Origin of the sequence: Vibrio sp. 11-4(1) (genome assembly GCF_013048625.1) — a bacterium.
Classification (GTDB): Bacteria; Pseudomonadota; Gammaproteobacteria; order Enterobacterales; family Vibrionaceae; genus Vibrio; species Vibrio diabolicus.
This window is the reverse complement of record NZ_VHSY01000001.1, coordinates 403,699-519,041: the sequence shown is the minus strand read 5'-3', so window position 1 is coordinate 519,041 and position 115,343 is coordinate 403,699. Positions and strand designations below refer to the sequence as shown.

Genomic DNA, 115,343 nt, shown 5'->3' with positions numbered 1-115,343 from the left:
CGTTGTCCGCATACCCTTGGCAATAAAGAAAATCTTGTTCATATTTAGCAGGATCAACATTAGTCATGTCGACAACAGGCTTTTGATTATAAGTACAAGCGCTAAGAGTAGAGGCAAGCGTCATAACCAGAATAAAAGGTTTGTACATGAGTATTATCCATTTGTTCTGTGAATTTATGGATTAAATGTACACTGTTTTATTGCTGAGCTCTGTCGCTGGAGTGTATTGAAGTGTCGTCTTCTGTAAAGGAGGAAAGACGTTAACTTAACTGTCTGATTTTGGAAGACGAAGTGTGAAGCAAGCACCACCAAGTGGGCTATGAGAAATCGAAACCTCACCATGTTGAAGTTCCATTATCTGCCTGACGATCGCCAAACCGAGCCCAAATCCACTCGTGTTCTTGTTTCGGGATTCATCCGCGCTATAAAATGCTTCAAAAAGGTGAGGCCAATGCTGCTCTTCTATACCTATACCATCATCATGTACATGGATTAAACAGCTTTGCTGATCACTTTTTATCTCAACCATAATTTGAGTATTTGCGTATCGCATTGCATTGCGTAGCAGATTATCCAAAGCACGTTTTAGCAGTTTTGGATCGGCGAATGCGCGCGCGTTTTCAGAGTTTGTTTCATTGAGTGAGATAGATAATTTGGTCTCTTTTTGCCATCTCTGTTTTAACTCATTAACTAACTTGGCGAGTGCTACGTTTTCTGTTTGCAACGCCGTATCTGGGCGTTCCATTTTGGCGTAATAAAGCAGCTCTTCAACCATGTCTTCCATCTCGTCAATGTCTTCGACGATACTACGTACATGCTTTTTCTGTTGTTCGGTTAATGTAGAGTCCGATAACAAGTCAGCTTGCCACTGTAAACGAAAAATAGGAGTGCGTAATTCATGCGCAACTGCATTGGTCAGCATTTTATTGCTAGTGATCAGGCGAGAAACTTTGTCAGCCATCGTATTAAAGCTTTTGTTCAGTGTCCCAACGGATTTGGCGCTTGAGGTGCTTGCTCGTGCTTTGAAGTTGCCTGAAGCAAACTCGACCGTGACTCTTTCTAACTCACGAATTCGACGACTCAAAAACCAGATCAGCAGTATGCAATACAGAGCAAATCCGGCTAAAAAGAATAACCATACAATGTTGTCATCAAAGTTAATCGCCTGAATAACTGAGCTATCTGGATCATCGATCATTTTGAAAATAGGGGTGTCCGCATCTAGGCGGAACCATATATCCCTTTCTTCGTCGTAAGCAACGTTAACAGAGGTGTCACTTTCAAATGCTTTTCTGATGTCCTCTGGAAGTTCTTCGAGCGTGTGAGGAATCAACAAGCGATGGCTGGACGTGGCAAATTGCTCAAGCTGTTGTTGAGTGTATTCTAGTCCGTGCTCTTCGTAGATAGGATAGATAAGATCGTGGAAAGCTTGACCTTCTTGCTCTTGTAGCAGGTAATCGTAATCTGTGTTGATCTCATAGACTAAGAATTCGTAACCCCACAAACTCACCATAAATAGAATGATAAGACCGACAAAGCTTTCCAGATAAATCCGTCTCATTATTCATTCCATGCATCAGGCATAAATAGGTAGCCTTTGCCGCGAACCGTAATGATTTTTTGTGGAGAGCAAGAAGCATCGCCTAATTTTTTTCTCAATGTCACAATACGGTTGTCAATGGTGCGATCTGTACCGTCGTACTCAATACCACGTAGTGTTTTCGTTAACCACTCACGTGAGAGTGTTTTTTCTGCGTGTGTTGCGAGAACCCATAATAAATCGAACTCACCGTCAGTCAGCGCAATTTCTTCCTGGTTCATGACGCATGATTTACGTAATCGGTTTAAACACAGCACTCCAATTTGTAGACCGTTTTCGGACTCGGTAGAGGCTGCCTCTTTTCTTCTCAATAGCATGCGAATGCGTGCCAGCAGCACGCGAGGTTTGATAGGCTTGGTAACAAAGTCATCGGCGCCAATTTCTAATGCGGCGACGTGATCGAAGTCGTCATCACTCGCTGTCAGCATCAACACTTTGCCTTTGTAGCATTCACGGATTTGACGACATACGCTCAGGCCGTCTTGTCCAGGTAGCATCAAATCTAACAAAACCACGTCTGGCTGTGTGTCAATAATCGCTTCCGGTGCGTCTGTCCCGTTGTCGATACATTTGACCTGGAAACCTTGTTCAACAAAATACTCTCTCAGCATAGCTTGTAATTTGGGATCGTCTTCCACAATGATTAAAGATGGTTTGACTTGTTGTGCGTTCATTTGAGTGATGTATACAATATTTAATATCACTGGAACTTAAACAAATTTACGAATTATTTCAAATAAAGCTTTCTCAGAATAAGGTTATCGGATGAGTTGATTCGATAAATACCCCAAGTAATGATTCAAACTTAATCATTAATCACATTTTGAAAAGTCTAAAAAAGGCGCAACTGTTGCGCCTTAATATGGAATATTAGGGTGAACTTACGTTTTATTCGGTGGTGCACACGACGCTGTTGTCGCTGCCAAAAGCATTGGGAACATAAGCGTCGGCTTGAGGATCGTTTTCCCACTTTGCATCATTGAGCAAGTAGCGGAACTGAACATTCTGCTCTTTAGGTAAGCGCGTTTTAAATTTAAATTGACGGCTTTTCTTCACTAATTTCATCGGTTCTGGCTGCCAGTTGTTAAAATCCCCAGCAATATGGATGGAGTCCCACTGGTCTTTATCTAGCTCGAACGTGACTTCAACTTCATCTTTTGTCTTAAAGAATCTCTTTTTAAGCATTGATCTTTCCTTGTTCGTACAAAAACTGCTCTAACTATTACTCGTGTTTCATAACGATTTCAAGTTTTATCGAATTGTCGCTGGTATCAGGTGAAGAACTATCTAAATGATGAATAGCTTAATCGCTATGAGTTCGTGTGAGAGGGGAGCGGTATTGAGAAGCCTCAAGGATATAGAACCGTTAACGTACCAAGTTTTTAGGCGAGGCGTACCTCAAAGTCCGTATCTTGAAGTCAAACCGTTATCATGTATTATCTTAAATCACCACTTTTGTTGATATAGCTATGTTGAAGTTTAACCGTACATTGTTGACCGCGATAGTTTGTTTAGCCGCTATGCTTTTGAGCAGTGTCGCTCCTATGGCGAAGGCTTCAGCTCCGGTGAAAACAATTGAAGTACGCGATACTATTATTCAACAGGCTGCTCTGCACAAACAACTTGGCGTCAATGACGACTGCGTAGAATTACATCACGATGAGTCAACTATCAATAAGGTGCAACAGTCTCACACGAGTTGTAGCTCTTCCTGCATGGTCAAAATTCCCGCCAACTTATCTCAAAACGACTTACTGCTTCTTCCTTACAGCCTTGCATTGATTGATAGGCCTTTAGTCGAAAAAGTAGTTACAGTGATCACCAAGCTTTATCGTCCTCCGATTGTTTAATTCCTCATCTCAAATTACTTGGGGTTTCCCCCTTTTTACCAAATGAAATGATTTGGCATTTGAATGCCACAAGGAAATAAACAATGAAAAAACTACTTGCCTTATGTAGTGCACTTTTACTGACTTTTACCGCTCACGCAGCGCAATTTGAAGAAGGGAAGCACTACAAAGTTCTGGATGTTAAGAAAGCATCGAAACCTGTTGTGACGGAATTCTTTTCTTTTTATTGCCCACATTGTTACAAGTTTGAGTCGCTTATTGAGCGTTTAAAACCTGCTCTGCCAAAAGAGGCAAAGTTTGAAAAGGTACATGTGGGGTTCATGGGCGGAGATATGGCGATTCCGATGGCCAAGTCCTACGCGACGATGGTGTCGCTCGGGGTTGAAGATACAATGATTCCTGCCATGTTTGCCCAAATTCATCAAAAGCGACAAGCGCCAAAAGATGAAGCTGAGCTGAAACAGCTCTTCGTTGATAATGGCGTAGAAGGTAAGAAGTTTGATGCGGCGTACAACAGTTTCGCCGTAAACTCAATGCAGAAGGGCTTTGATAAGCAATTCTCAGCCAGCACGTTAAGAGGGGTTCCAGGTGTGGTTGTGAATAATAAATACATTGTTTTGGCCAACGAAATTCGTACTTACGACGAGTACAATCAATTAGTTAATTACTTATTGACGCTGTAACTATAAATAGCATTGATGTTTAAAAATGGCGACGGTAGAGTCGCCATTTTTTATGCTTATCACTTTCGCATTATCTAAGAACGCTTGTGCATGCTTGAGTCGGAACACTAGTCATAAATATGGCATGCGGATAAAACAAGCTAGCTGCAGTGATTGCGACATTACATGGCTGAGCAATCGTGGTTTTAATCACATTGGTAAGCACGGCACCTGTATTGTTTACTGTTTGAGCGGCGGCTTGTTGTGCCTGGTAAGACACGCAACCTGTCGTTGCATTGATCATCGCTGTGCTAAACAAAAGTTTGCGAAAAAACATATTCATATCCTTTGTGAATGCTTTGAAATACTTATATGTGGATTGATTCATAAATGAAACAAAACAGTGTTCAAAATATGTGTGCATTCACGAAATGAACATTGTTTTATAAAAAGACGTTTTTTTGTGATCTTAGCACTGGACAGACCAGGCTATGAAACTAAAGCCAATCCGTGCATCACGATTACGCCGAAGGTCAGTTTGCTCCTCATTCCTTGATATCCCTTGGGCTCGGCGTCTTGTTCGACTTTCCTCACGAGTTTTTCTGCATACCAAACAGCAAGATACCCAATTGCTAAGAGTAGGGTAGCGACCGCGTAATGTTTGTGACCCTGCAGTAATGCGCCCCAAGCAAGTAAGACAAAAAGGTTGCTGAGAATTAATATATTTCTGCTAAGGCGGTGGTAGTAATGCTCAATGCCGTTACCCCAAAGGATGCCGGATAAAAAACTTAATATAACGGCGCTGTATGCGATGAAAAATTGCTGGCCACTTAAATTGAACAGTGAGATGTCAGTGAAAATCAGCCCTAAACTAAACACAAATGGAACCAGACCTAAGTAACCGAGTTGTAGCATGGTTGAGCGTGTTGTCATGGTCGTCACCTTACAATTGTTGCTCTATCATATTGGTAAGCGTAGTACTTGTCGGTGATGTGGAGCTTGGAAAAGTGGCAATAACTTTGCCTTCAGAGCTAATTAGAAACTTATAGAAGTTCCATTTTGGTTTGATGCCAGCTTGGTTAGTAATCTCGCTGAATACGGGGTTTGCATCTACGCCTAATACTGAGGAGCGAGCCATCATTGGAAAGGTGACCCCGTAATCGAGATAACAGACTTTCGCTGTGTTTGTTTCGCTTCCTCTGTCCTGTCGGAAGTCATTGCTCGGGAAACCAATGACGGTGAAGTTTTGCTCTTTGTAAGTTTGGTAGAGGGTTTCTAACTGCTCGAACTGAAGAGTGAAGCCGCACTGGCTTGCTGTATTGACGACCAGAAGCGTCTTTCCCTTAAAGCTTTCGCATAGGTCGACTTCTTCTGTTGAATTTAACAACCTTTGCTTACCTTGAAGAATATCAGGGCACTCAGATGCGAGAGCAAGCGAACTCATGGAGATAAAGCCAACGAGAGCGACGAGTTTCAGTAATCCTTTCATGGTGTTGTTCCCTTTGTTTTCAATAAGTATAACTACTCAAGTGCAAAGAGGATCGATCAAAAAAGCCGCACAAATGCGCGGCTTCTTTCAGAGCTGGGATTTAATTATGCCAGTTTTAATTCGAACTGGTTGCGGTACATCACCATGTCTTCAATAGTCAGCACTGGCATGTTGTGCAGGCGACCAAACGCAACGATCTCTGGTGCTTTTGCCATCGTGCCATCTGGGTTGGTCACTTCACATAGTACGCCAGCGGGTTGAAGCCCTGCCATTTGCATCAGGTCAATCGTACCTTCTGTGTGACCACGGCGAGTCATTACACCACCTGGACGTGCGCGCAGAGGGAATACGTGGCCCGGGCGAGCAAGATCTTCAGGTTTCGCATGCGGGTTTGCCGCCGTTTTAATGGTCGTCACTCGGTCTGCTGCTGAAACCCCCGTTGTTACACCAACTTTCGCTTCAATAGAAACCGTAAATGCGGTTTGGTTTGCGCTGTTGTTGTTTACTACCATTGGAGGCAGTTCCAGTTTGTCTGCTTGAGCATCTGTTAAGCACAAACAAACAATGCCGCTACATTCGCGGATCATCAATGCCATTTGCTCGTTAGTGAGGTGCTCGACTGAATAAATGATATCGCCTTCGTTTTCGCGATCTTCATCATCAAGAAGTAGTACGCCACGTCCTTCTTTTAAAGCAATAAGTGCGTTTTCAACGCGAGTAATTGGGTCGCCGAATTCGGCAAGTAGTGATGACTGATTCATGGTTAACTCCTAAATTTCACCAGAATCAGGGCGGTATGAGAGATCGTCGTAAAATACGATCAAAAAGAAGTGCACCAGCATTCAACGCGATCTTACTCGCGATACTGGTGTATTCTTATTCTCTTTCATCCGGACTATAACCGTCGGCTCTGGCATCTCACCAGATCTGCTGACCTCGACGAATCGAGCGCTCGCGGGCTCACTTGAAAAAGTATACCGCCGGTGGGGAATTTCGCCCCGCCCTGAGAACAATTAAAAATGTGCCACTTCATTCAAGTTGTGAAGAAGTGGAGCTAGGATAGTACTGCGAACTGAATAGCTTGGAAAGTCGATTCCATCTGTATGATGGAAAAGTGTGCTACCGACGGAAATAATCTGTGCGAATAAAGTGATCAATCTGCTGGGGCACGAAGGTGTTGTAAATCAGACTCGTATGCGTTTGCTTCACTTCGATATGATCTTGCATACCGTCCAGTCTTGTCTCTTCTACGGTAACCGTACCGTCCGACATGGTGTTGTCATTACGGATCAACAATGGGCGAGCACCAATCGGCATCGTTCCTGCGATACTGCCGAGTTTTTGCGGAAAAGCCCACGCGTCATCATGTTTGTTTAATCCGTGGTGTGGCGAGTTTCCTAAAATGGCACCCAACCCGAGATCTTGAATCCGACCTACTATGGACGCGCCTTTAAGAGGCGAACCGATAGCGACAACATGAGAGATTAAGCTAGTGCTCGGTTTTCTGTTGGCGAGATAGCGCTTAATCATCAAGCCTCCCAGGCTGTGCCCCACGAGCACGTTTGTGGTCAGTGGATTAAGCGAATGATCAATAGAATCAAACAGTGAAGACTCATCGATAGCAACAGTGTTATAGCTGAGTACTTGCGTTTCGTATCCGAGTTTTCGCAGCTTTTGGCTAAGAGGTTGCATGACCAGTCCATGCATATAAAGACCATGTAAGATGATGATTCTCATAATACCTCCTAGATTTATGACGTCGTAGATATCCTACTCTAATTAACAAGGAACTACTTGTGCTTTGTGGTGCATATTTACGTTTTGCTGCAAAGTTTGATCGGTATAGCAAGCGTATCAGCCCAGTAAATCCTGTACTTGTTGTTGCAATTGATGACGATTTAAAGAAGCTGGGCTTAACACTTCACCGATTACAACATCCACTTTTGACCAAAAACGAGTCGGTCGTTTTGTGAGAGCATGTCCGCCTTTGTGGCTGAAAAAAGAACCCCAAAGCCCTTTTAACGCCATAGGAATGACAGGAACAGGGTTACGTTCAAGGATTTTTTCCACACCAGGGCGAAACTCACCCAATTCACCGTTAGACGTTAAACGACCCTCAGGGAAGATACAGACAACTTCACCGTCGTTAAGCGCTTGTTCAATCTGTTCAAATACTCGTCGATAAGTGTCGGCACACTTACGTGGAGAACAGATCGGGATAACACCGGCATGACGGAAAACATATTTAAGAACAGGCAGCTCGCTGATGGATTTGTCCATCACAAAACGAACCGGGCGAGTAGAGGTTCCCATCAAAATCAACGCATCGACATAGCTAACATGGTTAGCCACGATTAACGCAGCACCTTGTTCAGGAATATGTTGGCGCCCCTTTACTGACACACGATACATACAATGGCTGAGTAAATAACTGATAAAGCGTTGTGTAAATTCCGGTACTTGACGATAGACATAGATTGCCACGAAGAAGTTACCTATTGCCATCATGGCAAACAGTTCCACAATAGAAAGTTCTAGTACGCTGAGTGCAACGATCGAAACCAAAGCAGACACCACCATAAACAACGCATTCATGATGTTGTTAGCAGCAATGGCACGTGCACATTCACCTTTGTTTGAACGCGATTGGATGAACGCATAAAGAGGAACAATAAAGACACCGCCGCTTACACCAACAAGGAACAGGTCAATCATGACGCGCAGATGTTTGGATTCAGCAACGAAGTTTTGCACATCATAAAAGTGCACCGGAAGTGATGGATAACTTGGGACTGCCCATAGCAAGTCGACGCCAAAGACGGTCAGACCAAGGATACCGAATGGCAAAATACCAAGCTCAACGTGGTTGAAAGAGAGCTTTTCACACAACCAAGAGCCTGTAGCGATACCAATGGAAAACAATGCCAACAGTAAAGAAACGACAGTGCTGTCTGCAAACAAATGTTCACGCGCAAAGTTAGGGAATTGAGTCAGGTAAGTCGCACCCATGAACCAGAACCAACTGATGGCTAGAATAGACATCCAAATGCCTCTCTGCTTTTTTGCCACTTTTAACGTCTTCTTTAAGCCAGAAATCGGTTCAAATTTCGCTTTGTCAGTCGATTGGCTAGGCATCGTTGGAATATTCACGCTGCTCATGAATCCAAGCAAAGACAAGGTAATCACGACACAAGAAGCAATCAAGGTACCATTAGGAATGGCTAGCAGCAGGCCTGCGCTAAGCGTACCTATAAGAATCGAAAGGAACGTGCCCATTTCAACCCAAGCATTTCCTTTAACAAGCTCATTTGGTTTGAGCGCTTGTGGTAGCAAGGCGTATTTTACGGGACCAAAATAGGCCGATTGAGTGCCTGTCATAAACAGCAGAACCAGCATCAGCATAGCACTTTGGGTCGCAATAGCGGTTGCTGCGCAAGACATGATAGCCAGTTCGATGAGCTTTAGACGTCGGATTAATTTGGCTTTGTCCATGCTGTCAGCGACGGCACCAGCATGCGCAGAGAATAGAAAGAAAGGTAGGATGAATAAGCCTGCCGCCAAATTAACAAATAGATTAACGGATATTGGTAAGTTATCAATTTGGCTGTATGTCACCATCAATAACAGAACGTTTTTGTAGATGTTGTCATTGAGTGCGCCAAGACACTGCGTCACAAAGTAAGGAAAAAAGCGTTTTGAGAAAAACATGCTGGCTCCGATTAAACAAAGTCGAATGAGATGGGAGCACTTTATGCTCAATGAACGATTAAACCAGCTTTCTCTTTCAAGTGACGTTGCATGCCACCAAAAGTAACTAAATACGTTACTTTCATTTCAATTTGTTTATTGAGTTACTAATTTCGAAACTTCTGAGTGGGTTTTCTTTCCCATGGTTCAAACAGAGGGAACGTCCAGCGACGCATCGCAATAATCAGAGAGGTGCCGTGTTTCTCGTCCATATCGAGAGAGCTATCACTTTGGCAAGCCTGATAAAACTCATCGATGACCTTTTGCAGTTTCTGTTGCAGCTTCTTGTTGGTTGGTACGCTCATCAATCCTGTTGCCATGGACAACTGTTCATCTTCACCAGAAAAGTAGCTTTGGAAAAAGGCGTCTTGAACTTGCTGTTGGAAGAACTGCTGAATAGGGCCGCCCATCTGCCACTTAAATGTCGGAGATATACGCAAACGAATTTTGTTATTTGGCTGCAAGTCGATGATGTTCAGACGATCCAACTGAGCAAGCTTTTGCACCAGTTCCAACTCATTGAAGGTGTATTGCTGAACGATTTGTTCAAACTGATAACCATTTACAACACAGATCGCCACGAGTAGCAGGGCTTTATCCTCAACCAACTGCTTTTCTTGCTCTAATGTTAGCGACTCTAGACCTTTATTGTGCGCAGCCGCGAGCTTAAACAGTTCAGCCATTTCTAAACCAATCAATTGGCAAATGCGTTCTAAGCGTTCAAGGCTAATGTGTTGACCTTCAGCGAGTAAACGTTTGACGCTTCCTTCACTTAAATCAAGGTGTTGTGCAACATCGGCATAATGCAGCCCAGCTAACTTTAGTTGGCGTTTAAGCTCTTTAATTAACGTATAGCTTTCTGACATTTATGCTGTCACCTCGTCGTGTAATTGCTCTATATACGCTTGCATAAAGGCTTTGCGTTTTTGCGCTTCGCGTCTCGCTGACTCCGTGTTCATAGTTTCAGCGATTTTGAATAACTTGGTTTGAAAGTGATCCAGAGTGAATTGTTTATCGTCGAGCTCTCGCTGTTGAGCAAAGATGTCTTTGTCATCGTAAAGTTGCGCATCAAACTCAGTGCTCACTTGTATACAGCGAGTAATGCCAATTGCGCCTAAAGCGTCCAGACGGTCGGCATCTTGAACGACTTTTGCCTCCAATGTGTTGGGTCTGATATTAGCGCTAAAGCTGTGTGCTTCTATCGCATGGGCAATGGCATCATGGTATTGCTGCGGATAATCGATACTTTCTAAAAACGCGACCGCTTTTTTGGCTGCAATGATTGAGCTCTGCTTGCGGTTTGGATGATCTTTCGGATAGGTAAAACAATCATGTAAATAGGCGGCGGGAAGCACAATAGATAAGTCGGCGCCTTCTTCTATAGCCAGTTTTTTTGCAGTGTTTACGACCCGTTGAACATGGCTTATGTCATGCGCCGCATCGACTTGCATCTCTTGCTGCATAAATTCCAAAAATTGCGATTCTATCTGGCTTAATAAGGTCATGAGTTATATCTACAACTAAAGTGAAGGCAGAAGTATGCCGAACGCAGAGAGGAATTTCCAAGTTCGATAGTGTAATTGAGATTTAGCCATCAGAACCTTATGCAACTTAGTGAGTCTCGGGTCATCTTAAATAGCATTTTTGTGCGTTCGGTTGGCTATTAAGGTGGTAAGACACAGAACAGCAGTGACGTTTGCCAATAGCAAAAGGGACTGATGATTTCGTCAGACCCTTTTTCGTTTTAGTCGGTATTTTTACGAACCTTAGCGCTTGAACGTCACTTGCTCTGCTTGTTCAAGATGAATATGAGTCGTCGCAGGCTGTGTCTCTGCAATGACTTTACCGTGACGAACCGAGTAGCGAACCGGCACTTGGCGACGTACTGCGTCAAAAACATTTTCTGCAGGAAGAATCAGTAAACTACCTGGCTTACCTGTTTCAATGCCGTGCTTGTCTTGAATGTTCAGTGTACGTGCTGAATTGGTGCTGATCAGATCCAGTGAGTTGTTGATTTGGTCGTAACCCATCACCTGACACACGTGCAGACCCATATGCAGCACTTGCAGCATGTTTGCAGTGCCTAGTGGGTACCAAGGGTCAAATACATCATCGTGTCCAAAGCAGACGTTGATGTTGGCATTCAGCATCTCTTTCACTCGTGTTACGCCGCGACGTTTTGGGTAATCATCAAAACGGCCTTGTAAGTGAATGTTCACCAATGGATTTGCCACGAAGTTGATACCGGACATGCGTAATAAACGGAACAGGCGAGATGCGTATGCACCGTTGTAGGAACCCATCGCTGTGGTGTGACTGGCCGTGACTTTATTCCCCATATCAAACTTGTGCGCTAATGCTGCCAGTGTTTCAACGAAGCGAGATTGTTCGTCATCGATTTCATCACAATGCACGTCGATCAGGCGGTCGTATTTTTGCGCTAACTCGAATACGTAGTGCAGCGATTCAATGCCATATTCGCGTGTGAATTCAAAGTGTGGAATCGCGCCAATCACGTCCGCACCTAATTTGACGGCTTCTTCTAGCAGCTCTTTGCCATTTGGGTAAGAGAGAATTCCTTCCTGCGGGAAGGCGACGATTTGGATATCTACCCATTCTTTCATCTCTTCACGCACTTCTACCATCGCTTTTAGGGCAATTAGGGTAGGGTCTGAAACATCGACGTGGGTACGAACGTGTTGTACGCCGTTTGCTATCTGCCATTTTAAGGTTTGTTTTGCGCGCGCTTTCACGTCTTCAATCGACAGCATTTCTTTGCGCTCAGCCCAACGTTCAATACCCTCAAACAATGTGCCAGAGATGTTCCAACTTGGCTCGCCTGCGGTTTGAGTTGTATCTAGGTGAATGTGCGGCTCGCAGAAAGGCGCAACCGCCATACCGCCTTCAGCATCTATGAGGTCACCGTTGTGATTAAGCTCCACATCGTTGCTTTCAATGCGCTTGAATTGACCATCTTCAATCAAAATTTGCTGCAGACCTTCTTGTCCTTTTAGCGTTACGTTTTTGATCAGTAGTGTTGTCATGATGGTTCCTTACGCTGGCTGTGTAGCCAGTGCTTTTTTGTTGAGAATAGGATTAAGAATCAGGAAGCTAATTGCGCCGCCAAGTACAGCGTTAATCGGTACTACGCCAGGAAGGAAGTGTCCCGCACCAACGCCAATCGCTACAGCGATAATGCCAGCCCAGTTTACGCTTTGGAACTGGGCGGCTTCAAAGTTTGCGTAGCGCTTACGGTTCGTGAAGAAGTCAGCGATGATCACGCCGCCAATCGGTGGAATTGCCAACGATAGGAAGGTTAGCCAGCCAACAAAGTTATTGTAGAGCCAGAGAGCGCAAAGTGTGCCAACAAGCCCGTTCGCCATCGAGATGTATTTACTTGGTAAGCCTGTGATGTTGGAAAATCCAAGACCCGATGCGTAGAGCGCGTTGTCGTTGGTCGTCCAAATGCTTAATCCAAGTACGATGATGGCGGGAATTAATAAGCCTTGCGCAATCATCACTTCAGAGATGTCTGATTGACCAGTCACCGACGCACCTGCCGCGCCAAAGATAAACATTAACGAGTTACCGATGAAAAATGCCACCATTGTGATCATCACAGCGCTGCGCGGCTTTTTGCCAAAGCGCACGAAATCTGCCGTTAATGTACCAGCACTGACAAAAGAGCCGACAACCATCGCGAGAGCTATTGAAAAATCGAGTGGCTCGGTTGGTTGAACCTGTTGTAGTTTGCTAATACCGCCAACGCTATTTACTGCCTCGATGACAGAGTAGCCGCCAAGTAGCGCGATGGCAGGAACGGCGATTGCTGACAGCACCATCAGTGCTGAGATTCCAAAGTAAACGGTCGCGGTCATGAGCAAACCGGAGACAAGGATCAAAGTATTGGTATCGATGCCCGTTGCTTTATGCACCGGAATCGCAAACATCGCGACACCAACTCCAAACCACCCAACTTGAGTACCGCCAAGAAGAGCAGAAGGAAGCCAAGAGCCTTTAGAACCAAAAGAGAAACGAGCAAGAAGGTGAGTAGAGAGACCAGTAGAAGCGCCGATGTAACCGAGGAAAGAAGTGTAAATACCGAGGATTAGGTTACCGATGAGAACAGCGAGGAAAAAATCATTAAAGGAGAGCCCAGTACCGAGAGAACCCCCTGTCCACATACTTGCGGAGAAAAAAGTGAGTCCTAACATCACCATGGTTAGTGATGCCACGCCTTTTCTGGCCGTGTTGGGAACTGGTCCAAGACTGTAGTTATTGTCTCCAGCCATTATTACCTCCGCACATTGAAATATTAAATTATAGCACCTGGTTTTCAGGCAAACGGCGCGTATTATCGTGGTGTAAACTTAATAGTCAATGATAAAATTGCAATTTAAACGTTTGCTTGATTTTTGGTGTCTGTTTTTTCTTTTAATAACAATGGTTTGGTTTTTAAGTTCTAAAATTGAAAAGTTTATTTTTACGTATTTTGTATGATTTATAGACAGGTTTTCTATGTGAAATGAATGTTTTGAATTGCTATTTGTTTTTATGGATTAAATTTATCTATAACTCTGGATTGTTCAGTCGATTTCTATGAAAAGAAAACGATTTCATGATGAGATTTTTGGTTTGGACGTTATTTGTTCTTTTTGGTGTGTGTTTTCTTGGTTTTATTTTATGTAGGTGATTTGTTTTTGTTGAAGCTGGCATTTCTAATGGTTTAGTGGGCGAATATTTGAATTTTATAAACAGTAAACAATCTGTTGTGGGCAAGAAAAGTACAACCGAGCTCGGTCAGAGGATAAGAGAGCAGTAGCCACATAAAAAAGTAGCCAACCGCAAAGAGTGCGATTGGCTTATATACATGTGAACAAAATCAAGTTCACTAACAACGTCAGTTGGCTAGGTGACCCTCGGCTTAAGAAGGGTCGATTTATATAATGCAGTTACTGTGCCAACTATAATATGCCCTAAAATACGTAGTTTCTGTGACATGCGTTGCTTAAAGTTTGAGTTTGTTTGCAATTTGCAACTGCGTTATGCAATTTGACTCTATTATGCTAATGATTGATTAATAAACAGTGGACTTTTTAGAGCATGACTAAACTCGCCGTTCCCAAAAAGGCGAAAAAACCAACCACATCTGTCACCGTCGTTAGAATAACCGAACCTGCTAAGGCTGGATCCAATTTAAACTTATCCAAAATAATGGGTATCAACACACCAAATAAAGCAGCAGTAATAATGTTGACGATAATGGCCAGCGCGATGGTTCCACCTAAAACTGGCGATTGGAACCACAATCCGGCTAACCCGCCGATGATTAGCGCCCAAGCAATGCCGTTCAGTGAGCCAATACCCAGCTCATTTTTTAAGAATTTGAATCGGTTACCTGGGGTAATCTGATTGAGCGCCATCGCACGAACCATTAGAGTCAGGGTTTGGCTGCCTGCAATGCCACCCATCGATGCAACAATTGGCATTAGTACGGCCAAAGCAACCACTTGAGCAATCACGTCTTCAAATAGCCCGATAGTGACAGACGCTAAAATTGCAGTCAGCAAATTGATGCCCAGCCACACGCCGCGTTTTTGCGAGCTTTTTAATACTGGCGCAAACAAGTCATCGCCTTCATCCATACCAGTACCGGCCATTAAGCGCGCTTCGTAGATTTCACGTTGCGTACTTAATGCAAATTGCCAATCGACTTCACCAATCAGAGTTTGGTCTGCATCGGTCACAGGCAGAGCGGGCAGTGTGCTGTGCTCTAATGCTTCTACCGCTTCGGGAAGCATCATCTTACTGTCTAGCACCGTCACCGCTTCAATAACGAGTGTTTTCAAGCGAGTATCAGGATCACTACGTAAAATTTCGTAGTAATTGACTGTCCCTCGATACTGTTTATTACGGTTGATCAGGTAGACTTGTTGAGGCGTGTCGTAGCTATAGCGCTCCATTAACTGCTTAGCCGTTCCAATCGTAATATTAAAGGGCAGGGTGATGATTTTACGCTCAGCCCAGTGGCCGAGTTCTTCATCTTCATATTCGTTTGCTTGATCGTAAAGCTCTAACTCATCTTTTTCGATTAACGCGAGCGCTTCGTTGATGATCGACTCAGGCAACGAATCCGCCCATTCGATCAGCGATAAGTTATCAAGTTTAGCGAGGGTGAGTTTTAGCTCGACTTCAGATAATGCATTGATGATAGAAAAACGTACGTCGGCACGCATTTCCGTTAACACGTCGATATGCAGTTCTAGTGGCAAAGCTCGCCATAAGCGAACACGATCATCGATTGGAAAGGCTTCCAGAATTAGGGCGACTGCGCCAGGTTCGAGACCCGCTTCAATAGATTCATTGAGCGTTGCGACTTGATCCGCTTCTTCGGCTTGGCCAATTTGCTGGATTAGAGTGGAGAGATCTTGAAACTTGCTCACCGAGTACCCCGATAGTTAATTCGTTTTATGGAAGTATGGCATGTTATTGAGATGCACAACTATGCATCTTAACCTTGCTCAAGGTACTTGAAAGTAACAGAAAAACAATAGGCTATTCGCTGTTGATAGTGAGATATGGCTGTACCAATTGGCGAATGTTCACTTTTGCGCCAATTCTCGCTGCGAGCAAATACATGCCACCAATTTTACGATGTAAAAATAGGGCATCGGCAGGTGGGGTATGCCAGTACTCTTGTTCCATGCTCAAAATAGTGCCAGCTTCGCGAAGTTTTTGCGCTAAGCCACTGGCTTTAAAATCATATGGCTCATCAACTAACATGGGTTCACATGCCATTTTTACTAAATCGAGAATCGCTTGGCGCTGATCAGGTAAGATGGTTTGGCTGAAGAAGCCAATTTGCTCAAGCGCGTCATTCAAGCCTTGTTCGTCATTATTCATGACGGACGCAAAGGCTTGGCGATAGCCGGCACTGAATCGTTCGCTGTATTCGCGAGTTGCACCGAAATCTAACAAGCCGATTTGGCGAGTACTTTCAATGTACAAGTAATTGGCGAAGTTAGGGTCGGTTTGCACCATCTTGAATTCGAACAGCTCTCTGAACAGCAATTCGAGCAAACTGTGCATGACAAAATCTCGCGTACTTTGATCATAATGTTCGATGTGTTCAATGGGTACGCCGTCAATAAACTCCATGGAGAGAACGGAGTCTGAGCAACTTTCAGTGTGAATCTTTGGTACGACAAAATGAGGATGCTCCTTCAAAGCATCATGGTAACGAATCGCAAATTGCGCTTCTCGGGTGTAATCGGCTTCATCATGCAGTTGCTTTTTCGCTTCTTCGAGCAATCCTTTGTAGTCGACAGACTCGGGAATCAACCCAACGACCTTGAGCAGTGTACCGACATTATCGACGTCGCTATCAATACTTTTTCGTATGCCCGGATATTGCACTTTGACGGCTAGGTTATCGCCCGCATCGCTGTAGGCTTGGTGCACTTGTCCTATTGATGCACTGGCGATTGGTTTGAAGTTAAATGATAGAAACTCAGCTTTCCAACTCGTTCCTAGCGAACTTTCCATGACTCCGTTCAGTTGCTTTGCAGGCATTGGGTCTGCGTTGGAGCGAAGGCGGGAGAGAATATCTGCGAGTTCAGGTTCTAAAACATCACCAGCATCCATTGAGAGCATTTGACCAAGCTTCATTGCAGCGCCACGTAGGTGAGCAAGTTGGTCTGTCAACCGTGCGATGTTTTGTGGCGTCAGCAAGAGGTCTTTCGCTTTTGGTTTATTGCCTTTGGCGATTTGTTTCGTGCCTTCTGCAATCACATTGCCTGCGACACGGGTAGCAAGTGAAGCGAACTTGCTGAACCTTGAGATACGATGGGTAGGTAGGCTTCTTTCCTTTGCCGACATGAATCTTCTCCGCTGTTTACTAACTAATTGTTATACGGGAAAAGGATGTGTTTGGATACAAATGAAAAAACCGCCAGCGAAACTGGCGGTTTGTGAGTTTAGATGGAGTAGAAGAAGTACAGCTGAGACTTCATTCGAATGATGATCCCGCGAATCACATCCAAGAAGGCCATGAAGCCTATCGGTTTTTCACCGCTGACCCATGCAAGGCCAACAGAGCCAACAGGAATGTCGTAGCCTTCTGGCTCATCAATCTTAAGACGAACAAAGTGGTGTTTGTTCTGTAAGTTCTTTCCAGTGGTGATACGTACGGAATCATCGAAACCCAGCAGATTACCTTGTGACTCACCTGTTGCTTCAACAATGCCTTCGACGGTCGCTGAGAAGATCTTACCTGGGTAAACGGACGAAGAGAATTCCGCTGGCTGACCCGGTTTGATGTTACGAATCGCCTGGTGGTTGACTCGCATCAGCACATACTTCTCGTTAGTGTACATGTTGATACGCGGCATCATCGATACACGCTGACCTTCACGCAGGATAAAGTTGGTGACAAAGCCATCTGTTGGGGCATGAACTTTTGTGCTATTCAAATCCCATTGCGCTTTTGCAATTTGCTCTTCAGCTTGGCGCAGTTCGGCTTGTTTGGTTTCAACTGCAAGTTCCGCTTTATGAATCGCCAGTTTTGCACGGGAAATATCGACTTGTTTCTTCTTAATTTGAGACTCAAGGGTTAACACGTTGTGACGTGCCATATCAACCGCACTCGATTGTTTGTCGATATCGCTTTCCGTGATGGTGTTTTGCACCACTCGGTTTTGCTCAACATAACGATCTAGCATCTTTTTCTGCAATTTGTAGTCAACGTTCGCCGCTTCCAATTGGCTCTTTGATGTTTCTAGATCTTGCACCAATGCTTGATGATTCGCTTCTTCAATCTCGATGTCGCCTTTTGCCGTAGCTAATGCGACTCGTGCAGAATCGGCGGATACGTTCGCCTGATTTAATGCGATTTCGTATTGAGTTGGGTCAAGTTCATAAATAAGCTGACCTTCTTTAACTTGTTGATTTGGCTTAATGTAAATATGGTCAACTTTACCCTTCACATTGGTTGAATCTGGACGCAATTGGATGTGTGGTGACTGCACGACAGAACCACCGGATAAATCCATCGGGGTGAAGTTAATCAAACCTACCCATACGAACATCAGCCAACTCAAACCGCCAAGATAAGCGAACGATTTGGTTGCTTTGTTCCAAGGCATGCCAACCAAACGCAGCAAATAGATGAAGAGTGCCCATACCGCTAAACCTTCTAACATTACGCTTCCTCTTTTGGCTGTGTTTCTGTTTGCGGTTTACTTCTCCATGTATCACGCAGATTGATGATGGCTTTTTCCATATCAACGAATGCAAAGATCACAGCTAGCACCCAAACCCAGTGCCAGACAAACCCAATCCAGGTGAGCGCAGTGATGAGCCCTATCTGATGATGGTCTTTGCTGTGCGCCTTATTAATTGGCAACTCATGGATTTTCCAAAAGCCGTAACACGCGCCCGCGACACTCGCGATTAAAACGACAGCAGCGACAATATGTAACGCTGTATCTGCACCAGTTCCGACAAATGGGACACTCAGTAAACTCATTAAACACTCCTCTATCAAACGGTTGGCGTATTGTGATCTGGATTTGATTTAGGTCTTTATTTGTGACAGATTCAATCAATAGAGGATTAATTTTGATGTGATTAGTAATGAAAACGGTTCGATTTATTCGCGCGATGGGCATTCTAAACATGCATAACCTCGCGTTATCTAAATATAATTTGAGCTCGGATGAACTGGGGATTCCGTCGTCGGTATTTCACAACCCAATGACACTGATCCCGCTAAAAGCCGTCGCAGAATGGTATCGTTGTGTTGAACAAGCCAGTGGTGACCCGGATGTGGTATTGAGTCTCAGCCGAGGTATTGAACTGCAAAAGCTTGGACCTGTGGGACGCTGGCTATTTTCTGGGAATGATTTAGCCAGCGCGATTCGACGAGTTAATTATGGTGCGAGTAACTTACAATCTGGGGCGTTTTTTGCTGGCGAACAGTCGGGCAAAATCATCAAATGGACTTACCACAATCCGTTTATAGAAACGTCAGTAAAGGTGCACGATAGTATCCGCTGTGCGGTATTTATGATTAAAGTGCTACGCGAATTTCTTGGCAAAGACTATCAGCCTTTGCGCGTGAAGGTTTCAGGGTCGAGAAAAAATACTGAGCGATACCGAGAATATTTCGGCTGCGAGGTGGAATGGAGTCAGCCAAAAACAGAAATATGGATCCCGGGAGATGACCGATTAGCTTCTCGACAAGTGAGCCTCCGAGAAGATAGCCGCTTAGCGATGAGTTTTTCCGATTTGGATGATTTGCTTAATATGCCCGACCCAGAAGATGAGTTGAAAGTGATTTATGAAGTGGTGAACTACAGCAGTCATTATGGATTGCCAGCGTTAGAGCGCGTTTCTTCTCTGCTTGATTTATCTGAACAGCAGTTTCAACGTCGCTTGCACAAATTAGGCCTCAACTTCTCGATGGTATCCGGCTATGTATTGAGTAATGTTGCGGCTGGGTTATTGAGTAAGTGCGTGAGTATTGATGACATAGCTATGCGCCTTGGTTACACCAATGTGGCGAGCTTCAATCGTATGTTTAAGAAGCATCGTGGATTAACGCCCAAGCAGTATGCGGGAAGATTAGAAAAGTAATGCTTCACTTGTCTTTATGAAAACAAGCAATAAAAGCCCTCAAGGTAGAGGGCTTTATTATTTTTTTGTGTGGTGTTGTTTAATGTAATGGCTATTTCTTAGGGCGCCAGCTTAGTGCACTTGCAACAGCGCCGATGGCAATCACATCCTTTTTTTGTTCACTAAGTTCTGGGAGCATTTGTACCGCAATGGTACCGTTCGTCTGTACAGCGGCAATTTCTTGTGTGCCTTCCTTAAAGCTATAACCCAATGGAATGTCTACCGCCATCATGGCGTCGGGACTAGTATGTACGGTTTCTACATTAAAGTGGGTGCTGCCGATACGCACTACGCCAGTCTCTTTTTTCTCGAAGCTGATGTCGATGAGAGCGGATTTTGGCTCCATAGCAAATTCTCCCACTTTGACGCCATCTTGGGTGATATCACAGGTGTAAGGATCATTCCCACCAAAATCGACGCCCATGTAGTTAACCGACATACCGCCTCCAGCGCAGCTCAGAAGCCAAGTTTCCCCGTTGTCGATACGAGTAACTTCTGCGCCCATCGTACCTTCTTTGAAAGAGATATGGTTAAACCAACTTGAGTTAGAAGCACTGCGTGAATAGTTGCCTTTGTACTTACCAGCAAAATCAAAATGACCATCTGCACCGAATCCCCAAAAATCTCCGTCGGTTTTGATCAGCATTTCTGGTTGTGCTTTTACGGCATCAGTACGATCCATGACGGCTAGGCCACCACAACCTACAAGGAGTAGGGGAGCGAATAGAGTAAGTTTCTTCATGTTTTTCATCGTTTATAGCTCGGTTACATCTAAGATTTGGTCGGTGAATTGGATCTTTTGAATGTCGTACAACTCATCCGAGCCTGTACTCGGACACTTAACAGAAACGCTCTTTGCTTTGATAACAGTACATTCTGCCAGTTTGTGTGGCACGATATAGGTGTTGATACCACCTTCACCATAAATGCTGTTGTCTTTGCTGTTGCCCTCAAAGGTATTGTTTTGGTCATTACCGATGACATTCATTGCGTCGTCGCCAATGATCTTCAACTCTTGTCAGCCACTGAGATTTGTAGGTGTATGCTTCTATCAAGCCGTCTTTGTTGGGAGCCATACGGAAGGTAGGCACTGTGCCTGGATTTGTATTTTCTGTGTAAAGTTTGACGCCCGCAGAGTCGATGTTCGCGGTGTATTGCAAGTATCCGTGGAATAAGCCGCTGATCCAATCAACGGCTTGTGGATCTTGAGTTTGCATTTCTTCACGTGTTAACGCTTGGTAGCCATCTAAACCTTGTCCGTTTGCTTTTGCTACACCCATGTAAGCTTCAAAAGCGGCAGCAAAGTATTCGTGAGAATATGAAGGGCCCGTTTGTTTAACACTTTCAGGATCGAAGTCGTCCGATTTCCAATCGTCCCAGTCATACTGAGTTGGGCGCCACACCGTCGGTTTGCCCGCTTGAATATCGTTATAGATTTTTAACGCATGAGCTTGAATGTCATTTTGCAGTGCCGCAGTCCCCGTGTTAGGTGCAATACCTTGCGCTTGGACCAAGTGTAAAATTTCTTCAAAAGCGGCGTCTCGTTCGGCTTTTTTACCAAGATTGGCACAGTAATCGGCAAAATTACTCATGTAATGGCAATCGCCTTCAACTGTCAGTTCTCGATACATCAGAGATTGGCTGTTCCTTAGCCAGTTTGGTGTTTCTTTACTATTTACTAATGTTGCCACGATAGATGTGACAAGTGTATCCATATCTTCTTCGTTAAGTACCATCATGCTTACAACAAACTTTTCTAGAGAACTCGTATCAAAAGAGTGTGCTAAGCCCGAGTTTGTCACTGCATCGTTCAGTTTGTCTTGGCGAATCAGTTCGTTGATAAAGATTTTGGTTAGCATCTCATCATTCTGTTCGTCGTTTTCGGTCAGCATTAGTGTGGCATCACGCTCGGCTAATGTCTTAGCGATACGAGACTTGTCAGCGCCGTACTTAGAGTCTGGTTGGTTTGTGAGAAGGTGTTGTATGATTTTGGCTGCACGAAAGATTTTTTCATTATTCGCACCGTCATCAACAGCCACAATGTGAAATGCATCATTGTTATTTGCTTCAGAAAGGGAGATTTTCACATAGTGGGTGAAGCCCGCATCAGCAGCCACTTTTAACTTGGCTGGAAGCTCTGTAGAAACGACAGTTGGGATTGTGACAGTGCTCAATGTTGGCGCTGGTGGTGTTGGAGGTGTCGTTGTTGATGGTTTCGAATTAGATTCACTGCCGCCGCAAGCAGTTAGACTTATAGCGCAAAATATGGCTAAAGGTGTTAATTGGGAATATCTCATTTCATGTTACTCGTAGACTTTATTAGAGCAAGAAACTTAGAAGCAACATAAAGTCCTGTCTATATAAGCAAATCAAGTCATATATATCGATGTTGTTTTTTGGTAAGGACTATCATTCGATATATTTAAAAATATAGTAGATTTTTATTCCGAAATTTATTTTTATGTGAATCTATATTCTGCTAATAAATAAAACATCAGGTTATTGTCTGGTTTTAGGGGCGTAGAATGATTAGGATTATCGTATATGTATAGTTTGTAAGCGTATGTAAGCCTGCTTTTTATTAAAATTATCATTTAAGTGGGTTGCGCAGTATAGGACGAGCGATATACTCCCTCCATCATATTGGTGGAGTAAATGATTCATGGTGGGCAATACAATCTTACTGGTAGAAGACGACTCTGAGATTGCTCGATTAACCAAAATGTACCTCGAAGTCGAAGGCTATACAGTAACTGTTATCGATAACGGTCAAAATGCATTAGAAACGATTAAGGAACTCAAGCCGGACCTAGTGCTGTTAGATTTGATGTTACCAGGAAAAAATGGCGCAGAAATATGCCAAGAGGCACGTAAATTTTATCATGGGATTATCATTGTTTTGACTGCAACCGATGATGAAATGAGCGAGGTGAGTTTATTTAAGTTCGGTGCTGATGATTACCTTACCAAACCGATAAAAGGCAACATCCTTCTCGCCCGTATTGAAGCGGCGTTGCGTCGCTATCGTCGTCAAGTTGATACCGTTGAAGAAGAAAAGCTGAGCCGATATGGCATTAGCCTTTGTCTTCGTCGCTCCCAAGCATTTTATTTGCAAAAAGATATTGGTTTAACGAGCTCTGAGTTTGAAATTTTAGAGCTCCTGATGCTGAATGTCGATAAGCCAGTATCTCGTGAATCATGTTGCCGTCTTGCCAGAGGCATTGAATACTGCATTACTGATCGTTCGATTGATATGCGTATATCCTCACTAAGGAAGAAATTCTCTAAGGCTCATATCCATACCGCTACCATTAAGACCATACGTCACCACGGCTACATGCTGACAGGTAAATGACGCATGTTTTCCCTGTTTACTCGTCTATATATGGGGTTAGTTACTGGCCTTGCGCTGACTGTTGCTTTGTTTCTCTTTATGGGGGAAGAGTACATGCGCAAAACAGAAGTCGGCGTTTTTTTGAGTGATGGTGCTTATTTTGTCGATCAATACATTGAGCAACGAGGCACTCCGGATTCTCTCTACAAGAAGTTAACCGAAAACGGCAAGCAAGATTTCTTTATCTTTGATTTAACATTGGTTGAAAACTGGGACGGATTACCGCCTTGTCGAGATTGTAAGCTGCTGTACCGAATACAAGGGATACCTGTTTATCTTATTGATGGCAGTACCTATGCTGCGGTATTCCCTTTACCTAACACCTCGAAGAGTTTAGTTTTCAAAGAAAAAACGGATTTCTTTAGCCCAGATGTTGATTGGAATGAAGATTCTGAGATTGTATTTATACTGACTCTACTTTTGGTTGTTGTGTGCAGTTTAGGTGTCATGGTTTACATACCTGTACGACGTCTTGACCGCCAAATTCGGCAACTAACGGCTGCACAACAACAATTTGGTTCTGGTGAGTTGAATACGCGAGTCGATCTAAAGCAATTTTCGCAACCTGTGAAAGAGCTCGCCCAAGGCTTCAACTGCATGTCTGAAGAGATTGAGAGACGAGTACGCCAAACCCATATCTTTACTCAAGCTATTCCTCATGAAGTGCGTACTCCGCTGAGTCGTATTCAGCTAGCGACGGATTTAGCTCGACGCACGAGTGGTGAAATGCAGGCTGAGTTACATGACGATATTGAACGATACGTTGATGTAGTGACGGATTTAACGTCCGACATTGTTATGCTGTCTCGCTTGAGTGTGAAAAACCACTCTTGGGTCGATTCTGTTGAAACCATGGAACTGCCACTTTGGTGCAAAAGCCGTATGAATTACCTAGGCTTAGAGTCCGCCATGTTGAGAGCGGAAAATGAACTCGCGAACCAATTGATTCACTTTCAGCCTACTTTGGGTAACCTCGTCCTCGATAATTTACTGCAAAACGCCAAGCGTTACGGTGAATCCTGCGTTGAGGTGACGATTCGAATGGTAGCGGATTGCTAGAGCATCGATATTGAGGACGATGGTCCGGGCGTACCTGAAGCGATGCGAGAAGAAGTATTTATGCCATTTTCGCGTTTAGACAAAAGCCGCAACGCCGACGTGAAAGGCTTTGGTTTAGGGCTTGCCATCGCTACCAGTGCAGCGAGGCAATTAGGTTGGGAACTTTCTGTCGGCGAGAGTCACTTAGGCGGCGCACGTTTTACGGTGCTTATTCCTGCCAACGATTAGAGTAGGCACTGCGGTAGTCTGGTTCAGCGATACCTTCATACAAATCTTCACAAGCTTGCAGTGGACCTACGACAGTTCGGTAGGGTAGGACACCTGCCCAAACAGGAATGTCCATGTCTTCCGCATCGTCGTTGACGCCAAAATTGCTGATTTTCACAGATGCCTCTGTGAGTGGGATACGCAGCAGCATGGTGGCTTTGAGCTCTTTTTCATTACTCAAACGGACTTGTTTTGTTCTCCCTGGAGCGATCTGTTCGATAAAGTGATTCAGCAATCTGTCTTTTTCTTGGTCATCCTCCACCATCTCAAACTGGCCAAAGACCACGGCGCTACGATAATGCGCACTGTGGTGAAACGCACTTCGAGCCAATACCCAACCATCAAACAAAGTAAAGGTTAAGCAGGTTTGCACTCCTTGTTTGAGTGAGCGTAACAGTCGACTGTTGTTGGCACCATGGATATACACGTAATCACCCACACGCCATGCCAGCATAGGGATGACCACAGGGCCTGACTCGTTGGTTATCGCAATATGAGCGATTAGGCTTTCATCTATGATGGCGTGCAGTTTGCTAACATCAGAGACTGCTTTATGTGCGCCTTTCTTAATTTCCGTTCTATTGGTGTTGGATAGCATTTTCTCTCCTTGTTTGCTCACGATTACGAGCGATTGATCCTCATTCTTTGATTGCAATGTAGCGTTTAACTGGTAGCTTAAAGAGAGCCACTTTTAACTAATGGATGGATCCAGTTTGTCTTTGATTGATACCGGTGACCTGCATTTAAAAGACAGTGATGGAACGCGTCAGCAAGCGTTGTTTTTTGCTATTCGCAAGAAAATTGTTCAAGGATTGTGGGTGAAGAATGGGAAATTGCCGTCTACGCGAAAGCTTTCACAAGAGCTTAATCTAAGTAGGAATACCGTGATTTCTGCCTACGAACAATTAGTGGCGGAAGGGTACTTGAACAGCCAAAAAGGTTCTGGCTTTTATGTTGCCGTAGAACTGCCAGAGCAGTACTTGCCTGAACCTAGTTCAGTTCAGAGAGACTCATCACCGAAAGCTCACTTTGATATCAACCGCGCATTTGCACCGGGTGTGCCGGATTTGGACGCATTTCCGATGGCGCAATGGCAAAAGTTACTCACTCGCCACATGTCCCGCACCTGCTTGCTAGGGAATCAAGATATTCAGGGCAGTTGGGCATTGCGCTGTGCTTTAGCTGACTACCTTGCATCAAGCCGTTCAGTAAATTGCTCCCCAGAGCGCATCATTATTACCTCTGGGGCACAGCAAGCGTTGTCAATCGCGACGATGGTAGCTCTAAAACAAGGTGATAAGATTTTGATGGAGCAACCGGGTTACGCGCAAATGCGGAAGTTGATTCAGTTCCAAAACTATCAATTTGAGCCTTTGTTCGTAAGAGAGAAATTAGGCTTTGATGTGGAAGCTGTGACCTCAAGCGATGCCGATGCGCTGTATATCACACCAAGTAATCAATATCCGATGGGTACCACACTCAATACCGAGCAAAGAGGGAAGATCATCAACTGGGCGGTCGAGCAATCAAGTTGGATCATCGAGGACGATTATGACAGCGAATTTCAGTTTGCTCATCGTCCCTACACCAGCTTACAGGGGCTAGCAGCTCAAATGGGTCGAGATGATCGCGTGTTGTATGTGGGTTCCTTCAGTAAAGTGATGTTTAACGGATTGCGGCTTGGCTACCTTGTGGTTCCTGAACGTTTAGTAGAGCAATGTTTGGTGGTTAAAGATGCGTTAAGTGGTGATTCACCGACGCACACTCAAGAAGCGTTGGCAGATTTTATTACCGAGGGTGGGTTGTTGCGCCATATCCGAAAAATGCGCCGACTATATAAAACCAAGCATGAACAGATGCATTTATCCATTCAACAGCATTTTGGCGGTAGGGTTTGTGTCGTTAGCCAAGCGGCGGGGCTTCATATTACGTTGAAATGGCAAAACGGTATGGATGAGCTGCGTTTTACAAAACTGGCAGAGCATGAAGGGATCATCTTGCGACCTTTGAGCTATTATGAACATCCAGGTTTCCAAGCACGTTACTGGCATGGTGCCGTGCTTGGTTACGGTAATATCGCGTTAGAGAACATAGACGCTGGTATCCAACGTTTAGCCCAAATTTTTCGACATGGGAAGCGGTGACTATTCAACTGCGCGTGTTTGTCGTTTATGTCGCCACTGTTTCCAAGGCAGTAAAAGTAGAGTGAAAATGCCAAGTGCATAAAACATTGACCAGCCTAAACATATAAAAACAGCGGTACAAAGCAGTAGAGAAAGTCCCGCAAGCGCTTTACCAAACCCACGAAGCAATTTATAAGCGGCTAACATCGCCAACATGTAAACCAGAACGAATACACTGTTTGCGAGTTTTAGGAAAAACTCCAGATCGAGCTGTGATAGGGTTCCTATCACACAAGATATCAATAATATGCCGCCAACTAATATAGTGGCTGAGAAAGGGACACCGCGACGTGAAATCTTGGCTAGTGGACTAGAAGGACGATGTTCACGAGCTTGAGCCCAGACCATTCGCGCTAGACTCTGTGTATATAAGTTAACGCTCGCGAAACAAGCAGAGAAACCTATCAAGCTGATTATCCATTTGGCTCCATCGCCTAGTAGTAAGGCACTAAGCCAGGGGATGGATGCGTTATCAAATTGAGCGTTACCATACGCGCCAAATTTTAAAATAACGACAGAGCATGCCCAATAGGTAGCCCCCGCTACAAAACAACCGACCACAATGGCAATAGGGAAATCTCTTTGAGGGTTTTTGAACTCTTCCCCCATATGGGCAAAAGCCTCGATGCCAACAAAACACCAGAACATCACGCCAAGCGCTGCGGTAATAGGCCAAATTGACTCTTGTGTGATAGCTGGCATCACGAGATCGGCGCTGTTAACGTCACCTTTCCATAAAAATGTGCCAACGAGCGCAAAGACACTCAAAGCAATAAGAGTTTGTAAATGACCTGATGACTTAGTGCCCATCAAGTTGACGAACACAAGAAGTAATACCGTTAGAATTTGTGCAAACAGATTATTGCTAATAGGCTCTGGCAATATTTGCTGTAGGAAGCCTGCGGCGAGTGCAATCGCGGCCGGAACCCCTACCGGAATGACACTAACAAATAGCCAAGCTACACTACTTTCCAGCTTGGCGTTAAATGCTTTACGCACAAAAAATGCGGTTCCGCCCGCGTTGGGATATCGCTTGCCTAGCTGGGCAAAAGTCAGCGCAATAGGACAAATGGCGATGAATAATAAAATCCAGGCCCATAGTGAAAAATGACCCGCTATGCCTGCTGCAATGGCTGGTATCATAAAAAGCCCCGTTCCCATTAATGTTGTGGATAGTTGGGCGATACCGGATGTGAGTGAAATGTCTTTTTTGAGCTGTTCCATGCTAATTGATTCATCCAATGTTGTAGGACTTATGACGAAAACGCTTGTGGCTTCTAATTATCTCATTTATTGGAGTTTAATGAGCCCGCTAGTGCGCTGAGTGCATAAGAAGCGTATTTGATTTCAATGCGTTATCGCTCTTTTATTTGAATGGATAACGGTGCTCATCTCATGCTTACCAAATAGCATATCCAAAATCTTAATAACAAAATGATTTACTGAACCGTCAATATGACGGTTGTTTTAAATATTTCCAACAAAATGTTGGTTTCTTATGCAGTTAGAATCGGTATAGAATGAGAAAAATAAGGAAAGCTTGGTAAGTATATGGACAAGTTTGATCACAAGATTGTGGATCTTCTCCGACACAACGCTCGGCTGTCGGTGACTGAAATTGCGGATAAAGTGAACCTTTCTCGTTCTGCGGTGACGGCTCGTATTCGTAAGCTAGAACATGACAAAGTGATTCTCGGGTATCACGCTGAAATTGCCTCTTCAGGCGGGGACTCGATTTGTGCTTATTTTGCTCTAAAGTTCGATAAATCTACATCCACGTATTATTGCGAATCATATGCCGACGAACTATACAAAATCGATGGCGTAAAATGGTGCCATGCAATCAGTGGTGAAACGGATATGATGGTTTTTGTCGAAGTACCTACGATGACTCGTTTGAACGAAATCAGAGATCAAATTCAACGTTACCCAGAGCTAAGGCACCTCATGACTCATACCGTTTTAGCTGAGTTCTTTAATACGACTGGCAACCAGTTTGTGAAATAAGCATCATGGGTGCCATTATTTATTAAACCTTCTTGAGCCGGTATGTTAAACAACATCAATTTGAATCTACTTAGGTCCTTGCATGTACTTTTAGAAGAGTGTCATGTCAGCCGAACTGCAGAACGTTTGCACATTACTCAGTCTGCGGTTAGCCGACAGCTTGCACAATTGCGCGATCTGTGTGGTGACCCACTGCTTATTCGTCAAGGTAATCAGCTGATACCAACCCCGCGAGCAATAGCATTAAAATCAAAGCTTGATGCGTTACTGGCTGAGTTTGACCATTTACTCGATGACAAACCTTTTGAGCCGCAACTGTGGCAAGGCGAGCTGGTTATTGCCTCAAGTGATTACGTGGCACAATACGTTTTGCCCGATATTGCATCTCACTTAGGTGAACAAGCACCACAATTGGATTTGGCGTATCGACTGTGGCAACTAGATTTTATCGATAAGCTTCACGAGTTAGGAATCCATCTTGCTTCTTCTATGTATCCCACTCAGCCTGAAGGTGTATCTAGCATCAATATTGGTTCTGATAAGTCAGTTTGTTTGATGAAGGCGTCTCACCCTTTAGCTGGTAAGGCTTCGATTTCTATAGAGGACCTCATCAGTCATTCGCATATTCAAGTGACGGGTGGGGGAGACAAAGACTCAAGTACTGATATGGCACTAAAAGACAGGGGGCTGATGCGTCATGTTACCTTTAAAGTGCCTTTTTTCTCTGCGGCGGTAAATCGTTTGGTCTCAAGTGACCACTTGATGGTAGTTCCGGAGCACATTGCAAATAATTTGGCCAAGCACTGGCCTTTGGTTCATAAAGCGCTTCCTTTTGAGACACCTACCCATGAATACTGGCTGATGTGGCATCCTAAATACGACAATGATCCAGCTCATCAGTGGGTGCGAGAGCAAATCCACGCGGTGATGAAAATATCGGAATACTCCATCCATTAAGTTATGATTTTAAATCATGACTTTTATGCGAAACTTTTATTTCAAATTATAGCTCTTCAATTGATAGATTGAGTTCAAATGGAGAGAGGTTATTTATGACACTAACAGTTTGGTTATCACTTTTTACCGTGTGTTTACTCGGCGCTATGTCACCTGGGCCTAGCCTAGCAATTGTGGCAAAACATGCTTTGGCTGGTGGACGCATCAATGGTTTGGCAACGGCTTGGGCACACGCTTTTGGAATTGGCGTTTATGCCTTTATCACGCTGATTGGCCTCGCTGTTGTTTTGCAGCAAAGCCCGATGTTGTTCAAGACGATCAGCCTTGCAGGCGCGGCATATCTTGCATATTTAGGGTTCAATGCGCTGCGTTCGAAAGGCGGTGTGGCGGCGAAGTTGGAGTCAGGCGAGGAAACAACGGTAAGCCAGTCTGCTCGAGAAGGTTTTTTTATCTCGATTTTAAGTCCTAAAATTGCTTTGTTTTTTATCGCATTATTCAGTCAGTTTGTAGCGCTAGGTAATGATTTGAGCAATCAAATGATCATTGTTGCTACACCATTTGTTGTGGACGGGCTTTGGTATACCTTTATCACCCTAGTGTTATCAAGCTCTAAAGTGGTGGACAGAATTCGTTCTAAAGCAGTGTTAATTGATCGTTTGTCAGGGATTGTTCTCATGCTATTGGCACTTCGAGTGGTCGTAACCGTATAAATTTGCAAAGACAACAAAATATTAAAGGCAGCCCGGATGGCTGCCTTTTTCTGCTCTCAGTAAACCCTCATATAATTTACGTAATCTTGACGCCAAATGCTGCTAAAGTTAATACTATCAATAGTGTTACTTTGGTTCACATTATCATTTGTAGTAAGCGCAGCTTTCCAACGCACTGTTATAATTAGAACGAGAGCCACTTAACGTTAATACTAACAGTGTCGCATATTAAGTCGAGAATGCTTTATTGGGTAAAACGGACTTTCCTCTTACTTATCCTATGAAAGGGGTAGAGACTTCATGACCGTTTAGAAGGTGAGAGAGCAATATGCAAAGAATAGTAAATCTAGCTCTAGTAGTAATTTTGACCAGTGTTTGCAGCGTTGCTTGGATATTCCTTTCAACAAAGAGCATATGGGTATTTTTTGAACTGTTTGTATTCACGATGCTTGGTTTTGGGCTTTTGTACGCGCTACTACAAAAGGTTGATCCTCAGCACTTTGACTTCGTTTTAAATCACATAGAAGAAATAAAGAGAGAAGGCAGAGAAGCTTGCCAAAATGGGACCCCGAAAGAATCTAACCCATACTCTGGTGTTGATGGTGATTTGTGGGAGGCTGGCTACACAGCCTCTCACAACACAAAGATAAAACAATAAGCCGCTAGTTGCTTATTTGACGTTGTGCTTTTCAAAAAAAAGCACCCTGCCATTGTAAAGACAGGGTGAAAGCAAGAAGTTTCTCAGGAGCTGTCGGGGGAGAGAAACTTATATAAATTCTATTTACTTATCGGCGAACCTCTTCGAACTCACCTTCAATAGCATCGGCTTTACCAGTATTGAATTCATACTCTTCATGCATTTCTTTCTGCATTTTCTTCACGCGCTTCTCAATACGTTTGCCTGTAATTAATGCTGCGATGGTCAACGGAATCGCAATGATCAAGCTAAATACTAATGTAAAAAAGCCCGTAATCAGTGCCAGTGCGGTAACAATAATCCGATTCATAATCATGACCTCTCTGTAATTTATGTGTTCAGATTAATGCTGTGAACATGAACAAAACATGAATGATAGTCTTCACTTTGTCCGGAGAGTGTCAAATGAGCGAAATGAAAAAACGCCTGAGGGTGATCAGGCGTATAAACGGGGAAAAATATTAGTAATGCGCTTCGCGCTTATTATTTAGAACAAATATGAGATATTGTCCGTTACGCTATGTGGTTAACGTTGTGGAGCAAAGTTCACCTATCGAGGGAATGTTTGGTAACGAACACCCATCATTTGTTCCATACAGTGCACAACTTGGCAGCTGTAACCGAATTCGTTGTCGTACCAGATGTAAAGTACGCAACGTTTGTCTTGTGCGATAGTCGCTTGACCATCCACGACGCCTGCATGGCGAGAACCAACTAAGTCAGTTGATACAATTTCTGTTGAATCGGTGTAGTCAATCTGTGCCGAAAGCTCAGAGTTCAACGCCATTTCACGCAAGTAATCGTTCAGTGAATCACGGTCTACGTCTTCACCTAAGTTTAGGTTAGCGACTGCCATCGAAACGTTTGGTGTCGGTACGCGAATTGCGTTACCTGTTAGCTTACCAGCTAGCTCTGGCAGTGCTTTTGCTACTGCTTTAGCTGCGCCAGTTGAAGTTAGAACCATGTTCAGAGAAGCACTACGTCCACGGCGGTCACCAGAGTGGAAGTTGTCGATCAAGTTTTGGTCGTTTGTGTATGAGTGCACGGTTTCGATGTGACCAGAAAGGACACCATATTTATCATTCAGCGCTTTAAGAACCGGCGTGATTGCGTTTGTGGTACAGCTCGCTGCAGAGATGATGGTGTCATTTTCTTGAATAACTGATTCATTTACACCGAATACAACGTTTTTGATATCGCCTTTACCTGGTGCCGTTAGCAGCACTTTCTCTGCACCTTGACACGCTAAGTGTTGGCTTAGGCCTTCAGAATCACGCCAAACACCTGTGTTATCAACAACAAGCGCGTTGTTAATACCGTAAGCAGAGTAGTCTACTTCGCTTGGATTGTTTGCGTAGATGATTTGGATGTAGTTACCGTTAACGATCAGAGCTTTACGTTCCTCATCGATCACGATGCTACCGTTGAACTGACCATGGACTGAGTCACGACGCAGTAAGCTAGCACGCTTCTCTAAATCGCCTTTTTTACCGCCACGAACCACAATCGCTCGTAGTCGTAGTGGGTAACCTGGGCCACTTTTCTCGATCAGAAGGCGAGTTAGTAGTCGACCAATGCGACCAAAACCGTAAAGAACTACATCACGCGCTTTCAATGAAGAGTCTGCATCGCGTGCGCCATCAAGTGCAGTGATAAGGAAATCATTTAGAGACGCAGTATCGTCATGCTCATTCCAGTACTTAGTTGCCAATTGGCCAACATCGACACGACACGAAGAAATGCTCATTTCACATAGCGCTTGAATGATAGGCATTGTGTGCTCAAGTGAGAGTGGGCTGCCTGTATAACGTCTTGCAACGCGATGAGTTTTGAGAATGTCTATAGTAGTAGCATTGATAAGCGTTTTACCAAACAGAACCACTTCGATTCCTTTTTGACGATATAGCTTACCAATTAGAGGGGAAATAGATTCAGCAATCGTTTGGCTAGTTTGCCAGTCTTGGAGATATTTCTCTGGACTCATTGTTGTATTAGACCTTTCACGTTTTTGGGGGCTAACCATACTCTCTGCTGTTGCCTCTTCGGCAGCGTGCAAGAGTGTGGTGGGTTATGTAATCGGGTTGTAATAGTTATGTGTGCGGATTCTAAGGTCGGAGCCCTTATTCTGCTAGGAAAATTAAATCCAGTGTAAAACACTAGTTAAGGTCGTGTTAGTGGTGAATTAATGTGACTAAAGCGGTGGTTTTCACGTATTGACATTTAAAAAGTCATCCACTTTTTTCGCGATGATAATGTGTGTTTTCAAATTAGTTTTGTTGTCACTGTGAATTCGTTTGCATTTTTGTGTGATTTGTCTCGATAAGGCAACGAAATAGGTGAACATATGGTTTGGAATTTTATGAAAAGTGATGTGCATCTTAGGTATGAGTGAAACTTCACTGTTTGTACTCAGCTTGAAGATCAAAAAGTATGATTCGAGTCACAATTACCATTTCATCGGCCGATGGCGAAATAAGCAGAAAGACCATGGCTTTGGTAGGTGAATGTTGTTTTAAAGTAACCATGTCTTATATGCCTTTCAATGCTAGAAACTAGTCTAGTATTAAATAATCGGATGAGATCAACCATTGGGCTGATGGATGTTGAGATTATCAATAAAAACACGCTTAGCACTCCTCGCACTATTACCCACGGTGGTGATAGTGGTTTTTGCAGTTCAGCAGTTTTCTGACAATGCGTTGCGCGTAAGCCGTCTCAATCAAACGGTAATCAATATCCAAGGTTTCCAGTTGATATCCCAAGCCTCTCATTTTATTTACTCCATAGAGAAAGCACGCCGCCAGCCTACGCTTCAAGCATCAGCTGCACTTAATATAGAAGAACAAAACGGTGTTATTTCTTCCATGCATCAAAAATTCGTCAGTAACCCCAATACCGCTGAATATGCTGATGAGCTGAAAGAGGCCATGCTAGGGGTATTATCAGGTAGGTTGGACGAGATGGATGACCTGGGCGATTGGGCATTTCAACTGCTTCAAAATATGTCGCGCTCTTTGCTACAAAATCATCAGTGGTATGGTAGTGAGGACGGCATTCGAATGCAGAATTTTATTGCTTACCTTGCTCAGCTGTCTTTTTGGACACAGAAAGAAGCATGGTTGACGCATCGCCTAGTTCAAGATCCTAAGAGTCGGTTGAGTCAGAGCCTGTTTTTTCAGGCTATTGATCGACAGCAGCAAAATTTGGATGCGTTTTTAAATTTAGGAGGGTCATACGATCAAGTTGATAAATTGCTAGGCTTGTTTACGTCGCCGAGATATCAGAGAAATTTGGCATCTCGTGGGCGATTAATGTCAGGGGACATGTCACGTAGTGACTATGAAGCGTATTTGAGAGAACTCGATTTCCGTGTGCAACGCTTGCAAGTACTCATTGATGGGTTCACGAAACAAACAGAGCAGTCGCTCCTAACACAAGTTCATGAACAAAAGACCAATATTGCGATGATTACCTCTGGCGTTGTTTTGGTTATCGTCATGCTTTGCTGGCTTGGCTTTGGCACTTGGTTTCGGGTTAATAGCAAACTAGATGCGATTATTCATACCTTAACGGCGCTGATCAACGATGAAGAGAAACAGACGAAAGTCAAAGTCGATGGCAGTGATGAACTGACGATTTTCGCTCAGCAAGTGAATCGAGTGGTTGAAGAAAAGCAGAGACAAACAGACGAAATACTCCATGCTAAAGAGTCAGCAGTGTCTGCTAATCGCGCTAAATCAGTATTTCTTGCCAACATGTCGCATGAAATACGTACCCCCCTAAACGGTATTATGGGCATGACGGAGATACTCTCTCAAAGTGAGTTATCTTCCCATCAACAAGAAGTCGTTGATGACATTGACTCTTCATCTCAAACATTACTTACCTTGCTTAACGATATTTTGGATCTTTCTAAAATCGAATCTGGTCGACTGGAGTTGTCGTTAGTCGAGGCCGATATCCGAGAGGTGGTGTACCAGTCGATGGTTTTATTTCAATCCAAAGCCACATCTAAACAGCTAGAGTTGGGGATTAACTTAGCTGAAAACATTCCAACTCGAGTGATGGTTGATGATCATCGCATCAAGCAGGTTATCACGAATCTGGTATCGAATGCGGTCAAGTTTACCGAAAGCGGTCATATACGTGTTGATGTCAGTTATGACGAGTTACCGGAGAAAGAGTGCGGAGTGCTGATGTTTAAAATCGAAGATACCGGGATAGGCATTGAACAAGATAAGTTAACGACGATTTTTGAACCCTTTACTCAGGAAGATGAAGGGGTGTCGAGGCAGTTCGGCGGAACGGGACTGGGATTGGCAATTTGTCGTCAACTGGTATCCATGATGGGAGGGCAGCTTATAGCGACATCCACAAAAGGAGTGGGCACATGCTTTGAATTCTCTATTGAGGTTGATGTTATTCCGGTGTTTGGCTGGCGCTCGGACGTGATAAATAAAGGGCTCTTGATCTGCACAAATTACGATTACGCTGATCAACTTTTGAAAGAGTGTCGATTAGCAAAAATTAATCTCTTTGGTGCGAATAATGTTAATGAAGTAAAAGCAATAAACGATGACTTTGATGTCATATTTCTGTGCCATAGTGACGACTCCAATACGGATGAAGCCTTAGATGAATTGTCACTCAAATATGATCTTCGTCGTGTGATTATTTGTCAGCATCATCTATCCACTCCCTACGACAATGCAGAAAGAGTACATGCTGTACTCACATTGCCTTTTCTTGGCAATCGATTTAAGCATGTCATTGACGACTTAGCGAAGGTAGAAAAAACCATTTCAAGTGACGCTGTCACTAATGGTGTTCCAAAGTCTGAATATCGAACGTCGCGCTCTCACAGGAGGATCTTAATCGCGGAGGATAACTTGATGAATCAGAAAATCGCGAGTTTCTTTCTGGATAAAGCAGGGTATGACTATTTGATAACAAGCAATGGACAAGAAGCGTTGGAAGCCATCACAAAGGGAGAAGAATTCGATGCAATTTTAATGGATTGTATGATGCCTGTGATGGATGGACTGACCGCGACGAAAGAAATTCGTCGTTGGGAAAAGAAATCAGGGCGTGAGAAAACGACCATTATTGCGCTCACCGCGAGTGTTTTGGAAGAAGACATTCACAACTGTTTTGCTGCAGGTATGGATGCTTATTTACCTAAGCCTTATAAATCGAATCAGCTATTTGAGCTCTTTAATGAATTAAAACTCGCCTAAATCGATAACATTTCAAGACGATAAAGCCCCAATCAAAGGGGCTTTATTTTAACCATGCATTGTCATGCGTTTGCTTGAGCGCCAGCGAGTTTACGTATGGTTTGTCGATAGGTTAGGTAAGCGGAAATGCCCGCCAGAATGTTGCCGATACAAGCGCCTAAAAGTAGACCTCGGATTCCCCCCATTTGAGCGCCAACCCATAAGCAAGGAAGGAAAAAGACGAACAAGCGTAGCGCTGAAATGGTGAGCGCGGTGTAAGACTTACCTAATGCATTGCAAAGGGAAACCATCAACATACATACACCTAGTGAACCTAAGCTGATGGGAACAATCAGCAAATGCATTTCTAATACTTGCTCTACTTGAACATCGCTGGTCATCAGTAGTGCAAGTGGGTTTGCGACGGCAAACGTAATGGCTGCGATCAAAAGTTGAAAGCCCAGAATGAATTTTACGGCAATACTGACTAGCGATTGGATATCTTGGTAGTTCTTTGCGCCAAGTAAGCGCCCGACCATTGGGGGCATAGACATTGTCAGCGCTAACACCGAAACGATAGCAAAGAATTCGTAGCGTGAACCGAGCGCCCAAGCGGCGACTGCTGCGGTCCCGAAGCTTGCCAACAACTTTGTTGCTAACATGGACGACAACGGAGGCAGCAGTTGGCTGATCATCGCAGGTCCCATGATGTTACCGATAGACGCAACACTTTTAGTTACGTTGAGGTCTTGCCATTGTGCTGTTGCCCAGTGATTCTTCTTTACGCGAGGCGCGACGACTAAAATACCAAACCCAAAAGCAACGATGGTTGCTATTGCGGCCCCGTTAATACCCAAGTCAAACGTGAAAATAAATAGTGGATCGAGCACAAGGTTCACACCGCTGGTCACCATCATCATTGTGCCAGGCAACATGGTGTTGCCGTTAGCTCGGCAAATACTGTAGTAAAAATATAAAACCGCGCCAGTCCATGAACTTAGCAGCCACCAAGGCCAGTAGCTGTCGATAATTGGCATCACAGACTCTGGAGCACTTAATAGAGATAAAATGGGGTAGCGCAAAAGCCAAATTAGACCTCCAAAAACGGCTACACCGATTGAGCCAATCATCAAAACTAAGCCACCGAGCTGTTTGGCATAACGACTTTCATTCGCACCAAGCGCTTTAGAAATGACAGCAGTCGTGGCGATACCTAAACCGACTTGAATGCCGATAATGACCATTTGCAACGGAAGAGTAAAACCTTGAGCGGCCAAAGGTAAAACGCCGAGCTGACCGATAAACGCACTATCTACAAGCTGAAAGCTCATTAAAGATAGAACGCCAAATAGCATTGGCCAAGTCATCGTAAATAATTGTTTTGCAAGTGTTGGTTGTGTACTTGTCGTAGTTGAGGACATAGAAAGCTGAATGCGTTAGGAATAAGAGTTGGATTGATTGTACACGGCGCTTAGTTTAGAGACAAAAATAAACCCCGAGTAAGGTAGCCTTACTCGGGGTTGGAAAATCTAGCTTAAGCGTTTATTTTTTGCCGCTAGTTTGCTTGTCTTCTTCAGTCAGTTCGCGAATACGACGGCTGATGTCACGACGTGCTTTAGAGATTTCTGCACTTTTGATGATGTGGTCATCAACACGATCTTCGTAGTCTGCTTTCATATTTTTGATGATTGCGACGATTTCATCGTGAGTCATTTCTGGTTTGATGTAATCTAGAAGGTTTTCTAGAAGGTCAACACGTTTGCGGTTATCACGAACTTTCTTTTCGTTATCAAGCAGCTCACGTTTTAGTTTGTTTTTACGACGAGCTTGGTTAACGATTTCAAATACGCTACTCATAGTTCTCTTTCCTAATTTTATGAATATCTCCCTCGATTAAAGCACAACATCCAGTGGCATAACAGTCTTTAGATCAATCACAATGCAGAGTTGAACATTTCTCAACCAATTGCGATGTGTCCACATAATCACGCTTCTTTAATCGAGTTTTGGGCAACATCGTAGAATCCATCGATTCATTGTCATAACGTGGCCTTCACTATATTATCAACACCATTGAATGCAAAATGATGAACTTGATATGGACTCTGGGAACACTGCGGAGCAAGTAAGTAGTCAAGATAATGAGCAAGCCACTCGCTCTGTGGCTGAAAAGTTAAAAACAGCGTATATCAACGCTCGCGAGCAACTCGAAATCATCGAAGTTGAGCTGAATCGTTCAAAAATAATGATGGTTGATCAAGATGGCAACTTGACGAAAGTGCCAATTCTCTCGGAGCATTGATACCTGACCCGATTCGCAAAGGGTGCCAGGTCTTGCGCTATGCTTTAGCCTGACACCGACACCTGAATCGTTAACGCTTCTTGCATCTCTTTGCCAATGTATGATGCATGATTTCGAAGCGATTTAGGTACCAAGTCAAATGCAAAAATAATAAGGAAATGCATTATGAAAGTTGAGCTAACGGCAATTGAAGCACGAGTCATTGGTTGCTTGATCGAAAAAGAAGTCACCACCCCAGATCTTTACCCCCTCAGCCTAAACGCTTTAACCAACGCGTGTAATCAAAAAAGCAACCGTGATCCCGTAATGTCGCTCTCTGAGTCAGACGTTCTCGATGCCGTTGATGCTCTAATTGAGCGTAGGCTCGTCAGTGACGAAAGTGCGTTTAACAGCCGTGTTAGCAAGTATCAGCACCGTTTCTGTAATACGGAGTTTGGTGATTTAAAACTGACAGAACAAGAGAAGGGAATCGTGTGCTGTATGCTTTTGCGTGGTGCTCAAACGCCTGGGGAAATTCGCACTCGTACCAATCGTCTCGCGACATTTCATGATGTCAAAGAAGTTGAAACGGTTTTGGAGCACTTAGCAAGCGAAGAAAAAGGACCATTAGTGGTCAAGTTACCACGTGAAGCCGGAAAGCGAGAATCACGCTATATGCATTTGTTCTGTGGCGACGTTGACGTCTCTGAGCTCGCAGCGCCAGTGTCAGCGGCTGGCTCTAATTCTGATCGAGTTAGCCAGCTAGAGCTCGAAGTTGCTCAGCTTAAAGAAGAGCTCGATGAACTTAAAGCTAAGGTCGAGTCACTACTTTCATGATTGAAAATACAGCGCAGCGTTGGAGTGTCTATTTGATACGAAATAACCGCAATGCGCTGTATTGCGGTGTCACAAACAATGTTGAGCGAAGATTCAATCAGCACCAAACGGGCAAAGGAGCGAAAGCTTTAAAAGGAAAAGGTCCCTTGGTATTGGAGTGGTCTTCGGATTTTGATTCAAAGACGCTTGCCATGCGGGCTGAGTATTATATTAAGCAACTAACAAAAGCTAAGAAAGAGCTACTTGTTACGTCAAAAGCAAGTATTGTCGTTGATGAAAATCAGCAGATGATGTTAGAAATGGCTTTATCGAAATAAGCGTTCGCGACATGCCGAATAACAAAGAAACCGTCCACAGAGGCGGTTTCTTTTTAGTTTTGGAGTACCATGTAAGAACAAACTGACGCATAATGGGTTGGTGTTCTGTTTAAACACTCAGAGTATGAAAAGGAGAAATGATGTTTTGTGACCTTGCAATTAGGTACACAATAAACGTTTATTCGTTCCAACTCAGACTAAGAACCAATTTATTATTGAAACAGGCACTCAGAGGAAGGTAGATTACAAGAGTAAAGGATGACTCGGCTAGGTAACGAATAGAGCTGAATTAGGCTCATAAAAAGCTAAAAGAGCAGTAGATGAAAAAAGCGTTAGTATTCTCCCTGATGTCAATGGCCACTGTCGCGCCGATAGCGCAAGCCACTCAAGTTCTCAATGGGTATTGGGCATATCAAGAATTTTTAGACCAGTTTCCAGAACAGAAGCAGTTAACGAATGCGTTGGCTGACGCCGTGCGAGAGACTCCTGTTCCGGTTGAAAGAGACAAAAAACGTCCGTTAAAAATTTCTGTGGTTTATCCAGGCCAACAGATTTCGGATTATTGGATTCGAAATATCGACGCATTTGAACAGCGTTTAGATAAACTCGATATCGACTATCAACTTAATCAAGTATTTACCCGTCCCAACGCAGATATTAAGCAACAAAGTTTGTCTTTAATGGAAGCGCTGAAGAGCAACTCCGATTATCTGATTTTCACTCTCGATACCACTAGGCATCGTAAGTTTGTTGAACACGTCTTAGACTCAAAGAAAACCAAGTTGATCTTACAAAATATCACTACACCGGTAAGAGATTGGGAGGATCACCAACCGTTCCTTTATGTTGGTTTTGATCATGCTGAAGGCAGTCGTGAGCTTGCAGTGGAGTTTGGTAAGCGTTTTCCAAAACAGAGCCATTATAGTGTGCTCTACTTTTCAGAAGGGTATATCAGCGATATCAGAGGCAATACCTTTATCAATCAAGTCAACCGTGATAACAACTTTGAACTACAATCTGCTTACTATACCAAAGCGACAAAGCAGTCTGGGTATGAAGCAGCAAAAGCGAGTTTGGAAAAATATCCTGACGTCGATTTTATTTATGCGTGTTCTACAGATGTGGCGCTAGGGGCTGTTGATGCGCTGAAAGAATTAGGGCGTGAAGATGTCATGATCAACGGCTGGGGTGGCGGCTCTGCAGAATTAGAAGCGCTTTCGAAAGGGGAGTTAGACGTTACTGTTATGCGTATGAACGATGATACTGGCATTGCAATGGCAGAAGCGATTAAGTGGGATCTTGAAGGGAAACCCGTTCCAACCGTTTATTCTGGTGATTTTGAAGTCGTCACGAAATCTGATTCTCCAGAAAGAATTGAAGCATTAAGAAAACGCGCATTTAGATACTCAGACAATTGATGACAACTACATCAAAAACAAGAAAGCGTCGCTCATTGTCGACGCTTATTACGAAAATAATCATTCTCGTACTTGCTCCGATCATTTTAGGCATCTTCGTTCAGAGTTATTACTTTTCGAAGCAAATTATTTGGCAAGAAGTGGATAGAACTAAGCAACAGACGTCAGCGCTGATTCTTAATATTTTTGATAGCCATTTTGCTGCGATTCAGATTCATCACAACAGCAACTCGAAGAGTGATGTTGTTTTAGATTTTTATACAGAACGGGATGAAGAAGCTCTCAATTACTTTTTCATGAGTATTGACCAGAGTGATCCTTCTCATACGCCAGAATTTCGCTTTCTCACCGATCATCAAGGCATTATTTGGGACGATGGGAATGCGCATTTCTATGGCATCAATAACTTGATTCTCAATGGCCTCGCGAGCCAAGTGACTTTTAGCAACAATTGGTATTACCTCCCTTCACATACCCCAATGGGAACTCGCCATCTGTTACTGCGTCGTGTGCCGGTTTTACAACCTAAAACCGGTGAAGTGATGGGGTATTCTTACAATGTTGTTGTTCTAGATAACAACTTCGGGTTGATGGAAAGACTAAAAAACGAAGGGAACGTTGATAATGTTGTTTTGGTGGCCAACGATACGCCACTAGCCAGCTCACTAGTCGGAGATGAAGCGTACAAAATATTTGATGTTCTGAAGCGGCGCGAGTCTCAGCAAAAGCTTGACCAGTTGTTGATCATTAAAACCCCTATCGAAGTCAATGCTGCCACGACGGATTTGTGTTTACTAACCGTGCAAGACAATCAGAGTGTTGTGACGCTGCAAATCCAGCACCTTTTGGCGATGCTGGCTTCGGTTATCGGGATGGTGATGATTGCGTTGATGACCAAAGAGTGGATTGAGAATCGAGTCGTCGAAGAGCTTGGCTCGTTGATGGCATACACTCGTTCGGCTCGTGAAGAAAAAGGGTTCGAAAGGTTTGGCGGGTCGGATATCGAGGAGTTCGATCATATTGGTTCGACACTAGAAAACACCTTTGAAGAGCTGGAAGCGCAAAAGCGTTCATTCCGCGATCTGTTTAACTTTGCGTTATCGCCGATTATGGTGTGGTCAGAGTCTGGCGTACTCATCCAAATCAATCCGGCAGCCCGCAAAGAATTGGTCATGGAAAACGACATTGAAACTATGCACCCAGTGTTTAAAGGCTTCAAAGAAAAGTTGATGCCGCACCTGCGAATGGCAGCTCAAGGAGCCACGTTAACTGGCGTCAATGTACCAATTGGAGACAAGGTATATCGCTGGAACTTATCGCCGATTCGAGTTGACGGTGATATCAGCGGTATCATTGTTCAAGGTCAGGATATTACGACGCTTATTGAAGCGGAAAAACAAAGTAACTTGGCACGTAAAGAGGCAGAAAAATCCGCCCAAGCACGTGCCGATTTTCTGGCTAAAATGAGCCATGAAATCCGAACGCCAATCAATGGCATTCTAGGAGTTGCTCAATTATTAAAAGACTCGGTCGAAACGGAAGAACAGAATAACCAAATCGACGTACTTCGACATAGTGGTGAGCACTTACTTGCTGTTTTGAATGATATTTTGGATTTTTCGAAGATTGAGCAGGGTAAGTTTAATATTCAAAAGCACCCGTTTTCTTTCACTGACACGATTCGAACGTTAGAAAACATTTATCGTCCAATTTGCGAAAATAAAGGCGTTAACCTCGTCATTGAAAACAAGATTGATCCCAATGTTGAAATCTTTACTGACCAAGTTCGTCTGAACCAAATTTTATTCAACTTAGTCAGTAACTCAGTTAAGTTTACCCCCTCGGGCAGCGTACGCTTGCATGCGGAACTAGAGCAGTTCTACGGCGCCGAAAATAGTGTGTTGGTAGTGGAAATTACGGATACGGGCATCGGCATAGAGCCCGATAAGCTCGACCAAATGTTCGAACCTTTCGTTCAAGAGGAAGCAACGACCACTCGAGAATACGGTGGCAGTGGTTTGGGACTGACCATTGTGAAAAGCCTCGTCGATATGCTGGAAGGTGACGTTCAAGTACGTAGTCAAAAAGGTTTAGGCACGACCTTTGTTATTACAATGCCAGTGAAAGATCGTGAGCGAGTGCTCACCCCTCTTGATTCAAGCTTGAGAGTTAAACCTGGTGAGTTATTCGCAGAGAGTCTAAAAGTACTGTTGGTAGAAGATAACCATACTAATGCCTTCATTCTCAAAGCATTTTGTAACAAGTACAAAATGCAGGTTGATTGGGCAAAAGATGGATTGGAAGCGATGGAGTTCTTAAAAGATCATACTTACGATTTGATTTTGATGGACAACCAACTGCCGCATCTTGGAGGAATTGAAACAACCAAAGAGATCCGACAGAAGCTGAAGTTAGGCACGCCAATTTATGCTTGTACTGCCGATACGGCGAAAGAAACCAGTGATGCGTTTATGGAGGCGGGCGCGAATTACGTATTGCTCAAACCGATTAAAGAAAATGCGCTGCATGAAGCCTTTGTTGACTTCAAGCAGCGATTCTTAATTGAACGAACGTGATGAACTCATTCGCTATGAGCCTTAATTGATAATTCAATCGCTCACTAAACCGAAAAGCACAACGCCATAACTTAGGGTTGTGCTTTTTTTGTATCTCAATGCTTCACTTGTTGATAAGCCAGGAGTGCTGATATCACCGTTAGTGTCGTATATAACTACTATTCACCCAAGTACTACGTTGCGTTACTCAAACTTGTTCCCCAATGGCATATTCTATGTGATTTAAATCACAAAAACTTATTTACTTAGCGTGCTAACTATTTTATATTACTTAGCAAGCTAAGTAATTGAGTAGATCTTATGATTCAAGACATCAACAGTTTGCGCGACCTTTCTCTGGCTGAAAAGTTATCTCGTGTTGCCCGTTTGTGGAAAATGGTTGCAGATCGCGAGTTGGAGCCTTTAAACCTGACGTACCCGCGTTGGACTGCGTTATGGAAACTTTATCGAATGGGCGACAACGTTAGTCAGAAGCATTTGGCTGAAGCGCTTGAGATTGAGTTGGCATCGCTGATGCGCACATTAAAGCTATTAGAAGAGCAATCTCTGATCACTCGCCATTGCAGTGAGCATGACAAGCGAGCACGCATTGTTAGCCTTACAGAAGAAGGTAAAACCCTACTCAAGCAAATGGAGACTCGAATTCTTCAAGTACGGAGCAAGCTACTGACAGAAATCAATGACCAAGAGCTTCAAAAGCTTTCATTGATCCTAGATCAGATTGCTCACAATGCACTTGATTCACTTAGCGAATAAGTCAGAAACCCGAATTAAAAGAGAAGTAAACGCCTATGACTCCAGATCAAAAATTCGCACGTTGGATCAAGTATTCTTGCGTCGCGTTTGTCCTTGTCTTTGCCTATTTTCTAGTCGCAGATCTCGCCATGCCACTGACGCCCCAGGCAATGGCAACGCGAGTGGTAACTAAAGTAGCTCCCCGTGTGAGTGGACAGATTACGCATCTTTATGTTGCCAACAATCAAGAAATAAGCCAAGGCGATCTACTATTCCAGATTGATCCACAGCCTTATCAGCTCGCCGTAGAAAAGGCTCAACTTAACCTTGAGCGTGTGATTCAAAATAATGAACAGCTTGATGCCTCTATTGCAGCGGCAAAAGCGGACGTTGAAGCGAGCAAAATTGTCGCCGAGCAAAAAGTTCGCGAAGCCAAACGTCTTGATACATTGTTTCATCGCAATGGCACCTCGCAACAACAGCGTGACGACGCACAAAGTAGTGCAACGGCAGCCAGAGCAAACTTACTGGCCGCGCGCGCTCGTTTAAAAGAGTTGGAAGTAAACCGAGGCGATTTAGGTGCGACGAATGTAAATATCCGCGTGGCACAAAACCAGCTAAAACAAGCGGAACTTAATCTGTCTTACACTCAAGTAGTGGCCGAACATGATGGCGTTGTCGCTAACTTGCAGCTGGAAACGGGTGCCTATGCGGCAGCTGGTACGCCTCTTGTGGCTTTAGTCTCGGATGACGTGGATATTATTGCCGACTTTCGTGAAAAGAGTCTGCGACACTTCAATCAGAACAGTCGGGCGTTAGTGGCCTTTGATAGCTTGCCAGGTGATGTATTTGAAGCTCGTATTACGAGTGTGGATGCAGGGGTAAGCTCAGGCCAGTTTGATGCAGATGGCCGCTTAGCGACACCGACTGACTCAAACCGCTGGGTGAGAGACGCGCAGCGTTTACGTTTACATTTAGCTATCGATGAACCTCAACAGCGCGCATTTCCGGCCGGGGCACGTGCGACTGTGCAACTGTTGCCAGAAAACTCATTATCTGGCTGGTTAGCGAGATGTCAGATCCGATTTTTGAGTCTTCTTCATTACATTTATTAACGGGGAGGCGATATGAAGTTATGGGATCATCCCATGTCGGAAAACGACTTCCGTCAGTGTTTGCGCATTGCAACTGGCGCGACCATTGGCTTCACCTTATGTAAGGTCTTTGGCTGGAATTATGGCGTATTTTTTACCGTAACACCGATGTTGTTACTTGGAATGGTACCAGTCATGAGCCTGCATGCCGCACGACAGCTGATTTTTTCAGCGGTCGTATGCGGATTAGAGGTCGGTATTCTTGGTGGGCTATTTGGTGGACATCCTGGCATGATGACGATCATCGCCTTCGGGTTGTTTTTGTATAAGTTCGCCTGTATGTCAAAAGGGAGCTTATTCCTGTTTGGGGCAAATAGCGTGCTGAGCTTGAGCATCATGCTGCATTTTGCGAGTTATCCAACAACCGACTTAAATGATCTGATATTCAGCAACCTACAAGCGAATGTTATTTCAGTGATCGTGGCCTACGTCGTGACATTTTTGATCCCTGATGCAGAGCCTCGTCAGCCACCGGCAAAACCATCTCAGCCTAAACAGAGTCACCGCATGCGTCATGAAGCCCTTATGGGGGCGAGTATCGCTACAATGTCTTTCCTTGTATTCCAGCTATTTGACCTCAGTGATTCTATGTCCGCTCAGGCGACAACCTTGCTTTTATTGTTTCCTATGCATTGGAACGGTGCTTTAGGGTATGCGCGCAAAAGAGCGATGGGGACCTTGATGGGGGTAACCTTTGGTATTGCTGGGCAGCTCGTACTATACGATTGGTCGGATACCTTGCTGTTTATCGTCCCATTGCTGTGGATTGGCGCGATGATGTTCAGCTATATGCACGTAAAAGAGTCTAGTGGTTCAGGAGCCGGATTTGGCGGATTAACCACATTAGGTATTTTATTTGGCCAATACCTTACTCCGGATGGCGATTTAATGTTCAGCGCTCTGTATCGCGTGAGTAGTATTTTGTTTGCTATTGTTGTCACTCTGCTCGTGACCTATGCGGTGCACAGAGTGCTCAACAGCTTTGAGGCGACGCGCTTTAGCCAACAGTAAGTTCAGACGTTACTGGTTAGAAAGGACTGCTCCAGTAACTCTGTTTTTAGCTCGTGACTCATCGTTATTGGGCTTTCAAACTTAATTCCTATTACCCAGCCTTTCACCAACTTCTTAATGTTGGCAATGACACACCGATTTTCTTCTCCGATATAGTGACTTAGAGAAGAGTCGATAGTGACACTTTCACCAACGTTGAATTCAGGCTCTATAAAGGTTGAGATACCAATACCTGCCAGTGAGAAGTCGATAAGGCTACCGTCGTAAACATTCCCCGCGTGAACAATCTTACAGTCCATTTGCAGCTTATATCGTTCGTGTTCCCGGACTGGTTTGGTTGCAAATGTTCCTGGAATTCGAATAAATAAAAGGGGCGAAGGACGAACCGCAGTTGTTAGAACACTGGATTTAAATGCAATGACATGGCCTAACTCCGTATCTGATACACCACGCACGATGACATCGGCGTTTGGGAGTTTTCTCATCACTTGCTCTTCAAGCAAACGCATCGGTATATCAAGAATCAAATACGCGTTCTCTTTCATCCCAAGATAGGTGGTGGAATACGTATACTGGTCCTTAGGCCCAAACTCGAAATTAGTCGAAAGTTTCATTCCCGGTTTGAGGAATCTATGCAGTTCATCTTTAGTATGAGTGGCAGGCATTACATTGGCGTTTTAATTATTGGTTAAATCGAGGCTATCAAAACGCCATTTTGTTATTCAAGATAGTAGGACAAAAGTTTTTGTAAAATTATCGCTATCTGTGAAGTGGTGGGCGATAAGTTTGGCTCATTCCATCTTTCATAAAGATTTGGCTTGCCACAATACTGCCGCAGGTTACCAGCATCAGCGCTAACCAAGTCAGTGAATCTGGTTGTTCACCAAAAATTGGAACGGCAAGAAGTGTCGCGACGACTGGAGTTAATGACCCAAAAGCAGCACTGGCTTCGGCGCCAATAATTCGGATTGCATAGATAAAGGTAAAAGAGGCGATTAAGCCTGCGCCGACACCTTGCAACATCGCGTGGCCAAATAACTCTTCCCACGGCCACTGACTGATCGGCGTTATCGCTAGGTAACTATCTACCCATCCGAAGCCAACCGCAATGATGAGCAGTGCCAAAGACGCGATTGCAACGAATCCAGCACAGACATGCGCATTAAGGTTAGCAACACGAGCACTGATGGTGAAAACAGCCCACATAATGCTACCGGTTAGAAACAAGATGTGGCCTTGTAATTGAGACCAGTTGTACTCTGCACCGCTATTAGAAAGAAGGAATACAAAAATCCCTAACAACACCGTAGAAAGCCCGATTAAGCGGTGAGCACTCAGCGACTGTTGATAGCACAACACCGCGATAGCAGAAACAAATAATGGCAAAGTGCCAGGTACTAATGCACTGCCGTGCGCCACGGGAGCGAAGTGCATAGCTGTGCCGACGACCAGCAGGTAGGGCAGGCCACTCCCTACCACAACACCAGTTAGGTAGCGTTTAGGCACGACGCGAAGCGCCTGCTTATGCTTAATCACAAATGGTAATAAAACTAAACTTGGGATTAGAAAGCGAACTAACGCGATATCGGCTGGCTGCAAATTAGAAATTGCGCCCCCTTTTAAAGAAATAAAGAAACCAGACCAAAGCAGTAAGGTCGTTAATATAGCTGCGTATCCCAAGATCATTGTCGGCATGTCCATTTGTAAATGATGTGTTAATTGTTGAATAAAACTCGTGCCAAAGGGAGGCAAAATTTGACGTAATTAAGCTTGATGTTGGTGATAAAGCACGTATAAATGTCAATTGTTAGTGATTATTGGCATGGAAGGAAAAATGGACAAAATTGACAGGCAACTGATCAACTTGATGCAGAAGGATGCAACCCTGACTACGGCAGAGCTCGCTGACAAAGTAGGATTATCGGCATCACCTTGTGCAAGACGCATTAAGCGTTTAGAGCAGGAGGGCGTAATTAGCGGTTATCGAGCCATTGTGTCCAGAGACACGGTGGGTATTGCGATGACCGTATTTGTTGAAGTCAGTTTGAACAACCACCAAGCTTCTTCGATTGATGAATTTGAACATGCTGTTGTTGAAATGGACGAAGTGATCTCGTGCCATGTTGTATCAGGGGCTTATGATTATTTGTTAGAAGTGGTCAGCAAAGATCTCGCTGGTTATGAAACATTCACTAGAAAGCTACAACGATTAGAAAACGTAAAAGATATCCATACGCACTTGGCGATTAGACAAGTGAAAGGAAATGGAAGCTTGCCGATTTATGCATAAGAAAGATGAAATTTCTCGATAGACTTAAGATTGCTCACTATCACCGAAAGCGATACCGACAGTTCGGTACAGACAGAGCGCGAACGCTGGGATGGAGAGATAAGTACAGCCAAATCAGTCGATTTGAAGCCTTGTGCCGTGGGTTAACGTTAGACGGTTCAAGTCTTTTAGATATTGGGTGCGGCTACGGAGACTTATTAGCGTTTATTGAGTTCAACAATCTGCGCCCCCAAAGTTATATTGGCATTGATCAGCAAAAACAGTTTATCTCTGAGGCCAGAAAGCGGGACTTTCGTACTCAAAGTGAGTTCGTATGCGGTGACTTTTCAACGTTGGTATTGCCCCGTAGTGATTATGTCTTTGCTTCTGGATCATTGAATTATCAATCCGCGAATCCAAATCATACCATTGAGATGATCGAGAAAATGTACCGGGCCGCAGAGAAAGGGTGCGTGTTTAACTTATTGGATGAAGAAAAGCTGCCGAGCATGAGAATGCTCGCATCGCATAATAAAGTTGGGGTGTTACGCTATTGCCGATGGCTATGTCCAGACGCACAATTGATCGAGGGTTATTCCGATCACGACTTTACGATCGCGATGATCAAAAAAGCGGAATCAGTTTCCTAACTCCGCCTTATAAATTCTTAAGCCTTATTGGTGCTTGTATTGTGAGATTTCACAGTTACCTGTGTATCTATCAACCTTGAATGAGAACGCAGCTGAATGGTATTCCCTCCCATCACTCCAAATTGTTTCTCCGAAGATTTTACAAAGGTCCAAATCGCTGATTGAACCAAACTCTTTTACGTGCCTAACTACTGACAAAAACTTGGCTTTGGTAGCATTAGGACAGTCCCTGTTACTTAATCGATTGATAACCATGGTTGTAGCATCATCTCCAGCCAAATGTGACTTTTTATTAAATTTTATTAATGGGTAAATTAACCAAAAATTGGCCATAAGTAAAGCATTATTGTGACGTATGTCTCTATAAGTTGCCTCTCTTGGTCATGGTTTAGTCAAGTTTGTAAAAGGGAACAGTCCCATTTTTTACATATAATGTTGGGATCACTAAAAGAGGGAATTAAAGCACGAATAACGTCCAATATTGGAGTGAAAACCCGACATCGTCTTTTCAAAACGAGCTCGATTTTTACCTCGAAACATCTTGAGCGTATTGAAGCGATCTCGCTTCTTTATCATAGAGTTGCGCTAGTGCTTGGTACTGTGAAGAAAGGCGTTTGTAATCCTCGGTAAGTTGCAAAGCGTTGGTGTTATACCACTCCGCAGTGATTTGATTGGCAGTTTCGTTTGACTCACGGCACTTTTGGGCAAGTTTCTTCCATCCATTTGCTGACCATTGAGATTGTGTGCTCAATTTAATCAACTCATTAGCTTTAGTCGTGAGTTCTTCTTTATATTGAATGGAGGCTTTTAATTGAGTTTTGAACGCATTTTGGTTCGAGCGAGCGCGCCAAAGTAACACGAGTTCATGTAGGGAAAAGGTTTGGGACAATAACTGGCGCTGCTTATGTTCGGCTAAAAGTGCATTGAATACCTCAACATGCTTATTGTAATTGGACTCTAAACGATTGAATTGGGTAAGATTGTCATTCCACGACGACGGGTTACATTGAATATTGGCGTGCCCCACAATGGGGAACAGAAGAAGCAACAGTATCCAATTGAGTTTGTTGATCATTATTGCTCGCGTTAGTTGACCGACCCTTTTGAGTATATACCCAAATTTCCGCGACATGCGTGTTGCCGGTGAGATAAGAACAAAGAATGAAAAGGAAAAGTACATGAAGAAAATTCTCATCGCATTGATTGTCATACTGTTGCTCGGTGGGGCGGGTGCTGGATACTATTTCTTCTTTATGCAGAAAGATGAACCTGAGGCGCCAAAAGCTGCGCAAGTGGAGCAAGCGCCAGTGGAAGAAGAAATATCCAAACCGATTCTGGATTTAGAAACCTCCCCTCCTGAAGTGACCGAATACTATGTCATTGAGCGTCGAATCAATGTTTACAATAAGCCAAATGCTAATGCTTTGGTTGTCGATACGCTCTATAAGGGAGAAAAAGTATCGGTGTTAGAAAAAGTGGATGGTTGGTATCGAATCTCTGGTTACCTTGTTTATGAAGAGGGCGGTGAAGAAAAAGCTGAGTGGTTGAATGCCGAAGGATTATCTGATGCAGAGCCAGTTATTAAAGAACAAGAGCGTTTAGAAATACTGGATGGATATTTGCAGAAGTCGGATGATTTAAAAGTCCACTTGGACATCTTCCGCAAGAAAACCCAGCAATTGTTAGACGATGAAACCTGTGATCCGAGTGATTTTGAAGAGCTCGGTGGCTGGGTTCGTTCGGTTACTTATGACAAGCGCAATGTGTACTTCATTTATTGTGGTGGTTTGGAGCAAGAGAACAAAATCTATTTAGATGTCGATAAAGGCGATATCTTTTACCGCTAACAGAGCGCCTTTAGTTTAAAGCCTCTAGAGATTTATAACTTTTTAGTTGTGAACCATAATTAATAGGAATACTATCATCGAGTCGAGTGAAAAAACTCGACTCGTTTTGTTTTTAGTGAGTTCTTATGTCTCAGATTTGCTTGAAAAAATTGCTTTTTATGCTGCTTGCGATGGTATTACTACCAGCGCATGTTTTTGCTGCGCAAATCGATCAGAAAGCTCATTTACCTTACTTTTCTAAGCTGCAACCATTTGTTGCGAGTATTGCTTTTGCAAATACCTCAATCGATTTTTCTGAAGTCTCAGAAGAAACGACGCAGTCTCCGATTTCTGAAAGTCACGCAAGACTTGATTCGCTAGCCCTATTTAATACTCAACGTTGGGTTTCTCACTTACGTGAAGGCCTCGATGATGAGCATGTTGACGTTGTTGGTGACCTAAACACGCCTTTCTATGCTGACGCAGGTTATGCCTACAGCCTGATGGATATCAATTGGCGTCAAAACCAGTACACTTTTTATCATTTCACAAGCGATCATCGCATTTCTGGTTGGAAAGAGACCAACGCAATGTACGTCGCACTCAATAGTCAATTTTCTGCCTAAACACCATCTATTTGCACCATTGTGCACTCTTAACACGACGATTGTATTCAACAGGGCGTAACCGTCCTGAGCATTTCATACCCTGAATTTTTTTCTGGGGGCATCTGTCGTGTGTTAAGCCTTGTTATTAAAAGCTTCACTTCGTAGTGAAGGGATGATGTTTACATGAAAAAAACAGCAAAGCAGCAAAAGAACAGAAAGCTGATGAATCACTATTCAGCTTGGAAATATGTCGTATTAATCACGACGGTCATTATCTTAACGTTAAGCGCGATTCCGACTTGGTTCGGTGAGCAACCATCGATCCAGCTAACGTTTTCAAACCAAAACAGCAGTGAAATGTCGGTGGTTCAGTTGAATCAACTACTGAAAACCAATCACATCTCAGCAGACAAAATCATCGAAAAAGATGGCAAAACAACCATTGTATTCGATGATGAAAATGCGCAAAGCAAAGCTCGTGCGTTACTAAACAATGAGCTAAATAAAGAAGACAGCATTACCTTCTCATATGTGTCTGTTGCTCCAGAGTGGCTGAATGAGATGGGCTTTAGCCCAATCAAACTCGGTCTTGACCTTCGCGGTGGGGTACAGTTCCTCTTGAATGTCGACGTAAATAAAGCATTTGAGGAGCAACGTAATGCTTTGATCGATGAGATCAAAGCAAGCCTGCGAGATCAGCGCGTGCGTGGTGTACAAATTCGTGCAGAAAGTGGTAACCGCATTGCGGTAAACAGTGAGAGTGATACCGCCCTGGCTGAAGTAAATAAATTCTTGCGTCAAAACTATCCTGGTTGGCTGGTGAAAAGCTCGTCTCGCGGTTTTGTTCTTGAGCCAAGTGAGCAGAATATTCAAGAGTTCCAATCAACGACATTGCAACAAAACTTGAAGATTATGCGTGGTCGTATTGAAGAGCTAGGTATTACGGAAGCATTAGTTCAGCGTCAGGGTAAAGACAGCATTCGTATCGAGCTCCCAGGTGTACAAGACCCAGCACAAGCGAAAAACGTTATTGGTGCCACTGCGAGTTTGGCATTCTACGAAGTGAAAGATGCAGGCCAAGCGCGAAGCGGCCAAGATCTTGTGCTGAAAGATAACGATGGCCGAACGGTTATTCTGGAGAAACGACCAGTCCTAACGGGTGAGCACATTGTTAACGCTCGTGCAGGCGTAGACAATATGGGTATGTCAGAAGTTAACATCTCGCTTGACCACGCGGGCGGTAAAAAGATGAGTGATTTCTCTGCAACGCATATTGGCAAGCCAATGGCGACGGTTTACCGCGAATACAAGACAAACGATCGTGGCGTAACAGAGCGCAGCGAGCGCGTTATCAGCGTTGCGACTATTCAATCTCAACTTGGTAGCCAATTCCGTATTACCGGCGCTGGCAGCATGGACGAAGCACAGCAGTTAGCACTATTACTTCGTGCGGGTTCGCTAACAGCCCCGGTTACTATCGTAGAGGAGCGTACTATTGGTGCTTCTTTGGGGGCTGAAAACATTGAAAATGGCTTTGCGGCACTTGCTTTGGGTATGGGTTTAACACTGACCTTTATGGCCCTTTGGTACCGCCGCTTAGGTTGGGTGGCGAACGTGGCGCTTTGTGCCAACATGCTTTGTTTGCTTGGCTTAATTGCCTTGTTACCAGGTGCGGTGCTAACGCTTCCAGGTATTGCAGGGTTGGTGTTAACCGTTGGTATGGCAGTGGACACCAACGTTATTATCTTCGAACGTATTAAGGACAAAATGCGTGAAGGCCGCAGTTTCGCTCAAGCGATTGATCTGGGCTTTGATAGCGCGTTCTCGACCATCCTTGATGCCAACATTACTACCATGATCACCGCCGTGATTTTATACGCCATCGGTAACGGTCCAATCCAAGGCTTTGCTTTAACACTCGGATTAGGTTTGTTAACCAGTATGTTTACAGGCGTATTTGCCTCTCGAGCAATGATCAATTTAATTTGGGGCCGAGATGCCCGTCGTGATGTGAGGGTTTAATCATGGTCGAAATGCTAAAACAAAATATTCGTAAAATTCGCCACTTCACTACGCTAGTTTCTATCGTTTTGACGGTGATCGCGCTTGGTGCTCTGGGCTTTAAAGGGTTGAATCTTGGCTTGGATTTCACTGGTGGTATGGTGACAGAAGTGAAAGTCGATAAGTCGTTAACCAACCACGATCTGCTTGATGCACTGCAACCAAAACTTGGTGAATCAACCTCTGTCACCCGCACAGGTGAAGATGGTCGTTGGCTTATTCGCTACTCCGCCCCAGAAGAAGGACAAACTCTGCCGAGTGTGGAAGAGGTATTAAAGCCAGTTTCACATCAAGTTGATGTCGTCAGCAACAGTATTGTTGGTGCTCAAGTTGGTCAGGATTTGTTTGATCAAGGCGGTTTAGCACTATTGATTTGTGTGCTGAGCATCCTTGGTTACTTGTGTTTCCGTTTTGAATGGCGCTTAGCGAGTGGCTCTGTATTTGCTCTGGCTCATGACGTAATTGTCGTCCTCGGCTTCTTTGCCGTTACCCAAATGGAATTCAACTTAACGGTTTTTGCTGCCGTATTGGCAATTTTAGGCTACTCGTTGAATGATTCGATCATCATTTCAGATCGAATTCGTGAGCTACTGATCGCGAAACAAAGTTGGAAAATGGAAGACATCAATGACCAGGCTGTCATCGCGACGTTCTCTAGAACGATGGTGACTTCAGGCACAACACTGATTACTGTTGGTGCACTATGGATTATGGGGGGAGCACCGCTAGCGGGTTTCTCAACAGCGATGTTTATTGGTGTGCTATCAGGTACATGGTCTTCCATTTCCATTGGTACCGTATTACCTGAGCTGTTCAAACTAGAACCGAAGCATTACTTGCCTGTTGAGATTGATACCGCGCCGTAATGCGAGGTGTTGAAGGTAAAAAGTGCTTGCGCCACTCAGTTTGAGTGGCGTTTTACTTTGTGCTATTTCACACGCATCAGGCGGTGTTTGACGTGACCTAAATCGAACTCAATGATTTGAGAGCGCTTCATCGATTCAACCAGGCGCAGCATGGATGTGTGATAACCTTTCTTTTTCATCCATTGCAATGGCTCAGAAAAGCTGTCTTCGTTTACAACGTAAGATTCGCCTTTGTGTTCTCCAGCATAAACGTTTACGACCCAAACTCGGGCCTGAAAATCTAATACTTCACTTATGTTTCGCGTAATTTTTCTTAGGATATTTTTCATCATTTCCAGCGTTGCTTTAGCTCAGTAATAGCCAAACACCAACCCCCATCATTAAAGTGCCCGCGATACGGTTCATCAGACGCACATTCTTTGATTGACCCAACACGCGTTTCAGTCCTTTGCCACCCGTGGCATACAGAGACATACAAATGAACTCAAAAAGAAGGATGATGGAGACAAGCACGATCAGCTGTGGAGCAAGAGCCGCATTTTGATCGATAAAAGGCGGCAGTAGAGAAATCATAAATGCCCAGCCTTTTGGGTTTGCGATAGCGGTAACGAAGCCTTGCATGATGAGCGCGACATTGCCACTTTTGGGTTTTTCTAAATTATCGACATTTATTGCTAACTTACCTCGAGATCGCCACATTTCTACACCAAGATAGAGTAAGTAGCCGCCACCAATAAACTTTAGTGCGATAAACATCCAAGGATAGTTGAGCATGATCGCTGCGATCCCTAGTACTGCCGAGACTGAAACCAGCGCGACACCGACGAGTTCACCAATCATCATCCATAATGTGCGGCGATAACTGATACTCATTCCTAGCGTTAAGGCGAGCGTCATGCACATTCCTGGTGTAATTGAGACAAAAAAGAAGGTAGGGATGAACATACTGAGCAATGCAAGATTCATGTTTGTTGATAACTAAGTGATTTGATAGAAGCCACAAAGATAGTGCAAATTGATAAAGGATACTATCCCCAAATATCCCCAAATAACCTCAAGGTGCTAGGTTCAGCGAGAATGACTTGGCTCACAGGCACGGCAACGATTTGAAGATCTAGTGGTTCTAAATCAAAAATCGTTAACAAAGGCTGTGGGATAAGGAAACTCGCCCTGCGGAGCATGTCACTGACACGATTTCTGCATCTTGACGTCATTTGGGTATAACATCAATTTACTGGGTTAAAGAATCTAGATGATTGCTTTAGGAGATGGCACTATCGAATATTGCACCGTACCGGTACTTCAATAGATAAAAAGTGATTCGATACGTTAAATGCTAGTTAATTGATGTTATTTGGATATTTAAAATAAAACTGAAATTATTTTTTAATTGCTGCGTCATAATAGTGCGAACTGCACCAAAATGAGACGTTTTCTTCTATTTTTTACATTCTAAATATACCAGTTTTCATAAGTAAAACTATAAATATAAAATTAAGGTTATACTGTCAGTAATATCATTTAAGTTAGTAATTAAATGATATTACTGACAATTGCTTATATTGATATTTGAATTATTATTCTAATCGTATTTATAGATAACAACTCTGAGCATGAGAGTAGTATCTGAAATCATGAGATGATGTAACGTCCACTGTTCGGTATGTAACTTATTGATAAATAATGATTAAATTTATGTTCTGATAAGCTTGTGTTTAACTTTATTTTATTTAAAACAATGACTTATAAATAGTTAACCATTTTATAACATTTCATGTTTAATGAGATCTAAATCAATCTTATGCAAATGGATTAGTTTTTTATTTGAAATGTAATATTTCTGGTTTAACTTAAAATAAAAGGCATCACAGGATTGATAGCCAAAAGAATAAATAAACACGTCAGTTGGTGATTTATTTCATCAGTGTATTTAGTTTGCTTTTTTAAATGCCGTTAAGAATGGAGTCTTCGATGAAGAAAGTCGCTTTGATCACCGGATCAAAAGGCGGAATTGGTTCTGCTATTTCCTCTCAATTAGTGAATGATGGTTACCGTGTAATCGCTACGTATTTCACAGGCAACTATGAATGTGCGTTGGAGTGGTTCAACAGTAAAGGGTTTACCAAAGATCAGGTTCGCCTTTTTGAGTTGGACGTAACAAACACTGCAGAGTGTGCAGCAAAGTTAGCGCAATTACTTGAGGAAGAAGGGACCATTGATGTCGTTATCAACAACGCAGGTATCACACGTGATGGCGTGTTTAAAAAGATGACTGCGCAAGCTTGGAATGACGTCATTAATACCAACCTCAATAGTCTATTCAACGTTACGCAACCTCTGTTCGCTGCTATGTGCGAAAAAGGCGGTGGTCGTGTTATTAACATCTCTTCAGTCAATGGCCTAAAAGGGCAGTTTGGTCAAGCAAACTACTCGGCGGCGAAAGCTGGGATGATAGGTTTCTCTAAAGCGTTGGCGTATGAAGGTGCTCGTTCGGGTGTGACAGTAAATGTTATTGCGCCAGGTTACACTGGTACACCAATGGTTGAGCAAATGAAGCCAGAAGTATTGGAATCCATCACGAATCAAATCCCAATGAAACGCCTTGCTACACCAGAAGAAATTGCAGCATCAGTCAGCTTCTTGGTCAGCGATGCAGGAGCCTATATCACCGGTGAGACTTTGTCGGTGAACGGCGGCCTATACATGCACTAAGGAGATAAGATGATGGAAAAAGTGTTTATCGTAGCAGCGAAGCGCACTCCAATTGGCGCCTTTGGTGGCAGTCTGAAAAATACCTCTGCTGGCAATTTGGCAGCAGTAGCGATTAAGGGCGCATTGGAAGCGGCGAAGTTGAATGCCGACAAGATTGACGAAGTCATTGTTGGCAACGTTGTCGGCGCAGGTCAAGGCATGGGAGTCGGTCGTCAGGCGGCATTGTTCGCTGGGATTCCGGACGCGGTTCCTGCGTATGGCGTAAACATGGTTTGTGGCAGTGGCATGAAAACGGTCATGGATGCAGTTTCACATATCCGTAGTGGCGATACAGAGATTGTTGTTGCAGCAGGTGTTGAGGTCATGTCTCAGATACCGTTTGCCGCGCCAAGTAGTATTCGTGATGGCAACAAAATGGGCAACCTAGAGCTGAAAGACCTGCTCGTAGCGGACGGTTTAACCGACGTTTACAACCAATATCACATGGGTGTGACGGCAGAAAACGTTGCAAAAGAAATCGGCCTAACCCGTCAACAGCAAGACGAGTATGCGCTGTCTAGCCAACAGAAAGCGGTGGCGGCAATCGAAGCGGGTAAATTCAAAGACGAAATTGTGCCCGTAGAAGTAAAGCAACGCCGTGAAACGGTGCTATTCGATACCGACGAATACCCAAAGGCTAATGCGACTATGGAAGCGTTAAGCAAGCTGCGCCCTGCTTTTGACCGTGAAGGCACTGTGACTGCGGGGAATGCATCAGGTATTAACGATGGTGCGAGTGCAATTATCGTCGCGTCTGAGAGCGCAGTTAAAGCGCATGGACTCACGCCTATTGCTGAGATCGTAAGCTATGCGCAATCGGGGCTTGATCCGAAAATCATGGGTCTAGGTCCAGTGGAGTCAGTCAATAAAGCATTAGCAAAAGCAGAATTAACGGTAAACGACATTGACGTTTACGAGTTAAACGAAGCATTTGCCGCGCAAGCACTTGGCGTGATTCATCAGTTGGCGGAAACCAACCAAGTTCCCGTTAACGCGATTCAAGATAAAGCGAACTTTAATGGTGGTGCTATCGCGCTAGGTCACCCACTTGGTGCATCGGGCAACCGAATCTTAGTGACGCTTGTTCACGAGCTTCATAAGCAAAATGGTCAATATGGTGTCGCATCACTTTGTGTGGGTGGCGGCATGGGGACGGCTGTGGTTATAAAAGCAGTTAAGTAATTATTTAAACGGACATTTTTAATTCTTTCTCTAGGAGATAAACCATGTACACAGATTTCTTCAAAACCTTTAGCGATCAAACTGAAAAAAATCTAGAACCTTACTTGAAGTTCAACAAGCTAGTGACAAAAAACGTAGAAGTGTTGACTGAGCTTCAACTGAACGCAATTCGTACTTACAGCGAAGTGGGTCTGAACCAAATGAAAGCGGCATCAGAAATCAAAGACGTAACGTCATTGACTGCTTTCAACAGCCAGCAACTAAGCGTTCTTACTAAGCTTTCTCAACAAATGATGGACGACAGCAACAAGCTTCAAGCTATTGCAAAAGAGTTCAAAGAAGACGTTGAGAAAATGACTTCGGAAAATCTAAAGACTGTTACTCCAGCGTAATTTGTCCGATTCTCGCCGCCTTAGGGTCTCTAGACCCTAATTTGGGCGGCGTTGTTTTTTCCGAATATAGGAGTAAGACTATGTTTCAGCACTTCTTTTCGGACTATCTTGTACAGCTTCAACAAACCAATCAACAGTGGTGGCATGATTTCGAAGTGAACAAGGCAGTCGTGAACTCTCCTTTAAATAAGGCCATGCAAGAAGTGAACTTGGAAGACACTGCCAAACTCTTCGAACAAGCTGTAAATCAACCTGCTGCGATCTTAAAACTGCAAGCAGAATGGTGGGAACAGCAGCTACAAATTTGGCAGAATGTCGCGTTGGCGGGTAACCAAAAACAGGTCATTGAAGCAGAAAAAGGGGACAAGCGTTTTTCTAATGAAGCGTGGCAAAATGAGGTGATGTATAGCTTCATTAAGCAATCCTACCTGTTATTCAGCAAGACTTATTTAGATACAATTGAGTCACTCGAAGGTTTGGATGAAAAATCTAAAGAGCGAATACTTTTCTTTTCCCGTCAAGCCATCAATGCACTTTCCCCTTCGAATTTCATCGCGACGAATCCAGAACTCTTGAAACTGACACTTGAGCAAAACGGTCAAAACCTTCTGGCTGGCTTAGAGCAGTTAAAAGAAGACGTTGAGTCCAGCGCGGACATTTTGAAAATTCGTATGACGAATAACAATGCATTCCGCGTGGGTGATGACGTTGCGACCACTCCGGGCGATGTGGTTTTTCAAAACGAATTGTTTGAGTTGATTCAATATCGACCTCTAACAGAGAAAGTGAATGCGACGCCACTGCTCATCGTTCCGCCTTTCATTAATAAATACTACATCCTTGACTTAACAGCGAAGAACTCAATGGTTCGATGGTTGCTAGAGCAGGGACATAGCGTATTTATGATGTCTTGGCGTAACCCAGGCAAGGCACAAGCGCATGTAGAGTTTGGTGACTATGTGACAGAAGGCGTCGTCAAAGCCGTCGCCGCAATTGAAGATATAACGGGCCAAGAGCAAATCAACGCGGCTGGTTACTGTATTGGTGGTACGGTTCTGGCGAGCACGGTTGCGTACTATGCGGCAAAACGTATGAAGAAGCGTATTAAATCAGCGACTTTCTTCACCACATTGCTCGACTTTTCTCAGCCAGGCGAAGTTGGCGCGTACATCAATGACACCATTGTTAGTGCAATTGAGGCGCAAAACAACGCAAAAGGGTATATGGACGGTCGTTCATTAAGCGTCACATTCAGCTTACTGCGCGAAAATAGCTTGTACTGGAACTACTATGTCGACAACTACTTAAAGGGCAACAGCCCAGTCGATTTTGACTTGTTGTACTGGAACAGTGACAGCACCAACGTGAGTGCTGCCTCCCATAACTTCTTGCTTCGTGAGCTCTATTTAGAGAATAAGCTAGTGCAAGACAAAGGCGTCAAAATTGGTGGGGTATGGATTGATCTAAATAAGATCAAAATTCCTAGCTATTTTGTATCAACGAAAGAAGACCATATAGCGTTATGGCAGGGAACTTATCGTGGTGCCCTAAACACTGGTGGCAACAAAACGTTTGTTCTCGGTGAGTCGGGTCATATTGCGGGTATCGTGAACCCTCCAGCGAAAAATAAGTATGGCTATTGGTTGAACGATACTTTGGATGATTCGGCTGACGAGTGGTTGAATAATGCCGAGCACAAAGAGGGCTCGTGGTGGACACATTGGAATGAATGGCTACTTCAATTCAGTCCTAAAGAGCAAGTCGAACCATTCCCTATTGGCTCGGAAGATCACCCAGCAATCGATGAAGCTCCAGGGCAATACGTCAAGCAGGTTCTGCCAGTAAAAGAATCTTAAACAACTCCCTATAGCAGTAAATTTTAGCGACCTTTATGGTCGCTTTTTTTGGTCGTTACTGGCTACCTTATTATACCGATTGAATATATGTATCGATTGAGGAAACTCTGGGGTCGAAAGTGACGGTGAATAAAAAAGCGCCGAGTAGATACTCAGCGCTTAGTGTCAACAAATAGGCAAGTTGACGGGTAGAGGTGCGTTACGTTACACCTCTTTATCCTTACCAAATGACAGCAGCCAGAGAGAGATTGCTGCTACTGCCACAAAGCCGGAAAGAATAATCACAGGCATGGCGCTATAGCCAAGGATATGCCAAATTACAGATTCTAAAGTACTCATGGGAAGTCTCCTTAGTGCCAGCCTTCAACGCCGCTCATGTCCGGTAGTTTGTGCGCGATGCCTTTGTGACAATCTACGCAGGTTTTCTCTCCAGAAGCTAGCGCAGTAGAGTGCTGCTCCGCTGCTCGTGAGCCTTGTTGAGAGTAATCCATGTAATCAAACTCGTGACAGTTACGACACTCAAGAGAGTCATTCTTTTTCATTCGCGCCCACTCTCGCTCAGCAAGGTGTCCTCGACGCTCTTGGAACTTCTCTGGTGTATCGATAGTACGCAGAACATAGTGAGCGAATAGCTCTTTGGATGCTTGTACTTTACGAACGATCTTATCTGTCCATTCATGAGGAACGTGACAGTCTGAGCAGATGGCACGAACACCAGAACGGTTAGAATAGTGAATTGTTTCTTGAATTTCAGCAACGATTGGTGCGTGACAGCCAGAACAGAACTCTTCTGTGTTGGTTGCCTCCATACCTGTGTTGAATGCGCCCCAAAATAAAAGACCGCCAGCAAAACCTAAGAACAAAACCACACCAGCGGCAGCTTTACTTGGGTTCTTCAGTCTTTTCCAAAACGCTTTAAGTATTTTCATAAATAACCTCTTCGTACTCGCGTTTCAATTACTGAAGCGAATCAACTGCCTCGAACTTGTTTTCAACTAGTGGCTTAGCATTAGTTTGTGGCACGTGGCATTGCAAACAGAAGTAACGACGAGGAGACATATCCGCCAATACAGCATCTTCTCGGTTTACATAGTGCGTTACGCTAATTTTAGTCGCGCCTGACTCTTTTGCATTTTTCCAGCTGTGGCACGCAAGACACTTGTTAGCATTTAACGATACTTCGTAGTGACGGATGCTGTGTGGGATCAACGGTGGTTGATAAACAAAGCTATCTTCAACAATCTGGTCTTTAGGGAAGTCTTTGAACTCATCTGCAGGGCGTGTGTCTTCCAATTGAGACATTCCACGTAGAGACTCTAGACCGCCAATACCACCTGGATTATCTAACTCAGCTTGCGCAATGCCTGTCACTAAAGCACCTACAGATAAAAGTGCGACAAGTAATTTTTTCATCATTTCATCTCCGCCTTTATGGCTTAAATTCTTTATTAGGCCGCCATAGTGACGGCCGTAGCATTCGGTATCTGAAGGTTAAGCAATCTTAGTGATTTTGACTGGACACTTCTTAAAGTCTGTCTGTTTAGACAGTGGGTCAGTCGCATCTAGGATGAGCTTATTAATCAAAATACGTGCATCAAAGAACGGTACGAATACCAAACCTTTTGGCGGACGGTTACGACCGCGAGTTTCAACACGAACGCGTACTTCGCCGCGTTTGTTTGCCATGAGTACTTCTTCACCACGACGAACGTTACGCGCTTTTGCGTCTTCAGGGTGCATGTAACACACTGCGTCTGGTACTGCTTTGTATAGCTCAGGTACACGACGAGTCATGGTGCCTGTGTGCCAATGTTCAAGAACACGACCAGTACATAGCCACATATCAAACTCATCGTTTGGCACCTCTGGTGGCGCTTCATATGGTGCAGAGATAATCTTCGCTTTGCCGTCAGAATTGCCGTAGAAGTCCCAACCAGAACCTTCTTTTGCGTATGGATCAGAACCTTCTTTAAAGCGCCATTGTGTTTCCTTACCATCAACAACTGGCCAACGTAGACCACGCACTTCATGGTAACGGTCGTATGGTGCTAAATCATGCCCGTGACCACGGCCAAACGTTGCGTATTCCTCAAACAGACCTTTTTGAACATAGAAACCGAAGTGGTGGGCATCGTCATTCAATTCGCGAGCTTCTTCGATAGGGAACTTGTCGACATTACCATTGCGGTATAGTACGTCGTACATGGTTTTACCACGGTACTGAGGCGCTTTCGCTAGCAGCTCTTCAGGCCACACTTCTTCCATTTTGAAGCGTTTCGAGAACTCCATTAGCTGCCACAGGTCAGATTTTGCCTGACCGACCGTGCCCACTTGTTGGTACCAAGCTTGAGTACGACGCTCTGCGTTACCGTAAGCACCTTCTTTTTCAATCCACATTGCGGTAGGAAGAATAAGGTCTGCTGCTTGTGCTGTTGCTGTCGGGTATGGGTCAGACACGACGATGAAGTTTTCTGGGTTGCGGTAACCTGGAAGACGTTCTGTGTTGATGTTTGGACCTGCTTGCATGTTGTTGTTACATTGAACCCAGTAACAGTTCAGAACGCCGTCATTCAGCATACGGTCTTGCAATACGGCGTGGAAGCCAGGTTTTGGTGGAATCGTCCCTTCTGGCAGTTTCCAGATGTCTTCCGCAATCTTACGGTGTTTAGGGTTAGCAACCACCATGTCTGCAGGTAGACGGTGAGCGAAAGTACCAACCTCACGAGCCGTACCACACGCAGATGGTTGACCCGTTAGTGAGAATGGGCTGTTACCCGGAGTCGAGATCTTACCGGTTAGTAGGTGGATGTTGTAAACCAAGTTATTCATCCACACGCCACGAGTATGTTGGTTCATACCCATTGTCCAAAGTGACATTACTTTTGTATTTGGATTGGCGTATTGCTTCGCAAGCTCGATAAGCTTCTCTTTTTCAACACCAGAGATTTCAGAGGCTTTCTCAGCGGTGTAAGGTGCAACAGACTTTTTGTACTCTTCGAAAGAGATAGACGTTAGCTTGCCTGAGTTAGGATTCTTCGCTGCTTTTTGTAGCGGATCATCGTCACGTAGGCCGTAACCGATGTCGGTATCTGCTTGAGTGAAGTTGGTGTGCTTGTTTACGAAGTCCCAGTTTACCGCATCGTTTTCGATGATGTAGTTCGCGATAAAGTTAGCAATCGCTAGGTCAGACTGTGGATTAAAAATGTAGCCGTGATCTGCCAACTCAAATGAACGGTGGTAGTAAGTAGAAAGCACGTTCACTTTAACGTGAGGGTGACTCAGGCGACGGTCAGTAATACGAGTCCATAGAACAGGGTGCATCTCTGCCATGTTCGAGCCCCATAGAACGAATGCGTCTGCGTTCTCAAAGTCATCGTAACACCCCATCGGCTCATCAATACCGAATGCGCGCATAAAGCCAACTACAGCAGAAGCCATACAGTGACGCGCGTTTGGATCAATGTTGTTTGAACGGAAGCCCGCTTTCATTAGCTTTGACGCAGCGTAGCCTTCCATTACGGTCCATTGGCCTGAGCCAAACATACCTACGCTTGTTGGACCTTTTTTCTCGAGGGAAGCTTTCCATTTCTCAGCCATGATGTCGAAAGCGTCATCCCAAGAGATAGGTGTAAATTCACCGTCTTTGTGGAATTTGCCATCTTTCATTCTCAGCATCGGCTGAGTCAGACGGTCTTGACCGTACATGATCTTAGAAAGGAAGTAGCCTTTAATACAGTTTAGGCCTTTGTTTACTGGTGCTTCTGGGTCACCCTGTGTTGCTACCACTTTGCCATTTTGCGTACCAACAAGAACAGAACAGCCTGTACCACAGAAACGACAAGGTGCTTTGTCCCATGTGATTTTGGTTTGATCAGAGCTTGCAATCAGGTTGGCTGCAGATGCTGGTAGTGTCACACCTGCGACAGCAGCAGCTGATGCAGCCGCGTTTGCTTTCACAAACGCACGTCTTGTCATTTTCATACTTCACCCTCGATTTGGGAATGTTGTGTTCCAGTGTCTTCTTCATCCGTTTCTTCAAGCCCAGTTTCGATTTGGTGATAAACCAATACCGTGCTCAAGACATTCGGTAAATTGTTGATGGCATCGATAGTGTCTGTGATAAAACCTTGGTTTTCGGTTTCAAGCACGACGATAATCTTGCCTTCTGGACTGTCACCATAGATTTCCGCATTTTCATGTGCTTCGATCTGTTGTTTGATTTCGTCCAGATGTTCTGGCAGTACGTGTACTACCAAACTTGAAATATGCACTTCATTTAGTGACATATAGCTCTCTCATTTATTGCCTTTGGCCGACGACATACGGCTTAGGCTGTTATATTGCTCACATTGATGGATGAAGTCGGGCACACTGAAACACAGGCGCCGCAGCCGTTACACTCATCAAGGTCTAAATTGGGTTGTGCTACTTTCCCCAGCTCTAATTTGAACTGAATTGCCATTGGGTCGCACATATCCCCACAGCTTCGGCATTCGACATTTTGTTTTGCTAAGCAGCTATCGTTGATGCTTGCTTTCGCTTGCCAAGGTTGCTCTGTTTTTGGCAAGAAAAGGGGCTCAGGACAGGCGTCTGCACACTGATAACAAAATGTGCATTCATCAATAGAAAAATCGACCGAAGGGAATCCGCCATCACTTTTAGTTATAATCTTTGTTTCGCAGGCCTCAATGCATTTACCGCAGCGAGTGCAATCGTCCGTAAACTGTTCTGGCTTGGTTAACCAAGGCAAACGTACGGCGTTGTCGGGGTGCGCTTTTCTTGCAAAGAGTCTTCTTCTGGAAAGGTCTACCACTTAGTCACCTCGAAACTTGGAACCCAAACTAAGCATAGTCCACAATTTTCATTAATAAACTGTCATTTAAACTAACGAAATTGTAGTTTTTGACATATTTGTATAAATACCTCTTAGGAGGTAAATAGGATGCAATATTGTTTTGGATCAATAAATTCCGTCGCAGGTGATCACATATTGATAAAGTTGAAAGGTAATGGGTTCATTGCACGTACAAATAGGGTTGTTAATGGGCGAGGAACTCAGATTGTTTAAAAATGTGAAAAAGTCAGTGACGCGCACGATTGCGTCCGCGATGCTTCTTATTTTGCTGCTTTCAGTTGCTACGACTGGTTTTGCAATTTTTACGTTAGCGTCAAGCTTGAATGATGCAGAAGCCGTCAATGTTGCTGGCTCAATGCGAATGCAAAGTTATCGTTTGGCACATGATATTCAGATTAAATCTGTTGATTACTCTTCACATATTGACGCATTTGAACATTCGATATATTCACCTTCCATGAAAGCACTCCAGCACTGGTCAGTGCCAGAAGACATTACTCATGATTACTACCGTCTTATTATGAGATGGCATGAGCTCAAGTCGGTGCTGAGAGGAGACAACCCGGCGGAGTACCAACTCCTAGTGGCTGGTTTTGTAAAGCAGATCGATGAGTTTGTATTTAAGCTGCAAAGCTTTTCGGAGCAAAAGCTGATTAACTTAGCTTGGATTGGCGGGTTAGGGTTAGGCGGTATCCTTTGTGTCAGTATGTTTGTTGTCCATTTTGTGCGCCTCGAAGTTGTACGGCCTTTGCGTGCTTTAGTTTTTGCTAGCGAGCAAATTAAGAATCGCTCATTTAATATATCGCTTGATGTATCCAGCGATAATGAAATGGGGATCCTGACTCGAACCTTTAATCGGATGGCGACGGACCTTGGTAAGTTATACCGAGGGCTAGAACAAGCGGTTGATGAAAAAACGCGTAAATTACAGCATGCGAATCAGTCTTTAGAAGTATTGTATGACTCGTCGAAAGAGTTAACGGCTTCGCGTATTAATCAGGATAACTTCCAAGCCATATTACAACATATTGCAAGTCTTGAAGGCATTAAAGCGGTCAAACTTGAAATAGAGCAATTGGGAGAACCGAGTTGGATATTAATGGAGGGGGAAGAGTGCTGCCACGACTGTGATGAAGATTGCCACAGTAAGGCTCTAACGTTGGACGGTGAACACTTAGGCTATTTGTATTGGAAGGCAGGGTTACCTTGTCCGAATGAGGCACTGATTGACAACTTTGTGCAGATTTTATCGCGTGCCGTGTATTACAATCGAGCCCAACGCCAAGCAGAACAAATCCTACTGATGGAAGAGCGAGCCACCATTGCTCGGGAACTGCATGATTCATTAGCTCAAGCACTCTCTTATTTAAAAATTCAGGTCGCTTTATTAAAGAGAAGCGTAAAGAATTTGCCTGATGAAAAAGCGATAGCTCAGGCGAATCAAGTCATTGCCGAGTTGGATACGGGCTTATCTGCTGCTTATACCCAACTACGCGAGTTACTGACGACGTTTCGTCTTACGATTAAAGAAGGCAGTTTTGGCCAAGCATTGCAAGATATGGTCGAAACGCTCAACGAACAAACCGTCGCTGACATTACGTTAAAAAATAGACTTTCTTCAACTGAACTGGATGCACACCAGCAGGTTCATTTACTACAGTTGATAAGAGAAGCGGCAATTAATGCCATCAAGCATGCGCAAGCAGATAATATTCACATTCAATGTCTTGATAATGATGGAAAAGTCACAGTAACCGTTACCGATGATGGAATAGGCTTTGAACATCAAGACGAAAAATTAAATCATTACGGTATGAGTATCATGCAAGAGCGAGCCGCTAGGCTGCATGCCGATCTTCATATTGAAGCATCGATCAACAAAGGCTGTACCGTAAAACTAGAATTCCAACATAGTAAGGAAGTAAACAGTGACAGTGTGTAAAGTAATGCTGGTGGATGATCATCCACTCATGCGACGAGGTATTCATCAACTTTTAAGCTTTGAGCCTGAGTTTGAAGTCGTTGCAGAAGCAAGTAATGGCGCAGATGCGGTAGCGAAAGCGCATGAGCTGGAACTGGATCTTGTACTTCTTGATCTCAATATGAAAGGCATGTCAGGCCTCGATACCTTACAAGCGCTACGTGCTGATGGTTGTGAAGCTCGAATTGTTATCTTAACCGTATCGGATAGTCCTGCTGACATAGAAGCAATAGTTCGAAGTGGCGCAGATGGCTATTTATTGAAAGATACTGAGCCTGATGAGCTGGTTGAGTTGCTAAAACAAGCGCATCAAGGTGACAAAGCTTACAGCCAAGAAGTTTCTAAGTATTTGAGTGAGCGTTCAGGACAAGAGGACGTTTTTGATACGCTGACGGATCGCGAAACGCAGATCTTAAGAGAGGTGGCAAGAGGTTTCCGCAACAAGCAGATTGCCGATCGTCTTTTTATTTCTGAATCAACGGTTAAAGTGCATATGAAGAGTTTACTTAAAAAGCTTCAAGTTCCTTCTCGTACTGCGGCAACCGTTCTTTATCTTGAGCGCTTTGGCGACATCAAATAATACAGTTGAAGAACAATCCCAAACCACCAATGGAATCAATCGTTTAGCGTGATTTTAATAATAAAAAAACCGCCTTAAAGGCGGTTTTTTTATTTGTCTGGGCGAATAGAGTACAAGTCACTGTTGTGCTTACCGCACTCTAAATAGTACTGATAAGCCACTTTTTTGCTTTCAGCAATGACTCTCATGCAGTGCATTTTCCCCTGTTCAAAATATCGAATCTCATATTCTACACTGGTATCAAGTTGCTCAGCGGCTGCCATACTTCGCCTCCATAAACCATCCAAAAAACATCCATGCAAATTATATGCCGTTATAGGGAGCGTCGTTCGGTGTGTTTTTTAGCCGATAATTGCGCTCTAACTCACTTTTTTGCGGATAGTTGTGATCAAAAAGTTAATTTCAAACTCTATATATTATTAAGGTGGCAATCAATATTTGTCACACTGGTGTAAGTTTGCCGCAATATTAAGTGATACAAGTTGAGTATAGAACTTAATCAATAGAAAAGGGAATACGAATAAGTGACTAAATTACAGGGTGTATCTAATAAGGTGCTTGGTTATGGCCTTCTATTTTGTTTCGTATTTCTTCTTGCCGGATGTACGAAGAAGTTTCTATACAGCAATATCGATTGGTTCGTTATCGATTACATAGAGGATTATGTTTCTCTGCAAGGTGAACAAGAAGTCTTGGTCGAAGAACGCTTATTATTGTTAGCAGAATGGCATAAGAAAGAAGAGTTACCGTTATATATCGATCATTTAAAAGAGCTTGAGAGATTAAAAGCGAGCGATATAACCCTAAATTATTTGCGGGAAAATCGAGATAGAATGCGAGCGCATTACGATAGAGTGGTAAGCAAAGCGGCACCAGACCTTTTTGCTTTGAGTTTACAGTTAACGAAAGATCAAGAACGGGAATTTCTGAGTAATGTACAAGAGCATTATCAAGAGCGAAACGCAAAATATGCGGATAAAACGGAAGATGAAATACGTGAAATTATTCTAGATAACACAGAAGAATGGATGGAAGAGTGGTTGGGAAGCCTATCAGAAAGTCAGCGCCAATTAGCTCAAACGTTTTCTCAACAAGTCACTCTTAACAGTCCTTTATGGAGAGGTTATCGAGCTACGATATATCAAGAGCTCGAATATCTGTTCGACAACAAGTCCAATGCTGTCACTTATCAGGATATATTTATGCGCCTGTTGTTCGAGCCAGAGAGCTATTACAGTGAGCAGCTTTCTAAAAATATTGATTCTAACTTTGTGCTGGTCGATCAACTGACATTAGATATTTCTCAATCTATGACCGATAAACAATGGCTTCATTTTCGCGGTAAGGTAAAAGAGTGGCGAGTACTAGCTGAGGAATTATTAGATTAGATTCATGCTTCAATTGACGAGGGGATGTGCCGTAGCCTTTCTTATGAAAAAATGATTCAAAGCAAATTCTTATTGAGCTAAGAGCGTAACATAGCTTGAGGTTTGATGAGGTAAGGTCAGCTTGCTGATGGTTGATAAAGCCTCATCGTATAAAAACAATGAGAATAAATATGAAACATTTAGTTGAAAGATTTCTTCGCTACGTCACGTTCGATACCCAATCAAATCCACATGTTACGCTTTGCCCAAGCTCGCCTGGTCAGCTTGTTTTTGCTGAGTTGCTTAAGAAAGAGATGATTGAACTTGGCTTAAGTGATGTGACATTAGATAAAAATGGCTACTTGATGGCTAGACTGCCAGCTAACGTTGATTATGAGGTGCCGCCTATAGGCTTTATTGCCCATATGGATACCGCGCCTGACGCCTCAGGAAAAAACGTAAAACCGCAATTTATTGAAGATTACCAAGGCGGCGATATTGCGCTAGGGTTGGGGGATGAAGTGCTATCTCCGGTGCAATATCCAGATTTACATCATCTACATGGCCACAATCTTATCACTACCGATGGCACTACATTACTTGGCGCGGATAACAAAGCTGGTATTGCTGAGATTCTCTCTGCAGTCGCGCTGTTACTAGAAAATCCAGACATTCCACACGGCGACATTTGTATCGGCTTTACACCAGATGAAGAGATTGGCCGGGGCGCAGATTTATTTGATGTTGAAAAGTTTGGCGCGAAATGGGCATACACTATTGATGGTGGCCCGCAAGGTGAACTGGAATACGAAAACTTTAATGCGGCAAACGCCGATGTGATTTTTCATGGTGTTAGCGTTCATCCAGGTACCGCAAAAGGCAAAATGGTCAATGCGATGAACTTGGCTGCGAAATTTCAAGTTCAAATGCCCCAAGATCAAACTCCGGAAACAACCGAAGGCTACGAAGGGTTCTTCCATTTAAAATCGGCAGAAATGGGCGTGGCGCGAAGCGAGCTTGGTTACATTATCCGAGACTTTGATCGTCAGGGGCTTGAAGAGCGTAAAGCCTTTATGCAGAAACTCGTTGATGATATGAACGCGGGCTTACGCCATGGTTCTGTAGAACTGAAAATAACAGACAGCTATTACAATATGAGAGAAATGGTTGAGCCTTACCCGCATATCATTGAGCTAGCAAAGCAAGCGATGGAAGCGTGTGATGTGGAGCCAATTATAAAACCTATTCGTGGTGGTACAGATGGCGCTCGTTTATCTTTTATGGGGTTGCCGTGCCCGAATATCTTCACTGGTGGTTTTAACTTCCATGGGATTCATGAGTTTATTTCGGTTGAAATGATGGAGAAGTCAGTGCTTGTCATCGTCAAAATTGCTGAACTCACCGCTAAAAAACACGGTTAACAGACCAGGTCGAGCGGTTCTTGTCGATTGAATGGGGAAAAATAGCCCAGAGTCATCTGGGCTATTTTTAAATTCAAAAACGAAACATTAACGTACGTCTTTGTCTTCAATTTCAATGTCTTCTAGTGGTAGCCAGTCGACTTTCACACCCGCTTGATCGAACATGTCTTGGCTGACTTGGATTTTATCTCCCCAGCGAGATAAAAAGTCTTCAGACTGCTCAGGGCAGTGCACGTGTGAGATCCCTGTTTGAATGATCTTTGCCGCGCAGTTAGGACATGGAAAATGAGTCACCCAAATATCACATCCGTCTAAATCACGTTTTGAGAACAAAATTGCGTTCTCTTCCGCGTGTAGTGTTTTAAGGTATTTCAACTCGCGTTCATCGGTATCGACACTGTCAGAAACACCGTGCGGGTAGCCATTAAATCCAACAGATACAATGCGATTCTGTTTAGTGATAACTGCACCGACTTGTGTTGATGGGTCCTTACTCCATGACGCCACTAGTTCTGCCATCTGGTAAAAGCGTTTTGCCCATTTAGAAATCATAGTCATCCTCTCTGTCGAAGGCGTTGAATTAATTGAATGATAACCCATTTATATTAAAAAAATAGTCAAAATCGGGGTCTTGAGTATGAAGGCGTCATTTTTTGTCTTTTTAACCATAAAACGTTCTTATCTTGAGCACCGAATCTCACTTTCCGTCTTTATACGATATCTCACTTAGTGTTTCCTGGCGCCTCTAAATGCACGATGCCTGAGAGTGTATATCAAATAGTTATGATTGAGCTGCTTGTGTATTGTTCGTTAAATATCACTGTTAACTAAATTACTTTATTTTCTTTTTGTTTCTCATGTTTACATTTAGAAACATTTTGGGGGCTTTTGAGTGAAGTTTTCAGTGGCAGCAAGGAGTAAGGTTGATGGGAATTCAACAATATCCTGTTCTATAAAGACGGTAAATACATGCAAAAGAAACCACTTGTCGCACTAATGGCGGCTACAGCAATCCTCGCTGGATGCGGGGAAGCTAATAATGCCCAAAGGGAAGGCCAGGCGCCTCTCGTAGTGACTCAGGATGTCACGGTTATCGACTACCAACCGAGCAAGTCTTATATCGGTCGCATTGAAGCAGTAGAAGATACCAATATTACCGCGCAGATTTCTGGCTATTTAAAAGCTCGTCACTTTGAAGAGGGGCAAATGGTAGAAAAAGGGCAGCTTCTTTATTCTATCGAGCCATCTTCTTTTGAAGCACAAGTCGCGAGCGCTAAAGCGGCACTTGCACAAGCAAAAGCCGCGCTAAAAAAAGCGGAACTAGACCACACCCGAGGTAAAAACTTGTTGCCTCGCGGTAGTATCTCCCAATCTGAGTTTGACGCCTTAACTGCGGCACTTCTTGGTGCGAAAGCCGAGCTAGAAGCAGCAAACGCTCAGCTTAAGCTTGCTGAAGTTAACCTTTCTTATACTCAAATCCGAGCTCCGTTCAGCGGTCGTATTAGCGATACCAAAGTGAGTACCGGTGATCTTGTTTCCCCTTCATCTGGCGTGCTGACGACATTGGTGAGCTTAGACCCAGTGCATACTTCATTTAGTGTGAGTGAGCGCGAGCGGTTAGCCATGGGTATGGATCAAGTCAAAGGCGACGGCTCAGCAGAATCAAACAGAGTTGAAGTTCAGCTTGAGCTGGAAAATGGTCAGTTTTTTGAGCATCTCGGTAAGCTCGATTTCTTAGGTAATCGTATTGATACCAAAACTGGTACGATTGCAATGCGTGCGCTAGTGCCAAACCCAGAGCAGAAGTTACTTCCGGGTCAGCACATCAAAGTGAACTTGAGAGATAAGAACACGAAAGACGTTATTGTTATCCCACGACGTGCCGTACAGACTGACTTAGAAGGTGACTTTGTGATGGTGATGGCTGAGGGAAGTGTGGCAGAGCGTCGTAACGTCGAGCTTGGACCTCAGGTTGAACAAGGCATTATCATTCGAGAAGGCCTCGATCAGGAAGATACGGTTATTACACAGGGCCTACAGCGTGTGCGTAATGGTGTAGAAGTGCGCATTCAAACACCTGCTGAAGATAAGCAGTAGGGGGCACTATGTTAAGTCGTTTCTTTATTCAGAGACCCAAATTCGCGCTGGTTATTTCGATCATATTAACGCTAGCAGGCGCGATCTCACTGGCGATTTTGCCAGTGGCGGAGTACCCACAGATAAGTCCGCCATCAGTCAGCGTTTCGGCATACTACACCGGTGCGAGTGCGGAAGTTGTCGAGCAGGCCATTGCGGACCCCATAGAGACGTCGGTCAATGGCGTTGAGGACATGATCTACATGTCTTCAAAGAGCGCGAACGATGGCTCATACAGCCTAAATGTCACGTTCGATGTCGGGACCGATCCAGACATGGCGCAAGTAAACGTGCAAAACCGTGTGTCACAGATCGAGTCAAAACTGCCTCAAGAAGTGCGCATGGTTGGTGTGACGGTGAAAAAACGCTCACCTGACTTGCTGATGGTCCTTAACTTCTATTCGCCTGATGGCAAATACGACGATCAGTTCTTGATTAACTACATTAACTTGAATGTAAAAGATCAGCTCGCTCGTGCGAAAGGCATTAGTGAAGTTAACGTGATTGGTGGTGGCGAATACGCAATGCGTGTTTGGTTAGATCCGGAAAAAATGGCCAACCTTAAGCTAACCACGTCAGACGTATACGCCGCTTTGGCTGAACAGAACGTTCAAGTTGCGGCAGGGCGTGTTGGTGCAGCACCATACAACAATCCGCAAGAAGTTCAGTTTAACCTTGTGACCAAAGGTCGCTTGGAAAGCGTGAGCGAGTTTGAGAACGTTGTCCTTCGAGCTAATCCAAATGGTTCCACGGTTTATCTGAAAGATGTCGCTCGTGTCGAACTAGGTAAAAAGTTCTACGATGGTAACGGTAAATTCCGTGGTCAGGACGCGTCAATTGTTGCATTGTCTCTTCAATCGGATGCGAACGCGTTAGAAAGTGGTCAGGCCGTCATGGAGCTGCTTGAGGACTTGAGTAAAAACTTCCCTGAGGGCATGGCGTATGAGACCAGCTACGATACAACCGTGTTCGTATCTGAATCGATCAAAGGGGTAGTGAAAACGCTGATTGAAGCGATTCTATTGGTGATTGCTGTAACTTACTTGTTCTTGGGTAGTGCGCGCGCAACGTTGATTCCTGTTGTTGCGATCCCCGTTTCTCTGATTGGTACGTTTGCCATCATGCAGGCGACGGGCTTCACCATCAATACGGTCACTTTGTTTGGTTTGATCCTCGCGATTGGTATCGTGGTGGACGATGCGATTCTGGTTATCGAAAACGTCGATACCACCATGGCGAAAGACCCAACCATTTCACCGCGTAAAGCGACATTGCTAGCGATGAAAGAAGTAACGGGCCCAATCATCACGTCGACCTTGGTTTTACTTGCGGTATTCATACCAGTCGCGATGCTGCCGGGTATCACTGGTATCATGTATCGCCAGTTCGCTTTGACCATCTGTATTTCGGTTGTGATCTCATCCATTAACGCATTGACGCTGTCTCCAGCACTTTGTTCTTTGGTATTGAAGCAGGGTGGGGGCAACACGGCTAACTGGTTCCAGGCTTTCAACCGAGGCTTAGAGCGTATCACAACGCGTTATGGTCAGGTCGCTGGTTTCTTGGTGAAGAAATCTTTGCTGCTCGTGACGTTCTTTATAGTCGCTATCGCGGCGGTCACTTTCTTTGCGAAAACCACCTCAACAGCGTTTGTTCCTCAAGAAGATAAAGGCATTTTGCTGGTTAACGTTCAGCTACCAGATTCAGCTTCTTTATCTCGTACTGAAGAAGTCACCAATGATTTAATGAACATGATTGGTGAAGAGCCTGGTGTGGATGGCGTGACGGTTGCGAACGGTTACTCGTTTATGACAGGCGCAGCAGCATCAAACGGTGCATCTGTGTTTATCAAACTGCATGACTGGGATACTCGTAACTCGTTGCAAGGGGAACACTCTGCCAATGCCATCGCGGCGCGTATTAATGGCCGAGCGGCGACAGAGTTGCCTCAAGCGGTTGTGTTTGCGATGGGACCTCCGGCGGTTCCTGGTATGGGCGCTGCGTCTGGTTTTGAGTTTGTGCTTGAAGATACGCTAGGGCGAAGCCGTACCGATTTGTCGATGGTCATGGGAGAAATGATCCAAGCGGCCAACCAAGCCCCTGAAATTGCCTACACGTTTAGTACGTTCCGCGCGAATGTCCCGCACTACTACGTTGATATCGACCGTGAGAAAGCACAGCAGTTGGGTATTTCACTGTCGTCTATTTTCCAAACCTTGCAAGGCAACTTAGGTTCGCTTTATGTGAATGACTTCACCATGTTTGGTAAGAACTTCCGCGTAACCATGCAAGCTGATAGCCAGCACCGTAGCAGCATGGAAGATCTAGAGCGTTTCCATGTTCGTTCTTCGAACGGTGATATGGTTCCGCTAAGTACGCTAGTGAGCTACGAGCAAGTGTTTGAGCCTGATGTGGCATGGCGTTACAACATGTACCGCAGTGCTATCATTCAAGGCCAACCAGCTCCGGGCTACTCTAGTGGTGATGCGATTGCCGCAATGGAACGCGTTGCAGCAGAGGTTCTTCCGCAGGGCTACACGTACGAATGGACAGGTATGGCTTATCAGGAAGTACTTGCGGGTAACCAAGCCATTTATGCTTTTGCACTGGCTTTGATCTTCATTTACTTGTTCATGGTGGCACAATATGAGAGCTGGAGTATTCCATTAGCCATCATTTTGGTGGTGCCAGTAGCAACGTTAGGCTCCTTCTTGGCGTTGAATCTGACTGGGACACCGCTTAACTTGTATGCGCAAATTGGCCTTGTCTTGCTCATAGCCTTGGCGGCGAAAAACGCAATTTTGATTGTGGAGTTCGCCAAGCAAGAACGTGAAGAAAAAGATGCTGATATCGATAGTGCAGCGGTTAAAGGAGGCACGTTACGTTTCCGCGCAGTGAATATGACATCTTGGTCGTTTATCCTGGGTATCTTCCCGCTGATCTTCGCCGCAGGTGCAGGGCACGTGAGCCAAAACTCGCTCGGCGTGTCGCTGATTGGTGGTCTATTGTGTGTGCTTCTAGCAGGTACATTCTTGATCCCAGGCTTCTACGCTCTGGTGCAAAGACAGCGTGAGAAAGTTCATGGCGGCAACACCAAGCTGGTTCCTCTTGATGATGAGTAATCACACCCGCTGTGCACAGTAGAGCACGAAGTTAAAGTCGAAAAAAAGCCCGAAGCAATGATTGCCTCGGGCTTTTTATTTGTAGGGAAGGTTATTTTAGCGCGGTTTTAAATTGTGCAACGGCTTCGTCCATATCATGAGCTTGAGCGGAGACAGAGTTCACTTCGTGCAAGCATTCCTGAGCGGATTGCATGTTGTTTTCAGATATCGCGTTAAGCTCGGTGATTGAGCCACTAACTTGGTTCATCACGATACCTTGCTCTTCAATCGCAGAAGCAATGCGCTCCGAATTGCCTTGAATTGCATGCATGTCAGTGATGATCTGCTGCAGGCTAGAATCCAGTTTTTCAGAGGCATTAAGCGTTTGTTGTCCTTGATCGTTACATTGATCAATATCAGCAACAACTGTAGACATTTGAGTTTGAATATCTGCAACGACCCGCGTGATTTCCTCGGTAGATTGATGAGTTCGGCTAGCTAGGGCACGTACTTCATCGGCAACAACGGCGAAGCCACGACCTTGTTCGCCCGCTCGCGCGGCTTCAATTGCTGCATTGAGAGCCAGTAAGTTAGTTTGTTCCGCAATTTCTTGGATGATGTTCACCGCACCACCAATTTTATCTACATGTTGGTTCAACGAGCCAATCGACTGCTGACTGTTCGATAAAATACTGGTCAATTGACCAATGTTGGCTACAGTAGTTTCAACAACACTGCGGCCTTGTTCGGCATTATTCGCGGCTTGATGCACACCCTCTACCGCAACCGACGTGCTTTCCGATATTTCACCTATCGTTGCCACCATTTGCTGAACCGCAGTAGCCATCGATGCAGTGTGGTCCGTTTGAGTATGGAACTGCTCCATAACCCCTTCTAGCTCACGATGCATATTATCGGTACTGGCTGTTAACTGCGCCGATTTTTCTTGGGTGCCACTAATTAACTGCTCAAGCTTATCCAACAGATCATTGAGGTGGTGGCTGATATCAAATAGCTCATCTTTGCCTTTCAAGTCAGAGCGCAGTCCCATGTTGTTTGTTTCGCTAATGCTTCGAATGGTGCCAAGCAAGCTGTTTACTCGTGTATTGATTGAGCGAGAGATCTGCCAAATCAATGCGAAAATAACACCTAAGATCAGGGCAGTAATGACTTGCTTGATGGTCGACATTTGTTCATCACGCTTTGCAGCAGCAGAGCTAAGGGCTGTCGAAAAGGTTTCAAATTGCTCTTCTACGGCATGAGATAATGCGCGAGTTTCACCAAGTAGGCCTTGGTCGTAAGCGACTCCTACAACTTGTTTTTGTGCCGCTACTAGCTTACCTGTTTTGATGAGCTCCGGAGCATATAGCCCAACAAGCAAATCACTATTGAATTGACCTGATTTGATTGCAGAGTCAAAACGAACCAAAGCCAGCAATTGCTGGTGGTCGGAGCGTTGCTTGGCTTCTAACAGTGCTTGCTCGTAACCAAAAAGAAGGCCACTCTTTGCATCAAGTCCGTAGCGTTGGTAAGCACTGACCAGATTCTGAAAGCCCTTTTGGTATGCCAGAAGGTCTTGTTTGAATCGTTGACTGGAAGGTAATTCATTGCTCGTGAGTATGCTCGCAAGCTCTTTTTCGGTATTTAGAAACTTATCAACATTCGCATCAAATTTGTTTAAGTATTTGTCATTACTACGCAGTAAGAAATCTTTCTCGTTTCTGCGTAAGTTGAGTAAACGTATTTCTAGATCGCCAACGAGTTTGATGGCGTGGTTAAGTTCATTGCTCTTATTGGCGAAATGGGATGACGTACCCAAAAGGGCCACGATGCCTAAAATGGCGATAACTCCGAGGAAGTAGAGTTTTTGCCTAATAGTCATATTGTTGTTTCCTGAATAAGTAACTAAAAAGAGAAATCCAATGAGATTTCCCAAGGGCTAGCAAACGTTGTTCAACTAACATGTCGAGAAAACGACATGCATTAATACAGCACTTTCTTACGTTGCTGCTTTTTCGCTCCATGCTTGTTCTTGGTATCAAGTCTTCGGCGTTGAGAAGCACGGGTTGGTTTCGTTTTAATACGCTTCTTCTCCTGTAAGGCGGCAGCTTTAATTAAAGCTTGAAGCCGATTCAGGGCGTCTTCCTTATTTTGTTCTTGCGTGCGAAATTGTTGCGCTTTGATGATGATCACGCCATCTTTAGTTATACGACTGTCAGAAAGAGCAAGTAATCGTTCTTTGTAGAAGTCAGGTAAGCTGGAATGTCGGATATCAAAGCGTAAATGTATAGCGGACGCTACCTTGTTAACGTTCTGGCCACCATTTCCTTGAGCTCTAATTGGGGATAATTGAATTTCCCACTCTTGAATTGTGACGGAGTTCGAAATTTTGAGCATGATAAGTAAATGCCGGTAAGGACGATTGAAAGAGCTGATAAATTAACATCACAGATGTACAAATAGAAGAAAAGACATGAGCACGATTGATTTTAGGCCCTATGAGGGATTCATATTTGATATGGATGGTACTTTAATAGATACCATGCCAGCCCATTTGGCTGCTTGGCAAGCAACCGCAGATCGCTTTGATTTTCCGTTTTGTCAGGAGTGGTTTCACAGTTTAGGAGGCATGCCAAGCTTTAAAATTGTTGAGGAGCTAAACCGTGTGCATGAGCTTTCATTAGATCCTAAAACCGTCGCTACATTTAAAATGGAAACGTTCGCTGCTATGGAGCTGCACGGGGACGTTATTCCGTGCACTAATATCGTGTTAGAAGAATATTTAGGCCACAAGAAAATAGCGGTCGGAACTGGCAGTCAACGAGAAAGTGCAATGCGCTTACTGAGCCACTCCGGTTTATTGGACAAGTTGGATGTTGTGGTAACAGCAAGTGATGTAGAGAATCATAAGCCTTTTCCGGATACCTTTTTGGTGGCGGCCGAGCATCTCGGGTTGGAAGCGTCACAATGTCTTGTATTCGAGGATACCGAGCTAGGTAAACGAGCGGCGCATGCAGCGGGTATGGATTGCGTTATGGTGCAAGATAACGAGTTAATCTTTTTTCCAAAACCATAGTAAAAAGAGCGATAAAGCGAGATCAAAATGGGGTGCAAACGCACCCCATTAACTTTTACAACATCATAGATAAAGTATCATAAATGTTTATTCAGGTTGAACTAGCTCTTGGTATTCAAACGAAGGAACCACAACCTCTACGCGACGGTTTTTCTCACGACCTTCACGAGTGCTGTTGTCAGCAACTGGGTTTTCTTCACCCATGCCTTTCACAGTTAAACGATCTGAGTCAATGCCTGCAGCAGTTAGGTAATCCGCAACAGATTGAGCACGACGCTCAGACAGTTTTTGGTTGTAAGTCGCAGGACCAGAGCTATCCGTGTAGCCAGTGATTTCTACTTGAGCTTGAGGGTATTCGTTCAAGAATGATACGAAGTTGTCTAGACGCTCCGAAACAGACTCTGTTAGCTTAGCACTGTCGAATTCAAACGTACCTGTACCGTACTCTTCTTTGTGCACTTTGCTCATCATCACTGGTTCTGGATCTGGCTCAACCACTTCTTCTGTTACAACTGCCGCAACCACCGGCGCAGCCGCAAATTTGTAGTTAAAGCCGATACCGAAGAAGTTAGCGTCCATGTCGTCCCATACGTCATCAGAAAGATCTTGATAGCGTTGATATTCTGCGCGTACGCTCCAGTTTCTGTCGATAGTGTATTCAGCACCTAGCGAGCCAGTTGGAACGAAATCTTTTTCGTCATCAGACATCATGTAAGCACCACCGATCTTAGCGAATAAATTCCAAGATTCGTTCAAGTGCCAGTTGAATTTAGGTGCGAGAGTTAAAGCCGTTAAATTGCCGTCGATCGTATTGACTGTATTAGCCCCTGACTTAAAGTTAGCTTTGTAATCGCCTAAGAAGTCGACACCATACTCTAGCCCGATGATATCGGTGAAGTCATAACCGATATGTAGTCCAGCACCAAAAGCTTCATCATCACAAGGGCTATTTAGATAGCAAGCATCGTCAAGTGTAGTCATGCCTACTTTGCCCCCGATATACATTTCAGCTTGAGCAGAGTTTAAAAGCGCGCTACTACCAGCTACCACTGCTGCTACTGCAATTGCTACTTTGTTCATAATGTTTCCTTGTATTGATTGCATATTAACTTCTACTTCGTTTTATCAAAAAATTAGAAAAAACCAGCGTTTATAAGAAATTAGTTTAATATTCTAATCATTTCATATCAAGCAACAATATCTTTGAACTTGATCAACATTTACTAACCAATAACACCTCACAAACTTCTGATATTTCTTACATTGTAGTAAAGATTTTTAGGGTCATAAGAAAATTGATGATTATTTTGAACTTTTTTCGTAAACTTTATTTTACATTGTGCGCGGTGGTTAACAGGTGGTTTTTATTTGCATTTATTTTCAAAAACTGATTGCAAGTCTACGCCTAAGCCGATAAGTTACTTAAACGCTAGACAGAAAATGACCAGAGCCCTTGATGCTGCTCGCTTTGTGAACAATGTTGCAATGAGTTCAGTTGGCAAAAAATTGGGTCGGAAATAAAAACCAGGAAGTAGAAGTAATGTTTCAAACTGATGATGTAAGAATAAATAGAGTAAAAGAGTTATTGCCACCTGTAGCAGTATTAGAGAAGTTCCCAGCGACTGAAACCGCTTCTTCGACCACTTTCGATTGCCGTAATGCCATTCACAATATTCTTGAAGGAAAAGATGACCGATTGCTTGTAATTGTTGGCCCGTGTTCCATTCACGATCCTGCTGCTGCGGTTGAATATGGTAAAAAGCTAAAAGTATTACGTGATGAACTTGGTGAACAACTAGAAGTTGTGATGCGAGTTTATTTTGAGAAACCGCGTACAACGGTAGGATGGAAAGGTCTGATCAACGACCCTTACCTAAATGATACCTACAAGCTGAATGATGGTCTGCGTATTGGACGTAAGCTTCTTCTTGATCTTACCGATATGGGCTTGCCGACCGCGAGTGAGTTCTTAGATATGATCACGCCCCAGTACGTGGCGGATCTGATCAGTTGGGGTGCTATCGGTGCTCGTACGACAGAATCTCAGGTTCACCGTGAGCTTGCTTCTGGTCTTTCTTGTCCTGTTGGGTTTAAAAATGGTACAGACGGGAACATTAAGATCGCGAGCGATGCGATTCGTTCTGCAAGTGCTTCTCACCACTTCTTATCAGTAACAAAATACGGACATTCTGCGATCGTAGAAACCGCTGGCAATCCTGATTGCCATATCATTCTCCGTGGCGGTAAAGAGCCAAACTACAGTGCAGCGCATGTGGCTAAAATTAAAGATGAGTTAGATGGCGCAGGGCTACCGAAAAAAGTGATGATTGATTTTAGCCACGCTAACAGCTCGAAGCAGTTCAAACGTCAAATGTTGGTGTCTGATGACGTATCAGAGCAAATAGCTGGTGGCGAAGAAGCAATTTTTGGTGTGATGATTGAGTCTCATTTAGTTGAAGGTCGCCAAGACTTAGTGGATGGTAAAGCGGCCACTTATGGTCAGTCGATTACCGATGCATGTATCGGTTGGGAAGATACGGAAACCGTACTTCGTCAGCTTTCAGATGCAGTAAAAGCGCGCCGTAACAAATAAGCTCAACAGAAAGAACTTTTTTAAAGAGCCAGAGGCATTGTGCTTCTGGCTCTTTTTTATTGAGAATTACTCGCATCTCTTTCTATTGTTTCTGCTTTCCTATATGTTATCTGTATGCGCTGTAACCAAAAGGAATTTGGAATTGAATCGTAATGTATGGCTATTATCCCTTTGCCAAGCCCTATTAATGACAGGGAATATTTTACTCATATCTGTTATTGCCCTTATTGGCAAAACACTTGCGCCGTCATCAAGTTTTATTACGTTGCCCGTTGCGCTGCAATTTTTAGGACTGATGGCTGCGACGATCCCAGCATCACTAATTATGGGCAAGTTGGGACGTCGACTTGGGTTTAGTCTCGGTAATGTTATTGGCATTTTGGGTGCCAGCCTAGCGACGTATGCGTTAAGTCAACAGAACTTCTATCTGTTCTGTGTTTCTACCTTTTTGCTTGGTGTTGGTATTGGCTTCGGTACGCTATACAGATTTGCTGCTATTGAAGTGTGTGAAGAGTCGGCAAGACACAGGGCGATTTCGATATCTATGGCGGGAGGGGTACTAGCGGCGATACTTGGCCCTAATTTGGCGGTGTATTCACAGCAATGGTCAGATGATGGTTTGTACATTAGTGCTTTTGCCGTGCTTATTGGACTTTATATAACTGCGTTGATCGTGCTGCAAACGATTCGTTTTCCACCAGCACACACGCAAGTTCTACATACTAAAGCGGATAAAGTGGGGCATATTATCCGTCGACCTAATTTCATGCTAGCGGTTATCGCCGCAATGGTTGCGTATGCGGTGATGAACATTTTAATGACAGCAACGCCTCTGGCGATGATTGGTTGTGGCTTTGATTTTGACAAAGCGGCAGGAGTGATCGAATGGCATGTGCTGGGCATGTTTGCACCAGCGTTTGTCACGGGACGGTTGATAGAGCGGTTTGGCGCGAAGAATATGATTTTAGCCGGTGGATTGCTATTTGTTGCTTGTATTGGAATTAACATACACGGAGTGTCCATTTGGCACTTTAGTCTTGCTTTAGTTCTGTTAGGCGTTGGTTGGAACTTTATGTTTATCGCGGCAACTGGGTTATTTAGTCAAAGCTATGAAGCGAAAAACAGGAGCAAGGCTCAGGCATTTAATGAATTCTTCGTGTTCAGTTGTGTCACTATCACTGCATTACTATCTGGCTGGCTCGAATCCACCGTAGGTTGGCAAAACCTTAATTTGTACGTTCTTCCTTTTGTGCTACTCGTCATCGTGATGTTTGCTTTGAAAACGAACAAAGAAACGGAATCCCAAACTGCTTGATTAGATCTTCTATACATGGCCCGGCATAACGTGTCGGGTTTTGTTTATTAGCTCAACTCCACAACTTCTTCTTTATATTTTTATTGATAATGTGAATTCCCACACTAAAAATGTCGATTTGATAAGACTTTTTATCTAACTTTTTGTAATAAAAATAAAAATCCTGTATATATCTTGCCGAAAATCAATAAAAACTACAGAAGTTTCGTCTATGTCAGCCAATATTTCTCATAAAGCTCAAGAAACTCTCGTGAGGGAGTCTGAGGAACTCGTCTCAACAACGAACCTACAAGGTGTTATTACGTATTGTAACGAAGCCTTTTGCCGTGTTGCTGAGTACACTCACGAAGAACTCGTCGGTCAGAACCACAATATCGTTCGCCACAATGACATGCCTAAAGCCGCTTTCGGCGATATGTGGACACGTCTTAAGCAAGGCAAAGCCTGGCGCGGCATGGTTAAGAATGCCACTAAGTCGGGCGGTTACTATTGGGTTGATGCCTATGTCACCCCTATTTATGAAAATAACCACGTTGTTGGTTATCAATCTGTGCGCGTGAAGCCAAAGCGAGAGTGGGTTGATATAGCCACGAAAGCCTACAAGAGTATGCGCGCCGCCGAGAAGTCAGGTCGTACTTGGTCGTTGAAACTCAATGAAACCATTCGCTATGCGATTCTACTTGGCGCATTGACCGCACCTGCAGCCGCATATGCATTGTCTATTGAAGGTCCATTGGCTTGGCTTGCAAGTGCACTACCTGCGAGTGTTCTAGCGTTGTTATTCCGCCAAGAATTAATTGATACGCCTCAACAACTGAAAAAGTTACAAAAGCAATACGACAGCGTGAGTCGCTTGATCTATTCCGGTAATACGGCATTTTCGATTGCCGATTTCCATATCAAAATGCTGTCCGCAAGAATTCGAACCGTGTTAGGAAGAATGACAGACTCCGCATTGCCTTTGCAGCATTGTGCTGAAGAGTTGAGCCAAACCACAGCAGAAGTTTCGGCTGCATTAAATCAGCAAAACACCGATATTCATCGCGTACGTGATGCGACTCAAGAGGTCGAGTCTTCGGCGAATTCAGTCTCTTCTAGCACCAATGATGCCCATATGCTAATTGATGATACATTGAAGTCATGCTTGATGGCGAAGGAGACCATCGATCAAACGCACACCAATCTAGCGCAATTAAGCCTTCAAGCTGAAAAAGCGACGGAAACGACGTATCAACTGAGTGATCAGGCGCAGAAAGTGAATCATTTGATGGAAGAGATTGGTGGGATCGCAGAACAAACCAACTTACTGGCACTTAACGCGGCAATTGAAGCGGCGAGGGCGGGTGAGCAAGGTCGTGGTTTTGCTGTTGTTGCCGATGAGGTGCGCGCTCTCTCTGGTCGCACATCCAATGCAACTGAACAAATCCAAGCGTCTATCTCTGCTATGTTGGCGACGATACAAAGTTGGCAAAAAGACATTCTGGCAAACAAAGAGCAAACGGATACATGTTCTCAGGTTGCCGAACAAAGCGCGCTTCGTTTGTCTGAGGTTGAACAGATGATGCAAAGCATGAGTGGGTTGATGGTCGATGTGGCGGAAGCGGCGAATAACCAGCTGAAGCTATCCAGCGATGTAAATCAGCATATTCACTCTATTGCTTCTACGGCAGAGCAAAACTTGGCAGCAACGCACTCCGTAGAGCAAAACAGCCGTCAGTTGAAAGAGCAAGTACAAGATTTCTATCAGCTCGCGCTTCGATTTGAAGACAAATAGCCGTAACGAAAGTCGTTGTGTTCACTTTCTGGCTGTGTTTACACAAATAGGGGCCAGATAAAAGAAAGCCCCGCCATTGCTGGCGGGGCTTTTCAGTTTTCACATTCGCAATAGAGAAAACTGATTATCTTTTTACTGCAATTACGCTAGTAGTTCTTTTGCTGTATTTACTACGTTTTCAGTAGTGAAACCGAACATTTTGAACAGTTCACCAGCAGGTGCAGATTCACCGAATGAAGTCATACCGATGATGCGACCGTCGAAGCCTACGTACTTGTACCAGAAGTCAGCAATACCTGCTTCGATAGCGATACGAGCTGTTACGTCTGATGGTAGAACGGCTTCACGGTAAGCGGCGTCTTGTTTGTCGAATGCATCTGTTGATGGCATTGAAACAACGCGTACTTTCTTACCTTCAGCAGTTAGCTGTGCTGCTGCTTCTACTGCTAGCTCAACTTCTGAACCTGTTGCGATAAGGATTAGCTCTGGCTTGCCTTCGCAATCTTTCAGGATGTAACCACCTTTCGCGATGTCCGCAACTTGCTCAGCATCACGCTCTTGTTGCGCTAGGTTTTGACGAGAGAAGATAAGCGCAGTTGGTGCATCTTTACGTTCAATCGCTAGTTTCCAAGCCACTGCTGATTCAACTTGGTCACATGGACGCCATGTGCTCATGTTTGGCGTTAGACGTAGCGATGCCATTTGCTCAACCGGTTGGTGAGTTGGGCCATCTTCGCCAAGACCGATAGAATCGTGCGTGTATACTTGGATGTTCTGAATCTTCATCAGAGCCGCCATACGCATAGCGTTACGAGCGTATTCCATGAACATTAGGAATGTCGCGCCGTAAGGAACGAAACCACCGTGTAGCGCAATACCGTTCATGATCGCCGTCATACCGAATTCACGTACACCGTAGTGGATGTAGTTACCAGAGAAGTCACTTGCTTCTAGAGACTTAGAACCAGACCACATGGTTAGGTTAGAAGGCGCTAGATCAGCAGAACCGCCCATGAACTCAGGTAGTAGAGCACCAAATGCTTCTAGAGCATTTTGAGACGCTTTACGTGACGCAATGTTTGCTGGGTTTGCTTGAAGATCAGCAATGATTTGGCTTGCTTTCTCTTCCCACTGTGCAGGAAGCTCACCGTTTACGCGGCGTTTAAATTCAGCTGCCAGCTCAGGGTACGCTGCTTCATAAGCTGCAAATTTCTCGTTCCACGCTGCTTCCTTAGCTGCGCCTGTTTCTTTCGCTGACCATTCTGCGTAGACTTCTTGCGGAATTTCAAAAGGACCGTGCTCCCAACCTAGTTCTTTGCGTGTTGCTGCGATTTCTTCTGCACCTAGTGGTGCACCGTGACAATCGTGTGAACCAGACTTGTTTGGTGAACCAAAACCGATGATTGTCTTAGTACAGATAAGTGTAGGGCGAGGATCCGCTTTCGCCGCTTCGATTGCTGCGTTGATCGCTTCAGAATCGTGACCGTCTACTGCTGGGATTACGTGCCAGCCGTAAGCTTCAAAACGCTTAGGCGTGTCGTCAGAGAACCAACCTTCAACGTGACCATCGATAGAGATGCCGTTGTCATCCCAGAATGCGATCAGTTTGCCTAGACCTAGTGTACCAGCTAGAGAACATGCCTCGTGCGAGATACCTTCCATCAGACAGCCGTCGCCCATGAACACGTAAGTGAAGTGGTCAACGATGTCGTGGCCTTCTTTGTTGAACTGTGCTGCTAGCGCTTTCTCAGCTAGAGCCATACCAACCGCGTTAGTGATGCCTTGACCTAGAGGACCCGTTGTTGTCTCGATACCAGGCGCGTAGCCGTACTCTGGGTGACCAGGAGTCTTAGAGTGAAGCTGACGGAAGTTTTTCAGATCATCGATAGATAGCTCGTAACCGCTCAAGTGCAGTAGAGAGTAAATTAGCATTGAGCCGTGGCCGTTAGACAGTACGAAACGGTCGCGGTCTGCCCACTCAGGGTTTGATGGGTTGTGGTTTAGGTGAGAGCGCCAAAGAACTTCAGCGATATCAGCCATGCCCATAGGTGCACCTGGGTGACCAGAGTTAGCTTGTTGAACACCATCCATGCTTAGTGCACGGATTGCATTTGCTAGGTATTTACGATCCATAGTGATTACTTCTCGATAAGGGTTTAAATAGAGGGAACTCGTCGAAACAAGTTCAAATAGAAAATCTTGAATAAGCGCTGATGGTAAAAGCGAGTAGACGGGCTACTCGCTTTTGGTAAGCAATTAAAGCTTAGCTTCGATCATCGCTTCTAGTTTACCTTGGTCAACGGCGAAGTTGCGGATGCCTTCAGCCAGTTTCTCAACCGCCATTGGGTCTTGATTGTGTTCCCATAGGAACTCAGAGTGAGTCATTGGTGCAGGACGCTCAGCTGCGCCTTTAGAATCAACTAGCTTCTCAACCACTTCACCTTCTGCAGCTTCTAATTCTGCAAGTAGAGCAGGAGCGATAGTTAGACGGTCACAGCCAGCCAGTTCTAGGATCTCACCGATGTTACGGAAGCTTGCGCCCATTACGACAGTTTTGTAGCCGTACTCTTTGTAGTAGTTGTAGATCTTAGTTACAGACAGTACGCCTGGATCTTCTGAAGCTTCGAAGTCACGGCCTTCTTTCGCTTTGTACCAGTCCATAATACGGCCAACGAATGGAGAGATTAGGAATACGCCAGCTTCTGCACAAGCACGCGCTTGAGCGAATGAGAATAGAAGCGTTAGGTTACAGTTGATGCCTTCTTTCTCTAGGATTTCTGCTGCGCGGATACCTTCCCAAGTAGACGCTAGTTTGATAAGGATGCGGTCGTTAGTGATGCCTGCATCGTTGTACATTTTTACTAGTTGACGTGCTTTCGCTACGCTGCCTTCCATATCGTAAGATAAGCGCGCGTCAACTTCTGTAGAGATACGACCTGGAATAGTTTTTAGGATTTCTTTACCGATGTTTACTGCAAGCATGTCACAAGTGTCTTGAACTTGTTGAGCTTTATCGTTGCTCTGTGCTTTAGCATATTCGATTGAAGCATCGATTAGAGGTGCGTACTCTGCGATTTGAGCGGCTTTCAGGATAAGAGAAGGGTTAGTTGTTGCGTCTTCTGGTTGATACTTTTTGATTGCATCAATTTCGCCAGTGTCTGCTACTACAGTCGTTAGTTTACGAAGTTGCTCTAACTTGTTGCTCATAATCGATCATCCTATTTAAATGGGCTTAAGCGTGATTTTTGTTATCACAGCTTGTGCATTTGCAAGCGAGTTAGCTAATCGTCTCATCGCATTTAATGAGACATCTGCTCAGCCAACTACGGAAAATTTCGTTACCGAACAAATGCAATGAACATTTGATCGATAGCTGAGTAAATGATGTGTCCATATTTATCCTATCTATGCTGAAAGTCAATCGCTGAAATCGACTTATAGTGAACTTCATCAACGTTTTTTTACTGTGTGTTTAGTGGTTAACCCAAATAAACGTTTGCCCTTATTGTTCAAAAGTTGAGCGTTGTACGTGAGGGTAAAAAATTGTAGTGAGAAAATGTTATTGCGATGAGCAAATGTAGCGTTTAAATTGATAAAGAACATATGCTAAGTCAATGAGCATATGCTCACTTATTGCATACAATATCGATCCTCTTAAAGGGCGAGAGAAACCATGAGCAGTTCTAATCAAGATATTTCCATTGAAAACACGGATTTGTTGACAGAGATTTCCGTCGCGTATTATCAAGACGGTGCGACTCAGGAAGAGATATCGAGAAAATTTGCCATATCACGCGCAAAGGTCGGGCGAATGCTCAAGCAGGCGCGTGATGAAGGCATCGTTGAAATCACCGTTAAATACCACCCGGTGTTTAGCGCCAAGATTGAGCAACGTTTGATCGAGCGATTCGGCGTTAAGCGTGCGCTTGTCGCTCTTGATCAGCCAAATGAAGAGGCACAGCGACTACAGGTGTCGGGATTGGTGTCCAATTATCTCACCAGCACGCTTAAAAACGGCATGGTGGTGACCGTTGGACAAGGGCGTAACGTGTCGTCCGTCGCTCACCATATTGGTGTTATTACGCCGCGTGACTGTAAATTTGTATGTGGTATCGGCGGTATTCACCCACGTGGTGGTATGTATAACGCCGACCACATTTGTCGTCAGTTAGCGAAAAAGTACGGTGGAACGTCCGAAACTCTCTATGCGCCGGCTTATGCAGAGAACAGAGAGCAGAAGTTGGCCTTCATGCAAAATGCAACCGTGAAACAAACACTCGATTTGGCACGTAAAGCTGATGTCGCTTTGGTCGGTATTGGTGACATGAGCGAAAACAGTTACATGGTGGACTTAGGTTGGTTTACGCCTGATGAAGTGGTTCAGTCGAGACTTCAACAAGGCGTGGTCGGGGACTTTGCAGGTTATGATTTCTTTGATATTCACGGTAATGTTGCCAACACCGTAATGAGTGACCGAGTGATTGGTCTTGGTATTGAAGAGTTTCGCCCAATATCGGAAGTCATCGCGATTGCAGCGGAGAACAGCAAGCCGCTCGCCTTACTTGGAGCATTAAGAACCGGAGCGATAGACGTGATCGCCACGAGCGTCAGCAACGCATTAACGGTACTCAACTTAGATGAGCAAATGCACGGCAACGCGGCATCTGAGAGTTAGCACAAATAATATGCAACTTATGTAATCAGGCTGCGAGGAGTTATAAATGACTCGCAGCCTGATTTCGTTTTCAAGTTAAAAATATTCTCTAGGAGTAGCTTTAAATTTGTACATCTACTCTGGAGAACACAATGAAAAAGACACTTCTTGCTGCACTGATTATGGGGCTAACTGGTGCGGCGCACGCCGAGCAAAAAGTCGTAGCGGGTTACTTTGCGGATTGGCAGTATGCAAATGCAGAAAACCCATACACGGTGAACGATATTCCCGCCGATAAGCTGACGCATGTGATTTACGCGTTTCTTAGTATGTGCGGTCCTCATGCCGGTGCTTCTGAAACGGTACAAAAACTGGTTGCCGAACAATGTGAAGGAAAAGATCCGTATACGGCGATCATTGTCGATACCGAAGCAGCATTAGAAAAGGACTTTGGCGATGTCTCCGTTAACGTGCCATACAAAGGCCACTTCGCTCAACTTACTGAAATGAAGAAACAACATCCTGATCTCAAAATTCTCCCTTCTTTTGGTGGTTGGACAATGTCCGAACCGTTCCATGCTATGGCAAAAAACAAACAAGCGATGGATCAATTCTCAAAAACAGCCGTTGAGTTGGTTGCCCAATATGATTTCTTTGATGGTATTGATCTGGATTGGGAATACCCAGGCGGTGGCGGTTTAACAACGTCGCCTTGGAACCCAGATACCAAGCTTTCTGATGAGCAAAAAGCATCTGAGCGTGAGGCCTTTACCTATTTAGTGAAAACCATGCGTGCAGAGTTAGATGAACTCACAAATCAAACCAAACGTGAATACGAGCTCTCTACTGCTGTAGGCGTTGGTCCAAAAGCAGCAGGTATCGATTGGAAAGCCGCGGAGCCGTACCTAACTAACATGTTTGCAATGACGTATGACTTCCTTGGTGGTTGGGGGCAGCAAACCGGGCATACTACCAACTTGCATGCGACTGAGCGAAGCTGGTGGGGCATGGGCGCAGACGTGTTCATCAACCAGATGATCGAGCTCGGTATTCCAAGTGAGAAACTGGTGATTGGCGCTGCGTTTTATGGGCGTGGCTGGCAAGGCACCAAAGACTTCTCGGGTGGCTTACCAACGCAAGATCTTGTATCCGAGCAAGGAGCGCAGTTTGGTACGGGTGAGAACGGCTATTTCATGTTTTGGGATTTGGTGAAGAACTATGGAGCGGAGCAGGGCTACGAGTACAAGTATGATGAGCAATCTCAAGCGCCTTACTTGTGGCATCCTGTAAAGAAAGTCTTTATCTCTTACGAAGATCAACGCTCGATCAAAGCCAAAGCAAATTGGGCTAAACAGGCGAACTTAGGTGGCATTTTTACCTGGGAATTATCAGGCGACCCGAAAGGCGAGTTGGTGGAGGTGATGTACCAAGAAATGAATAAATAAAACCTTCTAAGCAAAGCGATCGTAGTTATTCAACTACGGTTTCTTTGCTTTGGTTCTGCTTCGTAAAAGCGATCAAGTCTTCAAGCGATAAAGGTTTAGAGTAGAAGTAGCCCTGAATCAAATCACAACCGCAAGCTTTTAACTCATTCAGTTGTTGCAGCGTCTCTACTCCTTCAGCCAGTACTTTCATTTCAAAGTTTTTGCCGATAGAAATGATATTCTTAACCATATTCAGCGCTTTTTTGTCATGCTCAATGTGATCGACAAAGCTCTTGTCAATCTTCACCTCGTCAATAGGTAGCGTACGCAACATGCTTAATGAAGAGTAGCCAGTCCCGAAATCATCGAGCGAGATTTTAAAGCCAAGAGCATGCAAGCGCTCGCAAATTGGTGCGAACTTTTCAAGATCTTCAATAAACAGGTTTTCGGTGATCTCTAGGGTAATCTTTGAACATTCGATGCCGCGTTTCTCAATAGCATTCATAAGATTAGTAATGAATTTGGCGTGAACAAACTGTTTGACCGAGATGTTAATAGACATCTGGATAGATGTATCAATATTACCAGTCAGTTTAGCCATATCTGTCAGGCTATTTTCAATGATTTGTTCACCAATACGAACCATCAACCCAGTGCTTTCTGCGACGGGAATAAATTCACTTGGTGGGACTAAGCCGAGCTCATCATCACTCCAACGAATAAGCGCTTCGACACCATAGATATCGCCTTCTAGGTTTAACTGAGGTTGATAAACCATATGAAGCGCTTGCTTATCTATCGCGAGCCTCAGGCGTTGCTCAATTTTCATTTTACGCAGATGTGTAGCTTGCATCTGCTGATTGAACAGGCTGTATACGTTGCGTTGTTTTTTCGCTTGATACATCGCAATATCGGCTGACAGGAGCAGTTCATCTAATGTTTCACCATGGTGTGGATAGCAGGCAATACCAATACTGCAACTGAGCAGGAACTGACTGTCATTGACTTCGTAGGGTTCTGATAGCGCCTTTATTAAGTCGCTCGCTAGTCTTTTAACGCTTACTTCATCAATTCGATTCGTTAGAAAAATAAACTCGTCACTGGCTTCACGGATGATTAATCGGCCATCGTTAACAAAGGTGTTTAAGCGGATAGATATTTGTTTTAGAACTTCGTCGCCAAAGTCATGACCGTGTGTGTCGTTGACTGATTTGAAATTATCAATATCGATAAACATCAAAGAAAAAGGATTCCCTTTCCCAGAAAGCCAGTGTCGAATGTTTGCGCGTAGGTACTCTCGGTTTGGTAATCCAGTGAGATGATCGTGGTTCGCTTGATAGAGCAAACGCAGTTTTGTTTTATGTTCATTGTTCGCAATGGAGCGGAATAAAGCGTAAAAAGCACCTTGGACGATAAGAAAAACAATCGAGTACAGTGCAAACTGTTCGTAAAATCCGCGCTTAATAAAATTCAAATCTGTCGAGGAAGAGGCCCAAAGATGATAATCAGGAAGGTATCTCAATGTGATTAACTCACTCAGGCGAGAATTGTCGACAACAATATTTAGCGCTCGTGTGAGCTCTTTTAGTTGCGCTATATCCCAGCCTGAATCTTTTGTGATTTGAGCCATAACGGCTTTTATATCTAAATCATTGGCAGGTTTTAGGTAATCTTCTAGGGTTGTATCTTCTGACGAGCTAAAAGTAAGGTAGCCATCACTGCGGATCAATGTGACCCTGTTGTGTTCATTGGCATGGATGTCGTTACGAAAAACCGAAGATGAATTCATATTAAAGCCAGCCGTCATCACTGCTTGTACAACACCATCTTTATTTGGAATTGCTTTTCGGATCGGAATCACAAGTGAATCTTGAGCTGGCATAAAATACGTTCGACCTATAATCATTCGGTCGGAGTTGAGCGCTGCCAAAAAGGTATCACGAGTCAATGGATCTTGTTTTAGATTATGTAGCTTTGCCAAGATCAAGTTGGAGCTTACGGCGATGTAGTCTCCATCGGGGTTGGTTAGGCCGAATCCAATAATCGCCGGATGGATACTGAGCAGTTTGTCCAGCATCGGGCGAGTTTGAACTGCTGCTGTACGAGTAAAGTCATTTCTCTCGACCAACTGATGACCAATGACTTCAAGTAACGATTCTTGTCCTTTCAGAAGTGATTCGACAGAAGAGGCAAACAGCTCCAATTGTAGGAGCTGCTTATCTTTGTACTTATTCAGGGTTGACTCATAATGGTAGCGGCCAAACAACACGAACAGCACGGCGCTTATCGTAAGTAGCGCCATGTATAGTGTCCAAATGTTCTTCTTTAACCTGACCATGCCGCTTCGATAGCTCCTAGATTAGCGAGTAATGGGTAATGAGTGGTCTGCGCCCCATTCTGTCCATGACCCGTCATAGACCGATAAATCACGCCAACCTAACTGGTATGCTGCTAGCAGCAAAATACAGGCCGTTACACCTGAGCCACAACTGAAAATGATTGATTTATCATTATATAACGTTAGTGCACTAAATGCTTGTTTCAATTCCGAGTCTGCCTTTATAAAGCCATTACTCAATAATGTTTGAAAAGGGAGGCAAACAGAATTAGGAATATGACCAGAACGCAGTCCTTCTCTTGGCTCTGGTACCTCGCCTAAAAAACGTGCACGTGAGCGAGCGTCAACAATGTTTGCACTGCAATTGTTTGAGTACTCTAATATTGCATTTGCGTCCAAAAAAGCATGTTTATTTAATTTCCCGGTAAAGTTTCCAAGCTGCTTAGCTTCTGACAAGGCATCCGTGACAGGCAATCCAGCCTCAATCCAAGCCGGGAGGCCACCATTAAGCACTTTGACATTATCGTGTCCCATTGCCTTAAACATCCACCATGCGCGCGGAGAGGCGAGTGTTCCAGAGTTGTCATAAACAATAATAAGGTCTTCGTTGTTCAGGCCAAGTTTCTGAGCGCTGTGATTAAACCCTTCTTCTGTTGGCATCATATGAGGGAGATTGGTATCTGGCAGACAAAAGTCATTGTCGTAGTCGAAACGCAATGAGCCTGGAATCCACTTATTGGTGATCTTTTTCCCTTCGGAAGGAATTTGAAAACGAATACTCGCGTCTAGAAGTTTTACATTTGGTTGGTCTAATAAAGCATGAAGTTCTTTGGCATCGATCAATGCTTGCATGGTTAAATCCTTCTGATTTGGGAAGTTCGCACAGTATCTTTACTCACAGCGAATGAATGAAAGGGATGAGTCAAAACTTGAGCGGGATGCTTGGTGGAACAACGCAATAGAGCCCACTGGACAAGATGCGGACACTGGAACCGTCACTCGTTGTTGCTCTATCTCAGGTGAATTAATAGTGAGGTACCGACGTTGACCATCAAGGGACTGAGTTAAAGTGTTGCTAATGACGGTGGCTAAAACCGTGTTCTCATCCGTCTGCTTAATGAGCAACAAGAGCACAAGTAGGGCAATGAAACCGCTGAAGACCAACATATAGGTTTTGGGATTATCCAATTTGCGCTCCATTGCTATTGTTTCAAGTAATCATTTTGTTTTACAACAAAAAAATCGCATGTTCAAAGAACGATGCGATTTTGTCTTAAAACCTGTGGCTTGCGCCAGTCCCGAGTATCAATGCTCACCAATAGAGCATCTTACATGCGCCATGTCGTATTTCCGGTTGAGACGACTTTTTGCAGAGGTTCTGAGCCATCGTAGAACCAAATTTCGACTAACAGGTTATCTTGGCTATCCGAGGTGGAGAAGTCTAAGTTAGCTTTCCCACTCGTCAGCGCAGCAGAAGCAACATTGCTCGAATATTTCGCTTGGTAGGTTCCAGACGCATCTTCACGGTACTCCTTATAAATGCTCAGATGTGCGCGCTGTAAAGAGTAACCACTAATATCTACCGCAAGTGAGCTTTCTAACCTTGGGTCATAATCGAACCCATCTGGTACGTCTAAATTTTGCATGCTTGGCTCTTCAACAATAACGGTAGTTTGAGCTGGAGGTGGAGTAGCGTTTTCGTTGCTTTTGTCGCCGCCACCGCCACCGCCGCCACCGCCACCACCGCAGGCTGTTAACGCTAATCCCATGATGATTGTGATTAAGTTTTTCATGATGCTTCTCCTATGGACCTATGGAATGTAACGTTTGTTTGCTTTAGGTTGGGTATGCCAGTTTGCTCCTTCTCGCCCACCAGACTCGGCGTAGGTGGCAAACTCTGGGTAAGCGTCAACTAAGTCAACTTTCTCTAGCGGCCAATTCCACTCTTCGACGATAAGCAATGCCCAAGGGAGATTGTTCGCTGTTTTGAAGTACACGCCTCGAGCCGGGTCACTTGCGTCTACGCCCACGCCATATAGGTTTGCGTCATCAAACTGCTCAGTTGGTGCTTGGTCTGGCAAATGTACTTCCCATTTTCTACCTGGTTGAAAGGTGATGCCATCGCCGTGATATGTATTGGGTGTGGCAAAGATAAATGGGTCATAAGGCATGGCCTGTAGCGCTGAGCGGTCGGCTCCTTCCTTAAAGTAGATGGTCAGTGTGAAAGACAACGCGACGTTATCATTGCAACCCGTTTGGGTTCGAAAATACGCACATTGACTTTGCGCATACTGACTGAGGTCGTCACTGATAATGAAGATGGCTTCTTCTGATATCGCTTCTAGACCGTTGGTCGGTTGTTCTTTGCCATTAAACGTTAGCTTTGTTAAGCCGTTTTCAATACTCGCTTTCGAAACGCCAGGTAGACGAATAGCAAAGCCATTTTTATAGCCAGCCCCATAGGCGGACAGATCTCCGCTAATTTGGATATTTTCCACCGTGCCGTCCATACGTGTTTCAGTCATACGGAACTTAATTACAACGTCATTCATGTCGTAGTCAGCGGTGTAAGGCCAGTTGTCTTCATACGCGACCGTTGCATAGGAATCTGCACTTGGGAAGTGCTGTACGGATACGCCGTTTTCAGTGATTGTGATTGGGTAATCTTCTACTTCACCTGATGTTGATCCGCCATCGAAGTTCAGACCAGTTTGTTGGCTAAAGCGGAATCGGCTCCAGCTAGGGCCTGCGGTTGCCAGTTCAGAGACGACAAATGGAAGCGTATTGCTACCTGCAGAGAGTAACTCATCGGTGAATACTTGCTCACCTTCGTCAGCAAAGTCACCATCTCGGTTCCAGTCAAACCAAGCTGACAAGTAGCCGGATGTTGATGCAGTTACGCTCACTAGTGAACTTAACCCTGGGTCGAGTGCGGCAACAAAGCCGACGCCATCTTCATCTGCTGTACCAACTTTGTTATCTCCAGACGGAGCCACTTGTCCATCGGCATCACCATCTGGCGCAATTGTGCCAAGCCAAGTTACACCATCAACAGCGTGGCGTGGTCCGTTAGAAGAGAGCAAGGTAGCGTAAGTGTCAGGTGCGTCACCAAAGTCAATTGGCTCGTCTTCGTCAATAACAGGAGCGTTCGCGCATCGGGCACCGTCATTTTGGCTGGAACTTGGACCGTTAGACACAAACTCTACAGCAGGAACAATGCCCGCAGCGATATTGGCGGCATTATTTTCTGATAAGTCGACGCGATAAATTTTGCCGTCCTGGTTACGCGATACGTAGTAGTTTCCGTTTACATCAAAGTAGCCTGCACCAAAGGTACCCGTTTCCCCTGTATTGCCGATCGCGGTTGCTTGGCCTGTTTTTGTATCGAATTTATACAATACGCCAGACCCATTATCGATACCATAGAGCGCACCGTCGCCAGGGTGGAACGCAAAATCGGTTAAACTCACACTTGCATTTGATGTGATTTTATTCAGGGTTAAGGTAGCATTTGGGTCCGTATCTAACGGCGACAGATCAATGGAAAACAGCCCTTTACCTTTGCGATACAAGTAGTATACGTGGTTGTACACGTCACCGACAAAAAACGTATGGCTAGGAAGCCCTTGTACGTTGAGAGTTTCTGCTTGAAAGTCCTGGCCTAAACGTACGATTTTCAAGTTGGTTGTATCGTAACCATAGATGTATCGATCAGTGAAGTTGAAACCGACGCCGTTAATACCAGATGCTAAGCCCACATCGTCGGTCAGTAACTTGGTTGATCCGGTAACCAGATTAACGCCGTAAACTTGCACTGGGGTCGATTGGAATAAATATGCTTTGCTCGGACAAGTGTCGAATGGCGCTGCGCTTACGTATGCGCTTGCAAACAGAGATCCAAGTAATAGTGATGTCCTTTTCATGATTCGCCCTCTCATTGGTTTGTATGATATGCAATGAAAGGAATGTGCCAGTTTTTAACTTACTGTTTATAATGAATTTTATATCGGTAAGTTATTTGGTTCGAAATATGAATCTCAGAATAAGAAAAAGCTCAACGTTACGTTGAGCTTTTTGAGAATCTTCATTGATAAGCTGACAGCATTACTTAGCCACAAACAGGGCAGGTCGGCATTTTCATCAAATTCATTTCCCGCCAGGACATGCTAAACGCATCGAGAATGAGGATCTTCCCTTTTTTGGGTTGGCCGTAATTTGCAATCACCTTGATGGTTTCCATCGCTTGTACAGCGCCTACAATACCCACAACAGGCGCCATGACGCCAGCTTCAACGCAACTTAATGCACTGCTGCCAAATAGCGAGCTCAAACACTGATAGCACGGTTGAGTTGGGTCGTCGTACGTAAACACACTCACTTGGCCTTCCATACGAATGGCTGCACCAGAAATAAGCGGTGTTTTTGTTGCAAAGCAGAGTCGGTTGAGTTGATTGCGAGTGTCGACGTTATCTGAAGCATCGACCACCACAGTGTGTTGTTCAATCAAAGCTTGAAGCTGAGTGTCGTCAAGGCGTTTAGCGACGGTGTTTACTTCGATATGAGGATTAAGTTCCCGCAATGCATCCGCCGCGGAGTCAACCTTTTTACTGCCAATATCGGCGTCGTGGTGCAATACTTGGCGTTGTAAATTGGAGAGCTCAACAATATCGTCATCGATAAAAGTAATATTGCCAACACCAGCCGTGGCAAGGTATTGGCTAGAAGCGCAACCTAAACCGCCAGCACCCAAAATAAGCACTGAGCTTTGTTTGAGCGCTTCTTGCCCTTCGAAATCGAACTGGCGAAGAATGATCTGGCGGTTATAGCGCAGCATCTCCTGATCGGAAAGAATATCCACGGTATGTTCCTAGTATAACGTTGAGTTAAACAGTTGGATTTGAACCGTTTCGCCAACTTCCACACGGCCACGTTCACGTTCCAACACAACAAAGCAGTTTGCCAAACTCATTGAGCGAAAGGCTCCTGAACTTTGGTTGCCAGTGGTTTCAACGACAAATTTACCGTTTTCTAGAGTATAGATACCGCGTTGGTAGTCTGTACGTCCCGGCGCTTTCTTAAATGCGGTTTTAGTCGTAGCAGGGATAGACTCAGGCGCTTTCCATTCAGTGTGGCCAGCCAATTTAGCCAACATTGGTTGAACAAGTACGTACATGGTTAGCACTGCAGATACAGGGTTACCTGGTAGCCCACAGAACCAAGCAGTACTTAACTTGCCAAATGCGAAAGGTTTACCCGGCTTGATTGCCAGTTTCCAGAAACCGATTTCGCCAAGTTCTTCAAGAATGTCTTTAGTGTAATCTGCTTCACCAACGCTGACGCCGCCAGACGTTACAACTACATCCGCGAGAGTTTGTGCTTTTTCGAATGTTGCTTTTAGTGTTTCTGGGCAGTCAGGGATAATGCCAAGATCAATCGCTTCACAGCCAAAGTTTTCGATTAGCGGCTTAATACCGTAACGATTACTGTCGTAGATTTGACCCGCCTTGAGTGGCTCACCTAATGGTTTAAGTTCATCACCTGTGGAGAAAAATGCCACCTTTGGCTTACGCACGACGGTGACATGGCTGACACCAAGAGAGGCAATCATTGGAATATCGCGCGGTGTCAGGCGCGCGCCTTTTGCCAATACAATATCGCCTTGCTTGATGTCGTCACCCGTAGGGCGGATGTTATTTTGCGGCTTCACATCCGTTTGGTTGAACTGAATACCAGCGTCGGTCACTTCCGTATTTTCTTGCATGATAACGGCATCACAGCCTTCCGGAATTTTCGCGCCAGTCATGATTCGAACACAAGTGCCTGCCGGCCATTCACCCTCAAAAGGCTGACCAGCGAAGGATTTACCTGCCAGAGGCAACACTGTAGACACTTCTAGGTCTTGAATACGAATGGCATAACCGTCCATCGCTGAATTGTCGAAAGGGGGCACGTGAATTGGCGATAAAATGTCTTCAGCCAGCACAAAACCCAGAGCGTCAGCAAGAGGAAGAGAAAGTGTCGTTTGGATAGGTTTGATTCGCGATAGCATCTTATCCATCGCTTCTTCAATTGGCATCAAGCCAGGTGCGTCGCAGCAGCCCATTGAGATAATCCTATGTTCTTTTGTTTTGTGGCAACTCTACCATAAAAGGGGACCGAGTAAGAATGTCCACCTATAAAATATGGGTGTAATTATTCAAAAATCCGAGTATCCTTGTCACCCATCCGAAAGGGGTAAAGTTCCTACGGAGCATGAGAAAATAGCTCAGTGTATTCTTGTTATGTGCCTTGGCGTTATAAACATCGGACTGAGCGACTTTAACGCTACGGGATGAAAACACGGCAATTGTATTTCACACCGAGAGTGGTAGTTACAAAAGAGGAAGTGGAATGTCAGGTCTTAGCGAGTCAGCAAAGTTAGTGAAAGAAGCGCTAGAGCAACGCGGGTTAGAAACACCAATGCGCCCTAATGCCGTTAGCCGTGAAGAGAAGAAGGAAAAGATTGAATACCACATGCGTGAGATTCTTGGTCTGCTTCAGCTCGACCTTACGGATGATAGCTTAGAAGAAACGCCACACCGCATTGCAAAAATGTACGTGGACGAGATTTTCTCTGGTTTGGATTACTCCAACTTCCCCAAGATCACCGTTATCGAAAACAAGATGAACGTGAGCGAAATGGTTCGCGTGAAAGACATTACTGTGACCAGTACGTGCGAACACCACCTTGTGACAATCGACGGTAAAGCCGCTGTTGCTTATATTCCTCGCGGTAAGATCATTGGCTTGTCTAAGATCAACCGTATTGTTCGTTTCTTTGCGCAACGCCCTCAAGTTCAAGAGCGTATGACCCAGCAAATCCTTGTTGCTTTGCAAACATTGCTTGAGTCTGACGATGTAGCGGTGACTATCGACGCGACGCATTACTGTGTGAAGTCACGCGGCGTGATGGATGCCACCAGTGAAACCACGACTACAGCGTTAGGTGGTATTTTTAAGAGCAACCCAGCGACCCGTGCTGAATTTCTGCATGGCCTGCGTTAATCAAATCGACAAATAAAATTGAGAGAGGATGGCGAGTTGCCATCCTTTTTTATATCTTTTATATCCAAATCATCGTCAAGTGAGTCGCAATAAATAGTAATTATGCAATTGTGTATTGACAGTCACATTCGTTGCTCTTAATATATGCGCCCAATGAACGGCTACAACTTGTAATCGTTTGTTTTAAAAAGAGATATTTCTCTAAGTTCAGCTGATCTCGGTCAGTTGTCTTTCTATTTTCTAATAATAGAAAGACAACAAATTTGGGACTCGGCATGACTACACAAAGCACTATCAGCACCTCCTCTATTTCAGCTCCAGTTACAGAAAGCCGTTGGCAAAAGAAAGCCATGCTCAGTGTTGCTTTTTTGATGGCGACAACCTCTGTGGGTCCCGGCTTTTTGACTCAAACCGCAGTCTTCACAAATATCTACAAAGTCGACATGGCATTTCCAGTTATGGCTTCCATTTTTATCACGTTTGGTATCGTGATGAACTTGTGGCGTATTGTCGGCGTTTCTGGCATGCGAATCCAAGACATTGCGAACAAAGTGGCACCCGGCATGGGTTATGGTGTTGGTATTCTCCTTGCGCTTGGTGCAGTGGCGTTTAACTTTGGCAACGTGAGTGGCGCAGCGTTAGGCATCAATGTGCTAACGGGCGTGGACACAACATGGGGCGCACTGTTTACCGGTGTCGTTGGCTGTTTGTTGTTTGTGGTTCATAACGCCTCCAAACGAATGGACCAAATGGCCCGCTACCTTGGCTTGTTCATGATTGTTCTGATCGCATACGTGGCTATGACGAGCTTACCTCCGATGGGAGAGACACTAAGTGCAGCGGTGATGCCTATGGATGTTGGTAGTTTGCTTCTGCCTACGTTGACTATCGTTGGCGGCGCAGTTGGCGGTTACTACACGGGTGCACAACGCTTAGTAGACATCGGCTTGAAAGGCAAAGAGAACGTGCCTTCCATCACCTCAACAGCGTGGGCGGGTATCTCTATTGCGGTGGTTATTCGCGTCCTACTGTTTTTAGCGGTGTTTGGCGTTATCGCGACAGGCGCAACGCTAGATACGGCTAACCCTGCGGCGGATGCTTTCCGTCAAGGCGCTGGCCAGCTTGGTTACTTCATCTTTGGCTTAGTACTGTTTGTTGCTTCCATCACGTCTGTGGTGGGCAACTCTTACATGGCTATATCATTAATTAAGACGCTTTTCCCAGTTGTGGCGCGAAACGAGAAAGCGTGGTGTGTTGGTTTCATTATCCTAACCTCGCTAGGCACGGTGACCATGGACATGCCAATTCTTCTTTTGATGCTAGCAGGCCTAGTGAACAGCATTATTCTTCCGATCGTTTTGAGCACTGTATTGGTTGCGACAAAACGCAAAGATATCGTCGGTGACTACCAACACCCAATGTACTTAACGCTAACTGGAGCAGCGATTGTTATCGTAATGGCGGCATCGAGTTTGACTAACATTGGGAACTTCATGGCGAAGTTTGCGGGTTGATGTCTTATTGATAGAGATAAACAGCGGCCTCAGATGAGGCCGTTTTTTATGCTTATTTAGAGGGCGACTTAACGATTTCTGGCCAATACATTTTGATGTAACCTGCCGATACCCAAACCACCAACACAGTCGCAATGCTGAGCTCTAAAAAGCCAAAATCGTGTAGCCAGTGCCAATGTGGGTGCGATTCGGCAAAAAAGGAGGTTAAGCGGTGCATCGCAATGGCACTGATCACGGAAGGAAAGGTTACCGCCGCGATAGAAGGTTGAAACTTCAATCGAAGTAAGCGGAAGTAACACAGGTAGATCAATAACGTCATTGTGATAGCAATCCCTGCTAACGCGCCCGTCAGTATCGGATCGGGAAGGGGAAAGTTCACCAAGTATGCCGCCAATGACAAGTTTACCGGTGCGGCCATAATTGCGAGGGTCGGCCTGGCTCGTCTCGGTAGAGATCCGAAAAACACCAAACGATAGAGCACCAGCGGTAACATAAAGAAATAAATGCCAATGCACATCATCGCTAAGGTTTCAGAGAATAGGTTGTGACCCAATTGGGAGCCTGCTAATGAGCTGCTGATCAGTCCCACTGGATAGAGAAACCAACTAGGTACGATATTCGACATTTTGAAGTTCATTAGCTGAAAGCTAAAAAACAGTACCATCATAGTAAAATGCAGCAAAAGTGCCATAAACCAGAGTGGATAAGCAATGATTGGCGCTACAGAAGCAAGATAATCTGCAAGGATCAGTAACGCCATACTCATGGGTGCCATTAAGCTACCGCTCAATGGGTGACGAATGTCGACCATAAATAATCGTGGATTCGTTGCATATTTTATCAGCACAGGGGCGAGTAAAAGCGCGCCGAGTGACGCTAAAAATGGGCGTATTGGTTCACCAATTTCAGGGACATAGAGTGCCCAAGCTTGTCCTAAACCTATCATACCTAGCGCTAACGCGGCTTGAGACGGCGGAACGCTATAAAACTGCACAAGTCTTCTCCAGTTCAAATCTACTCCATTTGATTTTTGCCTGAATGAAACGAAACGTGATGATTTGGATGAAATGCTCTATTTGAGTATCGAATACTAGCAAGTTTAGAGAGTGCTTACTCATTAAAGGTGGTGAGGAAATATCAGAGAATGGTATTTTTGTGAGTTTGGTATCGAATATTTGGGAAAGGATGTAAAAATGTAGAGTTTATCGCTCCAAACCTTTCGATAGTCTGGAGCGAAATAATAACAAAGCGAGAATTATGTCGATTGGTTTTCAGGAAGATCCTGCTGACGTAACTTATCGTTTTTGATTGTACGATGTAGCAACTGGCTGTAAATCGGTTGTCCGCCAAACAACTGAGCAATAATCACGGCACCTAAACAAGTAATGATAAGTGGTAGAATTAAGTAGTAGTTATTGGTCATTTCAATCACCAACAAAATGCCCGTGATCGGTGCGCGTACCGTTGCAGCAAACAGGGCCCCCATGCCCGCAATAGCAAATACGCCAGGTTCGATATCAAGCGTAGGAAGCAACACATCAGCACTCGCTCCGAATGCATAGCCAAACAAGGTTCCCAGAGCAAGCATCGGTGCAAAGATACCACCCGGCGCACCAGAGCCAAAGCATAGCAACGTCGTGATGACGCGACCAAAGAAAAGCAGAACTAAAACGGATACCGAGTAGTTGCCATTGGTAATATCAGGAATAAGGCCGATGCCACCGCCAGTTAGCTGCGGCACGTATAAGAGAAGCAGACCAAAAATGCCACCAAGTAGTGAACCCACAATTAAATAGCGTTTACGATCGTTTTTGTGAATTGCGACAAAACTGTCTTGTGCCACGGTAATCAATTTATTGAAGATCACTCCGAATACGCCAAACAATGCGCCAAGCAATAAAAACAACCAAAGTGACTGAAGCTCTGGAGAGTGATATTGCGGCATTGTGATGACAGCGTCTTGCCCGTTGATGGCGCGAAACACAATGTTGGCCATAATAGCAGAGATGATCACCGCGCGAATTGAGATCAGAGAATAGCGAAACTGAGGTCGCATTTCCTCCACAACGAACATAATGCCAGCGAGTGGAGCATTAAAGGCGGCAGCCAAACCACCAGCGGCACCTGAAGCGAGTAGGGAATGACGAGTATCGTCATCTTTCACACGGAAAATATCGGTCACCATTCGACCGACAGCACCGCCCATTTGCACCGTTGGGCCTTCACGACCGAGCACCATTCCGGAGCCAAGTGCGCCCATGCCGCCGAAGAATTTTACTGGCAGGACTCGCCACCAACGCACAGGGCGAATGTTGTCCATCGCGCCTTCAATTTCAGGGATGCCTGATCCCGCAGCCTCTGGAGCAAAGCGGTGAACAAGAAAGTAACCAACAAAAGCAAGTAGAGCACTGATCAGTACAGCAGCAAGCCAAAGAGGAAGTACGCTACCGATTTCGCTTCTCAGCCATTCGGTACGGGTTTCAGAAACAAAATGAACCGCAAGTTCGAAGTAAGTGCCGACAAAACCAGCTAGTGTGCCAACGATTGCGGCCATAATCAGGACAGAAAATGGTGTGGACCCTCGAGAGACAAACTGGTTAATCGCATCTTTCGGTACGTGCGCTAACACAGATTTCACAATTCTCTCTCGTTTGGTCATTAACAAGTTCTCCTGTTGCTGGTGGAAGGGACGCGAGAAAGTATACGCTTCGCAGAGTCTAGACCTAATCAATAAAGATGCAATTTAGCTTTTCACTATTGAGTGTTCGAAGTGTCGCGATATCATTCATTCACCAAGACTGTGCTATTGCTCTCATAATTTGGGATAAAAAACTTGTTTTTTGAGCAAAATGAACCATGCTTTAGGTGTAAAGCAACATGACTGCTTCAGAAGGAGGGATGTGAGGTTTTACACACAATTTGGATGGATTCAAACCCTACGGTAAGTCCTCGTTTTATGTTCGGGATGCATCAATAGACATCTCCGATTCGCACACTCACGATTGAGTAACGAGGTAGAGGCGCACGCAAATGTGCGCCTTCTTAATTTCTGCTCTACAACTTTCCGCACTACTTGCCACTATTTTTATCTTGAACAATTTCTACTAGTCGGTAATGTCTGGGGTCGATGTTAATCAACCAGAGTAATTCATGCGCTTTTATCCTCGAGTCCTGTTTTCTTTATGTTGTTTTTCGGTAACGTTTCCAGCATTTTCAACCCAGAGTTGGTGGCAGGACACGTTGTCTGCAATGCCGTACTACAATTTAAAAGAGCGTATAGAAACAAAGGGAAGCTGGTATCGCTGTGACGTGCAGCAGCAAGATGCTTCAACGTATTTCAGCACATTTTGTTTGGACGATTTTTCGTACTATCAGCAGCATCTGTATGGTGAAGTTGTTTTGGGAAAGGACAGTGCTCTGTTCTCTTTTTTGACCGAATATCAATGGCAAAGTCTCAATGACTTAATCCTCAATTTAAGAAAAGACGGGTTGGTTTTACGTAGTATAACTATCGGACAAGAGCACTATGACGTCGTTGAAGCGCTGGAAAAGAAATCTTCTGAGCTTGTCGATAAAGAAGTTATCTTGTTGATAAACCGCTATCCGCAAGAAACGATTCGAAGCTTACTTTGGGTAAAGCCGGACGAGTTTGCGACGCCATCACCGTCTTTAAATGTGGAATTGCACAGCGATGGCGAAATTATCGATGTTAAAGTGACTCGTTTTTAGATTCTTTATGGAGAGATAGGAAGGTCGCCATCGCAGACTCGTCCAAAAATCCATCCGATTTTTTGTGCGCACGCAGGTATTGATAGCCAGCGATGAGCTTACGGTGCTGTTCTTCTGCCTCATCTGGCAACGGCTGATTCATAACGTGTTGAAATGCAAGTTTGTACGCATCCATATCTACGACTTCAGCGCGGCGATATAAATAACCACATCCGGTCGCTAACCATTCAAGAGAGCAGTTGGCTCGCATCGCAATTTGATTTGCTTTCGTTAGGCTCGGTTCACTGCCTTTTAAATATTTGCGTATTAAAGCTTCAGACACATCAACGCGTCGTGCAAATCCGCTGATGCTTTCTTCTCCGATCAAGGTGGCTAGGCGTTGGGCAAAAGACATATTTCGTACTCCAGTTCGAATTGCCAAAGTTTACCCGTTGAGCCGATGTGAAAACAAGACTACGATGAATGCAGATCAATTGAAGGAGAAAAACCATGGTTGCAAAAGTTGTGACTGCACCAAAAGGCCCTGAGTTCTCAGAGCTGGTCCAAGGATATTGGCGTGCAGTTGATTGGGGTATGACTGCTCAAGAGCGTTTGTCATTCCTCAAGCAACATATTGAGTTAGGCATTACCACGGTCGATCACGCAGACATATACGGTAATTACGAGTGTGAGAAGTTGTTTGGTGAAGCACTTGCTCTCGATAAGAGCGTGCGAGAGCAGATTCAGATCGTCACAAAGTGTGATATCAATCTGTGCGGAGATAAAACACCAGAGCGTAAGATTAATCACTATGATACGAGTTCCGCTCACATCTACCAATCGGTGAATAACTCGCTTGAGCGTTTGAATGTGGACGAAATCGATGTGCTTTTAATCCATCGCCCTGACGTGTTAATGGATGCCGATGAAGTGGCTGAAGCATTCTCAGAGCTACACAAAGTGGGTAAAGTGAAGCACTTTGGTGTATCTAACTTTACTCCACGTCAGTTTGAATTGTTGCAATCCCGTTTAGGTAAGCCTCTTGTGACTAACCAAGTGGAAATCAACCCGCTTAATTTTGAAGTTGCACATGATGGAACGCTTGATCAAATGCAAATGCTGCGTACGCGCCCAATGGCTTGGTCTTGCCTCGGTGGAGGCTCTATCTTCAGTGGTGACAGTGAGCAAGCCGTTCGTGTTCGCAACGAATTAGAAGCGATTCGCGAAGAAGTGGGGGCGACTAGCATTGACCAAGTGATTTACGCTTGGGTACGCTGTTTGCCATCTAACCCAATTCCAATCATTGGCTCTGGTAAGATTGAGCGTGTGCAAACGGCAGTAAATGCGCTGAATATCGAATTGACTCGTGAGCAATGGTATCGCGTATGGGTGGCTTCTAAAGGTCACGGTGTGCCATAGAAGTGACACTTTATTGATGAATACATTATTCAAGGCACCCTATGAAAGGGTGCTTTTTTATTGCTACGTGATACCGATTTCCCCAGTACTCATACTGAGCGGATAGAGTGGGAGTAAAAACGAATTTTTAATTTAAAATGCAACTTTGTGCTTATTTTTAATGGAGGCGTTTTATCCATGTTTGTTTCATGTCACTAAACAGCGAATGGGATGTTTGCTTTTTCGCCATTTTGTTCACTCATCGATTCATATTGCGTATGCTTATTGAATAAAAAAAGAAATAAAAACTCGTCAGTTTTCTCGTATTACATGCTGTAACAATCTGTTAGACTCCGGCGCAGATTGTGGAATATAAAAAGGTGATTGAATGTCTTTTCCCGTACTCATCTGTGATGATTCAGCGTTAGCACGCAAACAGATGGCGAGATCACTACCAGCCACATTGAATGCCGATATTACGTTTGCTATCCACGGAAAAAATGCGCTAGAAGAACTCGAAAAGAACGAGTTTAAATTGATGTTTCTTGATTTGACCATGCCAGAAATGGATGGCTTTGAAACACTAGAAAACATGCAGCGGTTAGGGAATAAAACTCCCGTGGTTGTGGTGTCGGGGGATATCCAACCTAAAGCGAAAGAGCGTGTGTTCGCACTTGGCGCAAAAGCGTTTATTCAAAAACCGATCGCCAAAGATGAACTCAAGAAGGCACTTAAAGAGTTGGTCGAGCCAGAGCCTCGTCCTCAAATTATCACGCCTGTTTCTATTGAGTTACCGATTTTACGTCGTCGCGATATTTATATGGAAGTGGCGAACGTCTCTATTGGTCGAGCCGCAGATGCATTGGCGCGTCACTTTGATGTGTTTGTGCAGTTACCGCTTCCGAACGTTAATATCTTCGAAGTGAGTGAACTACACATGGCTCTCCGTGACTTAGCGTCGCATGACAACGTATCGGGCGTTTGTCAGGGCTTTTGTGGCGAAGGTATTGCGGGTGAAGCGCTGGTGATTTTGAGCGATTCGAGCGTATCGGATCTCAAGAAATTGATGAAAGTGCCGGCTGACAGCGACGAACTGGAAGAGCTTGAGCTGCTCATGGATATTTCCAATATCTTGGTGGGGTCATTCTTAAATGGCTTGGGCGAACAATCTGAAGTGCGATTCTTCCAAAGCCCTCCAGTGCTTCTTGGTCAGCATATATCAATTGATTCGATCATTGAGTCTACGACGGGCGCATTCAGCCGCACCATGACATTCGAGGTGAGCTACAACATTGAGGGAACGTCAATCCGTTGTGATTTATTGTTTATGTTCGTCGATGAATCTTTGCCGCTGCTCGATAACAAACTGTCATATCTAATGGAGGAGTTCTAATGTTGAATATGCCAGCAGAGTTTGAACAATTCCATTGGATGGTCGACATGGTACAAAACGTCGACATGGGGCTCGTCGTCATTGACCGAGATTATAATGTGCAAGTGTGGAATGGGTTTATGACTCATCATAGCGGTTTGCAATCTCATGACGCAATTGGTCGTTCTATCTTTGATATCTTCCCTGAAATCCCGCAGGAATGGTTTAAGTTAAAAACAAAGCCCGTGTATGATTTAGGTTGCCGTAGCTTTATTACGTGGCGCCAGCGTCCTTACTTGTTTCGCTGCCGTAACGTACGCCCTGTCACACAGCAAGCGGAGTTTATGTACCAGAACGTTACGTTGAACCCCATGCGTACACCGACTGGGAAAATCAATTCGTTGTTTTTATCTATACAAGACGCGACGGCTGAAGCATTGATGTCTCAGAGTCAGTAGCGATAAAAAACTTTCTCAAAAGCCAAGGTTCGCCTTGGCTTTTTTGTATACTTATAATTGTGTTTACTAATGCGCAGAACGTGAAGATGGACTTTAATCTCGCCCTAAAACTCTACACCGCAGAACAAGTAAAAAACGGTGAAACGCTGGCAGCGCAAATGGCTGGTGTTTCTATGTATAGCCTAATGCAACGCGCAGGTATGGCTGTGTATGAGCGTTTTTTACACTTGTATCCCAAATCAAAAAATATCTTGGTCATTTGTGGCAAAGGGAATAATGGTGGTGACGGATACGTATTTGCCTCGCTTGCTAAACAAGCGCAACTCAATGTACAGGTTTTCCAACTTGGTGATGTGACTGCGCTCAAAGGTGATGCTTTACGCGCATATCAAGATTGGCAGTCCATCGATGGTGTTAACAATGATTGGGATGAGTGGAATACCGCATTGCTAGAAGCCGATGTGATCATTGATGCCATGTTAGGCACTGGTTTAAGTGGTGAGGTTCGTTCGGAGTACCGTCGCTACATTGAGCAAATCAATCAAATTCACACCCCAGTGATTGCAGTCGATATTCCTTCCGGGTTGTGTGCAAATACAGGTGCTATTTTAGGCGATGCCATTCATGCTAAGCATACTGTAACCTTCATTGGTGTTAAGCAAGGCTTGTGCACCGGACAAGCGAGAGATCGAGTTGGTGAACTCCACTTTTGTGGATTGGGTGTAAATGTTGAGTTTGATTCTATCGAAGTAGAAAGTGCACTAGGTATTGATCATCAGGTTGTGTCAAGGTTAATGCCCAAGCCAAACCCGACAGCACACAAAGGTGACAATGGCAAACTACTTTGCGTCGGTGGTAACCAAGGTATGTCAGGAGCGATTCGTTTATGTTCCTCCGCTGCGGTTAGAGCCGGAGCGGGTTTAACTGCCGCAATTACTCACCCGAGTAGCCTTATTCCACTACAGATTGGCTGCCCAGAAGTAATGAGCCAAAGCATCACCGCTGACTTACTCAGGGATACTGAGAACGACTTAACCAAACGCATTCGCTGGGCTGAAGTATTGGTGTTTGGTCCAGGTTTTGGTGATGATGAGTGGGCTTATCAAGCCTATCAATATCTGGCTCAAGAACAGAAACCTAAAGTTGTTGATGCTGATGGGCTCAATATTCTAGCGATGCTAAGCCAACGATGTGATGGCACTTTGGTGTGCGACAACCAGCGAGTGATCACGCCGCATCCTGGAGAGGCAGCTCGACTATTAAATGTGACCACTCAACAAATAGAAAGTGACCGATATTCTGCTGCAAGACAACTGCAAGAGCGTTATGGCGGTGTGGTGGTTTTAAAAGGCGCGGGAACGCTTATTTACGATGGAACGAGAATGTACGTCTGCCTAGCGGGCAACGCAGGAATGGCGACGGGCGGAATGGGAGATGTGCTATCAGGTGTTATTGGTGCATTGCTAGCTAAAGGGTTACCCATTTCCATCGCGGCACGTTTAGGTGTGGTACTCCACAGTCATGCTGCGGATATAAACGTGAGTCAGCATGGTCAAATTGGTCTTTTGGCAAGTGATGTTATAGGCACACTTCGTACCGCTATCACCCAAGAGCTCTATCGAACTTAATTATATTTCATGCATTGTTGAGAAAATTGGTCGATTTTTTTGAGTACTTTTTACGAATTAGCAGGGCATCTTAGTATTAGGTGATTGAGTTTTAGGCAGATTTGAGAGGTTGTGCGTTTTCATTTTAAAGGTATGACGCAAAGGTTTGCGCAATAGGTTAACTTGAACGTTTTCTTAAGTTGTTGATAATTATAAATAATGAGAAAAAATAACGACTTGAGGAGTGTTTTTGATATGCGATTATCAAGATGGTATCACAAAAAAAATTCAAATATCAGACTTGTAGGAAATAAATCACAGCCTATAATGCTGAAAACCGGAGCGTCTGCCAACGCTCCGGTTTTTTTGTGTCCGAAGAACAGTGAACTCGTCTGCCAACGAAATCACTACGCACTCTGAGATGACACATATACATATGAATCAAGGAATTACACAATGCGTATCGAACAAGAACTTAAGTTAGGTTTTAAAGATGTACTGTTTCGCCCGAAACGTTCTACCCTTAAGAGCCGTTCTCAAGTAAATTTAACCCGCGATTTTACATTCAAGCATAGTGGTCGTCAATGGTCTGGTGTGCCTGTAATCGCAGCAAACATGGATTCGGTTGGTAGCTTTGCAATGGCTAAAGCGCTAGCTGAGCATGGTGTAATGACTGCAGTTCACAAACATTACACGGTAGAAGATTGGGCTGAGTTTGCTAAATCAGCTGATAAAGCAACCCTGAATAACGTAATGGTGTCTACGGGAACATCTGACGCAGACTTCCAAAAAACCAAAGATATTATGGCGCTTTCAGATGAATTTATTTTCATCTGTATCGACATTGCAAATGGTTACTCAGAGCATTTAGTCGAGTATGTTGAACGCGTGCGAGCAGAGTTCCCAGACAAGGTGATTTCTGCGGGTAACGTGGTTACTGGTGATATGTGTGAAGAGTTGATCCTCGCTGGTGCAGACATCGTGAAAGTAGGCATTGGTCCTGGCTCAGTTTGTACAACTCGTGTAAAAACGGGTGTTGGTTACCCGCAGCTTTCTGCAATCATCGAGTGTGGCGATGCAGCGCACGGCCTTGGTGGCATGATCATCGGTGACGGTGGTTGCTCATGCGCAGGTGATGTATCCAAAGCATTCGGCGGCGGTGCGGACTTTGTTATGCTAGGCGGCATGTTAGCGGGCCACGAAGAGTCAGGCGGCGAAGTGATCGAGAAAGACGGCGAGAAGTTCATGAAGTTCTATGGAATGTCGTCGAAGAGCGCGATGGAGAAGCACTCAGGTGGTGTTGCTGGCTACCGCGCAGCCGAAGGCAAAACCGTGTTATTGCCATACCGTGGCAGCGTTCACGGCACTATTCAAGACATCCTTGGTGGCGTTCGCTCAACTTGTACATACGTGGGTGCAGCAAAGCTTAAAGAGCTAACCAAGCGTACTACATTCATCCGCGTTCAAGAACAAGAGAACAACGTGTTCGGTAAAGAGTAAATCGACTGAATGTAACAAGTGTAAAAGCAACCATACGTTATATCTATAGTAGATAAAACTATACTATATGCAGCTATGAGCCAGAGTGAGATTGATTTCTTACTCTGGCTTTTTTGCTTCTCATTTGTTTGCGTTTCAAAATTAACTCTAAGCGATTTTAATAGTTGGTCGAGATTCGACTTGTTCAAACGGTAATGATGTTGTAACTGGCATGAGCTGTAAAACACTTGAAATCTGACAGTCTCTATTTAATCCAATATAGTCTTTGACATTAGCGACTCGCCAAGTCATGTCTCCGTAAGTACGCAGATAGAACGCGGGTGATTGATGACTGTTATGTCTAATAACGCTCCATTGGGTGATATCACTAAAAAAGACTTCAGGGTTATCGGATGTCTCAAACTCATTCGCCATGATGCCCAAAGGTATATCAACGCGATTAAGTAGCTTTTGTCCGAGTGAGAAGGCTTCGTCGAAGTTAGTTGGTTGTTCGCTTAACTGCTTAATTGCATAGGTTTGTACAAATCGAGACGGCGGTGTTGGGTCGGCGGGTAGACCCATCAAGCCAGCGCCATTGATTGATTGAAGTGGGCCAGGCACTTGGACATGACGTTGCATGGTTGCCTCATTGTTCGGTTCTGGGTTGTAGTTGCGCAAATTGGAAAAATAAGAGAGGTGATTGACATGCCAATGGTAATTTGGGCAGTTAGTCATTACTCCAACGTAGGAGTGGTCCACAACCACTTTATAATCATCAAAGTCGTATTCGGTACATTGATAGCGTGCTTGCTGATTTTCCTCTTTGCTGAACATATCGCTTTCTTTGAATGCTCGATAGATATGCATATTACCGTTAAGAAACTCAATGACTGCACTGTCATTATTTGCATCGTGAATCACGAAATGCTGGTCCAAAGCCATGTTGTCACTCTCTGTTTCACCAGTTGAAATAGTCGAGTTAAACACGTAAACGGGGTGGGTGGTGAAGTAGGTCACCATCTCGTCCACAGTATTAAACGTAGACAAGATAAAAGTACCAAACAGACCGCTTCCTAATGCAAAGGCATCATTGGGGATGTGAGAGGTCGATACATTTTGATTGAGTATGGGCAAGTATAGCGATCCGACGGAAAGGCCGGATTCATTAATGCCATCAGCTGTTAAAAGAGGGTTATTATATCGGGTAATGCCGTTGCAGTGGATGAAGCTTAATTTTCCCTTCCAACTTGCTTTAAACTCACATTCTTTACTGTGACGTTGTGGCGGCTGACCATTAAAAACACGGTCGGCTTTTTCGTCGGAAGTAAAGGTCGTAATTTGGTAAGTTTGTTGGGCTCTAAACCAAATCTCGGTCTGAAGGTTAACTGCAAACTCCATGGTTCTAGCGGATAAGGTTTGGTTGTTGCAACCATAATTGATATTCACATCTGTACACATAGCCATGCTTTCCGTTGTTTATCTTGAATGATGCATATCCAAGAAACTCTCTGAATCAAATGCTTGGAGAGTACGTGGATATAGAAGAATTGCGCTTTAATAATGGTTTTAGCCATGGAGATAAGCGCATGCTATTAATTTAAGCGTTCAATCAAAAAACGTCAGTAGCAGTTTAGTATCAGTTGATAGAGTTAAAATAAAAAGTGATGTATTAAGTAAAAATCTTTGATCTTAGAACTCAATAATATATTTATTTTTTCAATCTTGGTTACTCTAGATTTAAAGTTGATTTTAAAAGTGATTTGTATTGATTCGATTATCTTGCAGTGGTGATATAAAGTGAGAACATAAAGTTAACAATTTCAGATTGTGATTGAAAATGGGGAGGGTTTTCAATCCAAATACCGAGAAATGAAACTGCCCGAGAAGTTGTGCAACTGTCTCGGGCGAAGTGATGAATCGGGTAAGCGGCTATAAAGTTTTCTCACAAGAACCGCTAAGTGGTGGAGATATTTTTAAATTATCATTAAAGATTTCCACAGCGACGGGGCCTTTATTTTCGTCTTTTGCATAGAATGCACAGGACTTGTTCCCAGTATAGGTTTCACCTGCCTTTTTGAAACTGTAGTACCAGGAGTCATGGGTAGCGGCACCGGATTCAAAACTAGCAGATTCAGATTGTTCGCCAGTATTCAAGTCGAAACGGACCTCCATTTCCGGAGAGTCTTTAAATCTCACATATCCGGTGATTTTATCGCTGGAGTTATTTTTAACGTAAAATGAACCCTTAGTTGTCATAATTTTTCCTCTTTTTTAATTTCTATACGTAATAGAACGGCCAAATGACGGTCTGTTAATATATGCTTCTTAAGATGCATATTGATGTTAAATGATGGTCTTATTAGTTCTAAGATGATTAAACTTATCCTTAGCGTATTTCTCTTTTATACCGATTAAGTCGCGGTAGCTTCGATCAAAATAAACGCTTGTGGGAATTGCCGGATCTTTAAAGCTGATGAAGGCACCATAGGTTCCCGGTATATCAGCTTCTCTGGCTTTATCAATCCAGTCCATGGCTCTGTTTACATCAACAAGTACTGGGTTATTTTGTAGTTCTAGTTTTTGCTTTATCTCTTCATTCCACCAAGTTTGGTATTGGACTGTATATTGACACTGGCGGTAGGGGAAAGATATGTCTTCAAGGTCGTCTGAGTGATGATAAAAGCCACCAGTGATCGCACCTAAGGTTACGTAACTAAATAGCCCTTGATCGCGGTTTTCTGGCTTTATCAAAGGTGAAGTTAAGCTTTGCAAGAGTGCAGTATAGCCTTCTGCTTTAAGACCTCGCTCTGACACCAATCGCGAAGTGATTTTGTGAGGTGCTGGGG

Annotated in this window: 104 protein-coding genes, 2 pseudogenes and 1 riboswitch (2 of these 107 only partly in view); of the genes and pseudogenes, 48 read left to right on the top strand and 58 right to left on the bottom strand. The window is 44.4% G+C overall.

Annotation, left to right across the window (positions count from 1 at the left end; translation table 11 throughout):
• From FKN16_RS02095 to FKN16_RS02080, 4 genes are all read right to left on the bottom strand, one after another.
• Positions 1–148, bottom strand: partial view of a glycine zipper family protein gene (locus FKN16_RS02095; RefSeq protein WP_170901890.1) — the 5' end (the start) only. 245 nt of this gene lie to the left of the window's left edge; 148 of the gene's 393 nt are visible here — the first part of the coding sequence; the start codon lies at positions 146–148; the stop codon falls past the left edge of the window.
• Positions 149–265: 117 nt separating this feature from the next.
• Positions 266–1,561, bottom strand: coding sequence for an ATP-binding protein (locus tag FKN16_RS02090; protein WP_048624808.1), 1,296 nt, complete (start codon positions 1,559–1,561; stop codon positions 266–268).
• Positions 1,561–2,274 carry a response regulator gene (locus tag FKN16_RS02085; RefSeq protein WP_170901889.1) on the bottom strand — a complete coding sequence of 238 codons (714 nt, stop codon included), beginning with the start codon at positions 2,272–2,274 and terminating at the stop codon, positions 1,561–1,563. Before FKN16_RS02085 ends, FKN16_RS02090 begins: the two co-directional genes overlap by 1 nt.
• A 214-nt stretch (positions 2,275–2,488) precedes the next feature.
• On the bottom strand, positions 2,489–2,785 hold the full coding sequence (locus FKN16_RS02080; protein WP_005396349.1) for an isoamylase early set domain-containing protein: 297 nt from the start codon (positions 2,783–2,785) through the stop codon (positions 2,489–2,491).
• Between the two features lie 284 nt (positions 2,786–3,069).
• Here FKN16_RS02080 and FKN16_RS02075 point away from each other — a divergent pair, with 284 nt between their 5' ends.
• Positions 3,070–3,450, top strand: coding sequence for a hypothetical protein (locus FKN16_RS02075; RefSeq protein ID WP_170901888.1), 381 nt, complete (start codon positions 3,070–3,072; stop codon positions 3,448–3,450).
• An 83-nt stretch (positions 3,451–3,533) separates the two neighbouring features.
• Positions 3,534–4,133: a thiol:disulfide interchange protein DsbA/DsbL gene (locus FKN16_RS02070; protein ID WP_005373667.1), complete on the top strand. Its 600-nt coding sequence runs from the start codon at positions 3,534–3,536 to the stop codon at positions 4,131–4,133.
• A 70-nt stretch (positions 4,134–4,203) separates the two neighbouring features.
• Here FKN16_RS02070 and FKN16_RS02065 read toward each other — a convergent pair whose 3' ends face one another.
• The 14 genes from FKN16_RS02065 to FKN16_RS02000 all read right to left on the bottom strand — a co-directional run bounded on the left by FKN16_RS02065 (position 4,204) and on the right by FKN16_RS02000 (position 18,874).
• Positions 4,204–4,449 carry a hypothetical protein gene (locus FKN16_RS02065; protein ID WP_005373664.1) on the bottom strand — a complete coding sequence of 82 codons (246 nt, stop codon included), beginning with the start codon at positions 4,447–4,449 and terminating at the stop codon, positions 4,204–4,206.
• 152 nt (positions 4,450–4,601) lie between these two features.
• The gene (locus FKN16_RS02060) at positions 4,602–5,045 is read right to left on the bottom strand and encodes a DUF3429 domain-containing protein (protein WP_005396352.1); all 444 of its coding nucleotides are present in this window, start codon (positions 5,043–5,045) and stop codon (positions 4,602–4,604) included.
• 10 nt (positions 5,046–5,055) lie between these two features.
• Positions 5,056–5,601, bottom strand: a complete 546-nt coding sequence (locus tag FKN16_RS02055) for a glutathione peroxidase (protein WP_170901887.1) — start codon at positions 5,599–5,601, stop codon at positions 5,056–5,058.
• A 104-nt stretch (positions 5,602–5,705) separates the two neighbouring features.
• Positions 5,706–6,362, bottom strand: coding sequence for a 3,4-dihydroxy-2-butanone-4-phosphate synthase (gene ribB / locus FKN16_RS02050; RefSeq protein ID WP_006741191.1), 657 nt, complete (start codon positions 6,360–6,362; stop codon positions 5,706–5,708).
• A 113-nt stretch (positions 6,363–6,475) separates the two neighbouring features.
• A riboswitch (FMN riboswitch) is annotated at positions 6,476–6,616 on the bottom strand.
• A gap of 104 nt (positions 6,617–6,720) precedes the next feature.
• On the bottom strand, positions 6,721–7,338 hold the full coding sequence (locus FKN16_RS02045) for an acetyltransferase/hydrolase (RefSeq protein ID WP_005396355.1): 618 nt from the start codon (positions 7,336–7,338) through the stop codon (positions 6,721–6,723).
• Between the two features lie 117 nt (positions 7,339–7,455).
• On the bottom strand, positions 7,456–9,309 hold the full coding sequence (locus FKN16_RS02040) for an MFS transporter (protein ID WP_170901886.1): 1,854 nt from the start codon (positions 9,307–9,309) through the stop codon (positions 7,456–7,458).
• A gap of 146 nt (positions 9,310–9,455) precedes the next feature.
• Entirely contained in the window at positions 9,456–10,214 is a 759-nt protein-coding gene (locus FKN16_RS02035) for a helix-turn-helix transcriptional regulator (RefSeq protein WP_170901885.1), read from the bottom strand.
• Positions 10,215–10,853, bottom strand: coding sequence for an HD domain-containing protein (locus tag FKN16_RS02030; RefSeq protein WP_085343223.1), 639 nt, complete (start codon positions 10,851–10,853; stop codon positions 10,215–10,217).
• A 261-nt stretch (positions 10,854–11,114) separates the two neighbouring features.
• Positions 11,115–12,392 (bottom strand): cytosine deaminase, encoded by a 1,278-nt coding sequence (locus FKN16_RS02025; protein ID WP_170901884.1) that lies wholly within the window; start codon positions 12,390–12,392, stop codon positions 11,115–11,117.
• Positions 12,393–12,401: 9 nt separating this feature from the next.
• Positions 12,402–13,640: a cytosine permease gene (codB, locus tag FKN16_RS02020; protein ID WP_170901883.1), complete on the bottom strand. Its 1,239-nt coding sequence runs from the start codon at positions 13,638–13,640 to the stop codon at positions 12,402–12,404.
• Positions 13,641–14,444: 804 nt separating this feature from the next.
• On the bottom strand, positions 14,445–15,791 hold the full coding sequence (locus FKN16_RS02015; RefSeq protein WP_005396363.1) for a magnesium transporter: 1,347 nt from the start codon (positions 15,789–15,791) through the stop codon (positions 14,445–14,447).
• Between the two features lie 112 nt (positions 15,792–15,903).
• Positions 15,904–17,226 (bottom strand): AarF/ABC1/UbiB kinase family protein, encoded by a 1,323-nt coding sequence (locus tag FKN16_RS02010; RefSeq protein WP_170901882.1) that lies wholly within the window; start codon positions 17,224–17,226, stop codon positions 15,904–15,906.
• A gap of 98 nt (positions 17,227–17,324) precedes the next feature.
• Positions 17,325–18,548: a biotin/lipoyl-binding protein gene (locus FKN16_RS02005; RefSeq protein ID WP_145472752.1), complete on the bottom strand. Its 1,224-nt coding sequence runs from the start codon at positions 18,546–18,548 to the stop codon at positions 17,325–17,327.
• Entirely contained in the window at positions 18,548–18,874 is a 327-nt protein-coding gene (locus tag FKN16_RS02000; protein ID WP_053807931.1) for an MFS transporter, read from the bottom strand. The genes FKN16_RS02005 and FKN16_RS02000 overlap by 1 nt, the downstream gene beginning before the upstream one ends.
• A 107-nt stretch (positions 18,875–18,981) precedes the next feature.
• On the opposite strand from FKN16_RS02000, the gene FKN16_RS01995 reads away from it, so the two are divergent.
• Complete coding sequence (locus FKN16_RS01995; RefSeq protein WP_170901881.1) at positions 18,982–19,983, top strand: AraC family transcriptional regulator ligand-binding domain-containing protein; 1,002 nt, start codon at positions 18,982–18,984, stop codon at positions 19,981–19,983.
• 91 nt (positions 19,984–20,074) lie between these two features.
• Here the strand turns inward: FKN16_RS01995 and FKN16_RS01990 are convergent, their stop codons facing one another.
• Entirely contained in the window at positions 20,075–20,764 is a 690-nt protein-coding gene (locus FKN16_RS01990; protein ID WP_170901880.1) for a hypothetical protein, read from the bottom strand.
• 12 nt (positions 20,765–20,776) lie between these two features.
• Positions 20,777–22,319 (bottom strand): annotated as a pseudogene (locus tag FKN16_RS01985) (hypothetical protein).
• A 365-nt stretch (positions 22,320–22,684) separates the two neighbouring features.
• Between FKN16_RS01985 and FKN16_RS01980 the strand changes: the two are divergent.
• Together FKN16_RS01980 and FKN16_RS01975 are read left to right on the top strand one after the other, a co-directional pair.
• Complete coding sequence (locus FKN16_RS01980; RefSeq protein ID WP_046875870.1) at positions 22,685–23,377, top strand: response regulator transcription factor; 693 nt, start codon at positions 22,685–22,687, stop codon at positions 23,375–23,377.
• 3 nt (positions 23,378–23,380) lie between these two features.
• A pseudogene (locus FKN16_RS01975) lies at positions 23,381–24,703 on the top strand (ATP-binding protein).
• Here FKN16_RS01975 and FKN16_RS01970 read toward each other — a convergent pair.
• Positions 24,684–25,340, bottom strand: a complete 657-nt coding sequence (locus FKN16_RS01970; RefSeq protein ID WP_170901879.1) for a pyridoxamine 5'-phosphate oxidase family protein — start codon at positions 25,338–25,340, stop codon at positions 24,684–24,686. The pseudogene FKN16_RS01975 and the gene FKN16_RS01970 overlap by 20 nt on opposite strands.
• A gap of 100 nt (positions 25,341–25,440) precedes the next feature.
• On the opposite strand from FKN16_RS01970, the gene FKN16_RS01965 reads away from it, so the two are divergent.
• The gene (locus FKN16_RS01965) at positions 25,441–26,886 is read left to right on the top strand and encodes a PLP-dependent aminotransferase family protein (protein WP_170901878.1); all 1,446 of its coding nucleotides are present in this window, start codon (positions 25,441–25,443) and stop codon (positions 26,884–26,886) included.
• Here FKN16_RS01965 and yjeH read toward each other — a convergent pair whose 3' ends face one another.
• Positions 26,887–28,149: an L-methionine/branched-chain amino acid transporter gene (gene yjeH / locus FKN16_RS01960; RefSeq protein ID WP_170901877.1), complete on the bottom strand. Its 1,263-nt coding sequence runs from the start codon at positions 28,147–28,149 to the stop codon at positions 26,887–26,889. It lies immediately after the preceding gene.
• Between the two features lie 327 nt (positions 28,150–28,476).
• Between yjeH and FKN16_RS01955 the strand changes: the two genes are divergently transcribed.
• From FKN16_RS01955 to FKN16_RS01945, 3 genes are all read left to right on the top strand, one after another.
• Positions 28,477–28,932 (top strand): Lrp/AsnC family transcriptional regulator, encoded by a 456-nt coding sequence (locus tag FKN16_RS01955; RefSeq protein ID WP_005396378.1) that lies wholly within the window; start codon positions 28,477–28,479, stop codon positions 28,930–28,932.
• 42 nt (positions 28,933–28,974) lie between these two features.
• The gene (locus tag FKN16_RS01950) at positions 28,975–29,889 is read left to right on the top strand and encodes a LysR family transcriptional regulator (protein WP_104972357.1); all 915 of its coding nucleotides are present in this window, start codon (positions 28,975–28,977) and stop codon (positions 29,887–29,889) included.
• 95 nt (positions 29,890–29,984) lie between these two features.
• Positions 29,985–30,599, top strand: a complete 615-nt coding sequence (locus FKN16_RS01945; protein ID WP_048624827.1) for a LysE family translocator — start codon at positions 29,985–29,987, stop codon at positions 30,597–30,599.
• 785 nt (positions 30,600–31,384) lie between these two features.
• Here the strand turns inward: FKN16_RS01945 and FKN16_RS01940 are convergent.
• Together FKN16_RS01940 and FKN16_RS01935 are read right to left on the bottom strand one after the other, a co-directional pair.
• Entirely contained in the window at positions 31,385–31,606 is a 222-nt protein-coding gene (locus FKN16_RS01940) for a hypothetical protein (protein ID WP_005397748.1), read from the bottom strand.
• Between the two features lie 240 nt (positions 31,607–31,846).
• Positions 31,847–33,280, bottom strand: a complete 1,434-nt coding sequence (locus tag FKN16_RS01935; RefSeq protein ID WP_074190481.1) for a glyceraldehyde-3-phosphate dehydrogenase — start codon at positions 33,278–33,280, stop codon at positions 31,847–31,849.
• A gap of 616 nt (positions 33,281–33,896) precedes the next feature.
• On the opposite strand from FKN16_RS01935, the gene FKN16_RS01930 reads away from it, so the two are divergent.
• Positions 33,897–36,533 (top strand): ATP-binding protein, encoded by a 2,637-nt coding sequence (locus tag FKN16_RS01930; RefSeq protein ID WP_170901876.1) that lies wholly within the window; start codon positions 33,897–33,899, stop codon positions 36,531–36,533.
• Positions 36,534–36,595: 62 nt separating this feature from the next.
• Here the strand turns inward: FKN16_RS01930 and FKN16_RS01925 are convergent, their stop codons facing one another.
• Positions 36,596–37,933, bottom strand: a complete 1,338-nt coding sequence (locus tag FKN16_RS01925; RefSeq protein ID WP_170901875.1) for an MATE family efflux transporter — start codon at positions 37,931–37,933, stop codon at positions 36,596–36,598.
• Positions 37,934–38,054: 121 nt separating this feature from the next.
• A complete protein-coding gene (locus tag FKN16_RS01920) occupies positions 38,055–38,369 on the bottom strand; it encodes a DUF496 family protein (protein ID WP_005373603.1) in 315 nt (104 codons plus the stop codon).
• Positions 38,370–38,610: 241 nt separating this feature from the next.
• Between FKN16_RS01920 and FKN16_RS01915 the strand changes: the two genes are divergently transcribed.
• The 8 genes from FKN16_RS01915 to FKN16_RS01880 all read left to right on the top strand — a co-directional run bounded on the left by FKN16_RS01915 (position 38,611) and on the right by FKN16_RS01880 (position 46,841).
• Positions 38,611–38,814 carry a hypothetical protein gene (locus FKN16_RS01915; protein WP_031780656.1) on the top strand — a complete coding sequence of 68 codons (204 nt, stop codon included), beginning with the start codon at positions 38,611–38,613 and terminating at the stop codon, positions 38,812–38,814.
• 165 nt (positions 38,815–38,979) lie between these two features.
• Complete coding sequence (locus tag FKN16_RS01910) at positions 38,980–39,630, top strand: YceH family protein (RefSeq protein ID WP_104973498.1); 651 nt, start codon at positions 38,980–38,982, stop codon at positions 39,628–39,630.
• A complete protein-coding gene (locus FKN16_RS01905; RefSeq protein ID WP_012842363.1) occupies positions 39,627–39,947 on the top strand; it encodes a GIY-YIG nuclease family protein in 321 nt (106 codons plus the stop codon). Before FKN16_RS01910 ends, FKN16_RS01905 begins: the two co-directional genes overlap by 4 nt.
• Positions 39,948–40,267: 320 nt before the next feature.
• Positions 40,268–41,365: an autoinducer 2-binding periplasmic protein LuxP gene (locus FKN16_RS01900; protein WP_005397733.1), complete on the top strand. Its 1,098-nt coding sequence runs from the start codon at positions 40,268–40,270 to the stop codon at positions 41,363–41,365.
• The gene (gene luxQ / locus FKN16_RS01895; RefSeq protein ID WP_048624830.1) at positions 41,365–43,941 is read left to right on the top strand and encodes a quorum-sensing autoinducer 2 sensor kinase/phosphatase LuxQ; all 2,577 of its coding nucleotides are present in this window, start codon (positions 41,365–41,367) and stop codon (positions 43,939–43,941) included. The genes FKN16_RS01900 and luxQ overlap by 1 nt, the downstream gene beginning before the upstream one ends.
• Positions 43,942–44,241: 300 nt before the next feature.
• A complete protein-coding gene (locus FKN16_RS01890) occupies positions 44,242–44,697 on the top strand; it encodes a MarR family transcriptional regulator (RefSeq protein WP_005397727.1) in 456 nt (151 codons plus the stop codon).
• Positions 44,698–44,732: 35 nt separating this feature from the next.
• A complete protein-coding gene (locus FKN16_RS01885) occupies positions 44,733–45,791 on the top strand; it encodes an HlyD family secretion protein (RefSeq protein WP_104972361.1) in 1,059 nt (352 codons plus the stop codon).
• 12 nt (positions 45,792–45,803) lie between these two features.
• On the top strand, positions 45,804–46,841 hold the full coding sequence (locus FKN16_RS01880; RefSeq protein WP_046875880.1) for a DUF2955 domain-containing protein: 1,038 nt from the start codon (positions 45,804–45,806) through the stop codon (positions 46,839–46,841).
• 2 nt (positions 46,842–46,843) lie between these two features.
• Here the strand turns inward: FKN16_RS01880 and FKN16_RS01875 are convergent, their stop codons facing one another.
• The gene (locus FKN16_RS01875) at positions 46,844–47,506 is read right to left on the bottom strand and encodes a flagellar brake protein (protein ID WP_170901874.1); all 663 of its coding nucleotides are present in this window, start codon (positions 47,504–47,506) and stop codon (positions 46,844–46,846) included.
• A 94-nt stretch (positions 47,507–47,600) separates the two neighbouring features.
• Positions 47,601–48,527 (bottom strand): DMT family transporter, encoded by a 927-nt coding sequence (locus FKN16_RS01870; RefSeq protein ID WP_006741159.1) that lies wholly within the window; start codon positions 48,525–48,527, stop codon positions 47,601–47,603.
• 148 nt (positions 48,528–48,675) lie between these two features.
• On the opposite strand from FKN16_RS01870, the gene FKN16_RS01865 reads away from it, so the two are divergent.
• Entirely contained in the window at positions 48,676–49,131 is a 456-nt protein-coding gene (locus tag FKN16_RS01865; protein ID WP_031780652.1) for an Lrp/AsnC family transcriptional regulator, read from the top strand.
• Positions 49,132–49,136: 5 nt separating this feature from the next.
• Positions 49,137–49,760: a class I SAM-dependent methyltransferase gene (locus tag FKN16_RS01860; RefSeq protein WP_005397716.1), complete on the top strand. Its 624-nt coding sequence runs from the start codon at positions 49,137–49,139 to the stop codon at positions 49,758–49,760.
• A 24-nt stretch (positions 49,761–49,784) separates the two neighbouring features.
• Here the strand turns inward: FKN16_RS01860 and FKN16_RS24815 are convergent, their stop codons facing one another.
• A complete protein-coding gene (locus FKN16_RS24815) occupies positions 49,785–50,015 on the bottom strand; it encodes a hypothetical protein (RefSeq protein ID WP_031780651.1) in 231 nt (76 codons plus the stop codon).
• Positions 50,016–50,286: 271 nt separating this feature from the next.
• Complete coding sequence (locus FKN16_RS01855; protein ID WP_104973894.1) at positions 50,287–50,835, bottom strand: ATPase; 549 nt, start codon at positions 50,833–50,835, stop codon at positions 50,287–50,289.
• A 103-nt stretch (positions 50,836–50,938) separates the two neighbouring features.
• On the opposite strand from FKN16_RS01855, the gene FKN16_RS01850 reads away from it, so the two are divergent.
• The 4 genes from FKN16_RS01850 (at position 50,939) to secF (ending at position 55,121) form a co-directional block, all read left to right on the top strand.
• Positions 50,939–51,607, top strand: a complete 669-nt coding sequence (locus FKN16_RS01850) for an SH3 domain-containing protein (protein WP_048624833.1) — start codon at positions 50,939–50,941, stop codon at positions 51,605–51,607.
• A 125-nt stretch (positions 51,608–51,732) separates the two neighbouring features.
• Positions 51,733–52,212: a hypothetical protein gene (locus FKN16_RS01845; RefSeq protein ID WP_170901873.1), complete on the top strand. Its 480-nt coding sequence runs from the start codon at positions 51,733–51,735 to the stop codon at positions 52,210–52,212.
• A gap of 165 nt (positions 52,213–52,377) precedes the next feature.
• Entirely contained in the window at positions 52,378–54,216 is a 1,839-nt protein-coding gene (gene secD, locus FKN16_RS01840) for a protein translocase subunit SecD (RefSeq protein WP_170901872.1), read from the top strand.
• A 2-nt stretch (positions 54,217–54,218) separates the two neighbouring features.
• The gene (gene secF, locus FKN16_RS01835; protein WP_005397711.1) at positions 54,219–55,121 is read left to right on the top strand and encodes a protein translocase subunit SecF; all 903 of its coding nucleotides are present in this window, start codon (positions 54,219–54,221) and stop codon (positions 55,119–55,121) included.
• A gap of 62 nt (positions 55,122–55,183) precedes the next feature.
• On the opposite strand, the gene FKN16_RS01830 is transcribed toward secF, so the two are convergent.
• Together FKN16_RS01830 and FKN16_RS01825 are read right to left on the bottom strand one after the other, a co-directional pair.
• Positions 55,184–55,450 carry a hypothetical protein gene (locus tag FKN16_RS01830; protein WP_012842361.1) on the bottom strand — a complete coding sequence of 89 codons (267 nt, stop codon included), beginning with the start codon at positions 55,448–55,450 and terminating at the stop codon, positions 55,184–55,186.
• Between the two features lie 16 nt (positions 55,451–55,466).
• Complete coding sequence (locus FKN16_RS01825) at positions 55,467–56,087, bottom strand: LysE family translocator (RefSeq protein WP_170901871.1); 621 nt, start codon at positions 56,085–56,087, stop codon at positions 55,467–55,469.
• Positions 56,088–57,092: 1,005 nt separating this feature from the next.
• Here FKN16_RS01825 and FKN16_RS01820 point away from each other — a divergent pair.
• The 4 genes from FKN16_RS01820 to phaC all read left to right on the top strand — a co-directional run bounded on the left by FKN16_RS01820 (position 57,093) and on the right by phaC (position 61,302).
• Positions 57,093–57,833: an SDR family oxidoreductase gene (locus tag FKN16_RS01820; RefSeq protein ID WP_005398281.1), complete on the top strand. Its 741-nt coding sequence runs from the start codon at positions 57,093–57,095 to the stop codon at positions 57,831–57,833.
• 12 nt (positions 57,834–57,845) lie between these two features.
• Entirely contained in the window at positions 57,846–59,054 is a 1,209-nt protein-coding gene (locus tag FKN16_RS01815; RefSeq protein ID WP_074190703.1) for an acetyl-CoA C-acetyltransferase, read from the top strand.
• A gap of 44 nt (positions 59,055–59,098) precedes the next feature.
• The gene (locus tag FKN16_RS01810; protein ID WP_005398278.1) at positions 59,099–59,446 is read left to right on the top strand and encodes a phasin family protein; all 348 of its coding nucleotides are present in this window, start codon (positions 59,099–59,101) and stop codon (positions 59,444–59,446) included.
• Between the two features lie 80 nt (positions 59,447–59,526).
• Positions 59,527–61,302, top strand: coding sequence for a class I poly(R)-hydroxyalkanoic acid synthase (gene phaC / locus FKN16_RS01805; RefSeq protein WP_170901870.1), 1,776 nt, complete (start codon positions 59,527–59,529; stop codon positions 61,300–61,302).
• Between the two features lie 204 nt (positions 61,303–61,506).
• On the opposite strand, the gene FKN16_RS01800 is transcribed toward phaC, so the two are convergent.
• The 6 genes from FKN16_RS01800 to napF form a co-directional block, all read right to left on the bottom strand.
• The gene (locus tag FKN16_RS01800) at positions 61,507–61,641 is read right to left on the bottom strand and encodes a TIGR02808 family protein (protein ID WP_005373546.1); all 135 of its coding nucleotides are present in this window, start codon (positions 61,639–61,641) and stop codon (positions 61,507–61,509) included.
• Between the two features lie 11 nt (positions 61,642–61,652).
• The gene (locus tag FKN16_RS01795) at positions 61,653–62,231 is read right to left on the bottom strand and encodes a NapC/NirT family cytochrome c (protein ID WP_005398274.1); all 579 of its coding nucleotides are present in this window, start codon (positions 62,229–62,231) and stop codon (positions 61,653–61,655) included.
• A gap of 28 nt (positions 62,232–62,259) precedes the next feature.
• Positions 62,260–62,715, bottom strand: a complete 456-nt coding sequence (locus tag FKN16_RS01790) for a nitrate reductase cytochrome c-type subunit (RefSeq protein ID WP_031780699.1) — start codon at positions 62,713–62,715, stop codon at positions 62,260–62,262.
• A 78-nt stretch (positions 62,716–62,793) separates the two neighbouring features.
• The gene (napA, locus tag FKN16_RS01785; protein WP_170901869.1) at positions 62,794–65,283 is read right to left on the bottom strand and encodes a periplasmic nitrate reductase subunit alpha; all 2,490 of its coding nucleotides are present in this window, start codon (positions 65,281–65,283) and stop codon (positions 62,794–62,796) included.
• Positions 65,280–65,588, bottom strand: coding sequence for a chaperone NapD (locus tag FKN16_RS01780; protein WP_005398456.1), 309 nt, complete (start codon positions 65,586–65,588; stop codon positions 65,280–65,282). The genes napA and FKN16_RS01780 overlap by 4 nt, the downstream gene beginning before the upstream one ends.
• 41 nt (positions 65,589–65,629) lie before the next feature.
• Entirely contained in the window at positions 65,630–66,115 is a 486-nt protein-coding gene (napF, locus tag FKN16_RS01775; protein WP_005398455.1) for a ferredoxin-type protein NapF, read from the bottom strand.
• 247 nt (positions 66,116–66,362) lie between these two features.
• Here napF and narQ point away from each other — a divergent pair, with 247 nt between their 5' ends.
• A complete protein-coding gene (gene narQ / locus FKN16_RS01770) occupies positions 66,363–68,099 on the top strand; it encodes a nitrate/nitrite two-component system sensor histidine kinase NarQ (protein ID WP_048625157.1) in 1,737 nt (578 codons plus the stop codon).
• On the top strand, positions 68,086–68,718 hold the full coding sequence (locus FKN16_RS01765) for a response regulator (RefSeq protein WP_005398453.1): 633 nt from the start codon (positions 68,086–68,088) through the stop codon (positions 68,716–68,718). The genes narQ and FKN16_RS01765 overlap by 14 nt, the downstream gene beginning before the upstream one ends.
• Positions 68,719–68,807: 89 nt before the next feature.
• Here the strand turns inward: FKN16_RS01765 and FKN16_RS01760 are convergent, their stop codons facing one another.
• Positions 68,808–68,981: a hypothetical protein gene (locus tag FKN16_RS01760; RefSeq protein ID WP_005373524.1), complete on the bottom strand. Its 174-nt coding sequence runs from the start codon at positions 68,979–68,981 to the stop codon at positions 68,808–68,810.
• A gap of 261 nt (positions 68,982–69,242) precedes the next feature.
• Between FKN16_RS01760 and FKN16_RS01755 the strand changes: the two genes are divergently transcribed.
• Together FKN16_RS01755 and pepT are read left to right on the top strand one after the other, a co-directional pair.
• Positions 69,243–70,106: a DUF6279 family lipoprotein gene (locus FKN16_RS01755; RefSeq protein ID WP_170901868.1), complete on the top strand. Its 864-nt coding sequence runs from the start codon at positions 69,243–69,245 to the stop codon at positions 70,104–70,106.
• Positions 70,107–70,276: 170 nt separating this feature from the next.
• Entirely contained in the window at positions 70,277–71,506 is a 1,230-nt protein-coding gene (gene pepT / locus FKN16_RS01750) for a peptidase T (RefSeq protein ID WP_047008127.1), read from the top strand.
• A gap of 87 nt (positions 71,507–71,593) precedes the next feature.
• Here the strand turns inward: pepT and FKN16_RS01745 are convergent, their stop codons facing one another.
• The gene (locus FKN16_RS01745; protein ID WP_005373515.1) at positions 71,594–72,058 is read right to left on the bottom strand and encodes a cytidine/deoxycytidylate deaminase family protein; all 465 of its coding nucleotides are present in this window, start codon (positions 72,056–72,058) and stop codon (positions 71,594–71,596) included.
• Between the two features lie 417 nt (positions 72,059–72,475).
• Between FKN16_RS01745 and vmeY the strand changes: the two genes are divergently transcribed.
• Positions 72,476–73,603, top strand: a complete 1,128-nt coding sequence (gene vmeY, locus FKN16_RS01740; RefSeq protein ID WP_134645504.1) for a multidrug efflux RND transporter periplasmic adaptor subunit VmeY — start codon at positions 72,476–72,478, stop codon at positions 73,601–73,603.
• A gap of 8 nt (positions 73,604–73,611) precedes the next feature.
• Positions 73,612–76,764 (top strand): multidrug efflux RND transporter permease subunit VmeZ, encoded by a 3,153-nt coding sequence (gene vmeZ / locus FKN16_RS01735; RefSeq protein WP_046875892.1) that lies wholly within the window; start codon positions 73,612–73,614, stop codon positions 76,762–76,764.
• Positions 76,765–76,855: 91 nt separating this feature from the next.
• Here vmeZ and FKN16_RS01730 read toward each other — a convergent pair whose 3' ends face one another.
• Positions 76,856–78,625 carry a methyl-accepting chemotaxis protein gene (locus tag FKN16_RS01730; RefSeq protein ID WP_170901867.1) on the bottom strand — a complete coding sequence of 590 codons (1,770 nt, stop codon included), beginning with the start codon at positions 78,623–78,625 and terminating at the stop codon, positions 76,856–76,858.
• 101 nt (positions 78,626–78,726) lie between these two features.
• The gene (gene arfB, locus FKN16_RS01725) at positions 78,727–79,140 is read right to left on the bottom strand and encodes an alternative ribosome rescue aminoacyl-tRNA hydrolase ArfB (RefSeq protein WP_005396137.1); all 414 of its coding nucleotides are present in this window, start codon (positions 79,138–79,140) and stop codon (positions 78,727–78,729) included.
• Between the two features lie 76 nt (positions 79,141–79,216).
• Between arfB and FKN16_RS01720 the strand changes: the two genes are divergently transcribed.
• Positions 79,217–79,819, top strand: a complete 603-nt coding sequence (locus FKN16_RS01720; RefSeq protein WP_031780520.1) for a beta-phosphoglucomutase family hydrolase — start codon at positions 79,217–79,219, stop codon at positions 79,817–79,819.
• Between the two features lie 87 nt (positions 79,820–79,906).
• Here the strand turns inward: FKN16_RS01720 and FKN16_RS01715 are convergent, their stop codons facing one another.
• Positions 79,907–80,899, bottom strand: coding sequence for an OmpA family protein (locus FKN16_RS01715; protein ID WP_006741142.1), 993 nt, complete (start codon positions 80,897–80,899; stop codon positions 79,907–79,909).
• Between the two features lie 460 nt (positions 80,900–81,359).
• Here FKN16_RS01715 and aroG point away from each other — a divergent pair, with 460 nt between their 5' ends.
• The 3 genes from aroG (at position 81,360) to FKN16_RS01700 (ending at position 85,501) form a co-directional block, all read left to right on the top strand.
• Positions 81,360–82,412: a 3-deoxy-7-phosphoheptulonate synthase AroG gene (gene aroG / locus FKN16_RS01710; protein ID WP_047008130.1), complete on the top strand. Its 1,053-nt coding sequence runs from the start codon at positions 81,360–81,362 to the stop codon at positions 82,410–82,412.
• Positions 82,413–82,554: 142 nt separating this feature from the next.
• The gene (locus tag FKN16_RS01705) at positions 82,555–83,727 is read left to right on the top strand and encodes an MFS transporter (RefSeq protein ID WP_046875894.1); all 1,173 of its coding nucleotides are present in this window, start codon (positions 82,555–82,557) and stop codon (positions 83,725–83,727) included.
• A 211-nt stretch (positions 83,728–83,938) separates the two neighbouring features.
• Positions 83,939–85,501, top strand: coding sequence for a PAS domain-containing methyl-accepting chemotaxis protein (locus FKN16_RS01700; protein ID WP_053807910.1), 1,563 nt, complete (start codon positions 83,939–83,941; stop codon positions 85,499–85,501).
• A gap of 141 nt (positions 85,502–85,642) precedes the next feature.
• Here the strand turns inward: FKN16_RS01700 and tkt are convergent, their stop codons facing one another.
• The gene (gene tkt / locus FKN16_RS01695; protein ID WP_047008133.1) at positions 85,643–87,634 is read right to left on the bottom strand and encodes a transketolase; all 1,992 of its coding nucleotides are present in this window, start codon (positions 87,632–87,634) and stop codon (positions 85,643–85,645) included.
• Positions 87,635–87,757: 123 nt separating this feature from the next.
• Positions 87,758–88,708: a transaldolase gene (gene tal / locus FKN16_RS01690; protein ID WP_005396118.1), complete on the bottom strand. Its 951-nt coding sequence runs from the start codon at positions 88,706–88,708 to the stop codon at positions 87,758–87,760.
• Between the two features lie 466 nt (positions 88,709–89,174).
• Between tal and FKN16_RS01685 the strand changes: the two genes are divergently transcribed.
• Entirely contained in the window at positions 89,175–90,176 is a 1,002-nt protein-coding gene (locus tag FKN16_RS01685; RefSeq protein ID WP_005396112.1) for a sugar-binding transcriptional regulator, read from the top strand.
• A gap of 131 nt (positions 90,177–90,307) precedes the next feature.
• Positions 90,308–91,600, top strand: a complete 1,293-nt coding sequence (locus FKN16_RS01680) for a glycoside hydrolase family 18 protein (RefSeq protein WP_170901866.1) — start codon at positions 90,308–90,310, stop codon at positions 91,598–91,600.
• A 25-nt stretch (positions 91,601–91,625) separates the two neighbouring features.
• On the opposite strand, the gene FKN16_RS01675 is transcribed toward FKN16_RS01680, so the two are convergent.
• From FKN16_RS01675 to moeA, 7 genes are all read right to left on the bottom strand, one after another.
• A complete protein-coding gene (locus FKN16_RS01675; RefSeq protein WP_170901865.1) occupies positions 91,626–93,917 on the bottom strand; it encodes an EAL domain-containing protein in 2,292 nt (763 codons plus the stop codon).
• Between the two features lie 21 nt (positions 93,918–93,938).
• A complete protein-coding gene (locus FKN16_RS01670; RefSeq protein WP_005396103.1) occupies positions 93,939–94,769 on the bottom strand; it encodes a sulfurtransferase in 831 nt (276 codons plus the stop codon).
• 39 nt (positions 94,770–94,808) lie between these two features.
• Positions 94,809–95,105, bottom strand: a complete 297-nt coding sequence (locus FKN16_RS01665; RefSeq protein ID WP_170901864.1) for a hypothetical protein — start codon at positions 95,103–95,105, stop codon at positions 94,809–94,811.
• Between the two features lie 140 nt (positions 95,106–95,245).
• Positions 95,246–95,710 (bottom strand): hypothetical protein, encoded by a 465-nt coding sequence (locus FKN16_RS01660; RefSeq protein ID WP_170901863.1) that lies wholly within the window; start codon positions 95,708–95,710, stop codon positions 95,246–95,248.
• Positions 95,711–95,728: 18 nt separating this feature from the next.
• Positions 95,729–97,840, bottom strand: coding sequence for an LruC domain-containing protein (locus FKN16_RS01655; protein WP_170901862.1), 2,112 nt, complete (start codon positions 97,838–97,840; stop codon positions 95,729–95,731).
• A gap of 185 nt (positions 97,841–98,025) precedes the next feature.
• A complete protein-coding gene (moeB, locus tag FKN16_RS01650) occupies positions 98,026–98,775 on the bottom strand; it encodes a molybdopterin-synthase adenylyltransferase MoeB (protein WP_170901861.1) in 750 nt (249 codons plus the stop codon).
• A gap of 9 nt (positions 98,776–98,784) precedes the next feature.
• Complete coding sequence (moeA, locus tag FKN16_RS01645) at positions 98,785–100,020, bottom strand: molybdopterin molybdotransferase MoeA (RefSeq protein WP_006741128.1); 1,236 nt, start codon at positions 100,018–100,020, stop codon at positions 98,785–98,787.
• A gap of 287 nt (positions 100,021–100,307) precedes the next feature.
• On the opposite strand from moeA, the gene folE reads away from it, so the two are divergent.
• Positions 100,308–100,961, top strand: coding sequence for a GTP cyclohydrolase I FolE (folE, locus tag FKN16_RS01640; RefSeq protein ID WP_006741127.1), 654 nt, complete (start codon positions 100,308–100,310; stop codon positions 100,959–100,961).
• A gap of 275 nt (positions 100,962–101,236) precedes the next feature.
• Positions 101,237–102,475 (top strand): NRAMP family divalent metal transporter, encoded by a 1,239-nt coding sequence (locus FKN16_RS01635; protein WP_170901860.1) that lies wholly within the window; start codon positions 101,237–101,239, stop codon positions 102,473–102,475.
• Between the two features lie 52 nt (positions 102,476–102,527).
• Here FKN16_RS01635 and FKN16_RS01630 read toward each other — a convergent pair whose 3' ends face one another.
• Together FKN16_RS01630 and clcA are read right to left on the bottom strand one after the other, a co-directional pair.
• Positions 102,528–103,469: a TDT family transporter gene (locus FKN16_RS01630; protein ID WP_047008141.1), complete on the bottom strand. Its 942-nt coding sequence runs from the start codon at positions 103,467–103,469 to the stop codon at positions 102,528–102,530.
• Between the two features lie 261 nt (positions 103,470–103,730).
• Positions 103,731–105,134 carry a H(+)/Cl(-) exchange transporter ClcA gene (clcA, locus tag FKN16_RS01625; RefSeq protein ID WP_005396086.1) on the bottom strand — a complete coding sequence of 468 codons (1,404 nt, stop codon included), beginning with the start codon at positions 105,132–105,134 and terminating at the stop codon, positions 103,731–103,733.
• 491 nt (positions 105,135–105,625) lie between these two features.
• Here clcA and FKN16_RS01620 point away from each other — a divergent pair, with 491 nt between their 5' ends.
• The gene (locus tag FKN16_RS01620; protein WP_170901859.1) at positions 105,626–106,204 is read left to right on the top strand and encodes a hypothetical protein; all 579 of its coding nucleotides are present in this window, start codon (positions 105,626–105,628) and stop codon (positions 106,202–106,204) included.
• Here the strand turns inward: FKN16_RS01620 and FKN16_RS01615 are convergent.
• The gene (locus tag FKN16_RS01615) at positions 106,185–106,598 is read right to left on the bottom strand and encodes a helix-turn-helix transcriptional regulator (RefSeq protein ID WP_005396084.1); all 414 of its coding nucleotides are present in this window, start codon (positions 106,596–106,598) and stop codon (positions 106,185–106,187) included. The genes FKN16_RS01620 and FKN16_RS01615 overlap by 20 nt on opposite strands.
• Before the next feature lie 95 nt (positions 106,599–106,693).
• Between FKN16_RS01615 and FKN16_RS01610 the strand changes: the two genes are divergently transcribed.
• The 5 genes from FKN16_RS01610 to FKN16_RS01590 all read left to right on the top strand — a co-directional run bounded on the left by FKN16_RS01610 (position 106,694) and on the right by FKN16_RS01590 (position 112,518).
• Complete coding sequence (locus FKN16_RS01610; RefSeq protein ID WP_170901858.1) at positions 106,694–107,602, top strand: aldo/keto reductase family oxidoreductase; 909 nt, start codon at positions 106,694–106,696, stop codon at positions 107,600–107,602.
• 367 nt (positions 107,603–107,969) lie between these two features.
• Positions 107,970–108,974 (top strand): response regulator, encoded by a 1,005-nt coding sequence (locus tag FKN16_RS01605; RefSeq protein ID WP_047008145.1) that lies wholly within the window; start codon positions 107,970–107,972, stop codon positions 108,972–108,974.
• On the top strand, positions 108,974–109,411 hold the full coding sequence (locus tag FKN16_RS01600) for a PAS domain-containing protein (RefSeq protein WP_005396081.1): 438 nt from the start codon (positions 108,974–108,976) through the stop codon (positions 109,409–109,411). The genes FKN16_RS01605 and FKN16_RS01600 overlap by 1 nt, the downstream gene beginning before the upstream one ends.
• A gap of 86 nt (positions 109,412–109,497) precedes the next feature.
• Complete coding sequence (locus tag FKN16_RS01595; RefSeq protein ID WP_170901857.1) at positions 109,498–111,039, top strand: NAD(P)H-hydrate dehydratase; 1,542 nt, start codon at positions 109,498–109,500, stop codon at positions 111,037–111,039.
• A gap of 435 nt (positions 111,040–111,474) precedes the next feature.
• Positions 111,475–112,518, top strand: a complete 1,044-nt coding sequence (locus FKN16_RS01590; RefSeq protein ID WP_005396079.1) for a GMP reductase — start codon at positions 111,475–111,477, stop codon at positions 112,516–112,518.
• Between the two features lie 147 nt (positions 112,519–112,665).
• On the opposite strand, the gene FKN16_RS01585 is transcribed toward FKN16_RS01590, so the two are convergent.
• From FKN16_RS01585 to FKN16_RS01575, 3 genes are all read right to left on the bottom strand, one after another.
• Positions 112,666–113,943, bottom strand: a complete 1,278-nt coding sequence (locus FKN16_RS01585; RefSeq protein WP_346341404.1) for a linear amide C-N hydrolase — start codon at positions 113,941–113,943, stop codon at positions 112,666–112,668.
• Positions 113,944–114,426: 483 nt separating this feature from the next.
• Complete coding sequence (locus tag FKN16_RS01580; RefSeq protein ID WP_170901855.1) at positions 114,427–114,753, bottom strand: hypothetical protein; 327 nt, start codon at positions 114,751–114,753, stop codon at positions 114,427–114,429.
• 87 nt (positions 114,754–114,840) lie between these two features.
• On the bottom strand, positions 114,841–115,343 hold the final stretch of the coding sequence (locus tag FKN16_RS01575) for an FAD-dependent oxidoreductase (protein WP_170901854.1). It continues 1,189 nt past the right edge of the window; only the last 503 of its 1,692 coding nucleotides appear in the window; its start codon lies off the right edge, out of view — the gene reads right to left on this strand; its stop codon occupies positions 114,841–114,843.

Coding starts and splice junctions, on each gene's coding strand:
- FKN16_RS01790 (WP_031780699.1), bottom strand. CDS start 62,715: ATGAAAAAATTACTTGTCGCACTTTTATCTGTAGGTGCTTTAGTGACA.
- FKN16_RS01870 (WP_006741159.1), bottom strand. CDS start 48,527: ATGATCTTGGGATACGCAGCTATATTAACGACCTTACTGCTTTGGTCT.
- tal (WP_005396118.1), bottom strand. CDS start 88,708: ATGAGCAACAAGTTAGAGCAACTTCGTAAACTAACGACTGTAGTAGCA.
- FKN16_RS01875 (WP_170901874.1), bottom strand. CDS start 47,506: ATGCCTGCCACTCATACTAAAGATGAACTGCATAGATTCCTCAAACCG.
- FKN16_RS01945 (WP_048624827.1), top strand. CDS start 29,985: ATGACACTAACAGTTTGGTTATCACTTTTTACCGTGTGTTTACTCGGC.
- phaC (WP_170901870.1), top strand. CDS start 59,527: ATGTTTCAGCACTTCTTTTCGGACTATCTTGTACAGCTTCAACAAACC.
- napA (WP_170901869.1), bottom strand. CDS start 65,283: ATGAAAATGACAAGACGTGCGTTTGTGAAAGCAAACGCGGCTGCATCA.
- FKN16_RS02005 (WP_145472752.1), bottom strand. CDS start 18,548: ATGTTAGAAGGTTTAGCGGTATGGGCACTCTTCATCTATTTGCTGCGT.
- FKN16_RS01845 (WP_170901873.1), top strand. CDS start 51,733: ATGTCTCAGATTTGCTTGAAAAAATTGCTTTTTATGCTGCTTGCGATG.
- FKN16_RS01635 (WP_170901860.1), top strand. CDS start 101,237: ATGACTACACAAAGCACTATCAGCACCTCCTCTATTTCAGCTCCAGTT.
- FKN16_RS02080 (WP_005396349.1), bottom strand. CDS start 2,785: ATGCTTAAAAAGAGATTCTTTAAGACAAAAGATGAAGTTGAAGTCACG.
- FKN16_RS01800 (WP_005373546.1), bottom strand. CDS start 61,641: ATGAGTACTTTAGAATCTGTAATTTGGCATATCCTTGGCTATAGCGCC.
- FKN16_RS01615 (WP_005396084.1), bottom strand. CDS start 106,598: ATGTCTTTTGCCCAACGCCTAGCCACCTTGATCGGAGAAGAAAGCATC.
- FKN16_RS01970 (WP_170901879.1), bottom strand. CDS start 25,340: ATGCTATCCAACACCAATAGAACGGAAATTAAGAAAGGCGCACATAAA.
- FKN16_RS01860 (WP_005397716.1), top strand. CDS start 49,137: ATGAAATTTCTCGATAGACTTAAGATTGCTCACTATCACCGAAAGCGA.
- FKN16_RS01610 (WP_170901858.1), top strand. CDS start 106,694: ATGGTTGCAAAAGTTGTGACTGCACCAAAAGGCCCTGAGTTCTCAGAG.
- secD (WP_170901872.1), top strand. CDS start 52,378: ATGAAAAAAACAGCAAAGCAGCAAAAGAACAGAAAGCTGATGAATCAC.
- FKN16_RS02010 (WP_170901882.1), bottom strand. CDS start 17,226: ATGTCGGCAAAGGAAAGAAGCCTACCTACCCATCGTATCTCAAGGTTC.
- FKN16_RS01920 (WP_005373603.1), bottom strand. CDS start 38,369: ATGAGTAGCGTATTTGAAATCGTTAACCAAGCTCGTCGTAAAAACAAA.
- FKN16_RS01700 (WP_053807910.1), top strand. CDS start 83,939: ATGTCAGCCAATATTTCTCATAAAGCTCAAGAAACTCTCGTGAGGGAG.
- FKN16_RS01715 (WP_006741142.1), bottom strand. CDS start 80,899: ATGAACAAAGTAGCAATTGCAGTAGCAGCAGTGGTAGCTGGTAGTAGC.
- FKN16_RS02090 (WP_048624808.1), bottom strand. CDS start 1,561: ATGAGACGGATTTATCTGGAAAGCTTTGTCGGTCTTATCATTCTATTT.
- ribB (WP_006741191.1), bottom strand. CDS start 6,362: ATGAATCAGTCATCACTACTTGCCGAATTCGGCGACCCAATTACTCGC.
- FKN16_RS01580 (WP_170901855.1), bottom strand. CDS start 114,753: ATGACAACTAAGGGTTCATTTTACGTTAAAAATAACTCCAGCGATAAA.
- FKN16_RS01780 (WP_005398456.1), bottom strand. CDS start 65,588: ATGTCACTAAATGAAGTGCATATTTCAAGTTTGGTAGTACACGTACTG.
- FKN16_RS01745 (WP_005373515.1), bottom strand. CDS start 72,058: ATGATTTCTAAATGGGCAAAACGCTTTTACCAGATGGCAGAACTAGTG.
- folE (WP_006741127.1), top strand. CDS start 100,308: ATGTCAGGTCTTAGCGAGTCAGCAAAGTTAGTGAAAGAAGCGCTAGAG.
- FKN16_RS01980 (WP_046875870.1), top strand. CDS start 22,685: ATGGTGGGCAATACAATCTTACTGGTAGAAGACGACTCTGAGATTGCT.
- FKN16_RS01900 (WP_005397733.1), top strand. CDS start 40,268: ATGAAAAAAGCGTTAGTATTCTCCCTGATGTCAATGGCCACTGTCGCG.
- FKN16_RS02030 (WP_085343223.1), bottom strand. CDS start 10,853: ATGACCTTATTAAGCCAGATAGAATCGCAATTTTTGGAATTTATGCAG.
- secF (WP_005397711.1), top strand. CDS start 54,219: ATGGTCGAAATGCTAAAACAAAATATTCGTAAAATTCGCCACTTCACT.
- FKN16_RS01670 (WP_005396103.1), bottom strand. CDS start 94,769: ATGCAAGCATTGATCGATGCCAAAGAACTTCATGCTTTATTAGACCAA.
- FKN16_RS02075 (WP_170901888.1), top strand. CDS start 3,070: ATGTTGAAGTTTAACCGTACATTGTTGACCGCGATAGTTTGTTTAGCC.
- codB (WP_170901883.1), bottom strand. CDS start 13,640: ATGGCTGGAGACAATAACTACAGTCTTGGACCAGTTCCCAACACGGCC.
- FKN16_RS01865 (WP_031780652.1), top strand. CDS start 48,676: ATGGACAAAATTGACAGGCAACTGATCAACTTGATGCAGAAGGATGCA.
- FKN16_RS01825 (WP_170901871.1), bottom strand. CDS start 56,087: ATGAATCTTGCATTGCTCAGTATGTTCATCCCTACCTTCTTTTTTGTC.
- FKN16_RS01760 (WP_005373524.1), bottom strand. CDS start 68,981: ATGGCAGCCGCTGAGCAACTTGATACCAGTGTAGAATATGAGATTCGA.
- FKN16_RS01600 (WP_005396081.1), top strand. CDS start 108,974: ATGTTGAATATGCCAGCAGAGTTTGAACAATTCCATTGGATGGTCGAC.
- FKN16_RS01590 (WP_005396079.1), top strand. CDS start 111,475: ATGCGTATCGAACAAGAACTTAAGTTAGGTTTTAAAGATGTACTGTTT.
- FKN16_RS01855 (WP_104973894.1), bottom strand. CDS start 50,835: ATGATCAACAAACTCAATTGGATACTGTTGCTTCTTCTGTTCCCCATT.
- aroG (WP_047008130.1), top strand. CDS start 81,360: ATGTTTCAAACTGATGATGTAAGAATAAATAGAGTAAAAGAGTTATTG.
- vmeY (WP_134645504.1), top strand. CDS start 72,476: ATGCAAAAGAAACCACTTGTCGCACTAATGGCGGCTACAGCAATCCTC.
- FKN16_RS01830 (WP_012842361.1), bottom strand. CDS start 55,450: ATGAAAAATATCCTAAGAAAAATTACGCGAAACATAAGTGAAGTATTA.
- FKN16_RS01820 (WP_005398281.1), top strand. CDS start 57,093: ATGAAGAAAGTCGCTTTGATCACCGGATCAAAAGGCGGAATTGGTTCT.
- FKN16_RS02055 (WP_170901887.1), bottom strand. CDS start 5,601: ATGAAAGGATTACTGAAACTCGTCGCTCTCGTTGGCTTTATCTCCATG.
- FKN16_RS01720 (WP_031780520.1), top strand. CDS start 79,217: ATGAGCACGATTGATTTTAGGCCCTATGAGGGATTCATATTTGATATG.
- FKN16_RS01885 (WP_104972361.1), top strand. CDS start 44,733: ATGACTCCAGATCAAAAATTCGCACGTTGGATCAAGTATTCTTGCGTC.
- FKN16_RS01990 (WP_170901880.1), bottom strand. CDS start 20,764: ATGAAGAAACTTACTCTATTCGCTCCCCTACTCCTTGTAGGTTGTGGT.
- tkt (WP_047008133.1), bottom strand. CDS start 87,634: ATGGATCGTAAATACCTAGCAAATGCAATCCGTGCACTAAGCATGGAT.
- FKN16_RS01675 (WP_170901865.1), bottom strand. CDS start 93,917: ATGGTCAGGTTAAAGAAGAACATTTGGACACTATACATGGCGCTACTT.
- moeA (WP_006741128.1), bottom strand. CDS start 100,020: ATGGGCTGCTGCGACGCACCTGGCTTGATGCCAATTGAAGAAGCGATG.
- FKN16_RS01595 (WP_170901857.1), top strand. CDS start 109,498: ATGGACTTTAATCTCGCCCTAAAACTCTACACCGCAGAACAAGTAAAA.
- FKN16_RS01925 (WP_170901875.1), bottom strand. CDS start 37,933: ATGTCCTCAACTACGACAAGTACACAACCAACACTTGCAAAACAATTA.
- FKN16_RS01890 (WP_005397727.1), top strand. CDS start 44,242: ATGATTCAAGACATCAACAGTTTGCGCGACCTTTCTCTGGCTGAAAAG.
- arfB (WP_005396137.1), bottom strand. CDS start 79,140: ATGCTCAAAATTTCGAACTCCGTCACAATTCAAGAGTGGGAAATTCAA.
- FKN16_RS01880 (WP_046875880.1), top strand. CDS start 45,804: ATGAAGTTATGGGATCATCCCATGTCGGAAAACGACTTCCGTCAGTGT.
- FKN16_RS02035 (WP_170901885.1), bottom strand. CDS start 10,214: ATGTCAGAAAGCTATACGTTAATTAAAGAGCTTAAACGCCAACTAAAG.
- luxQ (WP_048624830.1), top strand. CDS start 41,365: ATGACAACTACATCAAAAACAAGAAAGCGTCGCTCATTGTCGACGCTT.
- FKN16_RS02070 (WP_005373667.1), top strand. CDS start 3,534: ATGAAAAAACTACTTGCCTTATGTAGTGCACTTTTACTGACTTTTACC.
- FKN16_RS01655 (WP_170901862.1), bottom strand. CDS start 97,840: ATGAAAAGGACATCACTATTACTTGGATCTCTGTTTGCAAGCGCATAC.
- FKN16_RS24815 (WP_031780651.1), bottom strand. CDS start 50,015: ATGGTTATCAATCGATTAAGTAACAGGGACTGTCCTAATGCTACCAAA.
- clcA (WP_005396086.1), bottom strand. CDS start 105,134: ATGACCAAACGAGAGAGAATTGTGAAATCTGTGTTAGCGCACGTACCG.
- FKN16_RS01605 (WP_047008145.1), top strand. CDS start 107,970: ATGTCTTTTCCCGTACTCATCTGTGATGATTCAGCGTTAGCACGCAAA.
- FKN16_RS02065 (WP_005373664.1), bottom strand. CDS start 4,449: ATGTTTTTTCGCAAACTTTTGTTTAGCACAGCGATGATCAATGCAACG.
- FKN16_RS01905 (WP_012842363.1), top strand. CDS start 39,627: ATGATTGAAAATACAGCGCAGCGTTGGAGTGTCTATTTGATACGAAAT.
- FKN16_RS01995 (WP_170901881.1), top strand. CDS start 18,982: ATGAAAACGGTTCGATTTATTCGCGCGATGGGCATTCTAAACATGCAT.
- vmeZ (WP_046875892.1), top strand. CDS start 73,612: ATGTTAAGTCGTTTCTTTATTCAGAGACCCAAATTCGCGCTGGTTATT.
- FKN16_RS02045 (WP_005396355.1), bottom strand. CDS start 7,338: ATGAGAATCATCATCTTACATGGTCTTTATATGCATGGACTGGTCATG.
- FKN16_RS01940 (WP_005397748.1), bottom strand. CDS start 31,606: ATGAATCGGATTATTGTTACCGCACTGGCACTGATTACGGGCTTTTTT.
- FKN16_RS02085 (WP_170901889.1), bottom strand. CDS start 2,274: ATGAACGCACAACAAGTCAAACCATCTTTAATCATTGTGGAAGACGAT.
- FKN16_RS02000 (WP_053807931.1), bottom strand. CDS start 18,874: ATGAGTTTACTGAGTGTCCCATTTGTCGGAACTGGTGCAGATACAGCG.
- FKN16_RS02040 (WP_170901886.1), bottom strand. CDS start 9,309: ATGTTTTTCTCAAAACGCTTTTTTCCTTACTTTGTGACGCAGTGTCTT.
- FKN16_RS01930 (WP_170901876.1), top strand. CDS start 33,897: ATGTTGAGATTATCAATAAAAACACGCTTAGCACTCCTCGCACTATTA.
- FKN16_RS01660 (WP_170901863.1), bottom strand. CDS start 95,710: ATGAAAAACTTAATCACAATCATCATGGGATTAGCGTTAACAGCCTGC.
- FKN16_RS01915 (WP_031780656.1), top strand. CDS start 38,611: ATGGACTCTGGGAACACTGCGGAGCAAGTAAGTAGTCAAGATAATGAG.
- FKN16_RS01795 (WP_005398274.1), bottom strand. CDS start 62,231: ATGAAAATACTTAAAGCGTTTTGGAAAAGACTGAAGAACCCAAGTAAA.
- FKN16_RS02060 (WP_005396352.1), bottom strand. CDS start 5,045: ATGACAACACGCTCAACCATGCTACAACTCGGTTACTTAGGTCTGGTT.
- FKN16_RS02025 (WP_170901884.1), bottom strand. CDS start 12,392: ATGACAACACTACTGATCAAAAACGTAACGCTAAAAGGACAAGAAGGT.
- FKN16_RS01620 (WP_170901859.1), top strand. CDS start 105,626: ATGCGCTTTTATCCTCGAGTCCTGTTTTCTTTATGTTGTTTTTCGGTA.
- yjeH (WP_170901877.1), bottom strand. CDS start 28,149: ATGGAACAGCTCAAAAAAGACATTTCACTCACATCCGGTATCGCCCAA.
- FKN16_RS01680 (WP_170901866.1), top strand. CDS start 90,308: ATGAAAAAGACACTTCTTGCTGCACTGATTATGGGGCTAACTGGTGCG.
- FKN16_RS01965 (WP_170901878.1), top strand. CDS start 25,441: ATGGATGGATCCAGTTTGTCTTTGATTGATACCGGTGACCTGCATTTA.
- FKN16_RS01810 (WP_005398278.1), top strand. CDS start 59,099: ATGTACACAGATTTCTTCAAAACCTTTAGCGATCAAACTGAAAAAAAT.
- FKN16_RS01950 (WP_104972357.1), top strand. CDS start 28,975: ATGTTAAACAACATCAATTTGAATCTACTTAGGTCCTTGCATGTACTT.
- pepT (WP_047008127.1), top strand. CDS start 70,277: ATGAAACATTTAGTTGAAAGATTTCTTCGCTACGTCACGTTCGATACC.
- FKN16_RS01910 (WP_104973498.1), top strand. CDS start 38,980: ATGAAAGTTGAGCTAACGGCAATTGAAGCACGAGTCATTGGTTGCTTG.
- FKN16_RS01935 (WP_074190481.1), bottom strand. CDS start 33,280: ATGAGTCCAGAGAAATATCTCCAAGACTGGCAAACTAGCCAAACGATT.
- FKN16_RS01955 (WP_005396378.1), top strand. CDS start 28,477: ATGGACAAGTTTGATCACAAGATTGTGGATCTTCTCCGACACAACGCT.
- FKN16_RS01850 (WP_048624833.1), top strand. CDS start 50,939: ATGAAGAAAATTCTCATCGCATTGATTGTCATACTGTTGCTCGGTGGG.
- FKN16_RS01815 (WP_074190703.1), top strand. CDS start 57,846: ATGGAAAAAGTGTTTATCGTAGCAGCGAAGCGCACTCCAATTGGCGCC.
- FKN16_RS01685 (WP_005396112.1), top strand. CDS start 89,175: ATGAGCAGTTCTAATCAAGATATTTCCATTGAAAACACGGATTTGTTG.
- FKN16_RS01730 (WP_170901867.1), bottom strand. CDS start 78,625: ATGACTATTAGGCAAAAACTCTACTTCCTCGGAGTTATCGCCATTTTA.